Consider the following 99,858-nt stretch of genomic DNA (forward strand, 5'->3'; position numbering starts at 1 on the left):
AAGGGCCTGAGGTTCGCCCCCGACACCGAGAACGTCACCGTCCTGGACGAGTCGCTGCGTCCCGTCGAGCCCGGCTCCGGCGTCATCGGCCAGATCGCCCGGTCCGGCTACATCGCCAGCGGCTATTACAACGACCCGGTCAAGACCGCCCGCACCTTCCCCGAGATCGACGGCAGGCGATGGCTGCTGACCGGCGACCTGGCCACCGTGGAGGCCGACGGCACCATCGCCGTGTACGGCCGCGGCTCGCAGGTCATCAACACCGGCGGCGAGAAGGTCTTCCCCGAGGAGGTCGAGGCCGTCCTCAAAGGGCACCCGGACGTCTACGACGCGGTCGTCACCGGCGTCCCCGACCGGCGCTGGGGCAGCCGCGTCGCCGCCGTGGTCCAACCCGGCGGGCGGACGCCGTCGACGCAGGAGCTGGACGCCCACTGCCGCAGGCACCTGTCCGGCTACAAGGTCCCCAGGGTCTACGCCTTCGTGGAGGAGATGAAGCGCTCCCCGGCCGGCAAGGCGGACTACCGGTGGGCCGCGCAGGTCGCCCGTCGGCACGCCTAGCCCTTCACCGTCGGCGATGGCCGGGGCCGCGGCCGGGCTCAACGAGGTTTTCATCGACGCTCGCGCCGACGGTCGTAGGCTGGCAGATGTGCAAGGGGGGCGGCTCGCCGAGGAGCTTCGGCGGCAGATACGGCGCGGCATCGCGCTCGCGGTGCTGGTGCACCAGACCGCCGCGGCCCGGGCCGGGCTGAACGCGACCGACGCCCAGTGCCTGAGCCTGCTCGCGCTCGACGGCCCGCAGACGCCGGGGCGGCTCGCCCGCCGGATGGGCGTCACCACCGGCGGCGCGATCACCGCGGTCATCGATCGTCTGGAGCGGGCCGGGTACGTCGAGCGGACCCGTGATCCGCGGGATCGGCGCCGGGTGCTCGTGCGGCCCCGCCCCGACGCCCTCGCCCGGTTCTCCGCCTGCTGGGAGCCGGTGGACCGCGTCGTCGGGGACCGGCTCGCCGGGCTGAGCGACGAGCAGCTGGAGTTCCTGACGTCCTGGGTGCGCGAGATGAACGCCGCCGTGCCGGACGCGGTCGGCGAGCCCGGGAGCCCTCCCCCGGAACGTCCCCGTTGAGCCGCCGCGGCGTGCGCCGGCGCCGCGGGCGAGGGCCCCGGCGCGAGGCGGATCCGCCTCGGCGAGCGCCCGCGGGGCGGGCCGATCGCGCGGATGTGCTCCTCCCTCGCCGCCCGCGGCCGCGCCGGCGCGGCGGGCCCGACCGATCGCCTCCCGGGAGGCGGGCGTTCCGGACCGCCGTGGCGAGATCGACGGCCTCCGGGGCCGGAAGCCTGAGCGACGCCCCTCGCGCCGGGATCGGCGACGATCCTCGTGCCGGCGCCCCTGGTGCCGGGAGCGCCTCGGACCCGCGTCCTCCTGCGCCGATCCGGGCGCCGCCGGGCGCGCCCTTGCCACGGGACGGGGAGGGGTGGCACAAACTAACCGGTCGGTCACCTACTACTCTGAATGTGATTCGGGTACTTGATCCCCCCCAGGAGGGCGCATGCGGACCGGACTGCAGGGCAAGACCGCGCTCATCACCGGCGCCTCACGCGGCATCGGCAAGGCCACCGCGTTCGCGCTGGCCGCCGAGGGCGCCAACGTGGTGATCTCCTCGCGCAAGCAGGAGGCGCTGGACGAGGTCGCCGCCGAGCTGCGGAAGGCCCACCCCGAAGTCGGGGTGCTGGCCAAGGCCGCCCACGTGGGCGACGCCGAGCAGGCCGCCGCCTGCATGGACGCGGCGATCGCCGAGTTCGGCGGCATCGACGTGCTGGTCAACAACGCCGGCACCAACCCCTACTACGGGCCGCTGGTGGACCTGGACGCGGCCCGCGCCGCCAAGACCGTCGAGGTCAACCAGTTCGCCATCGTGCAGTGGACCTCGCTGGCCTGGAAGAAGTCGATGGCCGAGCGGGGCGGCGCGATCGTCAACATCGCCAGCGTCGGCGGCATGGTCACCGAGGGCGGGATCGGCTACTACAACGCCACCAAGGCCGCCGTGATCCACCTGACCCGGCAGTTCGCGGTCGAGCTGGCCCCCAAGGTGCGGGTGAACGGCATCGCCCCCGGCCTGGTCAAGACCCACCTGGCCCGCGCACTGTGGGAGCCCCACGAGGAGCGGATCAGCAAGTCCCTGCCGCTCGGCCGGATCGGCGAGCCGGAGGACATCGCCAAGGCGGTGGTCTTCCTGGCCGGCGAGACCGCCTCCTGGATGACGGGACAGACCATCGTCGTGGACGGCGGCTCCATCGTCCGCCCGTCGATCGCCTGAAAGGGGACCCGAGCATGACCGCACGCTGGGGACTGACCGTCCCGATGGCCAAGGTGCCGCTGCCCGAGCACCGCGAGATCGTCGCCTCCCTGCCCGACCTGGGCTACACCGACGTCTGGTCCGCCGAGACCAACGGCCACGACGCGTTCACCCCGCTGGCCCTGACCTCCCAGTGGGCGCCGGGGCTGCGGCTGGGCACCGCGATCGTGCCGGTCTACACCCGCGGCCCGGCGCTGCTCGCCCAGCAGGCCGCCACCCTCGCCGAGCTGGCCCCCGGACGGTTCGTGCTGGGCATCGGCACCTCCTCGGCCACCATCGTCGAACGCTGGAACGGCATCCCGTTCACCGAGCCGTACGCCCGGGCCCGCGACACCCTGCGGTTCCTGCGCAAGGCGCTGACCGGGGAGAAGGTCACCGACGAGGCGCTGGGCGTCAAGGGCTTCCGGCTGGAGCGGCCGCCCGAGCAGACGCCGTCGATCGTGCTGGCCGCGCTGCGTCCGGGCATGCTGCGGCTGGCCGCCAAGGAGGCCGACGGGGCGATCACCAACTGGCTGTCCCCCGAGGACGTCCGCACCGTCCGCGGCGTCGTCGGAGAGGAGATCGAGCTGCTGGCCCGGCTGTTCGTGTGCCCCACCGAGGACGCCGAGCAGGCCCGCGCCATCGGCCGGTGGATGATCGCCGCCTACATGACCGTCCCGGTCTACCGGGCGTTCCACGAGTGGCTCGGCCGGGGCGATGCGCTCAAGCCGATGAACGACGCCTGGGCGGCCGGCGACCGCAAGGCCGCGCTGGCGGCCATCCCGGACGAGGTCGTCGACGATCTGATCGTGCACGGCTCCCCGGAGGCCTGCCGGGAGCGGATCCGCCAGTACGTCGACGCCGGCCTGACCACCCCGATCGTCGCCCTGGTCGACACCGGCGGCATGTCCCACGCCGAGGCGGTGCGGGCGCTGGCCCCGGCGGCGGACTGAAACCTCGGCGCGGACGTTTACCGGCAGAGGGCCTGGGCAGGGTCGCAGGGGTTGTGAACCCGACTGTGAGGAGCTGACCGTGCTCACGCTGACCAGCGGTGCCGTCCAGGTGATCCGTACCGTGACCGCCAACCCGGAACTGCCGCCGGAGACCGGCATCCGCATCGCGTCCGGAGTCGACGGCTCCCAGGCGCTGACCCTGTCGGTCGCGCCCGCGCCGGAGGCCGGGGACGAGATCGTGGAGAAGGAAGGCGCTCGCGTGTACCTGGAGGCCGGGGCCGCGCTGCTGCTGCAGGACAAGACCCTGGACGCTCAGGTCGACCCGCAGGGGGACGTCGCGTTCACCATCGCCGACGGCCCCGGCACCCCGGCCTGAGCGGCCGGACCCGGACCCGATCGCCGGGGGTGAGGGCCGCCCGCCCGGACGGCCCCCGCCCCCGGCATGCCGTGTTCAGGGCGTGTAGCCGGGGGCCAGCCGCCGCCACGGGTGCGCCTTCTCCAGCTGGGCGGCCAGCCCCAGGATCAGCGCCTCGCCGCCCGGCGCGGCCACCAGCTGCACCCCGATCGGCAGGCCCGCCGAGCTGACCCCCATCGGGATCGACGCCGCCGGATACCCGGCCAGATTCCACGCGGCGGTCATCGGCGCGTACGTCGTCGCCGACAGCATGCTGCGCAGCCAGGAGCCCTCCCCGCCCGCCCGGGCGGGCGGGGCCTGCCGGGCCAGCGTCGGCATGATCAGGACATCGCGGCGGTCGAACAGCGGCTCCACCGCCCGCCGGAACCGCTCCCGGTCGTTGTGCGGGCCGCCGTCGCGGGGCGGCCAGATCCGCCGCGCGACCCGGCCCGCCCGGGCGTGCTTGCGGGTCCGCGACTCCAGCAGCGGATCGGCCAGCAGCGGCTCGGCCTCCGCCGCCGGGTACGCCAGCCAGCGGCTCAGCACCTTCGGTCCCGTCCACAGCGGATAGTCGGGGTCGTCGCGCCGCACGTCGTGTCCCAGCCGCACCAGCTCCCGGCCCGCCGTGCGGACCGCTGCCGCCAGCTCCCGGTGGATCGGCATGCCCGGCGCGGGCGGTCGCACCGACAGCGCGATCCGCAGCCGACCCGGCTCGGGCGGCTCGGCCAGCGCCGGATCCCCGGCCATCACCGACAGCGCCAGCGCCGCGTCGGCGACGGTGGTGGCCAGCGGACCGTTCTCGGCCATCCCGCCCCAGTCGTCCCGGCCGAGCTCCGACGGCACCACCCCGGGCCCGGGCTTGATCCCGAACAGCCCGCAGTTGGCCGCCGGGATCCGGATCGAGCCCGCCCCGTCGTTGCCGTGCGCCAGCGGCACCAGTCCCGCGGCCACGGCCGCCGCCGCCCCGCCGGAGGAGCCGCCGGCGGTGCGGCTGGTGTCCCACGGGTTGCGGGTCACCCCGAAGGCGTTGTCGGTGAACGGGTAGATCCCCAGCTCCGGCAGGTTGGTCAGGCCCACCACCACCGCGCCGGCGGCGCGCAGCCGCGCCACCACCGGATGGTCGGCCGGCTGCGGGGAGTCGTCGGTGGCCAGCGAACCGAGGCGCATCGGCTCGCCCGCCACCGGCACGTTGTCCTTGATCGCCACCGGCACCCCGGCCAGCGGCAGCTCCGCCCGGTCCGGACGCGCGTCGACCTGCTCGGCCTCGGCCAGCGCCTTCGTCGTCCGCACCGTCACGAACGCGCCCAGCTCGCCGTCCAGCTCCTTGATCCGCTTCAGATGCGCCGCGACGACCTCGCGCGCCGTGACCTCGCCCGTCTTCACCGCCGCCGCGATCTCGCTCGCGGTCCGTCCGACCCACTCGCTCATGGAGCGAGTGTGCCACCCGCGCCGGAGACGGCGGCGGGCGAGGGCCGTGCCGGGCCGGGAACGAGATGCGCGACCCCGTCGCGGGGAGGGCCCGCCGGCCCGGCCGGCGCCCGTGAAAGCATCGGGACGGAAGGAGGAGCGCATGAGGCTGACCAAGCTGGGACACGCCTGCGTACGGCTCAGCAAGGACGAGGGCACCCTGGTGATCGACCCGGGCGGGCTCACCCCCGAGACCGACGCCCTGGCGGGGGCCGACGCCGTGCTCATCACCCACGAGCACTTCGACCACTTCGACGAGGACCGCATCCGCCGGGCGATGGCCGAGAACCCGAGGCTGCGGGTGTACGCCTCCGCGACCGTGGCGGACAAGCTCGCCGACCTCGGCTCCCGGGTCGTTGAGACCGGGGACGGGGACTCGTTCGCCGTCGCCGGATTCCAGGTCCACGTCCACGGGGCCGAGCACGAGATCCTCGACCCGGACCTGCCGCCCGTCCCCAACACCGGGTACCTGATCGACGGGGAGGTCTTCCACCCCGGCGACGCGCTGACCGTTCCGCCGGTGCGGGTGCCCACGCTGTGCCTGCCCGGCACCGCGCCGTGGCTGAAGGTCTCCGAGATGTACGCCTACCTCAAGGAGGTCGCCCCCGACCGGGCGTACGTCGTCCACGACGGCATCCTCAACGACGTGGGCATCGCGATCATGGAGAACCACGTCGGCAACGCCGCCGCCAAGGCCGGTGACCGGGACTACCGGCGGCTCAAGCCCGGCGAGGCGGTGACGCTGGGGTGAGCCGGATCGAGGCGGTCCTCTTCGACATCGGCGAGACGCTGATCAACGAGGGGGAGATCTACGGCCGCTGGGCCGACTGGCTCGGGGTGCCCCGGCACACGTTCCTGACCAAGCTGGGCGCGATGCTGGCGGCCGGCGGCACCGCCATGGACGCGTTCGAGCACTTCCGGCCGGGCTTCGACCTGGCGGCCGAGGAGAGGAGGCGGGCCGAGGCCGGGGTCCCCAACGGCTTCGGCCCCGCCGACCTGTACCCCGACGTCCGCGACTGCCTGGCCGGGCTGCGCGCGCAGGGCCTGCTCGTCGGGGCGGCCGGCAACCAGCCGGTGGAGGCGGCCGAGCAGTTCGCCGCGCTCGGGCTGCCGATGGACATGGTCGGCATCTCCGACGTGTGGGGGGTGAGCAAGCCGGACCCGGAGTTCTTCGCCCGCTGCGCCGCCGAGTGCGGCCGTCCCCCCGCCGCGATCCTGTACGTCGGCGACCGGATCGACAACGACGTGCGTCCCGCGCTGGCGTTCGGCATGCAGGTCGCGTTCCTGCGGCGCGGACCGTGGGGGCACATCCAACGCGACGAGGAGGCGCTGCGCCGCTGCGCCTTCGTGCTGGACGACCTGGCCGCCCTGCCGGAGCTGGTGGCCGCCCGCAACGCGCGGCGGAACCCCTAGGGGACTTCCCCTACGTCGCGGGTAGGTGCACGGATCGGTCGCAGGAGTGATTCGGATCCGATCGTCCGGTTCCTAGCGTGAGAGGTGAACCGGACGATCGTGCACCGAAGGAGTGGAGATCATGACCGGTCTGTACCGTCCCCGCGACGGCAGGGTGATCGCCGGAGTCTGCGCGGGCCTGGCCCGCAGGTTCGACCTCTCGCCCGGAACGGTTCGGCTTCTCGCGGTTCTGTCGTGTCTGCTGCCCGGACCGCAGTTCGTCGTCTATATCGTGCTGTGGATCATGTTGCCGGACGAGGAGAAATACCTTGCACGCAGTGGCCGCTGAGCGGAGCGGGGCGGGCGGTGTCCATGGCTAGCTCATGGAACTGGCTCGTCGTCGACTGCGCCGACCCCCGCCGACTGGCCGAGTTCTGGAGCCGGGCGCTGGATTTCAAGATCCTGGAGGAGGACGCCGAGAGCGTCACGGTGGGCCTGGACGAGGGCACCTATCCCAAGCTCCTCTTCCTGCGGGTGCCCGAGCCCAAGACCGGCAAGAACCGGCTGCACCTGGACCTGACCCCCGACGACCAGGAGGCCGAGGTGGAACGCCTGCTGGCGCTGGGGGCGCGGCGCGTCGACATCGGCCAGGGCGAGCGGCCCTGGACGGTGCTGGCAGACCCGGAGGGCAACGAGTTCTGCGTGCTGCAAGGCGAGGGCCTCTGACCGAGGTCCGCCGAGGTGCTCCGCCCGGTGTCGGCGGGCGGAGACGGCCGGGGCGATCGGCGCGATGCGGCATGATCGGCGTCATGGACACGGCGGAACTCGTGGAGACCTGGCGGCGGATCATCGTCGGGGAGCACAAGTCGTGGGTGCTGTTCGCCCACGGCACCGTGGTGATCTGCATGGAGCCGGAGGAGGACCTGGCCGCCCAGGCCACCGCGATCCTGCGGGAGTACGGGCCGGTCCGGGCCGGCACCCCGGCCGGGGACTTCGGCGTCATCGTGCTCCAGGACGCCCCCGGCTGGGTGGTGTACGGCCACCACGACGACGTGCTCACCTACGTCGCGCCCGAGGAGATGGGCGCCGAGGAGCCCGAGGAGATCTCGGTCGGCCTGTACGGGCGCGCCAAGCGCGACCAGGACGGCCGCGAGCTGAAGATCGTCCACATCGAGGACCGGCGGCCGGCCTGAGCGCGGCGGCCCGCGCCGCGGGGCCGGCTCACCGCGGACGGACCAGCGGGAACGCGATGGTCTCGCGGATGCTCTTGCCGGTGAGGGTGACCAGCAGGCGGTCGATGCCCATTCCCATGCCCCCGGCGGGCGGCATGGCGTACTCCAGGGCCCGCAGGAAGTCCTCGTCCAGCTCCATCGCCTCCGGATCCCCGCCCGCGGCCCGCAGCGACTGCTCGGTCAGCCGACGGCGCTGTTCGACGGGGTCGGTCAGCTCGCTGTAGGCGGTGCCCAGCTCCAGCCCGAACACGATCAGATCCCACTTCTCGGCCAGCCGCCGGTCCGCCCGGTGCGGGCGGGTCAGCGGAGAGGTCTCGGCCGGATAGTCCCGCACGAACGTGGGGGCCGTCAGATGCGGCTCCACCAGGGCCTCGAACAGCTCCTGCACCAGCCTGCCCCGCCCCCAGTCCATGTCGAAGACCAGACCGGCCCGCTGGGCGTGCTTGCGGAGCGGCTCGATCGGGGTGTCCGGGGTGATCTCCTCGCCGAGGGCCTCCGACACCGACCCGTACACGGTGACGTGCCGCCACGGCTCGGCCAGGTCGTGCTCCACGCCGTCGCGCACCAGCACCGTCGTGCCGAGCGCGGCGCGGGCGGCCTCCAGCACCAGCTCCCGGGTCAGCGTCACCATCGTGTCGTAGTCCCCGTAGGGCTCGTAGGCCTCCAGCATCGTGAACTCGGGGTTGTGCCGGGCCGACACGCCCTCGTTGCGGAAGCTGCGGTTGATCTCGAAGACCTTGCCGACCCCGCCGACCAGCAGCCGCTTGAGGTACAGCTCGGGCGCGATCCGCAGGTACAGCTGCATGTTGTAGGCGTTCATCCGGGTGACGAACGGCCGGGCGGCGGCGCCGCCGTGGATCGGCTGCAGCATCGGGGTCTCCACCTCGAGATAGCCGCGCCGCCGCAGCCCGTCCCGGATCGCCGCCACCGCGTCCGCGCGCATCCGCAGCATCCGCCGGGCCTCGTCGTCGACGATGAGCTCCACGTACCGCTGCCGGACCCGCGCCTCCGGGTCGGCCGGCCTGCTGCGCTTGGTGGGCAGCGGGCGCAGGCACTTGGCGGTCAGCGTCCAGCGCGACACCAGGACCGACAGCTCGCCGCGCCGTGAGACGACCACCTCGCCCTCGACGCCGACCTGGTCGCCCAGGTCCACCAGCCGCTTCCAGTCGGCCAGCGCCTCCGGACGGCCGTGCCCGGCCAGCACGTCGTGCGCCAGCATGAGCTGGATGTCGCCGGTCTCGTCCCGCAGCGTGACGAACACCAGCCGGCCGTGCTCGCGGCTCAGCACCACCCGCCCGGCGATCGCGACCCGCTCCCCGGTGCGGGCGTCCGGCGGCAGGTCGCCGAACCGGGCGCGGATGTCGGCGGCGTGGTCGGTGCGGGGGAAGCCCAGCGGGTAGGGGTCCATCCCGGCCGCCCGGATCAGCTCCAGCTTGGCGTGCCGCACCCGCTCCTGCTCCGACAGCCGGCGCTGCGGGGCGCGGGCCGCCTCCGCCTCCTCCTCGATCCGCTTGATCTGCTCCACCAGCTCGGGGGAGGGGGCCTGCCGGGCGGCCCGGTCCAGCCTGGGCCGGTTGAGCGTCGGCAGGAAGCCCTCGGCCCGCGCGAACGCCAGCCCCAGCCGCACCAGGTCGCGGGACTGCTGGTAGCACACGAACCGCGGCGCCCACACCGGGTTGTACTTGGCGTTGGCCAGGTACAGCGACTCCAGCTGCCAGAACTTGGAGGCCGCCGACAGCACCCGCGCCCAGGCCCGGGCCACCGGGCCCGCGCCGAGCTGGGAGCCGCGCTCGAACGCCGACCGCAGCATCGCGAAGTTCAGCGATATCCGCTGCGCCCCGATCAACGGCGCCTGCTCGGCCAGCTTGGCGATCATGAACTCGTTGAGGCCGTTCTCGGCGGTGCGGTCGCGGCGCATCAGGTCCAGCGACAGCCCGGTCCGCCCCCATGGCACGAAGCTGAGGATGCCGCGCAGCTCGCCGGAGGCGTCGAACGCCTCCACCATCACGCACCGCCCGTCGGTCGGGTCGCCCAGCCGGCCCAGCGCCATCGAGAAGCCGCGTTCGACGGCGCCCTCCCGCCAGCGGTCGGCGCTGGCGATGATCCGTTCCATCTCCTCCGGCGGGATCTGCGCGTGCCGCCGGATCCGCACCGTGTAGCCGGCCCGCTCCACCCGGCGCACCGCCTGGCGGACCTGGCGCATCTCCCGGCCCTCCAGGGTGAAGTCGGTCAGCTCCACGATCGCCTCGTCGCCCAGCTCCAGCGCGTCGAACCCGTGCCGCCGGTACACGTGCGCGGCCCGCTCGCCCGCGCTGACCACTCCGGGGATCCAGGCGTGCGCCCGGCACTCGGCCAGCCACAGCTCGATCGCCGAGTCCCACGACTCCGGGTCGCCCAGCGGATCGCCGCTGGCCAGCGCCACCGCCCCCTCCACCCGGTAGGAGATGGCGGCCCGGCCGTTGGGCGCCACGATCACGTCCTTGTCGCGGCGCAGCGCGAAGTAGCCCAGCGAGTCCTGCTCCCCGTACTCGGCCAGCAGCCGCCGGGCGGGCAGCTCCTCCTCGGGGGTGAGCACCGCGTCTCCCCGGCCCGGCCGGAACAGCGCCCAGAACGTGATGATCAGCAGTCCGGCGCCCAGCACCCCCAGCAGCAGGTCGACCCGGGTCGGCACGTCCACGTCGATCGGCTCGCCGGTCACCCCGGGCCCGCCGATCGTCTGCAGCGCCGCGTACAGCGCGTCGGTGACGAACCGGCCGTCGGGGTCCCGGTTCGTCACCGTGACCAGGCCGGTGCCCAGCAGCCCGCTGACCAGGAGCACCCCGGAGAACACCTGGAGCGCCAACCTTCGGTTGGCCCGGTCCGGCAGCGTGTTGAACTCCCCCCGCGCCGCCGCCAGCAGGCCCAATACCGCGGTGTAGGCGGCCAGGGTGACCAGCTCGCCGGGCGGCACGCCCCCGCCCCGTTCGACCGCCCGCTTGCCGACCAGCAGCAGCGCCAGCCCGAAGTAACCGCCGAACAGCAGCACCAGGATCCGCCAGGCCGCCTTCTTGCGCCGCCGCACCCCCATCGACAGCAGGATCAGCAGCAGCCCGTACGGCAGGCTGGCGGTGAAGCCCAGGTAGTAGATCCAGCGCAGCGCCCAGATGCCGCCGAGCCGCTGGATCAGGTCCGAGGACACGAACGCCAGGATCGACAGCACGCCCGACAGCCGGGTGTACCAGAAGAACCCGTCGGGGATCGCCGTGACCAGGCGTCGCCAGGCCTGTCCCAGGCTCGCGCCGTCGGCCGTCATCGGCGCCTCGCGGCGCGGGGGCTTTCCTGTCGCACTGCTGGCTCTCACCATCGGCTCATCACGTGATGTCACGGCTCTGACCCGGACGCGCCGGTTCACCGGGCTTGTCTGTGTCGGCGGCCACGGTAACCGACCTCGTCGTCACCATCTGCAGTTTCCCCCTGTTCAGGGGGAGTGTCGCAGGACGGCGGCGCGGGCCGCCCGCGGGGCGGCGCCGAGGAGGGCGCCAACTTCCCGGCCGGGCACGGCGTCCAAGAGGATGGGGCCGTTGCCCGCGTGCCCCGTCCGAGGTTGTCAGCAATTGTCGATATGGTCGCGCATATGCCGAACGAGACCGCCGGGGAGAGACTGCTCGCCCGGCGTTACCGCTTGTTGGCCCCGGTCGGCCATGGCGGCATGGGGACGGTGTGGCACGCGCACGATGAGGTCCTCGGCCGCGACGTCGCGGTCAAGGAGGTCATCCTGCCGCACGGGCTGACCGATGAGGAGCGCGCCGTCCAGTACAAGCGCACCTTCCGGGAGGCCCGCACCGCCGCGCGGCTGGGACACCCCGGCGTGGTCACCGTCTACGACGTGGTCGAGGAGGACGGGCGGCCCTGGATCGTGATGGAGCTGATCCGGGCCCAGTCGCTCGACAAGGTGATCAAGCAGGAGGGTCCGCTGCCGGTGCGGCGGGCCGCCGAGATCGGCCGGCAGATGCTGGCCGCCCTGCACGCCGCGCACGAGGCCGGCGTGCTGCACCGCGACGTCAAGCCCAGCAACGTGCTGGTGACCGACGGCGACCGGGCCGTGCTGACCGACTTCGGGATCGCGGTGTCCGTCGGGGACGCCACCTTGACCCAGACCGGGCTGGTGATGGGCTCGCCCGCCTACATCGCCCCCGAACGCGCCCGCGGCCGGACCGCCGGTCCCGCCTCGGACCTGTGGTCGCTGGGCGTCACGCTGTACGCGATGCTGGACGGCCGCTCCCCGTTCGAGCGGCCCGAACCGATGGCCTCGCTGGTGGCGGTGATCTCCGAGGATCCGCCGCCCGCGCCGAACGCCGGGCCGCTGGCGCCGGTGATCGAAGGGCTGCTGCGCAAGGACCCGACCCAGCGGATGACCGCCCCCGAGGCCGGGATGCTGCTGGACGAGATCGTCCGCGAGGAGTCCTCCGCCGACGACGGCCGCACCCGCCCGGTGACGCCCCCGCCGCTCGATCCGGCCGACGGCCCCGGGGCGCCCGGCTCCGACGGACGCGACCGGGCGGTGCCGCTCTCGGCCCCCGACGCCTCCGAGGAGGCCGGCGACCCGCTGGCGACCCGGCTCGACGGAGACGATCCGCTGGCCACCCGGGTGGACTCCGACGACCCGCTGGCCACCCGGGACGACTCCGACGGGGGCGGGACCGGCGCCCGCACCGGCACGCAGGCGACCGTGCCGGAGCGGCCCGAGCTCATCACGCCGACGGCGCCGAGCGATCCGCCCTTCCGGTCCCCCCGCCCCGAGGGCCGTCCGATGCCGGGCGGGACGATGCTGATCGGCATCGTGGTGGCGGTCGTGCTGCTGGTGATCAGCGCCATGGCGGTGGCGCTGCTGCGGCGAGACGATCCCGCCGAGCCGGCGGGCCGCACCGGCGGATCCGTGCCCGCGCCGACCGCGAGCGCCGAGCCCACGGCCGAGCGCACGGTCCGGCCCACGTCGAGCGGGACCACCGCCGCGAGCGAGGTCCCCGAGGGCTTCCGCCTCTACCGGGACCCGACCGGGTTCACCGTCGCGGTCCCCGAGGACTGGAACGGACCCGAGCGCAAGGGGACCAGCGTGTTCTTCCGCCGCCCGGGCGGCGGCGCCTACGTCCAGTTCGACCAGACCGGCGACCCCGGCCCCAGCGCCCTGGACGACTGGAAGGATCTGGAGGCCGCGACCCGGGGCTCGCAGTTCCCCGACTACCGGCGGATCAAGCTGGGGCCGACCGGCGACCAGCCGCCGGTGCCCGACACCGGGAACGGCGATCGGTCGGCGGACTGGGAGTTCACCTGGCGGTCCGGATCCACCCGCATGCACGGGCTGGACCGCGGGTTCGTGGCCGGCGACCGGGGGTATGCGATCTTCCTGGTCGCCCCGGACTCGGAGTGGGACCGGGTGCGTCAGGAGCTGGACCCGGTCTTCCGGACCTTCCGGCCCGCCGAATGAGGGCGGCGGTCCGACCATGACAGCGATGGGTTCCTGCGACCATGGCGAATGATCGGCCTGATGAGGGGGCCGGCCGCCTGATCGCCGGCCGATACCGGCTGGAGTCGGTGCTCGGCCGCGGCGGCATGGGCACGGTGTGGCGGGCGCGCGACGAGATGCTCGACCGCCTGGTGGCGGTCAAGGAGGTCCGGGTCCGCGACGAGCTGGACGAGGCCGCCCGTCGGCAGGTGCGCGAGCGGACCCTGCGCGAGGCGCGGGCCACCGCCCGGCTCAGCCATCCCGGCATCGTCACCGTGCACGACGTGGTGGACGTCGACGACCGGCCGTGGATCGTGATGGAGCTGATCCGCGCCCGTTCCCTGGCCGACCTGCTGGAGCGGGAGGGGCCGCTGCCGCCGGAACGGGCCGCCGAGATCGGCCGGCAGATGGTCGCCGCGCTGCGGCACGCCCACGCCGTGGGCATCCTGCACCGCGACATCAAGCCCGCCAACGTGCTGATCACCGACGAGGGGCGGGCGGTGCTGACCGACTTCGGCATCGCCCAGATGGAGGGCGACGCCACGCTCACCCAGACGGGCCTGGTGATGGGCTCGCCGGCCTACCTGCCGCCGGAACGCGCCCGGGCCGAACGCGCCACCCCCGCCTCGGACCTGTGGTCGCTGGGCGCCACCCTGTACGCGGCCGTGGAGGGCCGCCCGCCCTACGACCGGCCCGACATGATGGCGGTGCTGGCGGCGTTGATGACCGAGGATCCGCCGCCGCCGCGCAACGCCGGCCCCCTCGCCCCGGTGATCGGCGGGCTGCTGGTCCGCGACCCGGCGCGCCGGCTGACCGCTCCGCAGGCCGAGGAGATGCTGGCGCAGGTCGCCTCGGGCGGCCGGCCCGCCCAGCCGTCTCCGGCCGCGCGGGCTGCCGGGACGCCGCCCGCGCCGCCGGGAGGCGCCACCCTCCCGGCCGCCCTCCCGACCGCGGCGGCGCCGGCCCGTTCCGCCGTCCACCCGGCGCTGCTGGTGCTGGTGGGCGCGCTGGCCGCGGTCGCGGTGACGCTCGCCGTCGTCCTGGTCGTCCGGCCGGACGACGATCCCCGGCAGGGCGCCGTCCAGGGCGGGGCGGCCGCGCAGACCACGCCCGCCGTGGTCTCCGGTCAGGACGGCGGACCACGGACTCCGGACGACACCGCCGTCCCCCTCGAGCCCACCCGCCCGGCGAGCCCCTCCGCGCCGCCGGGGCTGCGTCCGGTGAGCGGGCCCGGCTACCGGATCGCGGTCCCCGTCGGCTGGCGGCGGATGGAGCAGGGGGCGAGCGTCTTTTGGCGGGATCCCGACTCCGAGGCCTACGTCCAGGTCGACCGCACCCCCTGGTCCGGCGACCCGCTCTCCCACTGGGAGTGGTGGGAGTCGGAGGTCCTCGCCAAGGGCAGCCTGCGCGACTATCGCCGGGTGAGCCTCAGCCGGGTCACCGGCCTCCCCTACGACGCCGCCGACCTGGAGTTCACCTGGACGAACGCCGGAGGGACGCCGATGCGCGGCCTCGATCGGGGCGTCAAGGTCGACGGACGTCCCTATGCGGTGTTCATCGCGATCCCGCAAAGCGACTGGGACGCGAACGTGGAAAGGGTGAACAATATCCTCGACACGTTCCGGCCTTAGGGGACCGGACGACCACGGGAGGGACTCAGGCGTCCCAGACGGGGGACCATTCGGTATGGCGCAGGCTCAGCAGGGGCATCTGCTCGGGAACCGCTACCGTCTCGAGAGGGTGGTGGGCCGGGGCGGCATGGGCACCGTCTGGCAGGCTCACGACACCATGCTGGGCCGGGAGGTGGCGGTCAAGGAGGTGCTGCTGCCCCCTGGGCTGAGCCCGGACGAGCGCAACGTGCTGTACGAGCGGACCTTCCGGGAGGCGCGGGCGGCGGCGCAGCTCAACCACCCTGGCGTGGTCACCGTGCACGACGTGGTGAACGAGGACGGACGGCCGTGGCTGGTGATGGAGCTCGTCCGGGCCCGTTCGCTGCAGGACATGATCGACGAGAGGCCGCTGCCCTACACTCAGGCCGCCGAGATCGGCCGGCAGACCCTGGACGCGCTGCGGCACGCGCACAGCAAGGGGGTCCTGCACCGCGACGTCAAGCCCAGCAACGTGCTGATCACCGATGAGGGGCGGGCGGTGCTGACCGACTTCGGCATCGCCCAGATGGAGGGCGACTCCACGCTCACCCAGACGGGCCTGGTGATGGGCTCGCCCGCCTACATCCCCCCGGAGCGGGCGCAGGGCGAACGGGCGGTGCCCGCCTCGGACCTGTGGTCGCTGGGCGCCACCCTGTACGCGGCGGTGGAGGGCCGCTCCCCGTATGAGCGGTCCGACGCGATGGCCTCGTTGTCGGCGGTGCTCACCGAGCCGGTGCCGCCGCCGCGCAACGCCGGGCCGCTGACCGACGTGCTGATGGGGCTGCTGGCCCGCGAGCCGAGACATCGGATGAACGCCGACCAGGCGCTGTCCAAGCTCGCCGAGGTGGTCGAGATGGGACGGCGGTCCCGGCCGTCGACGTCCCACGACCAGGAGTTCCGCACCATCCCGGACGAGACCGTGCTGGATGAGACCGTGCTGGACGAGCCGTTCGAGCGGCCCGGCCGGGCGTCCGTCGGCTACGGCCCGCCTCCGCCGCTGCCGCCGGAGGCGACCGAGACGGTGCTGGACTCCGCCGAGCTCGACGTGCCCACCCGGGTGGACTCGGGCCGTCGCCCGCTGTCGTCCTCCCGTCCGTCCCCCTCGCCCTCCCCTCGGCCCTCCCGGCGGTCCTCTTCGCCTCCTCGGTCGTCCTCCGCGTCTTCTCGGTCGTCCTCCTCGTCCGCCCGGCCGAGCCCTCCCGACGCCGAGTCGCGCACCATGATCCAGCCTCCGGAGTGGAACATGCCGCCTCGGCCGTCCCCTCCGCCCTCCCCGCCGACCCCGTCCACCCTGTCCGCCCCGTCCCCTCCGTTCACCCCGCCGCCGTGGCAGCCTCCGCGGCCGAGCCACTACGAGCGGGAACGGACCAAGACCATCGTCATCGTGACCATCGCGGTGATCTTGGTGGTGCTCGCGGTGGTGGCGGGCGCGTTGATCCTGCGCTCTCAGGTCAACGCGCTCGGCCCGGCGGGGCCGACGATCACGACCAGCCGGGTCTGACCAGCCCCGACTGGTAGGCGAACACCACGAGCTGGGCGCGATCCCGCGCGCCCAGCTTGACCATGGCCCGGCTGACGTGGGTCTTGGCGGTGGCCGGGCTGACCACCAGCCGCTCGGCGATCTCCTCGTTGGTCAGGCCCTCGGCCACCAGCGCCATCACCTCCCGTTCCCGGTCGGTCAGGGCGTTCAGCCGCACGTCCGAGGCGGGCGGCCTGGCCCGGGCGGCGAACTCGGCGATCAGCCGCCGGGTGACGCTCGGCGACAGCAGCGCCTCCCCGGCGGCCACCACCCGCACCGCGTGGATCAGCTCCACCGGCTCGGTGTCCTTGACCAGGAACCCGCTGGCTCCGCCGCGCAGCGCCTCGAACACGTACTCGTCCAGCTCGAACGTGGTGAGGATGACGATCCGGGTGCCCGACAGCCGCTCCTCGGCGGCGATCCGCCGGGTGGCGGCCAGCCCGTCCAGCCGGGGCATCCGGATGTCCATCAGCAGCACGTCCGGACGCAGCCGTCGGGCCTGCTCGACCGCCTCGTGGCCGTCGCCCGCCTCGCCGACCACCTCGATGTCGGGCTGGGCGTCCAGCAACGCCCGGAACCCCGCCCGCACCAGCGCCTGATCGTCGGCCAGCAGCACCTTGATCATCGCTCCTCCGCCCCTCGCCGGCCGACCGGAAGCAGCGCGGCGACCCGGAAACCGCCGCCCGGCCGGGGCCCCGCGGTGAACTCCCCGCCCAGCGCGGCCGCCCGTTCCCGCATCCCGGTCAGCCCGCTGCCGCCGGAGTCCTCCGGCAGCAGCGCCGCGCCCCGCCCGTCGTCGTCCACCCTGACGGACACCCCCCGCTCGTCGCAGGAGACCCGCACCCACACCGTCACCGGACCGGGACCGGCATGGCGGGCGACGTTGGTCAGCGACTCCTGCACGATCCGGAACGCCGCCAGCCCGGTCCCGGCGGGCAGCGCGCCCGGCTCGGGCAGGTCCACCTCGGCGTGCACGGTCAGACCGGCGGCGCGGGCGCGGTCCAGCAGCTCCGGCAGGCGGTCCAGGCCGGCGGCGGGCGACCGCGGAGCGGTCTCGCCCTGCTGCCGCAGCACCCCGATCACCTGTCGCATCTCGGCGAGCGCCTCCTTGCTGGCCGTCTTGATCGCCGCCAGCGCGGTGCGCGCCTGCTCCGGCCGCTCGTCGATCAGATGCAGCGCCACCCCCGCCTGCACATTGATCATCGAGATGTTGTGCGCCAGCACGTCGTGCAACTCCCGGGCGATCCGCAGCCGCTCTTCGCTGGCCCGTCGGCGTTCGCGCTCACGGCGTCTGCTCTCGGCCTCGGCGGCCCGTTCCGCGGAGATCCGCACCAGCTCCGACCCGGTCAGCGCCACCAGAACCGCCAGCAGCCCGATGACGGCGCCGGCCGCCGTGGGGCGCTCCACCGGGAACAGCCGGTCGCCCGTCCCCCGCAGCTCGGCGGGCACTCCGATGAACCAGGTCAGGGTGCAGTAGCCGAAGAACCCGGTGAGCGTCCCCACCCATGCGCTGATCCGATGACCGGCCACCACCAGCGCCAGCACCGCCACGAACAGCAGCAGGAACACCGGGCCGTACGGATAGGCGCGCAACAGGTAGAGCACCACGACGGCGCCCACCGTGAGCGCGGTCGGCACCGGAAGGCGCCGCCGGGCCAGCAACGCCGCCGCCCCGGCGACCAGCAGCCCGATCGCCGCCGCGTCCAGCCTGGTCGTCGGGTAGGCGTGCGGCCCCTCCAGGGCGTTGCGCTGCGCCCCCAGCGACCCGGCCACGACGAACGCCCCCGCCAGCAGCGGCACGATCCACACCGGCCAGTCGCGGGGACGCAGCCCCGGCTGCAGGAACGGACGGAACGCCGTGGGAACGGTCATGCTGCACGGTAACCGGTTCGTCGGAAGGCGGGCGTCGGCCGCCGGGAGTGCTCTGGAGTACTCCCGGCGATGTACGCCGGGTCCCTTATCTTCCCCCCACCGCGTCGGCCGAACACCCGTCCCGCCGGCGGCCGAGGGGAGCGGAGGGCCTGGGGCCGGCCTCGGCGGTGCACGGCCCCCGAGGGGCCTCCGCGGTCCCGGTCGTCCGGTGCCGCCCCGGGTGCGCGAGAATGAAGGCGCAGGCAAGGAGGATGATTTGCCCGAATCGCCCGGTGACGTGCGCATCACCGTCACCCGCACCCTGACCAAGGACCAGCAGGCCCGCCGCACCAGACTGATCGACGCCGCCCGCCGGCTGGCCCTGGAGGGCGGGTACGCGGCCGTGACCATGCACGACGTCGCCGATCGGGCGGGCGTCGCCCGCGCCACGGTGTACCGCTACTTCGCCACCAAGGATCATCTGCTCACCGAGGTCGCCGCGCTGTGGGCGGAGCAGATCACCTCCGACACCTCGGCGGCGCTCACCGGCGAGACCCCGGCCGAGCGGATCACCGCGCTGATGGGACGCATCGTCGAGGTGGCCGCCGCCGAGCTCACCCTCACCTCGGCGATCATCCAGGCGATCACCTCCGACGACCCCGGCGTCGAGGACGCGCGCAACGCGCTGTTCCTGCAGATGCGCACCCGGCTGGCGGCCGCGCTCGGGGAGTCGGCGCCCGATCTGGAGGAGGTGGAGATCCTGCTCGGCCACGTGCTGCTGTCGGCGCTGGTCTCCCTGACCTCGCTGGGCCGGCCGGTGGAGGAGGTGCGCGGCATGATCGCCACCGCCGGGCGGCTGATCACCGCCGGGATGACGGCCCTGCAGAACGAGCCCGCCTGACCGGTCGCGGTCCGCCCCGTCCTCCGCGTTCTCCGCCGACCCGCCGAACGACGGGATCCCGCCCGGGCATACCGTGCCGTTCATGACGAATCCGCTGGTGTTCCTGGCGGCGGCCGTGACGCTGGTGGCCGTCCCGGGGCCGAACCACTTCTACATCATCGCCCGCAGCGTCGGAGAGGGACGCCGGGCCGGGGTCGTCTCGGCGCTGGGGGTGGAGACCGGCACCCTGCTGCACGCCGTCGCGGCGGCGGCCGGGCTGTCGGCGCTGGTGGCCGCCTCGGCCACCGCGTTCACCGCCCTGCGCTACGCCGGCGCCGCCTACCTGATCTTCCTCGCGATCCGCACGTTCCGCGACCGGAGCTCCCTCGCCGAGCGGACGCCGCCCCCGCAGCCGCTGCCCCGGGTGTTCCTGGACGGGCTGCTGGTCAGCCTGTTCAACCCCAAGGTGATCGTGTTCTTCCTGGCGTTCCTGCCGCAGTTCGTGGACCCGGCGGCCGGTTCGGTGCCCGCGCAGACCGTGCTGCTCGGGCTGGTCGTCGTGCTCCTCGGACTGCTGTCGGACCTGGTGTGCGCCCTGGCGGGAGGGGCGCTGGGCGGCCGGCTGCGCACCCGGTCCGCGTTCCGGCGACGCCAGGCCTACGCCGCCTGCGCGGTCTATCTGGGGCTGGGGCTGGCCGCGCTGCTCGGGCCCGCGCCGCGCCGGGCCGGGGCCTAGCGAACGCTTCTTTATCACTTGAGTGATAACACGGACGCGCGAATGCGTGCCCGACCGCGAAGTCCCCGCGGTGACCGGGAGGTAGCTTCCGGAAAACCGTGACCGCCGACCACGGAGGTAGGACGGGTGAGCTCTCCCCAGCACAGCCAGACCCTCGAACCCTGGGTCGCCGTTCCGGGTGAGATCGCCGACCTGTGCCGCCCCCTTTTGGGGGAGGTCGCAGAGGAGATGATCGAGGAGATCCAGCGGGGAGTGCCCGAGTACGCGCGGCCGCTCGACGAGGAGTACGCGCGGATGGTGCGGCTGGCGGTGGAGGGCGCGGTGCGCCAGTTCATCGACCTGATCGGCGATCCGGACGCCTCCTGGGAACAGGTCACCGCCGTCTACCGCGACATCGGGCTGGCCGAGGCGCGCGAGGGCCGCAGCCTGGACGCGTTGCAGACCGCGCTGCGGCTGGGCGCCCGGGTGGCCTGGCGGCGGCTGGCACTGGAGGCCGAGCGGCACAACGTCTCCCGGCGCGTCCTCAGCCGGCTGGCCGAGGCGATCTTCGCGTTCCTGGACGAGATCGCCGCCGCCGCCACCGCCGGCTACAACGAGGCGCGCTCCCAGGCCGCCGGGGAACTGGAGCACCGCCGTCGCCGGCTGCTGGACCTGGTGCTGTCGGACCCGCCGGCCTCCCCGCAGGCGATCGCCGAGCTGGCCCGGACCGCCCGATGGCAGGTGCCGCAGACCGTCGCCGCCGTCGCCCTGGCCGAACGCGGCGAGCAGCGCTTCGCCCATCCGGCGCTGCCGCCGGACGTGCTGGCCGACGTCAACCGGCGGGAGCCCTGTCTGGTGGTGCCCGACCCCGACGGCCCCGGCCGGTACCGGATGCTGGAGAACGGGCTGCGCGAGTGGACCGCCGCGGTCGGCCCCACCGTGCGGGTGGAGGAGGCGGCCAAGTCGTTGCGCTGGGCGCGCGAGGCGCTGGCGCTGGCCCGCCGCGGAGTGCTCCCCGCCGACCGGCCGGTGCGGTGCGTGGACCACATGCCGACGCTGGTCATGTTCAAAGACGAGGACCTGATCCGGCTCGTCGGCGAACGCCGGCTGGCCCCGCTGCAGCAGGTCCGGCCCCGCCACCGGGAACGGCTCGCCCGCACCCTGCTGGCCTGCCTGCAGAGCGGGTTCAACGCCACCGAGGTCGCCTCCCGGCTGCACGTCCACCCGCAGACCGTCCGCTACCGGCTGCACCAGCTCGAGCAGCTGTTCGGCGAGGAGCTGTACGACCCCGACATCCGGCTGGAGCTGGAGATGGTGCTGCAGGTGCACCTGTTCCGCCTGGCCGAGAAGGACGGCCGGGCCGACGTGATCGCCCTGAAGGACCCGCGCCGTTCCGCTCCTCCGCCTCCGATCGCGGCCGCCTCCCGATCTTGACGGGCGGTCGCCTCCGGTGATCTTGTAGGGGCAGCGCGGTGTCGCTCCCGAGGAGGCCCCCGATGACCGAGGCGGAACCGCTCAGCCGAGGCCGACTGCTGGGGTATGCGATCGGATCGGTCGGCACCGGGATCTTCTCGGCCCTGCCCGGCCTGTTGCTGCTGTACTACCTGACCGACGTGCTCGCCGTGTCGGCGGGGCTGGCGGGCGTGCTGCTGGTCCTGCCGAAGGCGTGGGACGTGCTGCTGAACCCGGTGGTGGGCGCCGCCAGCGACCGTGAGGCGGTGCGCACCGGCCGGCGGACCCGCCTGCTGCTGGTCGGCGCGGTCTCGCTGCCGCTGCTGTTCATCGCCATGTTCGCGGTGCCGGGATCCTCACCGGCGCTGGCCGCCTGCTGGGTCGGCCTGGCGTTCCTGCTGGCGGCGTCGGCGTTCGCGTGCTTCCAGGTGCCGTACGTGGCGCTGCCCGCCGAGATCTCGCCCCGCGAGGACCAACGGGCGCGGACCATGGCGTGGCGGATCGTGGCGCTGACCGTCGGGATCCTGGTCGCCGGGGGCGTCGCGCCCGTGCTGGTGGAGGCCGGCGGGGGAGGACGCGCCGGATACGCGCTGATGGGAACGGTCGTGGGGATCGTCCTCGGCGCCGCGCTGATGACCGCGGTCGTCAGCACCCGATGGATCCCCTCCTCGGCGGGACCGCGTCCGCTCGGGCTGATCGCCGCGCTGCGCACCGCCCGCGGCAACCGGCCGTTCTTCATGCTGCTCACCGCCGCGGTGCTGCAGACGCTGGCGGTGGCGGTGATGCTGACCGGGGCGCCCTATGCGGCGACGTACCTGCTGGGCGACTACGGGCTGACCTCCCTGATGTTCGTGTGCCTGGTCGGGCTGAGCGTGCTGGGCGTCCCGATGTGGCACCGGCTGGCCCGGCGGCATGGGACGGTGCCGTGCTACGCCGTCGCGGTGGTGGTGTTCGCCGCCGGGACCGTCGTGCTGTACCCGGCGCTGGAGGCGGCCGCCACGGGGGCCGTGCTGGCGCTGAGCGGCGTCCTGGGCCTCTGCTACGCGGCGATGCAGCTGCTGTCGTTCCAGCTGCTGCCCGAGTCGGTGCGCGCCGACAGCAACCGGACCGGGCACGCCCAGTCCGGCGCCTTCACCGGGGTGTGGATGGCCGCCGAGACCGGGGCGCTGGCGCTGGGGCCGGGGGTGTTCGCGGCGGTGCTGGCGTTGGGGTCCTACCGGGCGACCGACTTCGAGCACCCGGTCGTGCAGCCCGACAGCGCGCTCACCGCCCTCACCATGGGGTTCACCCTGCTGCCCGCGGTGCTGCTGGTGATCAGCATCCCGCCGCTGCTGGCGTACCGGCGGCTGGCCGCCCGGCAGTACGCGACCGTGCCCGCCGCCTGAGGCGTCACTCCAGCCGGGTCAGCCGGGCGATCAGATCGGGCTCCCGGAGATCCTGCGGGACCTCGACGGGGAAGCGGGCCGCCCCTTCGCCCTCGCCCACGACGACCTCCCCGACCTCGGTGCCGCGGGGGGCCCGGTGCGGCGGGTCGCCCTCGATGCCGACCCGCACGGTCAACCCCGGCCAGCCGACCAGGGTGACCGGCGTGGCGGCCGTCACCGGCGTCCGGCCGCCCAGCCCGTCGTCGACCGTCCCGACCCGCTCGCCCGCCTTGACCAGCGTCACCGTCCTCAAGGCGCTCTGGGCGGAGGCCAGCACCCGCCGGGTGACGCTCATGGCGGCCATGGCGCTGGCGCCGGACTGTCCCATCACCGCCCCGAGGATCAGCGTGTTCACCCCGCCCACGGGACGGCGGGCCATGAACACGAAGTTGCCGCCCGCCGCATCGGTGTAACCGGTCTTGCCGCCGAAGATCCCGAGTTGGCCCAGCAGGACGTTCCCCGCCGGCCGGACGGGCCCGCCGTCGTTGGGCACGTACGTGCGCTGCGCCACCACCTCGGCGAACGCGGGCAGCTTCATCGCCGCGCGCAGCAGCTTGATCTGATCGGCCGCCGTGCTCACCGTTCCCGAGTCGTATCCGCTGGGGTCGGTGTAGCGGGTGTTGGTCATCCCCAGCTCCCGCGCGGTGGCGTTCATCTTCTCCACGAACGCGGGGATGCTGCCGGCGTCCCAGCGGGCCAGCTCGTGCGCGATGTTGTTGGCCGACACCACCATCAACGCCTCGAGCGCCTTGCGCTCGGTGAACCGCTGGCCGGCCACCACGTCCACGTGCGACTCGCCCCGTTGCTTGCGCTGCGGCAGCCGCGCCGCCTCCTGCGCGGAGATCGTGAACGTCGGCCCCTCCTCGCCCGGGCGCAGCGGGTGGTTCTTCAAGAACACGTACGCCGTCATCACCTTCGCCACGCTGGCGGTGGGGATCGGCGTCTGCGGCCCGGCGCTGCCGATGGTGCCGAGACCCTCCACATGGAGCACCACCTGCCCTTGGGCGGGCATCGGCAGCACCGGCGAGGAGCCCTCGAACGTGTAGGTGGGCGGCAGCGCGAGCTTCAGGGCGGGCTCGGGCACCGGCCGGACCAGCTGCACCGTCACCGCCACCGCCAGCAGGACCGCCAGCAGCGCCGTGACGATCAGGGCCCGTCGCCGCCCTCTGCCCTCGCGCTCGGGTTCGACGACGGAATCCAGAGGGGCGGGCTCGAGGAGGCCGGGTCCGGCCGCGTCGGGCTCCACGGGCGCGGGTCCGAGAGGGGCGGGGCGGACGATCCCGGCGGGCGGTCCGCCGGCGACCGCGGGCCCCCGATACGGCTCCAGCTCCCCGGCGGGCTCGGAGTCCGCGAGGGGCGGTCGCCGCGGCTCCCGGCCGAAGGGGACCGGCGGCGCCGGCCGCTCCACCGTCGCCGGAGGCAGCGCCAGCGCCTCCAGCGCCCGCACCCCCTCGGCCTGCCGCGCGGCGCCGTCGGCGGCCTCGTCCCGCTCGGCCTCGGGGGTCGCGGCCGGGGACTCTGCGGCCGGCCCGGCGTGTCCCGCCGCGGGATCCCCGGTCTGCCGGGGCCGGTCGCCCGGCCGCCGCGCCGTAGCGGGCACCGGCGGCTCGGGCCGGGTGGGCGGGCCGGACGGGCCGTGCTCCGGAGGAGCGCCCGCGTCCGCCACCGCGGGCCATGCCTCGCCGTCATGCCGGGTCGGGCGCGGTTCCCGTTCGACCTCCCGCCCGGTGTCCGGGCGCGCGGCCGTCTCGCGCTGCTCGGCCGACGGGACGGAGGGACGCCGGTCGCGCCCGGTCTGCGCGGGAGGCGCCGCATCCTCGCCGTGGGGCCGCTCCGCGGCCCCGTCGGCGCCGGACCGCTCCGCCTCGGGCCGGGCGGCCGCCCGGGGGCGGGGCGTGTCCCGGGGCGCCTCCTGCTCGGGGGAGGCCGAGGCGTCGGATGTGTCGGACGGACGCTCCTCGACGACGCGGGAGGCGTCCGCCGCGGGCCGGTGCTCGGCCTCGGCGGGCCGCTCGGCGCCCTCGGCGGGCTCGGTGTCGGGTTCGGCGGGCCGGGCGGGTTGTGATGCGCGCTGCGCCGTCCGCGGGGGCGGCCATACGGGCAGCGGCCGCGCCGCCGGGGACGCCGAGGGAGCCGGCCATTGCGGCGGTGCCGGGGGCGCGGGCCGGGGGGAGTCCGTCTCGGCGGCGTCCCCCTGCTCGGCGATCTCTCCGGCGGGCCGCTCGGCGGGCTCCTCCTCGGCGGAGGGCGACGTCTCCCGGGCGTCCTCGCGCACCTCGGCGTACCACTGGCGGGCGGACTCGGGCATTCGGCGCCCGGTCGACGCCGCCGACTCCTGCGGGGACGTCTCGGCGTGATCGTCGGACGGCTCGGCCGCGGGGGAGGGTTCGTCGCCCGCTGCGGTCGCGGCGCTCTCGTCGTCCTCCGGCGATCCGGCGGCGGGCTCCTCTCCCGGCGTGGAGCCGGGGGCGGTCTCCGCGGCGGCCGGTTCGCCCCCGGCGGGTTCGGGGGAGCCGGCCTCGTCGGCGGCGGCGTCCTCGTCCCGGTCCTCGGAGCGGTCGCCGCGATCCTCCGCGGAGGCCTCCCGCGGAGGGGAGGAGGGCTCATCCGCGCACGAGCCGGGATCCGCGCCGTCCGGCTCCCCGGCGACCTGATCCGTGGACCCCGCGTCCGGGGCCTCCCCGTCCGCGGAGTCCGCGGCCGCGGCCGTCTCCTCTGCGGCGGGAGCCTCGGCGTCGGCGTCCTCCGCCGTGGAGGCCTTCTCGTCCGCGGCGGGGTCCTCCGCCGAAGGAGCCTCGTCCTCGACGGCCTCCTCCGCGGCGGAGTCCCGGGCGTCGGCGGTCATCGTCTGCGGCTTTCCGTCCTCCTCGGGCTCGGCGGGCTCGGCGGACTCGGCGGATTCGTGCGCGGACGGGGCCGCAGGGGACGCGGCGCCGGGACGGGAGGCGGAACGGGCGAACGCCCCCTCGCCCGCCGAGGCGGTGGAACGCGCGGCGGGCTCGTCGCTGTCGACGAGTTCCTCGGGGGAATCCGACACGGCGTGACCTCCCTGCTCGCGTCGGAGCCCTGGCTGATATCGCCCATGCCCCGCCGGGCACGGAGGCTCACCGGTGACCTGACTTCGCCCGATCAGTTCGGTGTGGGTCGGATCAGCGGGCTCGCCCGGTTATTGTGCCCGTTCCCGATCCGTCGGGCGACCAGATCTCCGGTGTGGTTCGGTGACCGTCTGATAACGGAATGCTTCATCGTTCGTCACGACGTTCATCTCGGCGCAGGATCCGCACCAGCCTGCGGAGCATGCGCCCGCTCCCCGCGCCGCCGCTCTCGGCCGGCGCCGACCGCCGTTCCGGGGAGGGCGGGACCGGGGAGGGCGAGCGGAGCCCGTACCGCACCGGCAGGGACCGCAGCCCTCGCATGAGCACCGAGGACCGCCACGGCAGGCGGTCCGGCGGCAGCGTCGGCTCCAGCCAGGCCATCCGCTCCTGCAGGCGCTCCACCGCGATCGTGGCCAGCGTGGTCGCCAACGGGCCGCCGGGACACTGGTGGGCGCCCGCCCCCCAGGCCAGGTGCGCCCGTGAGCTGAACACCGAGGACGGATCGTGGGCCCCGGCGAACGACGGGTCGGTGTGCGCGGCGGCCACCGACAGCATCACCGGGTCCCCGGCCGCGATCACGGTGCCGCCCAGCACGGTGTCGGCGAGGGCGAAGCGGAACGTCAGGTTGGCGTACGGCGGATGCACCATCGCCGCCCGGTTCACCGTCTCGCGGATCATCCCGGTCGTGGTGTCGGCCGTCTCCTGGTAGAGCACCTCCAGGAGGGTGCCGCAGATCAGCGCGGTGGTCAGCTCGCCGAGCATGCTCACCAGATGCATCACGGCGGTGGCGGCCTGCTCGTCGGTGCACTCGGGCCACGCGGCGATCAGCCGGGAGGGGAAGTCCTCCTCCGGGGCGCGCCGCCGGTCCGCGCAGACCCGCCCGCACAGGTCCAGCAGCCGGGCGGACGCCTCCGCCGTCTGCGGCCCGCCGTCCAGCAGCGATCGGATGTCCCGCATCACCTCGTCGCCGACCTCGCCGAACCCCGCCAGCAGGTCGACGGCCATCAGCATCAGCGGTCGGGCGTACTCGTCGACCAGGTCCGCGTTCCCCTCGGCTCCGCGTTCGCCCAGCAGCGAGATCAGTTCGTCGGCCTGCCGGCGCACCCGGGCCTCCAGTCGTCGCGCCGCGCCCTGCGACCGGTCCTGGAACGGCCGCAGCGCCGCCGACCAGGCGGCCCGCAGCTCCGAATGCTCCCGTCCCTCGGCGAACGGGACGCCGCCCGCCCGGAACGCCGGCAGCAGCGGCCAGTCGGCCGGGACGGTGCCCTGGGTGTAGCCGCGCCAGTCCTCCAGTCGTTTGCTCCACACCCCCGTGTCGTTCCGCAGCACTTCCAGCACTTCGGCATATCCGAGGACGAACCAGCACGGAACGCCGAGCAGATCGATCGGGGCCACCGGCCCGTGCGCGGCGCGCAGGCTCTCGTATGTGGCCGCGCGGACGTCGAAATCCCGGGTCAGCAGCGGTGTCAACAGCGCCGCCGGCAGTGCGCGGATCCCGGGAGGAGCATCGTGTGAGGGAGAGTGGTCCATGGTTCTTCTCGCTCGACGGCCGGGGCGGACGCGGCAGGTGACATGGTTCCGCCGTGCATGATCGGACACTGTAGGGACACGTCCGGCCAAAGGAACAGATGTCAGACCGAACCTGACCGCAATGCGCTTTTTCAATTCGTCGGCGTTATCACCGTCCGTCGATCGGCGTGGCCGGGCCGTGCACGGCGGGAAGAAAACGGGTCCCGGAATGCGCTTCGGACATGGCAAGCTGACGACGTGGACGAAACGGACAACGGAACGGGCGCGGTGCTGCACTTCGCACCGGAGCTGCGGATGTTCCTGCCCGCGAACCGCCGCCGCGGGCCGCAGCGAGTGGCCCTGGACGGCACCTCGACGCTCGGTCATCTGGTGGAATCGCTGGGCGTTCCGCTGCCCGAGGTCGGGCCGTTGACGGTCAACGGCGCCCGGGTCGACCCCTCCCATCACCCCGCCCCCGGCGATGTGATCGAGGTCGCCGCGGTTCCCCGGCCGCAGCCGGTGCCGCTGGAGCCGGGTCAGACCGCGCCTCGGTTCCTGCTGGACGTCCACCTGGGGACGCTGGCCCGCCGGATGCGGCTTCTCGGACTGGACACCGTCTACCACAACGACATGGACGACCCCGCCCTGGTGGAGCAGGCCAACGCCGAACGCCGGGTGCTGCTCACCCAGGACCGCGGGCTGCTGCGCCGCCGCAAGCTGTGGCTGGGCGCCTACGTCCGCGGCTCCAAGCCCGATGACCAGCTCCGTGATCTGCTGGAGCGGTTCGCCCCGCCGCTGCGTCCCTGGAGCCGCTGCACCGCCTGCAACGGGCTGCTGGCCGAGGTCGACAAGACCGATGTCGAGCCCCTTCTGGAGGCCGGGACCCGCCGCACCTACGACGTGTACGGGCGGTGCCGGGACTGCGGGCAGGTGTACTGGCGCGGCGCCCACGGCGAGCACCTGGCCCGGATCGTCGACGCGGCTCAGGCCACGGTGAGCGCCGCCCGCGCCGGCGTCTGACCGGCGGTCGTCCTCTGCACCCGATGGCGGATGCTCCGTCCCTTGTGCAGAGCGCTGCCTTCTTTAAAGAGCACTGCTCTTGACCCGGAGCGAGAGTCTCAGATTGAATGCTCTCAAGAGAGAGCACTGCTCTCGATTTCGGCGAGTTCAGGAGTCAGGATGACCGACGGCACCCTCCGCTACGTCGAGGCCGGCGCGTTCGCCTCCGTCGTCAACCGCCTGGCGGGGTGGCTGGTCCGCCACGGCGTCGGCCTCTTCGGCAGTCGCATGCTCTACGTTCGCGGCCGCAAGACCGGCCGGTGGCGAGGCACCCCCGTCAACGTCCTCACCGTCGACGGCGTCCGCTACCTGGTGGCCCCGCGCGGACACACCCAGTGGGTCCGCAACCTGCGCGCCGCCGACGGCCGGGGCGAGCTCCGCCTGGGCCGCCGCGTCGAGCCCTTCACCGCCGCCGAGATCCCCGACGCCGACAAGCCCGCCGTCCTCCGCGCCTACCTTCGCTGCTGGAAGTGGGAGGTCGGCGCCTTCTTCCCGGGACTGGGCCCCGACTCCGCCGACGAGGACCTCCTCAAGGCGGCACCCGGCTACCCCGTCTTCCGGCTGACCTCCGGCTGACCCGGCCGGGGCCGCACCGACGTCTGCGGCGCCCCGTACGGTCCGCTCGCCGCGACCGGGTCCCGGTCGCGCGCCACATGGGTCGCACACGGGCTCCCACGGGGGCGACGAAGAGACCGCCGTCCCGTTCGCTCCGGCGTGCGGCGTGTCGGCCCGGTGGGCGACGGCGCTGCGCACCAGACCGGCGGTCGCCTCGGGATGCCGAAGGACGGTCACGGCGGACACCTCACGCAGATGACGCCCGGACCCGGACAGCACACGGTGCGGGCCCTCCGGCGGGACCCCGTGGGGAAGACCGGCCTGACGCCCCTGTTCCGGCGTCGCGATCCCGCGTCGCGATCCCGCACGGTCAGTGGTGCCGATCGCCCGTGAAGGCCGCGGCCGCCCCCGTGGGACGGGTCGCTCCAGCCGGGGATCGACGGCGTCGACCGGCGCGGCCGCCCGCGCCGCCAAGGGACGGAGCCGCGGATCCGGCCGGTTCAGCCGGTCCCGCACCTGCGGATCTTCTCGTCATGCGTCCATGCGCCCATGGGACCCCGCCTCGGGCATTGTCGGCGTCCGCCGCAGGCCGGCACCGTGAGGCGCCGACGCCGACCGCCGCCCACTCGCAGATCATCGGCGCCGAGCCGAGGGCTCGGCCCGGCGGTGCCGGGAGAGGACGAGGACCTCGCGAGGAGCTTCCCCCGACCCGCTCGTCCGCCTTCGATCTCGTCCGGCCTCGACCCGCCGGGGCGGATCGCGGACCGCCCTCGATCCGCCCCGGCCGACGATGCGAGCCGATCGGAGCACGGGCCGCGTTCCTCCGCGTCGTGCGGCGCGGAGGAACGCGGGATCACATCTGGTCGGGGGATTCGATGCCGAGCAGGTCCAGGCCCAGCTTGAGGGTGCGGGCGGTCAGGTCGCACAGGACCAGCCGGGCGGTGCGCACCTCGCCCTCGGCGTTCAACACCGGGCAGTTCTCATAGAACGCGGTGAAGGCGGTGGCCAGCGAGTACAGGTACTGGGCCAGCCGGTGGAACTCCAGATTCTCGACGATCTGGGCGACCACGCCCTCGAACCCCAGCAGCTGCAGGGCCAGCGCGCGTTCGGTGGGCTCGGTGAGGGTGAGGGGCGGAACGTCCCGCGGAGGCTCGATGCCGCCCTTGCGGAAGATCGAGCAGATCCGCGCCCGGGCGTACTGCAGGTACGGAGCCGTGTTGCCGTCGAACGACAGCATCCGGTCGTAGTCGAAGACGTAGTCCTTGACCCGGTCGGTGGACAGGTCGGCGTACTTGACCGCGCCGATGCCGACCGCCTTGGCCACCGCGGCCCGGGTCTCGGCGTCCAGATCGGGGTTCTTCTCCGCGACGATCGCGCTCGCCCGGTTGACCGCCTCCTCCAGCAGGTCCACCAGCTTGACCGAGGCGCCCGCCCGGGTCCGCAGGATCTTGCCGTCGCTGCCCAGCACCGACCCGAAACCGATGTGCTCGGCCCGGGCCGGCGGGGTCAGCCAGCCGGCCTCCCGGGCGGTCTGGAAGATCATGTCCAGATGCAGCCGCTGCGGCAGGCCCACCACGTACACCAGCCGGGTGGCGTGCAGCTTGCGCAGCCGGTGCCGGATGGTCGCCAGGTCGGTGGCCGGGTAGCCGAAGCCCCCGTCGGACTTGCGCACGATCAGCGGCAGCGGTTCGCCGTCCCGGCCGGTGAAGCCCTCGGGGAAGACGCACTTGGCGCCCTCGCTCTCGCGCAGCAGCCCCAGCTCCTCCAGCTCGTCGACGACCGACTCCAGCTGGTCGTTGTAGTAGCTCTCGCCGTAGAAGTCGTTCTCGTCGAGCTTGGCGCCCAGCAGCCGGTAGACGGCCAGGAAGTACTTCTGCGACTCGGTGATCAGCATCCGCCACAGCCGCAGCGTCGCCTCATCGCCGCTCTGCAGCAGCACCACCCGGCGGCGGGAGCGCTCTTGGAAGGCGGGATCGGCGTCGAACTTGCGCCGCGCCGCCTGATAGAAGCCGTTCAGATCACCGACCGACAGCTCATGGGCGGCCTCGGCCTCGCCGATGTCCAGCAGGTGCTCGACCAGCATGCCGAACGGCGTGCCCCAGTCGCCCAGATGGTTCTGCCGGATCACGGTGTGGCCGCAGAACTCCAGCAGGCGCACCGTCGCGTCCCCGATGATCGTCGAGCGCAGGTGCCCGACGTGCATCTCCTTGGCCGCGTTCGGCGCCGAGTAGTCGACCGTGACGACCTCCGGCCGCTCCGCCTCGGGCACGCCGAGCCGTTCGTCGGCGGCCGCCTCGGCCAGCAGCCGGCCGATCGCCTCGTTGGAGAGCGTCAGGTTGATGAACCCCGGCCCGGAGATCTCGACCTTCGAGCACAGGTCGTCGAGCTCGGCCCGCTCCACCACTCGTGCGGCGATGTCCCGGGGGTTGCCGCCGAGTCGTCGCCTCAGCGCCAGCGCCGCGTCGGACTGGAAGTCCGCATGCTGCGAACGGCGGACCGCGGGGTCCACCGGCTGACCTGCCACCGCCTCGAACGCCGGCGCCAACCGCCGGCGGAGCAACTCCTCTACATCTGCCACACCGGGAAAACTACCGACTCCCGAGGGGGCGTGTCCAATCGGTTATGCGGCTTACGACACCATATCGCCGGCGGAACGCATCGGGGCGAGGCACGGACGAATGACGTGCTCCCGCCCCGCTCGCGGCGAGTGGAAAACTCACTGGCCCTTTATGTCGTTGATCAGTGCGGCCCAGGCCTGGCCGGTGAGTCGCAGCGTCCCCAGATCGGGATTCTTGGAGTCCCTGACGAGGTGCACCGTGCCGCGCTCTGTCTCGTTCCTTCCAGGGGCGACGGCCAGCGCGACCTCGACGCATCCGCCGCCGTCGCTGTAAGTGCTCTTCCGCCATGGGGCGGCCAGGTGTTCAGGCATTGGGATTTATTCCTCCATTCTATGGTTATTCCAGCTCGACTAGTTTTTGCTGGAGATAATTGGGTGTCTCCTCTACAGGGAGGGCCCTGCTGCGGAGAGTGTCGAAGGCGAGGATATGTCGATGGACATCGACATCGTCCTCGATATAAATGCTACCGTTCATCAGTTCCACGTAGGCCACATCCGCGGCGGGGTCTGGAATTTCGAGGACGATGAAAGGTCCGGTCACCGCCGGATGCGCGCCGACTTCGAGTGGCAGGATCTGCAGCCGGACGTTGGGCTGCTCGGTGAGGTCGAGCAGATGCCTGAGCTGGCCGCGCATGACCTCGGGCCCGCCCACCCGGCGCAGGATGGCGGCCTCATCGATGACGCCTCGGAACTGAAGTGGATTCGAGCCGGTCAGGCGCTGTTGTCGACGCATCCGGATCTCCACCTGCTTGCGGACCGCTCCGGGCGCCATCGCCAGCTGGTTGACCAGCACGCTGCGAGCATAATCTTCGGTCTGCAGCAGTCCGTGCAGGACCAGTGCGCTGTAGCTGAGCAGCTTGTGCGCCTCGTCCTCCAGGCCCAGGTAGGTGTTGAAGTCGTCGTGCGTCGTGGGCACGACGTCCCACCAGCCGCGCTGATCGGCGGTGCGGGCCAGCTCAAGCAGTCGGTCTCGCTGGAAGTCCGGTATCTGGTACAGATCGAGCAGCTTGCGCAGGTCGGAGCTCTTGATGGAGATCGCGGCGTTCTCGATCCGGGAGACCTTCGCGCTCGACCAGCCCAGCGTCCGCGCGACCTCCTCGCCGGTCATCTGAGTGGTCTCGCGCAGAGCGCGCAGCTCCCGCGCGAGTTGGCGACGCCGGAGCGACGACCTGGTCTGGGATGCGGCCATCAGCGGCTCCCTGGCAGAGGGCTGCATGCTTGCTTGCAGCCTGCTACGTGTTGCATTGCATGCAGGCGCACTGAAAATACTACATGCAATCTTGCACGAAGGATCGCGCTGGCGCATCCTTTAAGAGGGGAGTGGGATCGCGTTCCGAACAGGAGGCGACCCGGTGGCATACAGGGGACCGGTCGACCCCGACATGCGGGCGGGGCCGGGGAGCGCCGTGGCGACGATCGAAGCGCACGATGAGCGGACCGCACGGCGGGAGGGCGCGGGGACCGTACCACGGCGCGAACTCACCTATCGGTTCCTCGCGGCAGTGGACATCGAGGGATTCAGCAGGCTCAACGCCCGGGAGCAGGTGGCGGCGCAGGACCGCCTGTACCAGGCCTTGGAGCTGGCGGCGGGGCGTTCGGGACTGGACCGCAGCTTGTGGCAGAGAGAATCGAGGGGAGACAGCGAGCTGGCGATCCTGCCCGGCGACATCGACGGCCCTCGGCTGGTGGCCGACTATCCGCGGCATCTGGCCGCCGCTCTGCGGCAGGGCAACGAGGAATCTGCTGATGGCCTCCGGCTGCGCGTGCGCCTGGCCCTTCATCACGGTGCTGTGGTTACTGGCGGGTTCGGTGCGGTGGGGCGCGCGCCCATCGAGGTCTCCCGTCTGGTCAATCTGAAGCCGTTGCGCCGGGAGCTCCGTCGCAGGCGCGATGAGGACTTGGTGTTGATCGTGTCCACTGCTCTCCACCGGGAGGTGGTGGAAAGCGGCTTCGGCGGACTCGATCCGGCCGATTTCGAACCCGTCTCCGAGGTGGTCAAGGGGCAGATCTTCTACGGCCACATCTACTACGGAAAGCGGCCCCGTCCGGTTCGTTCCAATCCGTCGGCCAAGCGCCCGTGGAGTTCTCTCCTGGGGCGCTTGCGTAAAGCCTCCTGAGTTCTCGGACTCAGGGACCGGCCGGCGATCGATCTGAGAGCGGGCGCGCAGGCGGAGGGTCGGGTCGCCGGTGGGGGAGCGTCCGCGATCAGGGCGTCGGCGATGGGGGCGGGGCCAAGGGCGACACGGCGTCCCCCGCCGTGACGTCCTGGGGATGAGGGCGATGCCGTAGGCGGCGAGAGCGGCGACGGCGCGGCTGCGGCGGCGGGGCGAAGGCGGGCGTATCGGTGGCGGCGGGCATGGAGCGGCGAGGCGTGGCCGTTCGGAGTCGTCTCCTCTCGACCGGACCGTTTGCAGCGATTTTCCTTTTTGTGTGACTTCTGTAAGAAGAGCGTTGACTTGGCGCATGCTGGCGATATGTTCCGCATGCGGGCGGGCGTCGAGGAAGTCGCGCGGGCTCAACGTTCTTTTACGATATGCAGATGCAAGTTGCAGGGGCTTACGGTTGATGGCCGATGGTGGCGGAATTCCGGAAATGTGCGGCGGCTGAGGGTGGAGTGGTGGGCGGGCTGCCCGCGGAGGTCACCCGCTTCGTCGGACGGCGGCGAGAGCTGGCCGACGTCACCAGGCTGCTGGGGTCCGCCCGATTGGTCACGTTGACCGGGGTGGGCGGGGTGGGCAAGACGCGGCTGGCGCTGCGGGCCGCCCACCAGGTGCAGCGGAACTTCCCCGACGGGGTCCGGCTGGTGGAGCTGTCGACGCTGCGCGAGCCGGAGCTGCTGCGCCACGCGGTGGCGCACGCGCTGCGGACGCAGGACCGCATGCCCTGCGTCCCGCTCGGCATGCCGGCCGAACACCTGGCGGATCTCGACATGCTGCTGGTCCTGGACACCTGCGAGCATCTGGTGGACGCCTGCGCCGAACTGGCCGAGAGCCTGCTGCAGGCCGCCCCCGGACTGCGCATCCTGGCCACCAGCCGGGAGCCGCTGAACGCGGCGGGCGAACAGGTCTATCCGGTGGCGCCGCTGCCGGTGCCCGGGGAGGACGCCGGGGACCTGGACGACTTCGATTCGGTGCGCCTGTTCCTGGACCGGGCCAAGGCCGCCGACCCCTCGTTCGCGCTCACCCCCGAGAACCGCCGCGCGGTCGCCCGGGTGTGCGCGGGGCTGGAGGGCATTCCGCTGGCCCTGGAGCTGGCCGCGGCCCGGCTGCGCGTGCTGTCGGCGGCCGAGCTGGGGGAACGGCTCGGCGACCGGTTCCAGCTCCTCGGCTCCCGCGGACGCGCCGGCCCGTCCCGGCATCGCACCCTGCGGGCGGCGGTCGGCTGGAGCCATGAGCTGTGCGATCCGGACGAGCGGCTGCTGTGGGCGCGGCTGTCGGTGTTCGTCGGCACGTTCGACCTGACCGCCGTCCGCAAGGTCTGCGCCGACGAGAGGCTGCCCGCGGCCGGAATGCTCGACCTGGTGGCGGCGCTGGTCGACAAGTCGGTGGTGACGTGCGAACGGCGCCCGGACGGGTCCCGGCTGCGGATGCTGGAGACGTTGCGCGAGTACGGCGCCGAATGGCTGCGCGCGCTGGGCGAGGAGGGGGCCGTGCGCCGCCGCCACCGGGACCACTATCTGCAGGTGGCCCAGGAGGCCGAGCGGCGCTGGTTCGGGCCCGAGCAGGAGGACTGGCTGCGTCGGCTGCGGCGGGAGCACCACAACCTCCGGGCCGCCCTGGAGTCCGGCCTGGCCGCGGGAGAGGCGCGGACCGTGCAGCGGATGGCGACGGCGCTGCATTTGCTGTGGGCGACCTGCGGGCTCGTCCCCGAGGGGCGGTTGTGGCTGGAACGGGCGCTGGAGCTGGACGGCGCGCCGCCGGAGTCCCGTCTCGAGGCGCTCACCGCGGCCGGATTCCTGGCCGTCCTGCAGGGCGATCGGGAGGGGGCGGCCCGGCGCTCGGCGGAGGCGGAGGAACTGGCCGCCGGGCTCGACGGCCCGTGGGCGGCGGAGCGGATCGCCTATCTGCGGGGGCTGGCGGCGGTGTGCGAGGGACGGGCAGACGAGGCGGTCGGGCTGCTGCGAGGGTCGTTGGAGCGCTGCACCGGCCTCCGCGGCCCGGAGGCGTTGTTCTCGGTCCAGGTGCGGCTGTCGCTGGCGATCGCGCACGTGCTGCGCGGTGAGCCGGCGGAGGCGGTCGGGCACTGCCGCATCGCCCGCCGGGTGTGCCAGGAGCACGGCGACCGGACCCTGCTGGCGTATGCGCTGGTGATCCGGGCGTGGGCGGAGCTGGCGTCCGGTGCGGTGGAACGGGCCGCCGCCTGTCTGCGGCAGGTGATGCGGCAGCGCCGTACCGATCCGGACCGGGCGAGCCTGGGCCTGGCGGTCGAGCTGTCGGCGTGGGTCGCGGCGGAGCGGGGCGAGCAGCGGCGCGGGGCGGTGCTGCTGGGCGCGGCGCACCGGCTGTGGGGGACGTTCGGACTGGCCGGCCTGCGCAACGCGATGGCGGCCGAGCATGCGCGCTATGAGCGGCGGATCCACGACGCCCTCGGCGGGTCCGCGTTTCGCGCGGCCCACCAGGAGGGCGCCGGATTGTCGCCGAGGCAGATCGTCGAGTGCGCGCTGGACGATTCCCCCGATCGGGGGATCGACCGAGGCGACTCGACCGGGGCGTCCGGGCCGCCGGCGGCCGCGCAGGCGCCGTCGGATCGGCTCACTCCTCGGGAGCGTCAGGTGGCGGCGCTGGTCGCCGAGGGGCTGTCCAACCGGCAGATCGCCGAGCGGCTGGCCGTGGCCAAGCGCACCGTCGACACCCATGTCGAGCACATCCTGGCCAAGCTGGACTTCACCTCCCGGACTCAGATCGCCGCCTGGTTCGCCCGCCACCAGCCCGCTCGCGACGGTTGAGAGGGGCACGGTTGCCGTGCGTGTACCCCGTGGTTACGCTTCGTGTCATCAATGCTGCTGAACGTAAGGGGGGTGTGGGATGGACGCCGCCGAGCGGCCCGAATGGGCCGGCAAGCCGGTGCGGCAGCTCACCGTGGGTGAGCTCACCGAGGCGCTGATCTATCTGGAGGAGCGCGAACCGGCCGACGACGCCCTCAGCCGCGCCCTGGCCGCCCAGCTCGCCGAACGCACGGCCGCGGTGTGCTAGCCGAGGCGGACCGGAGGGGAGGCGCCCGCCGCGCATGCGCGGCGGGCGCCTCCTTCGGGTGCGTGGGCCGGACGCCGGGCGGTCCCGGAATCCGTGGCCACGGCACTGTGACATTTTCCGCGCCCGTTGCGCAGACCTATGTGTGTTGGCGGGGCGCTCACAACGGCTCGGGGTCCGGGCCATTGCGAGGAGGGGAGTGGCGCCCCGCCAACAGCGGTCGGCGATGCGTTCATCACAGGCCGCATCGCCAAGTTACTACCCGGCGTTCGCTTCCGGGGAGCGGACTGGAGGGATTCCTCGCATTCTCTTGCGGAAGACGCCGTGAACCTTTCCGCATACTGGTCTCGACCTGGCATTTCCCCGGCGCCTCAGGCACATTTCGGTGCACCTTGCACGCAAGGGTGACAGGTGTCAGACCCTTCAGGTGAGAGTCGCCGCCGAGGCGTCCGGCGCCCCGTCGAGATGCGCCGTGTCGTTGTATCTCCGCACCAGCCAGCGTTCTTCCGTGACCACCAGATGCGAGATGGAGGCGTTGTCGGCGCCCAGGAAGGCGAACGGACGTGATCGCGTCGCCAGCGCCAGCGCCTGGGCGATGAACGCGCCATGGGTGAACGCCGCCAGCCGCTCCCCGGGATGCGCCGCCGCCAGCCGCTCGATCACTCGGCGGACCCGTGCGGCGAACGCCTCGGCGGGTTCGGCCCCGGGGATCACGTCCCAGCGTTCCTCGGCGAACAACCGCCGGGCGACCGGATCGTTCTCGGCCACCTTCATCCGGAACAGCCCGCCCTCCCACTCGCCGAGGTGCACCTCGCGCAGGTCGGGCTCCACCCGCGGCTCGATGCCGAGCTCCCGCACCAGCGGCTCGGCCGTCTCGGCGGTGCGGCGCAGCGAGCTGACGTAGACGGCGTCCAGCCTCTCGCCGGCCAGCCGCCGGCAGACCCGTCGCGCCTGTTCGCGGCCCTCGGGCGCCAGGCTCGGGTCGCCTTGCCCGTTCACCAGCGGGAACGGCTCACCGGGCCGGAAGGGCTGGGATGCGCCGTGACGGACGAGCAGGATCTCCGTGGCGCCGGGCGGCGGCGTGAACCGGGACTGACGATAGGTGCGCTTCCCGTCGCGGGACTCCTCGTCGAAGGTCACGATCGGCAGCCTAACGGGCGAACCGGTCAGAGCGGCCGCCGATGAACGCGTGGAGCCGGTCCGCGCAAGGGACCCGGGCGCGGCATGCCGCCCGCGGTTCTCCGCGGGCGTGATCCGCCCGTCGGCCGCCGCGCCCCGGGCGGGGGGAACCGGCGGGCCCGGCTGCGAGCGCCGGGCGATCGCAGGTCAGCGGCCGCCCTCGGCCGGATGCTCCTGCGGCGGGGGATCCCGGACGTGACGCGGCGTGCTCCGGTCGCAGGCCCCGAACTCCGCCACATTCCGCCGGGCCTGCGTCAGGCTCAGACCGCCGTTCGGGCCCCCGCGCACGATGTCCGCGTCATGCTCGTCCTGACCGTCGTCCTCCCGGAATCGCACATCACAGATCTCGTGGTCGCCCCGGGCCGTGAGGGTGAGATATCCGCGGCAGGGGCACGGACAGGGCTCGTCCCGTTCGGACTCGACGACGCCGTGGTCGATGACGACGTCGATGTACCGTTCGACTCGTCGGTCGCGTTCGGCCTGATCCCGTGCGCCGTGCTTCTCGGGCCCCCGATTCACGCTGCGATCCTCGTCGGAATCGGGCGCGCTGTGAACCTTGCGCCTCATATCCCGCGATATCCCGCGCGCCGTGCGCTCTTCTTCCACGCCGTCGCCCATTCGGGGAGGGGCCGGGCTGCGGGCGGCATCCCTCGGGGGAAGCGACCGTCGTTCATCCGTGTGGGAAGACTCCGGGACCGCCGCCACGGCGGGGCGACCAGGGCTCGGGGCGGATTCCGAGCGATCCGACTTAGCGGGTCCGGAGGCGGCATGGGCGCCCGATCCGCGGCGGATCGGCGACGTCCGCCCCGCCCACGTTCACGACGACGGCCTGATCCGGCCGTCTGGCCGAACGCCTCCGGCCGTTCGGGTGAGCGCCGGCGAACCTCCTCCGCCCGAGGGCGTCCAGGTCCCGCGTCAGCGCTTTGCCCCGGCGGTTTGTCCCAGGGCGTCCGGGCCCGACGTCCGTGCCGGCACCATGGCCGGAGGACGCCGGCGATCGGCGTTCGTCTCGGACGGCTCAGACGGTCCGGCCTCTCCGGCGTCCTCGGTTCGTCCGACCCCTCGGGCATGCTGGGCGCGTGACCGCTCTGGACGATCGAGTGTTCGAAGCGATACGCGCACGGGTGGACTCCGGGGACTACCTCGACGAAAGGCTCGGGCCGCCGGGTGTCGACACCGATGGCGGCGGGGCGTTCCAGGTCGCTCCCGACGGGCGGCTGCAACGGGTCTACTGGAGAGGCTCCCCGGAATACCTCGCCGCTCACGCGGCCGGTCTGCTCGAACCGCTGCCGCCGTTGACGCCGGCCCCGGAAAGCGCCGTGCGCGAGTGCGAGACGCTCCTGGGCCGTCCGCTCCCTCGGCTCTTGCGCCGCTGCTACCTCGAGCTCGGTGACGGAGGCTTCGGTCCCGCCTACGGAATTCGGGGCGTGACGGGCGAGGACAACATCATCGACGCCTACCGGGAGCAGCAACGCAGCTGGCTTGAGGAATGGCGGCCGATGGCCGAAAGGCTCCTGCCCGTCTGCGACTGGGGATGCGGGATCACATCCTTCATCGACATCGGCGACCCGGACGCCAGGATGTGGGCGATCGACCCCAACCCGGCCCCCGCCGACGACTATGCCGTCGCCTTGTTCCCGCAGGATCTGGGATTCGGCGAGTGGATGCTCCGGTGGGTCGAGGGCACCCTCCGCCAACCGCTCCTCGTCCGGGACGAGATCACCGGAGAGTGGCGCGGCGCCACCGACCTCGAACAGGGCGTCGTCTAGGGCCGCATCCGGCCCCGAGCCGGGGCGGGCGGCCGCTCATCGGGCGGCGTCCGCCGCCTGCGCGCGATGGGGGGCGAGAGCGCGCTCCAGGTGCTCGGCCAGCCAGTCGGACAGCTCGCCGGTGCCGTCGACGGCCCAGGTGAGCATCGCCCCGCAGTAGGTGGCGTAGAGGTCGGCGGCCAGCGTCTCCGCCGAGGTCGCCGCGTCGAGCAGGCCTTCTCGGACGGCCTCGGCCACCAGCGCGGCGATCTCCGCGCGCAGGGCCCGGCTCTGGGCGACGGCATGGGTGCGCAGCTCGGGGTCGGTGAGGTCGAGCTGCAGGAAGGCGAGGTTGTTGGCCAGGCTCTCGGGGGTGGTGATGCCGCTCGGCAGCGTGGCCAGGGTGGTGATGAGCGCGGTCAGCGGGTCGGGATGAGCCGCCCTGGCGTCGGCGAAGACGTCGGCGACGCCGGTCGCCTCCCTGGTGGCGAAGGCCACCAGCAGGCCGCGTTTGGAACCGAATCGCTGGGTCAGCGCGGGCGCCGTCAGTCCGGCGCGTTCGGCGACCGCGGCCAGCGTGAGGCCCGTCGGGCCGACGGCGGAGATCACGGCGGCGACCGCCTCGAAGATGGCCTCGTCGCTCACGGAGCGGGGGCGTCCGGTCATGGGCTCATCCTAGCGGCATTGCTTAATTAATGAACATAAAGTAAGTTCGGCGACATGAGCGGCATGACCTCATCTGCCACCGCCGTCGACCTCACCGGGAAGGTCTGTCTGGTCGCCGGGGCGACCCGCGGCGCCGGCCGCGGGATCGCCGTCGAGCTCGGCGCCGCCGGCGCGACCGTCTACGTGACCGGCAGGACCACCGCGGACTCGCCGTCACCGATGCGACGACCCGAGACCATCGAGGAGACGGCACGGCTCGTGGACGAGGCCGGCGGAACCGGGATCCCCGTGCGGGTCGACCACGGCGACGCCGATCAGGTGCGGGCGCTCGTCGAGCGGATCGACCGCGACCACGCCCGCCTCGACCTGCTCGTCAACGACGTCTGGGGCGGCGACCCGCTGACCCGGTGGGGCGTCCCCTTCTGGGAGCACGACCTCGACGACGGGCTGCGGATGCTGCGCAACGCGATCGACACGCACATCATCACCAGCCGGCATGCGGCCCCGTTGATGATCCGCGGCTCCGGCGGGCTGATCGTCGAGGTCACCGACGGCATCGGGGACGAGTACCGCGGCTCGCTGTTCTACGACCTGGTCAAGGCCTCGGTGATCCGCCTCGCCCGCGCCCAGGCCGCCGACCTGAAGCCCTACGGAGTCGCGGCGATCGCCGTGACACCCGGATTCCTGCGCTCGGAGGCCGTCCTCGACCACTTCGGCGTCACCGCCGACACCTGGCGCGACGCCATCGCCCAGGACCCCCACTTCGCCGCCTCCGAGACGCCCCGCTACATCGGCCGCGGGATCGCCCACCTCGCGGCCGATCCCGACGTCATGAGCCGTACCGGCACCGCGACCACCAGCTGGGACCTCGCCAAGCGGTACGGGTTCACCGACGTCGACGGCACCGCCCCGGACTGGGGCCGTCACGTCCGGGAGAACCTCTGATGAGCGACGTCACGACGGCGGGCGGCACCCGCATCGACGGAACGTGCCGGCGCCGACGTGCTGCCCGCGATGCTCCTGCCGGCGGTCGGCTCGGGGCTCTCCTGCGCCCCGATCTTCACGGTCGGCATCGGCGGCGTCCCCGACCGGGACCAGGGATCGGCCTCCGGGATCCTCGACTCGCCCCAGGAACCGGGCCCCGCCGTCGGCGTCACCGTCCTGGGCGCGGTCGCCACCGCCGCCGCGCCGGCCTCCTCACCGCAGCCGCCGTGACCGCCCTCGGCCTGCTCCTGGTCGTCGGCCTCCCGCCTCGTGCGGCGAAGGCCGAACCGGCTGAGCGGTGGGCCGGCGAACGAACCCGGTCCGCGTGGGCGCCGCATCGACCGAGGTCTGGCCGGTGCGACGCCCGGCGGCGCGAACCGGGCACTCGACGCCCTGCGATGCCGCCGGACCGCAGACGGTCGGAACGGCCCTGGGTGTGAAGCCTTGGATGTGAAGCGGCATCAGACACGGTCTCGCGTCGACTTCTCCGACCCTGTCTCCGACTCTTTCTTCGGCTCCGCACCTGCACGGGCGCCCTCGGCCGAGGCCTGGAGCGCGGGCCTGCCGGCATCCGCCTCCACGGCCGCGTCCCTCCCGGGAAGGGCGAGGGCGAGCAGGGCGGCGAGGGCGGCGAAACCGGTCGCCCACCAGAAGGCCCGGTGGAAGGCCGCCGCGAGATCGTCGGAGCTCGTGGCCGCGTGCTGGAGGAGGACGGCCAGGACGGCGGTGCCGAACGAGCCGCCGATCTGCTGGGCGATGCGGACCAGCGCGCTGGCGTGGGCGACCTGCTCACGGGCGAGCCCGAGGTAGACGACGGCCATGACCGGCACGGTCACCGCGCCGAGACCGATGCCTCGCAACAGGAGCCAGCTGGCCAGCGTCCACGTGGTCGTGTGGGCGTCGACGAAGGCGAAGGGAAGGGTGGCGGCGCCGACGATGAGGAACCCGACGACCGTGATGATCCTGGCCCCGAACCGGTCGGTGAGCCCTCCGGCGAGCGATCGGCTGAGCAGCGTCCCGATGCCCTGCGGGATGAGCGCGATCCCGGCGTCGAGAGGCGACGTGCCGCGGACCTGCTGGTAGTACAGCGGCAGCAGGAACAGGGCCCCGTAGAGGGCGAAACCGGAGAAGAACAGCACCGCCGAGCCTGACGACGTCGGGCGGTGGGCGAAGAGCCGCAGGTCGACCAGCGCGTCGGTGCGGCGGACCGCATGGCGGCAGAAGCCCGCGACCAGGACCGCACCGGCGATCAGCGGGACGAGCACGCCGTCGTGCGCGAATCCTTCGTCCGAGGCCCGGGAGAAGCCGAGGAGCACCGCGGCGATGCCGGGCGCCAGCAGGGCGAACCCGGCGACGTCCAGGCGCGGCCGGGAGGACGGTTCATCACGGTCGAGGAACCGCGCGGCCAGCAGGAGCCCGGCGAGGCCGAGGGGGATGTTGATCCAGAACATCCACCGCCAGTCGAGATGGGTGAGGATCAGGCCGCCGGCGAGCGGGCCGAGGATCGGCCCGAGCAGGGCGGGCAGCGCTACGATCGAGGTCGCGCGGCCGAGCAGCCGGCCGCCCGCGGCGCGGACGACCAGCGTCGTCATCACCGGCAGCATCAGCCCGCCGCCGACGCCCTGCACGACCCGTCCGGCGATCAGCGCAGGCGCGTTCCAGGCCGCGCCGGAGGCCGCCGATCCGACCAGGAAGACGGCCAGGGAGAACAGCCAGACCCGCTTGCCGCCGAACCGGGCCGTCGCCCACGTGCTCAGCGGGACGGTCATGCCGAGCGCGAGCAGGTAGCCGGTGGTGACCCACTGGACGGTGGCGACCGTGGTGTGCAGGTCCGCCGCCAGGGAGTGCAGCGCCACCCCGACGATGGTCGTGTCGAACACGACGGCGAGGACCCCTGCGACCAGGACGCCCGCCGTCTTCAGCACCTTCGGGTCGAGTCGTTCGTCCGCCATGGGCGCGCACACCCCTGTTAAGAGTCATCCATGTCTCTTATCGTCACGATAGGCTCTGAGGTTAAGAAACACAAATGACTCTTACGGAGATTCCGTGGCGGAGGGACCGAACCGGCGCCGACGCGGCAAGGCGCTTGAGGACGCACTCCTGCGCGCCGCGTGGGAGGAACTGATCGAATCCGGGTACAGCGCGCTGACCATGGAGCGTGTGGCCCTGCGCGCGGGCACCGGCAGGGCCGTGCTGTACCGCCGCTGGCCGGGCAAGCCCGAACTCGTCATCGCTGCCCTCCGGTACCACCGCGAGAGCGACCCGCTCCCCGTTCCGGACACCGGCCGCCTGCGCGACGACCTCATCGAGCTGCTGCGCTCGATGACCCGGAGACGGGCCGAACTGGCGGTCATGATCGGCGCACAGCTGGGCGGCCTGTTCACCGAGACCGGGACGACCCCGGCCGAGCTGCGCGATCTGGTCTTCGGCGGCCGCTCCTGGTCGAGCCGCGTCTACGAACGGGCGGCCGAACGCGGCGAACTCGATCTGGAACGCGTTCCGCCTCACGTGCTCACCCTGCCGTTCGACCTGGTGAGGCACGACATGCTCATGACCTTCGAAGCCGTCCCGGACGACCGGATCATCGCCATCGTGGACGACCTGTTCCTCCCGCTCATCGCCCGCTACAAGGACCGGTGACGTTCATCCGGCGCGACGATCCCGACCCTCGGGGCGGATCCGGCGCGGACGGCCCGCGTCGACATGCGGGCGCCGCCTTCGGAACCGCGGGCATCGGGCGCCCCGGGACGGCCGCGCGGTCTCGATCAGGGCCGCGAGTCCGCGGCGGCCCGGCGGGCTCCTCGCCGGGAGTGAGGGACACGGGAACGGTCACGGTCGGCGTCGGCGGCGGGCGGGCGCGCACGGGCGCGCACGCCGCTCGTCACGGCGCCGATGGGGCCGGGATCGCCGTCGGCGGCCGTGCCCGTTGTCCGAGTGCTCCGCCGCGCGCGGGCACGGGTCCCGGGAAGCGATGCCATGCGAGTCAGGTGCGGACGTGGCGTCCGTGCTGTTCGGGACCGACCGTGAAGTCATCCGGTCTCGTCTCTCGTAAATGGCGATACCGGGTGTCGAAGGCGCCGATCGCCTCCCGGGGGCCGTAGTCGAACGCGTCCATCAAGGCTTTCAGAGCCTGGATGATCCGATGGTTGACGATGTGCTCGTCGATCTCGTGCCATGGATCGATCATGTGCGCACTCTCCCGATCCCGCCTCGATCCGTCCAGCCGTTGACGGGCGGCCGCCGCGCTCGGTCTTGTGGCGGCCGAACGAATTCCCCGCTCACCAGGGCTTGGACTGCCGAGCCGCCGCTTCGGCGCTCGGCCGGTCGTGCGGTCTTTGGCCGGGGTCGGCGAGAACCTCTTCGTCTCGGTCGGCTGCGGCTGCGATCGTCGTGGACGAGCGAAGAGCGCGAGGGGCAGTGCGTCTTCTGAGCCACCGTCGCAGGGGGAACCGAGGGCGGCGTGGTCCTCTCCGGAATCGGACGAGGACTGCGCCGTTCCGGCTCGCGCTGTGAGGGCGTCAACGCCTTCCCGGCCGACACGCCTGGCCGACATGAGGCGGCCCTTCAGGGATCTTTCCTTTTCCCCTGCACCTCTCCCCCCCTTCCGCGGCGGCTCCCTCCAGATCGAGGCCGGTAGGGTCGCTCGCGACCGCCGCCTGCTCGATGCCGAGGAGCAACCGGTGCGCCAGGGGACCGGCGGCCGGTGCTCCCGCTCGACGCGGCAGCCATCGGCCTGGCCCGCCGCCCGTATGACCCGCGGCACGCCGGCGTCTCGCTCCGGCTGAACGCGGGCGTCCCGGCCACCCAGGTCGCCGAGTGGGCCGGCCACAGCGTGGAGGTGCTGCTGAAGATCTACGCCGAGCGCATCCACGGACAGGACGGCGTCTGGCAGGGGCTCATCGACGATGCCCTGCGCGCCTGACGGCTGGAACACAAATGGAACACGCGCCGTGGCACACGGCGGCACATCGTGGCACCTGATGTCACATCGGCCATGACCGCGATCAGCCGGTTTCCCCAGGTCGGAGCGGGAAACCGGCTGATCGGCATCAGGTGCCCCCTGCAGGATTCGAACCTGCGCACACGGCTCCGGAGGCCGTTGCTCTATCCCCTGAGCTAAGGGGGCGTGCTCCCGAGGCGTTCATCGGGTGCGGGAAAGAGGCTACCAGGATCGGCGGGGTGACGTGCACTCGGTTTCGGTGGGCGGGGACGGAGCGGGTGGACTACGCTCGCCGCCGTGAGCGTGGCGGAGGGGCGTCCCGGAGGGCGGTCGCTGGGCCGCGTGCTGGTGGTGGACGACGACGAGGTCATCCGGCAACTCATCGCGGTGAACCTCCAGCTGGAGGGATTCGAGGTGGCCACCGCGGTGGACGGGCAGGACTGCCTGGACAAGGTGGCCGAGGTGGCGCCGGACGTGATCACGCTGGACGTGATGATGCCGCGGCTGGACGGGTGGGTGACCGCGGTCCGGCTGCGGGAGGATCCGGCGACGCGGCACATCGGAGTGGTGATGATCACCGCGCGGGCGCAGGACCACGACGTGCGGCGGGGACACGAGATCGGGGTGGACGCCTACATCACCAAGCCGTTCGACCCCAACGACCTCATCCGGACGGTGCGGGAGCTGGCCGCCGCCAGGCGGGCGTCCACATAGTGGTCAGCGGAGGCCTGTCCACATAGTGGTCGGATAGTCTCACGCAGGTGACTCCGACCGAGGTGAGCGGGGCCGTCCTGGCCGCGGTCCGCGATGCCGTGCGCGACGGCGACCTGGCCGTCGACGTGCCGGACGAGGTGCCGCTGACCGCGTTCGGACCGGGGTCATACGGGACGCCGGTGGCGTTGCGGCTGGCGGCGGCGCACCGCGGGTCCGCGCCGGAGATCGCCGACGCGATCGCCGGGCGGCTGGCGGGCCGGCCGGAGATCGCCGAGGCCCGGGTCAACGGCCCCGGGTTCCTGACCGTGGTGGTGGAGCGGCCGGGGGCGCTGGCCGCCGGGATCCTCGCCGAAGGCCCCTCCTACGGGCGCGTGGACGGCGTCGCCCTGAGCGGGGGCTGGCCGGACCGGCCGAGGACCTTCGACAATCCGGGGTTCTCGGTGCGGTACGCCTACGCCCGGGCGGCGGCGATCCGACGCCGGGCCGAGACCCTGGGAATCCCGCTCGGCGATCCGGGGTTGCTCCGAGAAAGGGACGAGGGGGTCCTGCTGGCGACGCTGGCGGAGCTGCCCGGCCGCGCGGCCCAGGCGGCGCGCGAGAGGGACCCTCGTCCGCTGCAGCGCCATCTGGAGCGGGTGGCCGACGCCTTCCACCGCGTGTACGAGCACTGCCCGGCGCTGCCCGTCGGCGATGAGAGACCCGGGGCGATGCACGCCGCCCGCCGCACGCTGGCGGAGGCGGTGCGCGTCGCCCTCGCAGGCGCCCTGAACATGATCGGCGAGAGTCCTAGAGAGCGGATATGAGCAACGGAGCGGGCGAATGAGCCGAGTGCATCCGGCGGGACCGCGGCATGCGGACGTGCTGCCGGAGGAGCACCCCCTGCCGCCCCCGGAGGATCTCAACCACCTCGATCCGCGGATCTGGCCGCGTTCGGCCAGGCGCGAGAACGGGGTCATGACCATCGGCGGGGTCGACGTGCGCGACCTGGCGGCCGAGTTCGGCACGCCGCTGTACGTCTACGACGAGGAGGACGTGCGCCAGCGGGCCCGCGAGTACGCGGCGGCGTTCCACGACGGCAGCGTCCACTACGCCGGCAAGGCGTTCCTGTGCACGGCCCTGGTCCGCTGGCTGGAGGAGGAGGGCCTGGGACTGGACGTGTGCACCGGCGGAGAGCTGGCGGTGGCGCTGGCCGCCGGGTTCCCCACCGAGAAGATCACGCTGCACGGCAGCAACAAGTCCGTCGCCGAGCTGTCCCGGGCGCTGGACGTCGGCGTCGGCCGGATCGTGGTCGACAGCTTCGAGGAGATCGCCCGGCTCGGCCATCTCGCGCAGGAGAAGGGCGTCCGCCCCAAGGTCATGGTCCGGGTCACCACCGGGGTCGAGGCCCACACCCACGAGTTCATCGCCACCGCGCACGACGACCAGAAGTTCGGCTTCTCCCGCACCAGCGGGGCGGCGCTGGAGGCCGTCCGCCGCGTGCTGGCGCTCGAGCAGCTCGAGCTGGTGGGCCTGCACTCCCACATCGGGTCGCAGATCTTCGACACCGACGGGTTCGAGGTGGCCGCGCACCGGCTGGCCGAGCTGCTGGTGGCGATCCGCGACGAGCACGGCGTGCAGCTGCCCGAGCTGGACCTGGGCGGCGGCTACGGCATCGCCTACGTGCCCGGCGACGAGCCGCACGACCCCAAGGAGATCGCCGACGGCCTGCGCCGGATCGTCACCCGGGAGTGCCGCGCCTACGGGCTGGCCGTGCCGCGCATCACGGTCGAGCCGGGACGGGCGATCGTCGGCCCCGGCGGGGTTACCCTGTACGAAGTCGGCACCGTCAAAGACGTCGAGGGCCTGCGCACGTACGTCTCGGTGGACGGCGGGATGAGCGACAATCTGCGGACCGCCCTGTACGGGGCGGAGTACACCGCTGTGCTGGCCAGTCGTACCTCGACGGCCGGCCCCATGCTGAGCAGGCTCGTCGGCAAGCACTGCGAGAGCGGCGACATCGTCGTGCGCGATCTGTGGCTGCCGCAGGACCTGGCTCCCGGCGATGTCGTGGCGGTGGCCGCGACCGGTGCTTACTGTCGATCGATGTCCAGTAACTACAACTTCGTCCCGCGACCGGCGGTGGTGGCGGTACGGGACGGCCGGGCACGGGTCCTCATCCGGCGGGAGACCGAGGACGATCTGCTCCGGCTCGATGCGGAGGTATAGAGGGTGAAACCCTTGCGGGTGGCCCTGCTGGGCTGCGGAACCGTCGGTTCCGAAGTGGTCAGGCTGCTGCACGAGCAGGCCGCCGACCTGACGGCACGGATCGGCGCCCCCCTGGAGCTGGCCGGCGTGGCGGTGCGGCGGATCGACAAGGCCCGCGCGCATGTGACGCCGGACCTGCTGACCACCGACGCCATGAGCCTGGTCACCCGCGAGGACGTGGACATCGTGGTCGAGGTGATCGGCGGCATCGAGCCGGCCCGCTCGCTGCTGCTGGCCGCGATGAAGTCCGGCAAGTCGGTGGTCACCGCCAACAAGGCGCTGCTGGCCGAGGACGGCGAGACGATCTTCGGCGCGGCCCGCGAGTACGGGGCCGACCTGTACTACGAGGCCGCGGTGGCGGGCGCCATCCCGCTGCTGCGGCCGCTGCGCGAGTCGCTGGTCGGCGACCACGTCAAACGGGTCATCGGCATCGTCAACGGCACCACCAACTACATCCTCGACCGGATGGACGCCCACGGCGCCTCGTTCGTCGACGCGCTGGAGGAGGCCCAGAGCCTCGGATACGCCGAGGCCGACCCGACCGCCGACGTGGAGGGCTTCGACGCGGCGGCCAAGGCGGCGATCCTGGCGCAGCTGGCGTTCCACACCCCGGTCTCGGCCGCCGACGTGCACCGCGAGGGCATCACCGAGGTCACCTCCGCCGACGTGGCGGGGGCCAAGGCGATGAACAGCGTGGTCAAGCTGCTGGCGATCTGCGAGCGGGTGCCGGACGCCGACGGCTCGGGCAACGGACGGGGCGTGTCGGTGCGGGTGTACCCGGCGATGATCCCGCGGTCGCATCCGCTGGCCAGCGTCCGCGAGGCCTACAACGCGGTGTTCGTGGAGGCCGAGTCGGCCGGGTCGCTGATGTTCTACGGGGCCGGGGCCGGGGGCGCGCCGACCGCCTCGGCCGTGCTCGGCGACCTGGTCGCGGTGGCCCGCAACCGGGTCGGCGGCACGCGCGGCCCGGTCGAGGTGACCTACGCCGAGCTGCCGGTCCTGCCGATGGGCGAGACCGTCACCCGGTACTACATCCAGCTCGACGTGGCCGACCGCTCCGGCGTGCTGGCGCAGGTCGCCGAGCTGTTCGCCCGGCACGACGTGTCGATCCAGGCCGTCCAGCAGGACGGCCGGGGCGAGGACGCCCAGCTGGTCATCGTCACGCACCGGGCTCCGGACGCGGCGCTGGCCGCGACCGTGGAGGAGCTGCGCCGCCTGGACATCGTCCGCGAGGTGGCCAGCGTGATGCGCGTCGAGGCCGACGACGCGTGAGGCAGCGATCACACTAGACTGCGGCGCGACGCCGCAGGTCATCACCATCGTGGGGGATCGTATGAACAGGGCTTGGCGCGGCCTCATCAACGAGTACCGCGACCGGCTCCCGGTGACCGACGCCACGCCCGTCGTCACCCTGCTCGAGGGCGGCACTCCGCTGCTGCCCGCCGACCGGATCTCCCGGCTCACCGGCTGCGAGGTCTATCTGAAGGTGGAGGGCGCCAACCCCACCGGTTCGTTCAAGGACCGCGGCATGACGGTGGCGATCAGCAAGGCCGCCGAGGAGGGGGCCAAGGCCGTCATCTGCGCCTCCACCGGCAACACCTCCGCGTCGGCGGCCGCCTACGCGGTCCGCGCCGGCATGACGTGCGCCGTGCTGGTGCCGCAGGGCAAGATCGCCATGGGCAAGCTGGCGCAGGCGCTGGTGCACGGTGCGAAGCTGCTGCAGGTGGACGGCAACTTCGACGACTGCCTGGAGCTGGCCCGCAAGCTCGCCGTGGACTATCCGGTGGCGCTGGTCAACTCGGTGAACAGGTACCGCCTGGAGGGCCAGAAGACCGCCGCGTTCGAGATCGTCGACGCCCTCGGCGACGCCCCGGACGTGCACTGCCTGCCCGTCGGCAACGCCGGCAACATCTCCGCCTACTGGATGGGCTACACCGAGTACGCCGCCGACGGGGTCGCCTCCAAGACCCCGCGGATGCTCGGCTTCCAGGCCAGCGGCGCCGCCCCGTTCGTCAAGGGCGGGCCGGTGCGCAGGCCGCAGACCATCGCCACCGCGATCCGGATCGGCAATCCGGCCTCCTGGGATCTGGCGATCGCCGCCCGCGACGAGTCCGGCGGCGCCATCTCCTCGGTCACCGACCGGCAGATCCTGGCCGCCTACCGGCTGCTGGCCCGGGAGGAGGGCGTGTTCGTCGAGCCCGCCTCCGCCGCCAGCGTCGCCGGCATCCTGCAGGCCTGCGAACAGGGCCTCGTCGAGCCCGGCAGCCGCGTGGTCTGCACGGTCACCGGGAACGGGCTGAAGGACCCCGACTGGGCCATCGCCGGGGCCCCCGCCCCCACCACCGTCAAGGCCGACGCCCACGCCGCGGCCTCCTCCCTCGGCCTGGCATGAGCCGGGCGTGGGGACGGCGGGCCTCGGTCCGCGTGCCGGCGACCAGCGCCAATCTGGGGCCGGGGTTCGATGCGCTGGGGCTGGCGCTGACGCTGCACGACGAGGTGACCGTCGAGATCACCGAGGGCGGGCTGGTCGTCGAGGTGGACGGCGAGGGCGCCCGGGAGCTGTCCCGGCGGGGCGAGCGGCACCTGATCGTGCGGGTGCTGCGGCGGGCCTTCGAGCGGATCGACGAGCTGGCCGGATCCGGCCTGGGCCAGCCGCCGGGGCTGCGGCTGTCGTGCGTCAACCGGATCCCGCACAGCCGTGGGCTGGGCTCGTCCTCGGCGGCGATCGTCGCCGGGATCGTCGCGGCCCGGGCGCTGCATCCGCACGGCGGGGTGCTGGACGATGCGGCGGCGCTGGCGCTGGCCACCGAGATCGAGGGGCATCCCGACAACGTCGCGCCGTGCCTGTACGGCGGACTCACCATCGCCTGGAGCGGCCCCGAGGGGGCGCGGGCGGTGCGGCTGGACCTGGACCGCCGGGTCGTCGTGTTCGTCCCCGACCGCACGCTGGCCACCGAACGGGCCCGCGGGCTGCTGCCGCAGACGGTGCCGCACGCGGACGCGGCCGCCAACGCGGGCCGGGCGGCGCTGCTGATCGCGGCGCTGACCCAGGGCTGGGACGACCCCCGCGTGCTGCTGGCCGCCACCGAGGACCGGCTGCACCAGGGCTATCGCGCGCCGGCCATGCCGGAGTCGGCGGAGCTGGTCGACCGGCTGCGCGCGGCGGGGATCCCCGCCGTGATCTCCGGAGCCGGGCCCACTGTCCTGGCGTTCACAACCCTCTCACGCGTTGATTCGATACGTCCGGAAGTGGGTAATGGGTGGCTCAAACGCCCGTTGAACGTCGACCCCCATGGCGCATGCGTCGATCCGCCTGCGTCGTGACACGGCGAGGACTTCGAACTCTGGGGAATAGCAGTGCGCTCGGGTGATGTTAGGCTGAATAGCGCACCAGATGCCCCGCTCGGGGCCGGGTGCTCGTCAGCCACGCATCGTCAGGTCGGCCCTCGTGCCACGCCTGCTCCGCGCATGTGGCTCCCCGACATCGCGAGTTCCCGTCATTCGGCGTCTCGGCAGAGCCTCACACGAGGCAGGATCGGGGATGGCGCGAGAACCGTCCCGACCATCATCTGGCTGTGTCCAGACATCGCCGATGGCGACCCCATCGTGATCGGCAGAGTTCGATCTGGCGCCCCCGCCGGATCGCATCATCGGGTTGCCTGGCCGACGAGGGCCAACACCCGCTCCCTGGGAAGGACCCTTAGTGAGCGAATCCAGCGAACTCCTTACGGACGCTGCTAGCCCTGCAGCAAAGACCCCGACGAGCCGTTCGGAGCAGACGACCACCTCACGGCGTCGGCGTTCCGGCACCGGCCTGTCGGCGTTGGTGCTGCCCGAGCTGAGGGCGCTGGCGTCTCAGCTCGGCATCACCGGCATCGCCGGCATGCGCAAGAGTCAGCTCATCGCGGCCATCGAAGCCAAGCAGGGCGGCCCCGTCGCCGCCGAGAAGCCCGCCGCTGACAAGTCCGCGGACAAGGCCGCGGACAAGGCCGGCAAGCCCGCCGCCGACCCCGCCGCCGACGGTGCGGGCGCCGCTCCCGCCGAGCAGCCGAAGGCCGACAAGCCCGCCGCGCAGGCCGCGGAGGCCGCGACCGGCTCCGAAGAGTCCAAGGCCGACACCGAGACCCGTTCGACGCGGACCCGCCGCCGTTCGACCAGGCGCGAGGAGGGCGGCGAGGAGCAGCCGGCCGCCGAGGAGAAGGCGGACAAGGCCGACGAGCAGCCCGCCGACAAGAGCGGTGAGGGCGCCGACAAGCAGGCCGAACGGGGCGAGCGCGGGCAGACCTCGGGCGAGAACGGCGACGGCGGCGGTCGCGAGGGCCGCCAGCGCAACCGCAACCGGGATCGCGGCGAGCAGGGGAGCCAGCGCAACCGCAACCAGCAGAACGGCTCCTCCGAGGAGGAGAGCGGCGAGAGCGGCCGCAGCCGCCGGAGCCGTCGCTTCCGGGAGCGCAACCGCGGCCGCGGCCGGGGCGACCGCTACGAGGAGCCGGTGATCAACGAGGACGACGTGCTGATCCCGGTGGCCGGCATCCTCGACATCCTCGACAACTACGCGTTCGTCCGCACCACCGGCTACCTGCCCGGTCCCAACGACGTGTACGTCTCCCTCTCCCAGGTCCGCAAGTACGGGCTGCGCAAGGGCGACGTGATCACCGGTGCGGTGCGTCAGCCGCGCGAGGGCGAGCGGCGGGAGAAGTTCAACGCGCTGGTCCGCCTGGACACCGTCAACGGGATGGAGCCCGAGCAGGCCAAGAACCGCGTCGAGTTCTCCAAGCTCACCCCGCTGTACCCGCAGGAGCGGCTGCGTCTGGAGACCGAGCCGGGGGTGCTGACCACACGGATCATCGACCTGGTCTCCCCGATCGGCAAGGGCCAGCGCGGTCTGATCGTCTCGCCGCCCAAGGCCGGCAAGACCATGGTGCTCCAGGCGATCGCCAACGCGATCACCAAGAACAACCCCGAGTGCCACCTGATGGTCGTGCTGGTCGACGAGCGGCCCGAAGAGGTCACCGACATGCAGCGGTCGGTCAAGGGCGAGGTCATCCACTCGACCTTCGACCGTCCCGCCGAGGACCACACCACGGTCGCCGAGCTGGCCATCGAGCGGGCCAAGCGGCTGGTGGAGCTGGGGCACGACGTGGTCGTGCTGCTGGACTCCATCACCCGGCTTGGCCGCGCCTACAACCTGGCGGCTCCGGCGTCCGGCCGGATCCTGTCCGGCGGTGTGGACTCCACCGCGCTGTACCCGCCCAAGCGGTTCTTCGGCGCGGCCCGCAACATCGAGAACGGCGGCTCGCTGACCATCCTCGCCACCGCCCTGGTGGAGACCGGGTCCCGCATGGACGAGGTCATCTTCGAGGAGTTCAAGGGCACCGGCAACATGGAGCTGAAGCTCAACCGCCAGCTCGCCGACAAGCGGATCTTCCCGGCGGTGGACGTGGAGGCCTCCGGCACCCGCAAGGAGGAGATCCTCATGTCCCCCGAGGAGCTGCGCATCGTCTGGCAGCTCCGCCGGGTGCTGCACGCCCTGGACACTCAGCAGGCCCTGGAGCTCCTCATCGAGAAGATGAAGGAGACCAAGTCCAACGCCGAGTTCCTCCTCCAGGTGCAGAAGACCACCGTCGCCGACCGCGACTAGCCCGGGCCCGTGGCCGCGCCGACGGCGCGGCCATGGTGCATGGCCGCGCGGCGATCGTGCCCGTCGCGCAGCGGTCGTGCCCCGGGGTGAGGCTAGCCCTACCTCAGGTGGGCGGCTCGCCGTATGGTCGCCGGCCCCGCCGTCCAGCAGGCTGGAGATATACGCGAGGACGGGAGGGTTGGTGTGAGCGAGACTGCGACGATGGCGATGCCGGGCGTCAGGCGTCTGGTGCTGGGCCCATGGAATCCCTGGGCGATGGTGCGGTCGTCGCTGACCTGGCGGGCCGCGGTGTACCTGGTGACCGGCCTGGGGTTCGGACTGGCCTGGTTCATCGGCCTGGCGGTCGGGCTGACGCTGTCGCTCGCCTTGACGATCCTCTGGGTGGGGATCCCGCTGCTGGCGTTGATGATGCTGCTGTGGCGGGGCGGGGCGATGCTCGAACGGCGGCTGCTGCGGCTGGCGTTCGGGGTGACCGTGCCCGACCCCTACCGGCCGATGCCCGGCTCGGCGGGGCTGCTGGCCAAGTGGCGGGCGATGGCGGCCGACCCGGCGACCTGGAAGGACCTGCTGTACCTGGGGCTGCGGCTGCCGGTGGGGATGGTGGAGTTCACCGTCTCGGTGGGCGTGTGGTCGGCGGCCGGTCTGCTCCTGGCCGCCCCGGTGCTCACCGTCGTCGGGGATTCCGTGGTGATCAACCTCGGGGGCCCGCTGGTCTACTCGGCCGACGATCCGCTGACCGCGCTGCCGCTGACCGCCGTGGGCGTCGTGCTGCTGCTGCCGGCGCTGTACGTGACGCGGGCGATGGCGATCCTGCACCTCGGCTACGGCGTGCTGTTGCTCGGGCCCAGCCGCGCCCAGGCCGAGCGGATCAGGCTGCAGGCCCGCGCCGAGCAGCTCCAGGCCAGCCGCGCCCGCGGGGTGGACGCCGCCGAGGCCGAACGCCGTCGGATCGAGCGCGATCTGCACGACGGCGCCCAGCAGCGGCTGCTGGCCGTCGCCATGGACATCGGCCGGGCCCGGGCCAAGCTGGAGGAGGACCCCGAGGCCGCCCGCGCCCTCATCGAGCAGGCCCATGCCGGGACCAAGGAGGCCATCGCCGAGCTCCGCGATCTGGCCCGCGGCATCTACCCGGCGATCCTCACCGACCGCGGCCTGGACGCGGCCATCTCCGGGCTGGCCAGCCGCGCCGCGGTGCCCGTCGAGGTCGAGGTGGACCTGCCGGAGCGGCCTCCGACCGCGGTGGAGAGCATCGCCTACTTCATCGTCGCCGAGTCCCTGAGCAACATCGCCAAGTACGCCCGGGCCACCCGCGCCTCGGTCCGGGTGGCCCGCGAGGCCCAGTGGGTCGTGGTCGAGGTCACCGACGACGGGGTGGGCGGCGCCCGCGCGGTCCCCGGCGGCGGCCTGGCCGGGCTGGCCGACCGCGCCGCCACCATCGACGGCATCCTCACCATCGACAGCCCGCCGGGCGGCCCCACCGTGATCCGGGCGGACCTGCCCTGCACCTGGTGACGGAGGAGCCGACGGAGAGCGGGCGGCCTGCGGTCGCCCGCTCTCCGTCGGCTCGCCTCCGGTCCGTCAGTTCGCTCTCAGATACGCCAGGACGGCCATCACGCGGCGGTGGTCGTCCTGCGTGGGCGGCAGGTCGAGCTTGAGGAAGATGTTGGAGATGTGCTTCTCCACCGCCCCCTCGGTGACCACCAGGTCCCGTGCGATCGCCGCGTTGGAGCGCCCCTGCGCCATCAGTCCCAGCACCTCGCGCTCCCGCGGGGTCAGCGCCTCCAGCCGGTCTCCGCGTCGGCGCCGCCCCAGCAGCTGTCCGATCACCTCGGGGTCGATCACCGTTCCCCCGGCGGCGATCCGCCGCACCGCGTCGATGAATTCCCCGACGTCCGACACCCGCTCCTTGAGCAGGTAGCCGACCCCTTCGGCGCCGTTCCCGATCAGATCGGTGGCGTATCGCTCCTCCACGTACTGCGACAGCACCAGGATCGGCTGCGCGGGACGCGCCCGCCGCACCTCCAGCGCCGCCCGCAGCCCCTCGTCGGTGAACGACGGCGGCATCCGCACGTCCACGATCGCCAGATCCGGTTCGTGCTCCTCCACCGCCCGGATCAGCCCGGGACCGTCCCCGACCGTCCCCACCGTCTCGATGTCGGCGTCGGCCAACAGCCGGACCAGCCCTTCCCGCAGCAGCACCGAGTCCTCGGCAATCACAACCCTCACGCGTTCGATTGTCGCGGCTTCCCGGCGCCCGCGGCCCCGTCGGGCGTGGACGGCGATCTCGTCCCGCTTCGGGGCGGGGAAGGGGGAATGCCCGATGGCCGGGATGTGTTCTTTGATCTGGCACACTTGATGTGCGAACACCGCGGTACCGGTTCACGCCGCCCCATGCGACGCCCCGTCGAGGGCGCGGGGTGCGAGGCGACCCGGCGACCGTCCCGACGCGAGGAGACATTCGTGAAGTCTGGCATCCATCCCGACTACGTCGTCACGACCGTGACGTGCACCTGCGGGAACACCTTCCAGACCCGCAGCACCGCCCGCAACGGCGTGATCCACGCGGACGTGTGCTCCAGCTGCCACCCGTTCTACACGGGCAAGCAGAAGATCCTGGACACCGGCGGCCGCGTGGCGCGCTTCGAGCAGCGCTTCGGCAAGCGCGGCGGCAAGAAGTAAGCACAGACCTCCAGGCAAACGGCACGGGCGGCCCGGGGACCGCGCGTCCCCGGGCCGCTCGAGGTCCGCATTCGGCGCGGACCCCGACCGGGAACCGACACCGTGAACCTCGACGAGCTGATCGGCGAATACGCCGAGATCGAAGGCAAGCTGGCCGACCCGGCCGTGCACGCCGACCAGAACCTGGCGCGTCGGCTGGGCAAGCGCTATGCGCAGCTGCGCCCGATCGTCGAGACCGCCCGGCAGGTGCGCTCGGTGGAGGAGGACCTGGCCGCGGCGCGCGAGCTGGCGGACGAGGACGAGTCGTTCGCCGCCGAGGCGGCCGAGCTGGCCGAGCGCAAGGCCGAGCTGGAGAGCCGGTTGCGCAAGCTGCTGATCCCGCGTGATCCCAACGACGACAAGGACGTCATCTTGGAGATCAAGGCGGGCGAGGGCGGCGAGGAGTCGGCGCTGTTCGCCGGCGACCTGCTGCGCATGTATCTGCGGTACGCCGAGCGCCTCGGCTGGAAGACCGAGATCATCGCCTCCCAGCCCTCGGACCTGGGCGGCTACAAGGACGTCACCGTGGCGGTGAAGGCCCGGCCCGGCGCCGACGGGGAGCCGGTCGGGGCCTGGTCGCTGCTGAAGTACGAGGGCGGGGTGCACCGCGTGCAGCGGGTGCCCGTCACCGAGTCCCAGGGCCGGATCCACACCAGCGCGGTCGGGGTGCTGGTCACCCCGGAGGCCGAGGAGGTCGACGTCCAGATCGACCCGAACGACCTGCGCATCGACGTGTTCCGGTCGTCGGGTCCGGGCGGGCAGAGCGTCAACACCACCGACTCGGCGGTGCGGATCACCCACATCCCGACCGGCGTGGTGGTCTCCTGCCAGAACGAGAAAAGCCAGCTCCAGAACAAGGAGCAGGCGCTGCGCATCCTCCGTTCGCGGCTGCTGGCGATGGCGCAGGAGGAGGCCGAGGCGGCCGCCGCGGCCGAGCGGCGCAGCCAGGTCCGCACGGTGGACCGGTCCGAACGGGTGCGCACCTACAACTTCCCCGAGAATCGGATCTCCGACCATCGCGTCGGCTACAAGGCCTACAACCTGGACCAGGTGCTCGACGGCGACCTGCACAACGTGATCCAGGCGCTGGTCGAGGCCGACACCGAACGCAGGCTGGCCGAAGCTCAGGGAACATGAACCTGCTGCTCGACGAGGTGGCGCGGGCGACGGTCCGGCTGGCGGAGGCCGGAGTCGCCTCGCCCCGCGCCGACGCCGAGGAACTGGCCGCCGCCGTGCACGGGGTCAAGCGCTCGGAGCTGCACACCGTCCCCGACTCGGCGTTCGACGCCCGCTTCTGGGAGGGCGTGGCCCGCCGGGAGGCGGGGGAGCCGTTGCAGCACATCACCGGCCGGGCCTTCTTCCGCTTCCTGGAGCTGAAGGTGGGCCCCGGGGTGTTCATCCCCCGCCCGGAGACCGAGGTCATGGTCGGCTGGGCGCTGGACACCCTGCGCGAGATGGACGTGCGCGACCCGCTGGTGGTCGATCTGGGCACCGGTTCGGGCGCCATCGCGCTCAGCATCGCCCAGGAGGCCCCCAGAGCCCGCGTGCACGCGGTGGAGAAGGAGCCCAAGGCCTTCGTCTACGCCACCCGCAACGTCGAGACGCTGGACGAACGCGGTCGCGTCAGGCTGCATCTGGGGGACTTCGCCGACGCCCTCTCCGAACTCGACGGCACCGTCGACCTCGTCATCAGCAATCCCCCCTACATCCCCATGAGCGAGTGGGAGCGCGTGCCGCCGGACGTCCGCGACCACGACCCGGCCGAGGCGCTGTGGGGCGGGGGCGAGGACGGTCTGGACGCGATCCGCGCCGTGGAGCGCACCGCCCGCCGGCTGCTGCGCCCCGGCGGTCACGTCGCCGTCGAGCACGGCGACGACCAGGGCAACGCCGTCTATTGGATCTTCGCCGAGGAGAACGGCTGGCGCGACGTCCGCAACCGCCGGGACCTGGCCGACCGGGACCGCTTCGTCACGGCCCGGCTGGCGGCGGACTGACTGACGCCTTCCTCCGGTCCCCGAGGCCTCGAGGCGCGCGACGGGGCGGCGGACGACCGGCGGGACCTGCGGCGGGAACCGCCGGCGCGTCCGCGCCGCGCGGCGCGGACGCGCCGGGCGCGTCGCCGGAGGCCGCGGGACGCGCGACCGTCGCGCTCCGCGGCGCGGCCATAGACTGGCCCCCGTGAGCCGACGTTATGACTGTCAGGTGCCGACGGAACGGGCCCGGGGGATAGCCGAGTCCGTGTCGGCGGCCCGTCGCGGCGAGCTGATCGTGCTGCCCACCGACACGGTGTACGGGGTCGGCTGCGACGCGTTCACCCCCGCCGCCGTGCAGGCGCTGCTGGACGCCAAGGGCCGCGGCCGGGACATGCCCCCTCCGGTGCTGGTCGGCTCGGTGCGGGCGGCGACCGCGCTGGTGGAGGACCTGGGACTGTACGGCCAGGACCTCATCGACGAGTTCTGGCCGGGGGCGCTGACGTTGGTGTGCCGGGCCAACCGGAACCTCTCCTGGGACCTGGGGGACACCAAGGGCACGGTGGCGGTGCGGATGCCCCTGCACGACTTGGCCCTGGAGCTGCTGAAGGAGACCGGGCCGCTGGCGGTCAGCAGCGCCAACCTGTCCGGCCGGCCGCCGGCCCGCGACGTGGCGGAGGCCGAGCGGCAGCTCGGCGACAAGGTGTCGGTCTACCTGGACGGCGGACCGACGGGGTCGGGCGAGACCTCCACCATCGTCGACCTCACCGGACCGGTGCCCCGGCTGCTGCGCGTCGGCGCGATCCCCCCGGAGAAGATCCGCGCCATCGTCGGCGTGCTGCTCACCCCTGAGGACGAGCCCGAGGAGGGCGAGGACGGGGAGTCCGCCGCCGAGGTCTCGCTGGACAAGCCCGTCCCGGAGGCGTCGCCGGACGAGCCCGCCGAGGTCCCCGCGGACGGGCCGGCGTCCGAGGGGACCGGCCGGTCCGCGAGCGGCCCCGCCAAAGAGGGCTAGCGCGCCGGCGCTCCTCCCCGGCCGCCGCGGCGGGCCGGTCTCGCCGGGTGAGCGGATCGTGGCGCGCCGTCGACGCCTTTGGCGGGAACAATGCGCAGTATGCGTCGCGTGCTCTGGGCGATGGCGGTCGTGGCGGGGGTGTCGTCCGTGGCCGCTCCCTCCGCCCTGCCCGCGTCGGCGGCGGTGCCGGAGCGCGCGGCGGCGCAGGTCCGGGCCGCCGACGGCGCGACGGTGGGCCCGGGGGAGAACATCCCCACCTACGATGTGGTGCTGCGGATCCGCCCGGACGGCGTGGTGCGCGTCCGGGAGACCATCACCTACGACTTCCACGGCCGCAAGGAGCACGGCATCGTCCGCCGGGTGCCGTATCGGATCGACGACCGGCTGTACGACATCCGCAACGTGCGCACCAGCAGCTCCACCGGGGCGCCCGCACGGGCCGAGGCCTCCCGGGTGCTGCACGAGGTGCGGATCAAGGTGGGCGGGCGGCGCCGAGTGGTCACCGGCCGTCAGGCGTACGTCATCGAGTACGACGTCCGGGGGGCGATGACGCCGCTGCCCGGCCGGGTGGAGTTCCGCTGGGACGCCGTCGGCGGGGACTGGGACGTGCCGATCGGCGAGGTGTCGGTCCGGGTCGAGCTGCCGGGACCGGTCCCCCTCAAGGTGGACTGCCGGGCGGGCACGCCCAGGCACGGCGGGTACACCCGGTGCGGCGGCCGGCGGGAGGACGGCCCGTCGGCGATCGACTTCACCCAGCGCGGGCTGCGTCCCCACGAGAGCGTCCTGATCCGCGCGGTGCTGCCGGAGGGGGTCGTGCAGGCACCGCCGCCCCGGTACGCCCGGCCGCACTTCGACGCCTCCTGGCCGGGCCTGCTGCTGCTCGCCGCCGGGGCCGCCGCGGCCGTGGCGGTCGTCTCGGCGGAGCGCGCGGGCCGCGTCCTGCGCCCGCCCCCCGAGTGGGCGGGGGTGCTCTTGACGGTCGTCGGCGCCGTGGCGGTCGGCGTGGACGCGGCCGACGAGGTGCTGAGGGACGGTCTGTGGGCCGTTTCGGTCGGCGATCCGGCGTTGGCCGGGCTGGGGGCGCTGACCGCCGGGACGGTCTTGTTGATCACGATTCGTCGGCGGCGCGCCGTGGAACGGGAGACGAGTGGGGACCAACGGGCATAGAGTTGGTCGCACCGAACCTTTCCCGATGTCGGCGCCGTCCCGTCTCGACCGCCATGACGGCGGGAACGTCCCTGTCCGGTGGGGAGCGTCGGAGCCCGTCTGCGGAGGGTTCTTCCCGTACCCGGCGAACCGCCCGGTCACGGGTGGCATCTGTACTAAGACGGCGGTGTGCCGGACGAGCGGCGCGTGCGGCGTCGCCGGCCCGCCGGAGCATCAGCGGTGAGGAGGAGATCGGGCATGCGGGAGTACCTGCTCATCATCCTCGTCGCTATGGTGATCACGTACCTCACCGTTCCGGCGGTGCGGGCCTTCTCGGTGCGGTTCGGGGCGATGACCGCGGTCCGCGACCGCGACGTCCACGTCATCCCCACCCCGCGGATGGGCGGGCTGGCGATGTACTTCGGGATGCTGGGCGCCATGGTGGCGGCCAGCGGGCTGCCGGTGATGCGGCGGGTGTTCTCCGACGGGGACATCGACCGCGGGCTGCTGTTGTCGGCGACGCTGATCGTGCTGCTGGGCATGGCCGACGACCGGTTCGACATCGATCCGCTGACCAAGTTCGCCGGGCAGGTCGCCGCGGGGGGGCTGTTCATCCTGAACGGCATTCAGCTGTTCACCATTCCGCTGCCCAACGGTCAGCCGCTGGTGCTGCCGCCGGAATACAGCGTGCCGCTGACCATCCTCGTGGTGGTGGCCACCATCAACGCGGTGAACTTCGTGGACGGCTTGGACGGGCTTGCTGCCGGAGTTGTCGGAATCGCCGCAATTGCTCTTTTTGCCTATGCCTCGCTGCTGTCGTTCGAGGAGGGACTGTCCCGGATCCAGCCCGCCACGCTGACCACCGCGGTGCTCATCGGGATGTGCGCCGGCTTCCTGCCGCACAATTTCAACCCCGCCCGGATCTTCATGGGAGACACCGGCTCCATGCTGATCGGGCTGCTGCTCAGCGCGGCGATGATCTTGCTGACCGGCCAGTTCGACACCGCCGTGATCGGCTCGGTGACGCAGATCCCGTTCTTCCTGCCGATCCTTTTGGTGCCGATGGTGGTGGCGGTTCCCTACATCGACATGCTGCTGGCGGTGTGGCGCCGGACCAACCAGGGAAGGTCGCCGTTCGCGCCCGACAAATTGCATCTGCACCACCGGCTGCTGCAGCTGGGGCATTCGCACCGCCGGGCCGTTCTGGTGATGTATTTCTGGGTCGGTCTGCTGGCCTCCTGCGTGGTCGGCCTGTCGCTGGTGAAATCCGTTCTGCTGGTGCTGTCGCTGACCGGTCTGGTGGCGGTCGCCGGCGTGGTCGGCCTGATCGCCGAGCCGTGGCGGCGCCGTCGTCTCCGCCCCCGTCCCCAGTCGGTGGCCCCGCCCCGGGCCCGCGAGCACGTCTAGCGCAACCGTTCGGTCACAGATCTTGAATCGTGCTGTGAACGCTTGGGACTCTTGTGGTGCATGGTGACGCAGAGCCATGACCTGATGGGTGATTGTGGGCGATCCACGAGCTTGTGATACCTTTCACGAGCAAGCGCCGAACACCCACCGTGACCAGCCGGAGTCCTTCATGCACGCTTCCGACGCCCGGATCCTCCGTGGCGCCGCACTCCCGACTGGCGTCGCCGGTGTCGTCGCCATCGCGGTCGGCACGCTGATCAGCGGCGCCGAGGGCGCCCTGGGGGCGGCCCTGGGCACCGTGGTGGCCATCGCGTTCTTCGGGGTCAGCGTGGTCGCCGTGGGGTACGCCGCCAAGATCTCGCCGCAGCTGATCTTCACCGCGGCGATGGCCAGCTACCTGGTCAAGATCGCGGCGATGTTCCTGCTGATCCTGCTGTTCCAGGACACCACGGCGTTCGACGCGCAGGTGTTCGGCTACTCGATCCTCGCCTTGACCGTGGTCTGGATCGCGGCGGAGATCCGCGTCACCCTCCGGATGCGGATGACCTACATCGACGATCCCGCCGAGGCCGCGGGCCCCGGCCCGCAGGACGCCGCCGCCTCCGCCCCGATCGGGCCCTCGGCCGGCCGGAGCCCGTGATGACGCACCCGTCCGGTCGCTCCGCCTCGGCCCGCCGGCCCATCGAGCACTCCGATATGACCCTGGGGGGAGTGGCCTGCTATGGTCCGTCCTGCGATGAGCGGGGAGGGGCACCCACCCGACCAGCAGCCAGAGGAACCGGATCCGCACGCCGACCACCGGCGTTTCAGCGCCGCGGCGTGGTCGGTTCCGAGCTACCTGCTGTCCGGCATGGCCGTGTACGGCGGGCTCGGCTGGCTGCTGGACCGTTGGCTGGGCACCTCGGCACTGTTCCCGATCGGGATACTGGTCGGCCTCGGTCTCGCGCTCTACCTGGTCTACATCCGCTACGGCCGCTGACCTGGTCGGCGGCACCGCAGCGGCGGGCCACCCGACACCCTACTGCCCTCGGGCACCCGGACGAGCACCGCATGAGCAACGACGAAGGGACTGCCGCGTGAGCGCGCCGCATATCCTCGCCGCAGAAAGTGGGGGAGAGTTCCACGCTCCCGGCGTGGAACTGTTCGACTGGGGGCCGCTGTTCCCCGGCGGTCCCGCCTGGCTGGAGTGGCTCACCAAGCCGGTGCTGGTGGTGCTGCTCTCCGTGATCATCGTCTGCGCCTTCGCGTGGGCGGCGTTCCGCAAGCCCAAGCTGGTGCCGCGAGGGGCGCAGAACGTGGGCGAGGTCGCCTACCTGTTCGTCCGCGAACAGATCGCCCGGCCCGCGCTGGGCAAGGACAGCGACCGGTGGATGCCGTTCCTGTTCGCCACCTTCGCCTTCATCCTGGTGATGAACCTGATGGGCGTGGTGCCGGTGCTGCAGCTGCCGGGCCCCTCGCACATCGCCTTCGCCATCGTGCTGGCCGCGGTGGTCTACGTGATGATGATCTTCCTGGGGATCAAGCACCAGGGCCTGGTGGGCTACTTCAAGAACATCATGTTCCCGCCGGGACTGCCCAAGCTCCTGTACGTCGTGTTGGCGCCCATCGAGTTCCTGTCGACGATCATTCTCCGGCCGTTCACCCACTCGGTGCGACTGTTCGCCAACATGTTCGCCGGGCACATCCTGCTGGCCTTCTTCGCCACCGTGGGCTACTGGTTCCTCATCGAGAAGCTCACGCCCGCCGGGTTCGGGGTGGGCGTGGTCGGCCTGCTGATGACGATCATCATGACCGGCTTCGAGATGTTCATCCAGGCGCTGCAGGCCTTCATCTTCACCGTGCTGGCGGCCAGCTACATCGCCGGCTCGCTGCACGCCGAACACTGACCCGAAACAGACCTGGACTCCGCAATGCAAACTCCGGCGGGACCCGCCCCGCCGGCCGACGAGAAGGAAGCACACAACGATGAACGCGCTGCTGCTCGCCGCTGAGAACACCGTCTCCGGCAACATCGGTGCCATCGGCTACGGCCTGGCCGCCCTCGGCCCCGGCATCGGCCTGGGCATCATCTTCGGTCAGGGCGTGCAGGCCATCGCCCGCCAGCCGGAGATGACCAACGTCATCCGCCAGAACATGCTGCTGGGCTTCGCGGTGACCGAGGCGCTGGCCCTGATCGGGTTCGTGGTGCCGTTCGTCCACAGCTGAGCAACGGCCCGACCAACCCTTACAGGAGGGCGAGATGATGACTGTGGCTGCGGCCAATAATCCGCTGCTGCCCCACACCTCCGAGCTCGTCGTCGGTACGTTCGCCTTCGCCGTGGTCCTGGCGGTCGTCGCCTGGAAGCTGGTCCCCAAGATCCGCACGACGCTGGATGAGCGCGCCGACGCCATCGAGGGCGGTCTGAAGCGGGCCGAACAGGCCCAGCGCGAGGCCAAGCAGCTCCTGGAGCAGTACCAGGCCCAGCTCGCCGAGGCGCGCACCGAGGCCGCCCGGCTCCGGGAGAAGGCCCGTGAGGAGGGGGCGCAGATCGTCGCCGAGATGCGTCAGCAGGCCGAGGCCGAGGCCCGCCGCATCGTGGAGGCGGCCCAGGCGACGATCGAGGCCGAACGGCAGCAGGCGCTGGCGCAGCTGCGCACCGAGATCGGCGCCCTGTCCGTGGAGCTGGCCAGCCGGGTGGTCGGTGAGGCCCTGGCCGACCGGGCCGCGCAGAGCCGGGTGGTCGACCGCTTCCTCGACGAGCTCGAGGAGCGGGTCCGCGCGCAGGAGCCGGCATGACCGTCGACGCGATGCTGGGGGCGGTCGGCCGGGCCTCCTTGGCCGCAGCGCGCGACAGTCTCGAGGCGGTCATCCCGACCGCCGACCTGGACACGCTCGGCGCGGACCTGCTGGCGGTCCTGCACCTGCTGGACCGTGAGCACGGCCTGCGCCGGGCGGTGTCCGATCCGGCCGCGGCCGTGGGGGCCAAGGTCGACCTGGTGCGCGGACTGCTGGCCGGGCAGATCTCCGAGGCGGCGCTGACCGTGGTGGCCGACGTGGTCCGGCTGCGCTGGTCCACCCCCTCTCAGCTGACCGATGCGCTGGAGACGCTGGCGGTGACCGCGGAGGCGGCTCGGGCGCAGGCCGCCGGTGTGCTCGACGACCTGGAGGACGAGCTGTTCCGCTTCTCCCGGGTGGTCGAGGGGGAGCCTCGGCTGCGGTCCGCGCTGACCGACCCGGCGCTGCCGGCCGACCGCAAGCGCGCTCTGCTGGCCGAGCTGCTGGAGGGCAAGGTCACCCCCTCCACGCTGCGCCTGGTCACCGAGGTCGTGACATACCCGCGAGGACGTAGCCTGGAAGGCGCGCTTTCCCTGCTCGGCAAGCTGGTCGCCCAGCGCCGCAGCCGCCTGGTGGCCCTGGTGCGCAGCGCCGTGGAGCTGAGCGAGCGGCAGCGCACCCGGTTGGCCGCCGTGCTCGCCGCGGCCTACGGCCAGGACGTGCATCTGAACATCGAGATCGACCCTTCTGTGGTGGGCGGGCTGTCCATCCAGATCGGGGACGAGATCATCGATGGCACGATCGCCGGACGCCTGGACGACGTCCGGCGGCGACTGGCCTCATGACCCGCGACGAGTGACGATCCGACGAGCGCGTGGCCGAGACGAGTCGGCGCGGGCTGACTGAGCAGACTGAGCTGACCCTTAAGGGAGCAAGAGAGGAATCATGGCGGAGCTGACGATCCGTCCGGAGGAGATCCGGAACGCGCTGGAGCGCTTCGTCCAGTCTTACGAGCCGGAGGCGGCCGCGCGCGAAGAGGTCGGCACCGTCGTCGATTCCGGCGACGGTATCGCCCACATCGAGGGGCTGCCCTCGGCCATGGCGAACGAGATCCTCGAGTTCGAGGACGGGACCCGTGGCCTGGCTCTGAACCTGGACGTCCGTGAGATCGGCGCCGTTGTCCTGGGCGACTTCAGCGGGATCGAGGAGGGCCAGAAGGTCCGCCGCACCGGTGAGGTCCTGTCGGTGCCGGTGGGCGACGCCTACCTGGGTCGCGTGGTGGACGCCCTGGGCAACCCCCTGGACGGCAAGGGGCCCCTGGAGCTGACCGAGCGCCGCGCGCTGGAACTGCAGGCACCGAGCGTGGTGCAGCGTCAGTCGGTGTACGAGCCGCTGCAGACCGGCATCAAGGCGATCGACGCGATGACGCCGATCGGCCGGGGCCAGCGGCAGCTGATCATCGGCGACCGGCAGACCGGCAAGACCACGGTCTGCATCGACACCATCATCAACCAGAAGGAGAACTGGCTCTCGGGCGACGAGAAGAAGCAGGTCCGCTGCATCTACGTCGCCGTCGGCCAGAAGGGCTCCACGATCGCCAACGTGCGCCGCACCCTCGAGGAGGCCGGCGCCATGGAGTACACCACGATCGTGGCCGCCCCGGCCTCCGACCCGGCCGGCTTCAAGTACATCGCGCCCTACACCGGCTCGGCGATCGGCCAGCACTGGATGTACCAGGGCAAGCACGTGCTGATCGTCTTCGACGACCTGTCCAAGCAGGCCGAGGCCTACCGCGCGATCTCGCTGCTGCTGCGCCGTCCGCCGGGCCGTGAGGCCTACCCCGGCGACGTGTTCTACCTGCACTCGCGTCTGCTGGAGCGGTGCGCCAAGCTCAGCGACGAGATGGGCGGCGGCTCGCTGACCGGTCTGCCGATCATCGAGACCAAGGCCAACGACGTGTCGGCGTTCATCCCGACCAACGTCATCTCCATCACCGACGGCCAGTGCTTCCTGGAGACCGACCTGTTCAACCAGGGCGTCCGGCCGGCCATCAACGTCGGCATCTCGGTCTCGCGAGTCGGTGGCGCGGCGCAGATCAAGGCCATGAAGAAGGTGGCCGGAACGCTGCGGCTGGCGCTGTCGCAGTACCGTGAGCTGGAGGCCTTCGCGGCCTTCGCCTCCGACCTGGACGCGGCCTCCCGCGCTCAGCTGGAGCGCGGCGCCCGGCTGGTGGAGCTGCTCAAGCAGCCCCAGTACAGCCCGTTCCCGGTGGAGAAGCAGGTCGTGTCGGTGTGGTCGGGGACCTCCGGCGAGCTCGACGACGTGCCGGTGGAGGACATCCGCCGCTTCGAGACCGAGTTCCTGGACTACATCGAGCGCAACCACGGCGGTGTGCTGGCCGAGATCCGCGACACCGGCGAGCTCTCCGACGACGCCCTCACCACGCTCAAGTCGGCCATCACCGAGTTCAAGAAGGAGTTCCGCACCAGCGAGGGGACCCTGCTGGTGGCCGATGAGCCGGTCGAGCCGATCGCGGACGAGGCCGTGGGGCAGGAGAAGGTCCAGCGCATCGTCAAGAAGGACTGATCCTCCATGGGTGCACAGCTTCGCCTCCTGCGGCGCAAGATCAGATCGGTCAAGTCGACCGCCAAGATCACTCGCGCCCAGGAGATGATCGCCACCTCGCGGATCGTCAAGGCCCAGCAGGCGGTGGAGGCGTCCAAGCCGTACGCCGACCAGATCACCCGGGCGTTGACCGCGCTGATCAGCCATCGGGTGGGGATCGACCATCCGCTGCTGCGCGAGCAGCCGGAGGATCGCCGCTCGGCGGTGCTGATCATCACCAGCGACCGCGGCTTCTGCGGCGCCTACAACGCCAACGTGATCCGTGAGGCCGAGGCGCTGATCGCGCGGCTGCGGGAGCGGGGCCGTGAGCCGGTGCCCTATGTCATCGGCAACAAGGGCATCACCTGGTACCGGTTCCGCAACCGGGAGCTGGCCGCCCAGTGGAACGGCATGTCCGACCGGCCCGACTTCGCCGGTGCGGAGCGGGTCGGGCGCCGGCTGACCGAGGACTTCCTCAAGACCGACGCCGAAGGCGGCGTGGGCGAGATCCACGTGGTCTACACCGAGTTCGTCTCGATGTTGACCCAGCAGGTGCGGGTGCTCCGGCTGCTGCCGCTGGAGATCGAGGAGACGACCTCCGGGCAGGTGCTGCCGGCCTATGAGTTCGAGCCCAGCGCGGAGGCGGCGCTGGACCTGCTGCTGCCGAACTATGTGGAGAGCCGGATCTTCCACATGCTGCTCCAGTCGGCGGCCTCGTTCCACGCCTCGGTGCGCCGAGCGATGAAGTCCGCGACGGACAACGCGAACGAACTGATCGAGGTCTACACGCGCATGGCCAACCAGGCGCGGCAGGCCGAGATCACCCAGGAAATCAGCGAGATCGTCGGTGGCGCTGAAGCGCTCGCCGAGTCGAGCGCGGGGAGTGAGTAAGTGACCGCACAGGTAGAGACGGCGACCGCTACCGGGCGTGTCGCCCGAATCATCGGCCCGGTCGTCGACGTGGAGTTCCCCGCCGACGCCATGCCGGAGATTTACAACGCCCTCCACGTCGATGTGACTCTCGGCGAGGAGACCAAGACCCTGACCCTGGAGGTCGCCCAGCACCTGGGCGACAACATGGTCCGGGCCATCTCGATGCAGCCGACCGACGGCCTGGTGCGCGGCGCGACCGTGGTCGACACCGGCGCCCCCATCTCGGTTCCGGTCGGCGACGTCACCAAGGGGCACGTGTGGAACGCCCTGGGCGAGACCCTGGACGTCCCCACCTCCTCGCTGGAGATCAACGAGCGGTGGAGCATCCACCGCAAGGCCCCTGACTTCGACCAGCTGGAGTCCAAGACCGAGATGCTGGTCACCGGCATCAAGGTCATCGACCTGCTCACCCCGTACGTCAAGGGCGGCAAGATCGGCCTGTTCGGCGGCGCGGGCGTGGGCAAGACCGTGCTGATCCAGGAGATGATCCGCCGGGTCGCCAAGAACTTCGGCGGCACCTCCTGCTTCGCCGGCGTGGGCGAGCGCACCCGCGAGGGCAACGACCTGTGGGTGGAGATGGCCGAGTCGGGCGTCCTCAAGGACACCGTCCTGGTGTTCGGCCAGATGGACGAGCCGCCGGGCACCCGACTGCGGGTGGCGCTGTCGGCGCTGACCATGGCCGAGTACTTCCGGGACGTCCAGAAGAAGGACGTGCTGCTGTTCATCGACAACATCTTCCGGTTCACCCAGGCGGGTTCGGAGGTGTCCACCCTGCTCGGCCGGATGCCCTCGGCGGTGGGTTACCAGCCGACCCTGGCCGATGAGATGGGTGTGCTGCAGGAGCGGATCACCTCCACGCGCGGTCACTCGATCACCTCGATGCAGGCGATCTACGTGCCCGCCGACGACATCACCGACCCGGCGCCGCACACCACCTTCGCCCACCTGGACGCCACCACGGTGCTCGCCCGTCCCATCGCCGAGAAGGGCATCTTCCCGGCGGTGGACCCGCTGGACTCCACCTCCCGGATCATGGATCCGCAGGTGATCGGCCAGGAGCACTACGAGGTCGCCCAGGAGGTCAAGCGGATCCTGCAGAAGTACAAGGAGCTGCAGGACATCATCGCCATCCTCGGCATCGACGAGCTGTCGGAAGAGGACAAGGTCACGGTGAACCGGGCGCGGCGCATCGAGCGCTTCCTGTCGCACCCGATGTTCGTGGCCGAGGCCTTCACCGGCCAGCCCGGCGTGTTCGTGGAGCTGGACGAGACCATCTCCTCCTTCAAGGCGATCGTCGAGGGCAAGTACGACCACGTGCCCGAGCAGGCGTTCTACATGTGCGGCGGCATCGACGACGTCGAGAAGAAGTACAAGGAACTGACCAAGTGAGGACCGGTCGCGGGTGGGGCGCCTGCAGGGCGTCCCGCCCGCGACGGCCGACGGTTCCGTTGAGCGCGAGGAGTGCAAGTGGCAACCCTGAAGGTGGGCCTGGTCTCACCGGAGCGTGAGATCTGGTCCGGTGAGGCCACCCAGGTGGTCGCGCAGACCGTCGATGGCCAGCTCGGCATCCTGCCCGGTCACACCCCGGTGCTCGGTGTGCTGCTGGACGGCAGCGTGGTGAAGGTGACGCCGGCCGACGGGTCGCCGGAGGTCGTGGCGATGGTCGGCAGCGGCTTCTTCTCCGTGGCCTTCGATGAGGTCTCGATCCTGGCCGAGCAGGCGGTGCTGGGCCGGGACGTGGACGTGGAGGCCGCGCAGCGCGAACTGTCCGAGGCCGAGGGCCGCGCCTTGGACGATGAGGCCCCGGTGATCCAGCGGCGGGCCCGCGCCAAACTGCGCGCCGCCGAGCTCGAGGCCTAGCGAGGCGACGGACCAGGGCGGAGACGCACGGCTTGGCAGGGCACCTGAGGGACGCGGGCGTGGTGCTCGCCCTGCTGTGCGCGGTGGCGGTGCTGCTGCTCGCCGCGGTGCTGGTGCGGCAGTGGGCGCTCCACCGCCGTGGCGGCGTGGTGGAGTGCAGCCTGCGGGCGTTGCCCGCCGACGGCGCGCCGGGTCCCTGGCAGCTGGGCGTCGGCCGCTACAAGGGCGACGAACTGCACTGGCATCGGGCCTTCGAAGTGCGCATTCGGCCCCGGCAGGTGATTCACCGCCGGGGCCTTGTCGTGTCCAACCGGCGCGCACCCGACCCGGCCGAGGCCGTGGACCTGCCGCCGGAGGCCGGGATCGTGGAGATCCGCAACGGGGACCAGCGGCTGGAGCTGGCGATGAACTCCGCCGCCTTGACCGGCTTCCTGGCCTGGCTGGAGGCGGCCCCGCCGGGCTTCCCGGTCGACCTGTCCTGAGCGCCGGGGCCCGGCGGGGCGGAGGCCTCAGGCGGCCGTGACGCTGATGTTCCCGTAGCCGGTGGTGACGGTGATCCGGTGCGGCGAACCCGAGTCGATGCGCAGCCCGGTGACCTCGGGCCGGTTGTGGTCGTCCCGGGTGCGGGTGTCGAGGGCGTATCCGACCGTGGCGGGGACCGTGATCTGGACGTTGCCGTCGTCGGTGGTGGCGGTGACGGAGTCGGGGACGCGGTCGGCGCGGTAGCCGATCTGGATGTTGCCGGCGTCGGTGGCTGCGGTCACCGAACGCCCCTGGATTCGAGCGAGGATCACGTTGCCGACGTCGGTGCGCGCCCGCACCGATCCGGCTCCGGTCAGCCGGATGTTCCCGGTGTCGGTGGTGACGTCGACGTTCCCGCCGCGCAGGTCGGTGGCGGTGACGTTGCCGCTGTCGGTGGTGATGCGGAGCGGGCCGGCCAGGGCGCGGAGGCGGATGTCTCCGGTGTCGGCCTGGATCCGGGCGGCCAGGGCGCGCGGCATCTCGATCCGGTAGTCGACCGAGCAGATGTTGACGCCGATGGCGATCCCGTCGGGGCAGGCGTAGCTCAGCACCAGGGTGCGGCCCTCGTGGCGGTGGGTCGTGGTCGGCTTGCGCTCCTTGCTCCACGACAGACGCTCGTGCACGTTGATCGTCGTGGTGTCGCTGCCGACGATCTCCACGTCGGCGGTGCCGACCCGGAGACTGAGCTCGGAGACCGTCGCGGGCAGCCGGTAGCGGCGGTCCTCGTGGTAGGTCGTGGCGTCGAGGAGGGCGCAGCCTCCGAGCGCCACGGCCATGCCGGTCGCGGCCAGCGCCGCCACAATGCCCGTCCGCCTGTTCGTCATCGTTATCGTCGTCGCTTTCTTCCCCCGGATGCGTTCGCTTTCAGCATCGGGCACGGCGCGGCCTGCGGGACAGACGGTTCTCCGGCGTCTTCGAAGTGGGGATAGCCCCACCTCGGTCGGCGCTAGCGTTCTCCGCCGGGCCTCCACAGCACGTCGCCGTGGTCGGCGTTGGCGACCCGGCAGAGGATGAACAGCAGGTCGGACAGGCGGTTGAGGTAGCGGGCGGTGAGCGGGTTGACGGTGCCCTCGGGGGCGGCGCCGTGGTGCTCGATGGCGGCCCAGACCGAGCGTTCGGCGCGGCGGGTGACGGTGCGGGCGAGGTGCAGCAGGGCGGCTCCGGGGGCGCCGCCGGGGAGGATGAAGCTGCGCAGCGGCTTCAGCTCGGCGTTGTACCGGTCGCAGGCCTCCTCCAGCCGGGTGATGTAGGACTCCTCGACGCGCAGCGGCCGATGTCCGGTCGCGGAGTCGTCGCTCATCGGGGTGCACAGGTCGGCGCCCACGTCGTACAGGTCGTTCTGGACGCGCACCAGCAGGGCGCGCAGCTCCTCGGGGAGGGAGCCCAGGGCGAGGGCGACCCCGATGGCGGCGTTGGCCTCCTCCACGTCGGCGTAGGCGGCCAGGCGGGGGTCGGTCTTGCGGGTCCGCGACATGTCGCCCAGGGCGGTGGTGCCGTCGTCCCCGGTCCGGGTGTAGATCCGTGACAGGACGACGGGGGTCTCCTCGTTCTTCGGCATACCGAACACCCTAGGCCCCGGGGGTCGGTGTCCGGGTGATCACGTCACTGACGGTTTGTTCTAAAAGATGTCATGATGTCAGCTCGGGCGGCGTGTCGCTCACCCGTCGCTTGTCTGTCGCTCATCTCAGGTCGCTTGTGCCGGGGCGCCGGGAGGCGGTCGTGTACGACTACATCATCGTGGGGGCGGGCGGTGCGGGCTGCGTGCTGGCCGCCCGGCTGAGCGAGGATCCGCAGACGACGGTGCTGGTGCTGGAGGCCGGGCCGCCGGACGACGCACCCGAGATCCGCGTCCCGGCGAGCGTCGCCTCCCTCAGCCAGGGCCCCTGGGACTGGAACTACGCCACCGTCCCGCAGGAGCATGCGGCGGGGCGCACCATGCGCTGGACGCGGGGGCGCACCCTCGGCGGATCCTCGTCCCTCGACGCGATGATCTACCTCCGGGGGCATCGGTGCGACTTCGACGCCTGGCGCGACGTCCACGGCTGCACGGGCTGGGGGTATGCGGACCTGCTGCCGTACTTCGTCAAGGCCGAGGACCAGCAGCGCGGCGAGTCCGCGTACCACGGGACGGGCGGTCCGCTGCGGGTGGAGGACCTGCGCTTCAAGCATCCGCTGACCCGGGCGTGGGTGGAGTCGGCGCGGAGGTACGGGCTCCCGGCCAACGGCGACTTCAACGGCGCCGTGATGGACGGCGTCGGGCATTACCAGGTCACCCAGCGGTACGGGCGGCGCTGGTCGGCCGCCGACGCCTACCTGCGCCCGGCGATGGGCCGTCCGAACTTGACCGTGCGGACCGACGCGCTGGTCACCGAGGTGATCATCGAGAACGGGCGGGCCGTGGGCGTCCGCTACGAGCTGCGCGGCGAGCGGGTCGAGGCGCGCGCCGCGGCCGAGGTGGTGCTGTCCGCCGGCGCGGTGGGCAGCCCGCGGCTGCTCATGCGGTCGGGCGTCGGTCCCGCCGACCGGCTCCGCGAGCACGGCATCGAGGTGCTGGTCGATCTCCCGGGCGTGGGGGAGGGGCTGCAGGACCACGTGGCCGTCCCGATGCGATGGGCGACCCCGACCGTCAAGGCGCTCTGGGAGGCCGTCGGCGTGCGGTATCACGCGCTGTGGGCGACGCTGGGCCGGGGGCCGCTGGCCTCCAACGTCGCCGAGGCGGGCGGCTTCACCCGGACGGCCGACGGACTGCCCGCCCCCGACCTGCAGTACCACGTGCTGCCCACCCCCTGCGTCGACCAGGGCCTGGCCGATGTCGCGCAGCGACAGCTCACCGTGTTCGTCACCGCGGTCGCCGTCGCCGGCCGGGGCCGGATCACGCTGCGTTCGGCGAGTCCGTACGCCAAGCCGCTGATCGACCCGGCGTATCTGGCCGAGAAGGCCGATGTGGACGTCCTGGTCGCCGGGGTGCGGCAGGCCCGGCAGATCGCCGCGACCGATCCGCTCGGCCGGGCGACGCAGGGGGAACGCGCCCCGGGCGAGCAGGTCGAGACCGATGAGGAGCTGCGCGCGTGGGTGCGGCGGAACGCCGTCCCCGCCTCCCGCCCGGCCGGCACGTGCGCCATGGGCGACGGCGCCGGCTCGGTCGTCGACCCCCTGCTGCGGGTGCGCGGCGTGGAGGGGCTGCGGGTGGTGGACGCCTCGGTCATGCCGACGGCGCCGCGCGGCGGCACCGTCGCCGCCGCCGTCGCCGTCGCCGAACGCGCCGCCGATCTCCTCAGGGGCCGCGCCCCCCTGCCCCCGGTGAGGGTCTGAGGCGCCGCAGCGAAGACCCCCTCGCCCCGGGGTGGACGAGGGGGTCTGGGCTCCGTTGCGGCAGCCGGATGGAGCGGGCGGCCGCGGACGCCGGGTCACTTCCGGCGCTCCTTCGCCTTGGCGGCCTTCGCGGCGGCCTCGGCCTCCTCCCGCATCCGGCGCTCCCGGTCCTTCATGATCGCCTTTGACATGTCGGGGTGCATCTGCGCGTCTCCTCTCGTCGGACCGGGCCGTCCGGTCCGACGCTTCGAGGTTCGCGCTAAGACGGCACCCGCCGCATCGGGACGACGCCCTATCTTCGGGGCCTTAGGAGGTCTTAGCCGGGGCCGGGGGTCTTAGCCCCGGCCGCCCGAGGCTCACCGATGGCGCTTGCCGTGCAGCGCGGTGATCAGCTTGAGCAGGCGGGCCATGTCCTTCTCCGTGCGGGAGAAGGAGGCCACATTGATCGGCAGGGCGAACCGCTGCCGGGTGATGGCCTTGGCGCGGGCGAACTCGCGCAGCCCGTCGGCCCCGTGGATCCGGCCGAATCCGGACTCGCCGACCCCGCCGAACGGCAGCGCCGGCACCGAGGCGAACGCGATGACCGCGTTGATGGAGGTCGCCCCGGACCGCATCCGGCGCGCCAGGTCCATCGCCCGGGACTTGTCGCGGGAGAAGATCGCCCCGGCCAGCCCGTAGGGGGTGCGGTTGGCCTTCTCCAGCGCCTCCTCGGCGTTCTTGACCTTGTGCACGGTGATGGTGGGGCCGAACGTCTCCTCGCACGCCGCGGCCGAGTCGTCGGGCACGTCGGTGAGGATCACCGGTTCGACGTACGGCTTGCGGACCGACTCGACGCCGCCGACCACGGCCTTGCCGCCCTTGTCCAGGGCGTCCTTGATGTGCCGTTCGATGATCGGGAGCTGGCCGGGCATGGTGATCGGGCCGTAGTCGGCCTCCCGGTCGAATCCGGGGCGCAGCCGCCCGGCCTTCTCGGTGAGCTTGCCGAGGAACTCCTCATAGACGCTCTCCACCACATAGACGCGCTCGACGCCCACGCAGGTCTGGCCGGCGTTGGACATGCCCCCGAACACCGCCGCGTCGGCCGCCGCCTCCAGGTCGGCGTCGGCGTCGACGATGAACGCGTCCTTGCCGCCGCATTCGGCGACCATCGGGGTGAGGTTCTCCGCGCAGGCCGCCATCACCTTGCGGGCGGTGGGGCCGGAGCCGGTGAAGGCGATCTTGTCGACGCCGCTGCGGGCCAGCGCGGCGCCGGTCTCCCCGAACCCGGTGACCACCTGGAACACCGGCTTCTCGGGCACCACGGACTCGAACAGCTCGGCCAGCAGCAGGCCCACTCCCGGGGTGTACTCCGACGGTTTGAACACCACCGCGTTCCCGGCGGCCAGCGCGTAGGCGATCGAGCCCATCGGGGTGAAGACGGGGTAGTTCCACGGCCCGATCACGCCGATCACGCCGAGCGGCTGGTACTCCAGCACGCATTTGTGGTTGATGGCGGCCAGCCCCGGGTAGACGTTGCGCGGCCGGAGCACCTTGCGGGCGTTCCGGGCGGCCCAGTCCAGATGGGTGATGGACAGCACCAGCTCCAGCCGGGCGTCGATCAGCGGCTTGCCGGTCTCCTGGTGCACCAGCTCGGCGACCCGGTTGAGGTTGCGGACCAGCGAGCTCTTGTAGTTGAGCAGCCGCAGCCGCCGTTCCTTCCAGCCCAGTTCGCGCCACCATTCGGCGGCCTCACGGGCCCGGGCGACGGCCGCGCGGACGGCCGCCTGGTCGTGGATCGGGTGCTCTCCGACGACCTCGCCGGTGGCCGGGTTCAGCGATGTGAAGGTGGTGCTCTCCGTTGTCACGGACATGAGACCTCCCGGGAGAGCTGAGTAAGCAATTGCTTTCAGGCGTCGGGTCCAGTAAAGCACTCCCGAGCCGTCCCGGGGAGACGAGGAGCCCCGTGTCGATCCCCGCGCCGCGATCGCGGCTCCGCCGCGGCGGGGCCCGTCGCCGGGCGGGTGACCGGCCTGCGCGCACTCCGCGCCGGCCGCCCGTCCGGCGCGGAGGAGAACATGAAGGAGAGTAAGGAGCCCGCCGCATCGGACCGGCCGGCCCGATGCGCGGGGTCACATGCCGATGGCGGCGCGGAACCACCTCAGCCCGTCGCTGATGGCCTCGGTCTGGACGCCCAGCAGATCGGTGACGTGGAGGACGACGTCGAAGAACAGCCCGTTCACCGGCGGGATCCACAGCACCGCCAGCAGGATCAGGAACGCATAGCCGCCGACCTCGTTCGCCTTGGCGGCCCAGCGGCGGGGCAGATAGGGCTCGACGATGCCGAAGCCGTCCAGACCGGGGATCGGCAGCAGGTTCAGCAGGGCGGCCGTCACCTGGAGGAACGTCAGGAACGCCAGCGCCGACCAGAACACCAGATGATCGGGGGAGCGCAGATTGGTCACCGCGACCGCCAGCACGATCGCGAACGCCAGGTTGGCCAGCGGCCCGGCCGCCGAGATCAGGCTGTGCCGCAGCCGGCCGGGGATGCGGCCCCGGTCGATCCACACCGCGCCGCCGGGCAGGCCGATGCCGCCCATCAGGATGAACAGCACCGGCAGCAGGAACGACAAGGTGACGTCGCCGTACTTGAGCGGGTTCAGCGTCAGGTAGCCCCGGGTGGCGGCGCCGTGATCGCCCGACCGGTAGGCCAGGTACGCGTGCCCGAACTCGTGCAGGCACAGCGACAGGATCCAGCCCGCCAGCACCAGTCCGAACACCGCGAACTGGGAGAACTTCTCGTCGAAGTAGAACTCCTGCCGCCAAGCGGCGACCCCGCAGAGCACGGTGAGGCCGACGATCCCCAGGAACACCGGGCTCGGCCTGACCACCGACCGGCCGCCCGTCAGCTCGTGCACCGTACCCATGCCCGTCCCTTCGCCAGATCCGTTCCGTCGTCGCGGCTCATGCGCCCACGATGACCGGGGCGACATAAGAGCGCAGGAAGTTCCTGGTGCCGTCCGGGCCGCGATCCCGATCCAGCACGATCAGCGAGGTGATGATCCGGAACAGGAACTCCACCGTCCCCTCCACCTCGATGTCGGCCCGGATCAGCCCCTCCCGCTGCGCCGCCGCGAAGTACGGGCGGACATAGTCGCAGCACAGCCTGAGGATGCGCTCGGCCGACCCGGTCAGCACCGCATGCGTGTGCCCGGCCGCCTCCGGCACCAGGAACTGCACCATGTGCCGCTGTCCCCGGATGTAGGAGACGGCGTCCATGACGCCCTCGACCACCGCGTCCGCCACCGACCCGGCCCGCCGCAGCCGGTCCGCCAGCCGGTCCAGGAACCGCTCCACGTCGCGCAGCATGACGGCGAGGATCAGCTCGTCCCGGCCGCCGCTGACGCTGCGGTACACGGTGGCGCGGGACAGCCCGGCCGCCGCCGCGATGTCCTCCACCGTGGTCTTGGCGACCCCGTACCGCGCGAAGCAGCTCTCGGCGGCGTCGATGATCCGCTCTCGGGTGCTGTCCGTGCTGACCGGGGGCATGCACCGAAGGCTACCGTTCGCGCCGTCGCCCCGCGCCGCACCGCGGACCGCCGCGGCCGGCGTCTCTTCCGCCGGTCCCCGCCGGTCCCGCCGGGGCGGCTCAAAGCCCTCGGGCCGGGCGGCTCAAAACAGCGTGTCCTCGTGCTTGATGCCGCGCAGGGCGTCGTAGTCCAGCGTCACGCAGTCGATGCCGCGGTCGGCGGCCAGCACCCGCGCCTGCGGCTTGATCTCCTGCGCGGCGAACACCCCCCGGACGGGCGCCAGCAGCGGGTCGCGGTTGAGCAGCTCCAGATAGCGGGTGAGCTGCTCGACCCCGTCGATCTCGCCGCGTCGCTTGATCTCCACCGCCACGGTCATGTTGTCGGCGTCCCGGCACAGGATGTCCACCGGCCCGATCGCGGTCGGATACTCGCGGCGGATCAGCGTCCAGCCCTCGCCGAGCGTGGTGATGTTCTTGGCCAGCAGCTCCTGCAGGTGCGCCTCCACGCCGTCCTTCTGCAGCCCCGGGTCGACGCCCAGCTCGTGGGTGGAGTCGTGCAGGAACTCGGTGATCGTCAGGATCAGCCGCTCGCCCGACTTGCTGTGCGTGACCGTCCACGTGGCCACCGCGCCGTCCTCGCCCGGCTCCTCGCGCAGGGTGCAGGGCGGGTTCATCCAGTTCAACGGCTTGTAGGCGCGGTCGTCGGCGTGCACGCTGACCGAGCCGTCGGCCTTGATCATGATGAGCCGCGGGGCGAGCGGAAGATGGGCGTTGAGCCGGCCCACATAGTCCACACTGCAACGAGCGATAACCAGACGCACGAGGCCCCACCATAGTGAACCCGTTCCGCTCCGGACCGGGGATCGGCGGTCCGGCCCGCGCCGAGGTCTCGCCGAGCCGGGCGTCACCACCGGTGGTGACGCCCGCGGCCTCCTCGTGGTCCGTCCCCGTGCGGGCCGGCGAGTGCGAGGTCCGTCCCCGACGGGGCCGGGACGCCGCCTTCCCCGGCCCGCCGGGCCGGGGAAGGGCCCGCTCAGGAGGAGGGGGCGACGGCGGCGATGGCCTCGATCTCGATGAGGATGTCCGGACGGAACAGACCGGCCACCTTGACCAGGGTGCTGGCGGGCGGGCGCTGGGTGTTGACGAACTCGTCGCGGACGGCGCGGATGACCTCCAGCTCCGAGGTGTCGACGACGTAGTAGGTGAGCTTGATGACGTCGTCCCAGGTGGCCCCGGCCGCCTCCAGGGCGTGGCCGAGGTTCTGGAAGGTGAGCCGGGTCTGTGCGGCCCAGTCGCCGGCCGGGGCGGGCGTGCCGTCGGCGGCGACGGGGATCTGGCCCGCCGTCCACACCAGCCGGCTGCCGGGTGCCACGCTCGCCACATGGCTGTAACCGAAGGGCGCCGGCAATGTGTCCGGGCTGCTCAGTTCGATGTGGGACATCGTCGTCCTTCCATACGCAGGGGGAGAGCATCGGCCGGCCGATCCGGCGGGGGGTCGGCGCGGATACTCCGGTTCTTTCGTGCAATAGGCATCGACGGTGTCGATCCGGGAGGAAAGCATAACCGCATCCGCCGACATTCTCCGGGACCGCGGATCGGTGATCGGCGATGCTGTCAAGGCTGGAATTCACCGGATCCGCTGGTTAACGTCACGGGAGTTGCGGGGCTCATCGCCCGGTGTGCTCATATGCCTACGGAAGGGAAGACCATGTCCCTTGACGTGTCCCCCGAACTGCTCGAGAAGGCGCAGCACGGAGAGGTCGACGACGCGGAGTTCGTGGAGTGCATCCGCACCTCGCTGCCGTACGCCTGGAACACCATCAGCGGCTTGGTCACGCGCTACCGGGTGGAGGGCGGGGAGTTCGTCGACAACCAGGTGCCGCCGCCCGACGAGCAGGCCCGCGGCCAGCTGCTGCGGGTGCTGGCCAGCGACGCGATGCGCGGCGCTTTGGAACGTCACTTCGGCGTGAAACTGGCGTTCCAAAATTGCCACCGGGTGGCCGTCTTCCCCAGCGGCGAGACCCCGGCGTACCGCCGCTTCATCACCGCTCGCGAGCAAATTCTCAATCAGTCGCCTGAACTGCGCGATTGCTGATCGACTGATGATCGGTCGCTGATCGGCTGCTGATCGGCTGCTGATCGGCCGGACGGTTTCCCCATGTCGTTCCATGGCCGTCGGCCGGCCGAACCGGGCCGAGCCGGGTCGAGGCTCGCCGGACCCGGCCGACCGGCCCCGCCGGGGTCCGGTCGCACGAGGCCGTGCCGGACGGCCGTGCGTCCGGGGCGCGGTCGCCGGGTCGCGTCGCGGCGTCATCCGGCCGGGCCCGCACGGTCCGGCCGGTGCCGCTCGTCCCGGGCGCCCGACGAGACGGCCGCCCGGACGCGGGGGAGGACCTCCTCGCCCAGACGTGCGATGTTCTCCAAGGAGGCCTCCCGGGATCCCGCGGCCTCCACCATCAGCAGGATGTGCCGGATCCCGGTGCGCTCCACCGTGGCGCAGATCGCCTCCGCGCAGTCGTCGGGCGTCCCCACCGGATGCAGCTCGCACAGCCGGCGTGCGTAGGCGTGCGGGTCGCGACGCCGCCGCGGCCGGTCGTCCAGTGGGACATAGCCCTCCAGGCCGGGGCCGAGCCAACGCGGCATCTCCTCCGTCACCAGCCGCACGGCGGCCTCCCGGGTGTCGGCGACCTGGGCCAGGGCCGCAGAGACGTGCGGCGCGGGCCGGCCGTAGCGCGCGACCGCCTCGGCCTTCTCCTCGTCGCCGACGTGCATGCCGAGCAGCATGGGCAGCCCGCGGGCCGCCGCCAGCGCCTCCGTGGCCGGCGAGGTGCAGGCGACGAACACCGGGATCGGATGGGCGGTGCGCGGTACCACCGGCACCTCACGGAACGCGAAGTGCTCTCCCGACCAGCCCACCCGTTCCGACCCCAGCCAGGCCAGCAGCAGGTCCAGCGCCTCGGCGAAACCGCGCTCATAGCGGTCCAGCCCGGTGCCGAACACCTCCAGGTCCCGCCACGGCCCGCCCCGCCCCACGCCCAGCCGGAGACGGCCCCCGGACACCGCCGCCAGCATCGCGGCCTGCTCGCCGAGGGCCACCGGGTGCTGGGTGGACAGCACGCTCACGGCCGTGCCCACGGCGATGCGGGAGGTCGCCCCCAGCAGGAACCCGGCGAGGGTGATCGCGGACGGGCACACCCCATAGGACATGAAGTGGTGCTCGGCCACCCACACCTCGTCGAACCCCGCCCGTTCCGCCGCGACGGCGGCCTCGACGGTGCGCGCGAGGGCGTCGTCGTCGGAGCGGCCGGGGAACCGGGTGGCCAACAGGAAGACTCCACAGCGCACCCTGCTACACCTACCCCACGACCGGCCCCGGCGGGTGCTCTGGGAGACTGCCGGGCATGAGTGGTGGTTCGTTCAGCAAGGTGGGAGTCGTCGGCCTGGGCACCATGGGCGCGGGCATCGCCGAGGTGCTCGCCCGAGGAGGCCTGAGCGTCGTCGGCATCGAGGTCAACGACGAGGCGCTGGAGCGGGGACGCGGTCATCTGGACCGGTCCACCGGCCGTGCGGTCAAGCGCGGCAAGCTCACCGAGGACCAGCGGCGGGAGATCCTCGACCGCATCGCCTTCTCCACCGCGTTCGCCGACCTGGCCGACTGCGACCTGGTCATCGAGGCCGTTCCGGAGCGGCTGGACCTCAAGCGGCGGGTGTTCGCCGAGCTGGACCGGGTCTGTCGGAAGGACGCGGTGCTGGCGACCAACACCTCCTCGCTGTCGGTCACCGAGATCGCCGTCTCCACCGCGCGTCCCTCCCAGGTCGTCGGGGTGCACTTCTTCAACCCCGCGCCGGTGATGAGGCTGGTGGAGGTCATCAAGACCGTCCTCACCGACCCCGCCGCCGTCGCCCGGGTGGCGGACCTGGCGCGTTCGCTGGGCAAGACCCCGGTGACGGTGGGGGACCGCGCGGGGTTCGTGGCCAACCGCCTGCTGTTCGGGTACCTGAACCAGGCCGCCGCCATGTACGAGTCGGGGCATGCGTCCGCAGAGGACATCGACACCGCCATGACGGTGGGGGCGGGTCTGCCGATGGGGCCGTTCACCCTCATGGACCTGATCGGGCTGGACACCTGCCTGGAAGTGCTGGAGGCCGTCCACCGCGAGTCGCGGGACCGGCGGCACGCGCCCGCCCCCGTGCTGCGCGAGCTGGTCGCCGCGGGACTGCTGGGGCGCAAGACGGGACGCGGCTTCTACTCCTACGACTCCGCCGAGGGGAAGGCCGGGGAGGAGGCCGCCCCGTCGGAGGAGGTCCCGCGGCCGGTGGTGGGCGTGGTGGGCTCCGGGCCGCTCGCGGTGGAGATCGTCGCCCGATGCGCCCGAGCGGGATCCCGGGTCCGTCATGCGGCCGGGACGGAGGACGGGGCCGACTCGGTCCGCGCCGCCCTGGCCGACTCGCTCGACGCCGACGAGCTGGCCCGGGTCACCGGCGGCGCGGAGCCGGGCGACCTCGCCGACTGCGACCTGATCATCGAGGCGGTGGCCGAGGACGCGTCCGTGAAGCGCTCGGTGCTGGCGGCCCTGGGCGAGGCGGCCCGGCCCGGCGCGGTGCTGGCCACCACCGCCTCCACCGGAGGCGTCATCGAGTCGGCCATGGCCACCGGCCGTCCCGCCGACGTGGTGGGGCTGCACTTCCCCGAGATCCGGGGCGCGCTGGTCGAGGTCGTCTCCACCGTCGTCACCGCCCCCCGGACCGCGGAACGCGCCGCCGCGCTGGCCGCCGAGGTCGGCCTGACCCCCGTGCGGTGCCGGGACCGGGCCGGGTTCATCGTGGACGCGCTGCGCTTCCCCTACCTGAACGACGCCGTCCGCATGCTGGAGGCCGGGTACGCCGACGCCGACTCCATCGACGCCGCCATGACGCTCGGCTGCGGCTACCCCTCCGGCCCGATCGCCGACCTGGACCGGCTGGGGCCGGACCGCGCCGTGGCCGTCCTGCGCGCCCTCTACGCCGAGAGCCGGGAGGCCGCCCTGGCCCCGGCCCCGCTCCTGGAGGAGCACCGCATCGCGGGCCGCTCGTTCCGCTCCTGACCGCGTGCGTCCGGCCGGGGCCGGCGGCGGGCCCGATCGCCCCGGCCGGGCGGAGTCCCGAAGGGCGGCCTTAGTCTGGAGTGCCATGAGCCCCCGCAGGAACAGACGGCGACCCGAGGACGCCCGCCGATCACCGGTCGCCATGTCGTTCTTCGGGCTCGAGGGCCGGGAGGAGTGGCCGGACGGCGAGTGGATCGTCCGGACGATCGCCCCGGCGAACGCCGTCAAGACCTACCGCTGCCCGGGGTGCGACCACGAGATCGCGCCGGGGGTCGGGCACGTGGTGGCCTGGCCCGCGGAGCCGGACGGCGCCGAGGACCGCCGTCACTGGCACACGCCGTGCTGGCGTTCCCGCCTCCACCGCAGACCCAGGATCCAGCGGTCCCGCAACGGTCCCCGCTACTGAGGCACGACCGGGCCGGGACTCCGGCCCCGCGCCGTGCGCGTCGGCCCGTCCCGACCCGAATCGGCCCGCCGGGCCGCCGGTCCGGTCCGCCGTCCTGCCAGGATGTCGTGACGGCCCGGGCCGTCGTCGCACGGCGCCGGATGAGCACCGGGCGGGAGACGGGTCGCGCGGCCGACCGGCGGGCGTCCCGGAAGCAGGCGTCAGGTGGGATGTCGAATCCTCGAGGGAGGGTGATGGGGGAGATCAGGGCGGGCACGGTGCTGCCCGCGACGCGCACGGACATCACGTTGCACACCGCCGACGGGCTGGAGCTGGTCGGCGAGCTGGCCGTGCCGGAGGGACGGCCGCCGGCGGCGACGCTGGTGTGCCTGCACCCGCTGCCCACGCACGGCGGCATGATGGACAGCCACGTGCTCCGCAAGGCCGCATACCGGCTGCCCGCGCTGGCCGATCTGGCCGTGCTCCGCTTCAATACGCGCGGCACCGAGTCCGAACGCGGACGCAGCCAGGGCGAGTTCGGCGAGGGGGAGACCGAGCGGTACGACGTGGCCGCCGCGCTGGAGTACGCCGAGTACCACGACCTGCCGCACCCGTGGCTGCTCGGCTGGTCGTTCGGCACCGAGCTGGCCCTCAAGTGGGGGCGGGACCCGCTCGTCGAAGGGCTGATCCTGCTGAGCCCGCCGCTCCACCGCGCCACCGACGCCGACCTCGACGCCTGGGCCGCCGACGGCCGCCCGGTGGTCGCGCTCGTCCCCGAGCACGACGACTACCTGCCCCCCGCCCAGGCCCGGGAGCGCTTCAAGCGCATTCCACAGGCCGAGGTCGTCGGCGTGGACGGCGCCAAGCACCTGTGGGTGGGCGAGCCGTATGTCCGCATCGTGCTCAATGAGATCGTTCGTCGGATCGCCCCGCACGCGTACCCTCTCCCCGAGCACTGGCCTCCAGCCTGACGCCGCCCGACGGCCGCGCGTGCGGACGCGCCTCGCGGTCATCGGTGCGACGGCGTGCGGGGCGGACCGGGCGATCGCCCGGTCCGATGTGGCGGACGGTCGTCGTGGGGAGGCCGGTGGCGGTCATGTTCTTGGGGGTTCGCGAAATTTGAGTGACGATTGGTTGATCGTCCCGATGGACGGGGACTGCCGCAGACACCGACCGAGGAGGACTCAGGCCGAGATGAAGCAGTGGGTGCGCCGTGCCGGGGAGGCCCGATGACCGTGCAGCTGCATGCCAGGGACGTCGGGGCGGGAACTCCGCTGGTGCTGTTGCACGCGTTTCCGCTGTCGTCGGCGATGTGGCTGCCGCAGCGGGAGGACCTCGGCCGCAGATTCCGCGTGATCACTCCCGACCTGCGCGGGTTCGGCGGCTCGGTGCTCGGTGAGGACGAGCCCTCCGTCGACCGCATGGCCGACGACGTGGCGGAGCTGTTGCAGCGCAAGGGCGTCGACCGGGCGGTGGTCTGCGGCGTGTCGATGGGCGGGTACGTCGCGATGGCGTTGTGCCGCAGACATCCCGAGATCCCGCTGGGGCTGGTCCTGGCCGACACCAAGGCGAGCGCCGACTCCGAGGAGGTCCGTCGGAACCGCCTGCGGCAGGCCGAACGCCTCGAGGAGGACGGCGACGCCCGGGTGCTCCTGGAGGAGGTGCTCCCACTGCTGCTGGGCCCCACCACCATGCAGCAGCGTGCGCTCGTCTACGGCCGGGTCCGCGGCCTCGTCCAGTCCGCCCCGGCGCGTGCGGCGGCCTGGGCGCTGCGGGCCATGGCGGCGCGCGACGCCTCCTTCGACACCCTCCGCGGCGTCCGGGTGCCGGCCCTGGTCCTGCGCGGGGAGGAGGACGGGCTGTCCACCGAGGCCGACGCCCGGGCCATGGCCGACGCCCTGCCCGACGCCGAGCTGCAGACCATCTCCCGGACCGGCCATCTTCCCCCGGTCGAGCAGCCCGAGCCGTTCAACCGGGCTCTCGAGGAGTTCGTCGCGGCGCTCTCCCGCACCGTGGGCTGAGCGGCGGGCGGACGTGCGGATCATGGGCTCGGCGACCCGCCGACGGGGCGGGTCGCCGAGCGGCGTCGCATGCCCCCCGGGCGCCTCGTCCGGAGCGCCTCCGCCCCGGGCCGCCTGAAGCCCGCCCGAGCGCCGCTAGAGGGTGTCCTGCCGGGGGATGACGACCTCCCGGATGATCAGGGCGAGGGCGGCCGCGGTGGGGATGGCCAGCAGGGCGCCCACGATCCCCAGGAGGGCGCCGCCGATGAGGGCGGCGATGACGGTGACGGCGGGCTGGACGTCGACGGCGCGCTTCATGATGCGCGGTTGGATCAGGTAGTTCTCGATCTGCTGGTAGACGACGAAGAAGATCACGCAGATGATGCCGGTCCACAGCCCGTCGAAGAACGCCACCGTGCAGGCCAGGGTCGCGCCGATGGTGGCGCCGACCAGCGGGATGAGGGCGGTCAGCCCGACGAACAGCGCCAACGGCAGCGCGAACGACACGTTCATGATCGACAGGAAGACGTAGGCGGTGGTGCCCGCGATCAGCGCCACGGTCACGCTGCCCGCCACGTACCCGCCGATGCGCGCCAGGATCTCGTCGCCGAGCAGGGCGATCCGGGCGCGGCGGGAACGGGGGACCAGCCGGTAGAAGAACGTCTTGATAGTGGGCAGCGAGCTGAGGAAGTACAGCGTCAGGATCAGCACCGTGAGGGTGTTGAACACCCCGCCGGCCACCGCCCGCCCGACCCCGAGCGCCCCGCCGACGAGCTTCTGCCCGAAGCCCGGGTCGGTGACGGCCTCCTGGGCCTTGCTCAGCAGCTGGAACTCACGGTCCAGCTCGCGGATGCGCTCGTTCTCCCCCAGCTGCTCGATATAGGTGGGCAGATGGTTGATGAAGTTGGTGATCTGCTCGGTGAGCGGGGGGATGACCGCGAAGCCCACGCCCACGAAGCCCAGCACCAGCGCCAGGAAGACCACCGCCACCGCCCCGCTGCGCGGCAGCCGGGCCCGCTGGAGCCGTTCCACCGCCGGGTTCAGCCCGACCGCCAGGAACATCGACACCACGATCAGCACGATCACGCTCCGGGCGTCGAGCAGGGCCTGCACCAGCATCCACGCGGTGATCACGCCGAGCGCCGCCACGAACCCGAACACGAACGGGTGCGTCCTCCCCAGCGGCTGTCCCGGCAGCCCGAACGGCGCCTGGCCGTCCGCCCCGGCCTCGCGTCTGCGCTGCTCCAGGTCCACCGACGGGTCCGGTTCCGGGGCCGGTTCCCGCGCCCGCCCGGGGGCGGGCGGCGCCTCCTCGCCCGCCTGCCGCGCCTCCTCCTCGGCCGTCCGCCGCGGGGCGCCGTCCTCCCGGCCGCCGGCCGTCCCGCCGCCGGTCGCGCGATCCGTCCCCTCGGTCGGACCGGGGGCGGACCGCTCGCCCGCGCCGTCGCCGGCGGAGCCGCGCCGGGCGTCGTCGCGTTCGCCGGAGGGCGGGCCGTCGACAGGACGGGCGGGGGCGGGGACGTGCGGGGCGGAGGAGGGCGTGGCCTTGGGGTCGGTGGGAGCGTTGTCGTCGGGCACGCCTTCTCCTCGATGCCGATGGTCGATCTGGGCGACAGGTGCGATTGTCGGCCCTAGACGACGAGAAGCCTAGAGGGACGCGCGCCCTCCAGGCTTCTCGCGGATGCGGTCCGGCGGTTCAGAACCGGTGGTTCAAGACCGGCGGGTCACTCCTGCCACCAGTCCTCGTCCTCGTCCTCCTGCTTGGCCTTGGCCGCGCTCGCCTTGGCGGCGGCGGGCTGCTGCTTGGGGGCGGGCTTGGCGGCGGGCTTGGACTCCGACGCCGGGGCGGGGATGGCCTTCTCCTGCAGGGCGGGGGCCTCCTCGACGGCCGGCATCATGCCGCCGCCCAGCAGCTGGCGCAGCTGGTTGAGGTGGCTGGTGATGCTGTCGCGCTGGCGGGTGAGCTCGTCGACCTGACGCTGCGCGGCGGTGCGGATCCGCTCGGCCTCGGCCTTGGTCTCCGCCAGCAGCTGTTCGGCCTGGGCCTTGGCCTCGGCGATGATCTGGTCGGAGTTCTTGCGGGCGTTGGCCATCAGCTGCTTGGCGTGCTGGTCGGCCTCGCGCCGGGTCTGCTCGGCCTGCTGGGTGGCCTTGGCCGCGCGCTGCTCGGCGGAGGCGGCGCGCTGCTCGGCCTCGGCGACCATCTTCTGGGTGGCGGCCTGGGCGGCGGCGTGCCGCTCGGCGTCCTGCCGGTCGGCCTCCTCGCGGCGGGCGGCCAGCTGGATCTCGAACTCGGCCTCGGCCTGGGCGCGCTGCGCCTCGCTCTCCTCCAGGATCCGCTGGGCCTGAGCGCGCATCTCGTCGGCCTGGCGCTTGGCGGTGGTGAGGATCTCGTCCCGCTCGCGCTTGGTGGAGGCCCGCAGCTGGGCGACCTCGCGCTCGGTGGTGGTGCGGAGCTTGGCGATCTCCCGCTCGGCGGCGGCGCGCTTCTCGGCGACCTCGTGGTCGGCGGTGGCGCGCAGCTTGGCGACCTCGCGCTCGGTGGTGGAGGTGAGCTCCTCGGCCTCGCGGCGGGCCGCGGTGCGGACCTCCTCGGCCTCCCGCTCGGCGGCCTGGCGCATGTCCTCGCACTCGCGCTGGGCCTGGGCGCGCAGCTCCGCGGCCTCGTTCTCGGCGGTGGCGCGCAGCTCGGCGGCGTCCACCTTGGCGGCGGCCTTGATCTCGTTGGCCTCGCTCCGGGCGGCCTGGACCAGCTCGGTGGCCTGCTCCTCGGCCAGCCGCAGCAGCTGCTCGATGCGGGCCCCGAGACCGGAGTAGGTGGGGCGTTCCTGCTCCTGGAGCTGGCGGTGCGCGTCGGACAGCTCGCGCTGCAGGGCCTGGTTCTGCTCCCGGACCTGGCGCACCTCGTTCTGGAGCTTCTCGATGTGCTGGTCGACTTGGTGCCGGTCGTAGCCGCGGAGCACCACGTCGAACTCGCGTGGGGAAGACGTCTCTTCGAAGAAGTTGCTGAGCTGGGCGTCGATGTCGGACTGCATGTGGCTCAATCCTGGGCTGTGACGGGGCTACGGGGTCCTGGGGCCGGTTGATCGCCTGGACGTGCGGTTCGGCCTACGGGCGACCCCAGACCTCTTCCGGCGAAAGGCAGCGTACTCCCGCCGGTGCCTTGTTGGGGGCTCATCTGAACGTGCTGCGTGTAATGTCTGATTTGTCGGATCGGCAGGAGCGTTCCGGGAAGGCCTGGGAGCAGGGGGGCAAAGAGTGCATGGTGGTCCTAACCGCCACACTGTGGTCCTTCATCGCCACGCTCCGCAACCCGTGATTTCAATCACGTCACAATCCGATCATCAATCGGAGTCGTCCGCTCAGGCGTCTTCAAGTCCGATGATCGTCTGATCACTTGTGATCAGGCCGACAGGCTTCGTGAACGCAACCCAACCCCTCGGAGGTATCCCTATGCGTCGTTCGCTCGGAGCCGGCGCCCTTGTGCTCGCGGGGCTCCTGACGGCCGGCTGTTCCCTCTTCGGCGACGACGGTCCCCCGCCGACCCAGATCCCCAAGGCGGAGATCGGGAACGACAACCACGTCAAGGGAGCCATCGCCAAGGCCGTGCAGCCCTACCGCGGCCACGACGTCTACGTGGACATCCTCTCGCTGCGGCGCTACGGGAAGGTGGCGCGGCTGGTCTACGCGGTCACCCCGCGGGCCAAGACCAACACCGATGAGCTGCCCAGGCAGACCTTCGGCGGCAGCTACCTCAACCCCAACGCGGGCGCCCCCACCCTCATGGACACCAAGAACCTGCGCGTCTACGACCGGCTGAGCATCGGCAGCGGGGACGACGCCACCTGCGCCTGCACCCGGCTGAAGGACGACTACCCCCTGGACCAGCCCACCGTCCTGTACGCCGACTACCCGGCCCCGCCGGAGTCGGTGAAGGAGGTGACCGTGATCATGCCCGTGGTCGGGCCCATGCCGGGGGTGAAGATCTCCTGATGCGCGCTCGTACCGTCATCGCCGGAACGGCCCTCGTCACGCTGCTGGCCTCCGCCCTCGCGGGGACCGCCGAGGCGGAGCCCACCCCCAGCCCCACCGACTGGCCCTCCCCGGGCGTCGACCACCAGGGCAAACGGGCCGAGGTGGGCGAACCGCGCGTCATCCAGATCCCCAACCCGGGCACCGTTCAGCTCAACCGCAAGCCCTACACGCCGATCGAGGAGACCACCGAGAGCGGCCGCAAGTCCTTCACCCTCCAGGCCGACGTGCTGTTCAAGACCGGCAGCGCGGACCTGACCCCGGCGGCCGAGAGGTACCTGGCCGAGGTCGTCGAGAAGCTCAAGGCCGCCGGCGTCACCGGCGAGGTCAAGGTGGTCGGCCACACCGACGACGTGGGCGAGCCGGACGCCAACATGACCCTGTCCAAACAGCGCGCCGACTCCGTCGTGCAGGCGATGCAGCCGCAGCTGGCCAACACCGGCATCACGCTGCAGGCCGAGGGCAAGGGGGAGACCCAGCCGCGCGTCAGGGGCACCTCCCCCCAGGCGCGCCAGCGCAACCGCCGGGTCTCGATCCTCTACGGCGAGGCCTCCGACCGACCCGCACCGCCCGACCCGGACGCCATCGGCGTGCCGATCACCGAACCCGCCCCCAACCCGGGACTTCGGCCGCTGCCGGGAGAGCCCGCCCCCCTGGCCTCCACCCAGCGCACCATCAAGAACACCTGGACGGTGCGGCTGGACGTGGTGGAGCTGCAGACCATGGGACCGTTCCTGCGGGTCGGCTACCGGGTGCGGCTGGTCAACCGGTCCCCGGGCAGCAACGAGCTGTACTACGCCGCCCTGTTCAACGGCGGTCTCTACAACGACAAGGACTACACGGCCCAGCTGATCGACAAGGCCCACGGCGAGGTCCTGAACGTGGCGATCACCGGGCAGGGCCGCCCGCTGCGGGACTGGGAGGAGAGCGAGCGCGTCGGGGCCGTCAAGTACGGCTGGGCCCTGTTCCCGCAGCCCAGCCGGAAGACCGACCGGCTGTCGTTCTACATCCCCGCCTTCGGCGTCCTGGACGACCTGCCGGTGAAGTGACGCCGCACCCAGGGGCCGAGCGCCCGCGGGCGGGACGGGTCCTCGCCGTCCCGCCCGCGCCGCGCCCGGGGCCCTCCGGTCACCGCCGCGGGCCGGTGCGACGGCGCCGGAGGCCGCGGGCCTTCAGCGCCCGGCCGTCTTGGGCACGGCCTGGACCAGCTCGGTCAGCACCCCGCCGCAGTCCTTGGGGTGCAGGAAGTTGATGCGCGAGCCCATCGAGCCGCGGCGCGGGGCGTCATAGAGCACCCGGACCCCCTTGGCGGCGATGCCCTCGGCCTCCTCCTGCACGTCGCCGTCGGTGCCGAAGGCGATGTGGTGCACGCCCTCGCCGTTCTTGGCCAGGAACTTGGCGATGGGCGAGTCGTCGCGGATCGGCTCCAGCAGCTGCAGGTAGGTGGCGCCGCCGTCACCGGCGTCGTTGATCTTGAGCATCGCCTCCCGGACGCCCTGCTCCTCGTTGACCTCGATGTGGACGTCGGTGAACCCGTAGGTGCGGCGGTAGAACTCCACGGCGGCGTCCAGGTCGCGGCAGGCGATCCCGATGTGGTCGATCCGGGTCAGCATGGACGGGTCCTCTCCTTCGGCGGCCGGTGCGGCGGCCGGACCGTCCCGTCGTCGGCCGGTCCTTCCGGCCGACGGCCGGCGTTGGGGCGGGGCGGCCGGATCCGCTTCGGTTCGTCCTGGGTATCGTGACAAACGTCGCAGCCCGACATTGTTGGAGGCCCCTAGTCATGCCCGTGAACTCGGTGATCGTCGCCGGAGCCCGCACCCCGATCGGTCGGTTGTCCGGCTCGTTGAAGGACTTCACCGCTCCGGAGCTCGGCGGCATCGCCATCAAGGCCGCCCTGGAGCGCGCCGGGATCACCGGCGACCAGGTGCAGTACGTGATCATGGGACAGGTGCTGCAGGCCGGTGCCGGGCAGATCCCCTCCCGCCAGGCGGCGGTCAAGGCGGGCATCCCGATGCACGTCCCGTCGGTCACCGTCAACAAGGTCTGCCTGTCCGGGCTGAACGCCATCGCGCTGGCCGACCAGCTGATCCGGGCCGGGGAGTTCGACATCGTCGTGGCCGGCGGCATGGAGTCGATGACCAACGCCCCGCACCTGCTGCCCAAGGCCCGGCAGGGCTACAAGTACGGCTCGGTCGAGGTGCTCGACCACATGGCCTACGACGGGCTCACCGACGTGTTCGACGGCTGCTCGATGGGCGAGTCGACCGAACGGTTCAACGCCAAGCTCGGACTGACCCGCGCCGAGCAGGACGAGTTCGCCGCCCGCTCGCACCAGCGCGCCGCCGCCGCGATCAAGAACGGGATCTTCGACGAGGAGATCGTCCCGGTGCCGGTGCCGCAGCGCAAGGGCGAGCCGGTGCCGTTCACCAGCGACGAGGGCGTGCGGCCGGACACCACGGTGGAGACCCTCGGCCGGCTGCGTCCGGCGTTCACCGACGACGGCACCATCACCGCCGGCTCCTCCTCGCAGATCTCCGACGGGGCCTGCGCCGTGGTGGTGATGTCGGCCGACAAGGCGGCCGAGCTGGGCCTGACCCCGCTGGCCGAGATCGGCGCGCACGGCAACGTGGCCGGCCCGGACAACTCGCTGCAGTCCCAGCCGGCCAACGCCATCAAGCACGCCCTCGCCAAGGAGGGCCTCGGCGTGGACGACCTGGACCTGATCGAGATCAACGAGGCGTTCGCCGCGGTCGCCGTGCAGTCCATGCGCGACCTGGGCGTGGGTCCCGAGAAGGTGAACGTCAACGGCGGCGCGATCGCGCTGGGCCACCCGATCGGCATGTCCGGCGCCCGTATCGTGCTGCACCTGGCGCACGAGCTGAAGCGGCGCGGCGGCGGGATCGGCGCGGCCGGGCTCTGCGGCGGCGGCGGCCAGGGCGACGCCCTGATCGTCCGCGTGCCCAGGAGCTGAGCCCGCCGGCGCCCCCGGCCCGGGAGAGGAGCCCGGGCCGGGGGCGCTCCGGCGCCGACGGGAGGCCCGTTCAGCGGAAGTGCCGGTGGTCCAGGGCGCAGCCGCGGTAGGCGTCGAAATGCTCCNCGGTGGTCCAGGGCGCAGCCGCGGTAGGCGTCGAAATGCTCCGCCAACCAGGCCCGGCGGCGGGTCTCGTCCCAACCGGCGAACCGCCGCGACGCCAGCGCGAATCCGCCGACCGCCGGTGCGCGCACGCTCGCCGCCACCGACGCCGGCTCCAGGCCGCCGGTGGCTGGCCGCGGCGACGAGCTCGCCGTGACCGGCGCCTCCTCACCGCGCAGCCATGCCTCCACCAGGGCCTGATAGGCGCGCCCCCCGGCGCGCCGGGGGTCGGCGCACGCACGGGGGTCGGCCAGCGAGTCCAGGATCTGCCGCACCACCCGCCGCTCGAAGCCGGGGGTCAGCGCCCGGAGGTGGACGTGCGCCACGCCCTGTCGCACACCGGCGGGCTCGTCGTCCGGGCGCTGCATCACCCGGGTGAACGCGGCGGGGGTGGCGGCCAGCCGGGCCGCCAGCGGGGTCAGCGCGTTCTCCAGCGCGGGCAGCCCCGAGTCCAGCGCCGGATGCACGCAGATCGTCAGCGGCCACTGTCGGCACACGTGTCCGACCTGCGCGGGCACGGCCGCCGACCCGGCCGTCGACAGCCGCTGGGTGCCCAGCACGGTCATCGCCAGCGCGCAGGCCAGCGGCAGCGCCAGCCGGCGAAGCCGGGTCAGCGTCCAGACGTGCCCCACCACCAGCGCGGCCGCCAGCCCGATCGACCACAGCAGCTGGCCGGCCGGGATCTGCGGGCGCAGGGTGGTGAACGGCTCCAGCCGGCCCAGCGCGGCCGGGGGCAGCAGGTTCAGCCAGGAGGAGCCGGAGCCGCGCAGCGCCGCCCACAGCCCGGTCAGCCCGAGCGCCGCCGCCGCGGTCAGCGGGTGCGGGACCGCCCGCCCGGCCAGATACCCCACCACCACGTGCAGCGTCACCGCCGCCGCCCCGGCCAGCAGCCCCAGGACGTGCGCCGCGCCCGGCCGTTCCGCCGGCGCCGTCCGGGCGATCACCGCCGCGGCCGCCAGCCCGTACGCCAGCAGCACGGCGTGGGTGAGCAGCAGCAGGTCCAGCAGCGGCCCGGTGGCGGGGGAGCGGGCGGTCAGGTCGCGCAGGTAGCCCAGCCGGTGTTCGCGGACGGCGGGCCAGGCCGCCAGCGCCGCTGACGCGGGTCCCATCCACCGGGCCGCCCCGGTGAGGCCGACCACCGCGTTGTCCCAGCCGCCGGCCCCCGGCAGCATCGCATGCCAGGCGGCGAGGACCCCCGTCGCCGCCAGGGCCGGCACCGCCGCCAGCGGCGCGGCGCGCCGGGCGTCCAGGCGCAGGACCCGGCTCAGGTCAGACACAGACGGCACGACCCAGGACGGGCCGCGGCCGCCTGGGCTGCGCGGCGGGCTCGGCCACGGCGGCGGGGACGGCGGCCGGGTCGGGCTCGGCGGGTTCGACCATCCGGCCCCGGCCGAGCACGAACAGCCGGTCGCACCAGCCGGTCAGGTCCTCCATCCGGCGGGCGGTCACCACCACGGTCGGCGCCAGCGAGCCCAGCAGCGGGATCAGCGCGGCCGCCTCCGCCTCGCCCAGCCCGGTCAGCGGCTCGTCCAGCAGCACCAGATCGGGATCGTGCACGCAGCTGGCCGCCAGCCCGGCGCGCAGCCGCACGTCCGCCGGCAGCAACGCCAGGTCGGTGGTCGCGACCTCGCCGAGCTCCAGCCGCTCCAGCATCGCCTTCGCGGCGCCGGCCGGCACCCGTTTGTAATAAGCGGAATAGGTCACCAGGTCGGACACGGTGAATCCGTGCGTCCGGCAGAACCGATGCGGCAGATAACCGATTCGGGCGCGAACGGCGCGCAGACCGCGTGCACCGTCGATCTCATGGCCGAGAATTTCCAATCTGCCGACGTGCGGCCGGCGCAGCGTCGCGAACGTGGCCAGCAGGGTGGATTTCCCCGTGCCCGGCGGACCGGCCACGCCGATCACACCCCCGGTGACGTCGAGGTCTGCCGGGCGCAGCAGCCACCGTCCCGCGCGGCGGATCCCCATCCCGCGGGCCACGATCGCGGAGTGATCCGCGATCATCGAACCCCCTGAATAACGTCATGCACCCACGACGACACCGCCCGGCCGGGCATTTTTGCCGTCGTAACACGCATCGACCGCAGCACTATAACCGCGCTTGGTGCAAGCTGTCAGCTCCCTTTTGTGAACGGTGTGTCCGCGGGTCAATTCTTTACTCTCCGAAAAATGCTGCTATTTGACAGATGGCGGATTCGCTCCGGGCGCGCCGGTCGGTTCCCGCGGGCGGGGGCGGCGCGGTCCGGGCCTTCAGGCCCCGCACCGCCCTCCGCACGGGCCCGCCGCCGGGTCCGGGAGGCGCGATCGGGCCCCGCCCGGTCCGCGCCTCCCGGGGCGACGGCCCGGGGGCGGACGATCGCCATGGGCGGACACTCGCGCCGCCGCCCGCCGCGATGGGGCAGGATGGAGCCATGCCTTCTCGGGACTTTTCGATCCACGGAGCCATCGACCTGGGCGCCCGCGCCGCCGCCGCCAAGCAGCGGGCCGAGCGCCGGGCGCAGGCCGCCGGCGCGGCGCCGGCCGGCGGCGAGCCCGCCGTGGTGGACGTCACGGACCAGACCTTCAACACCGAGGTGGTCGAGCGGTCCCGCCGGGTCCCCGTGCTGGTGGACTTCTGGGCCCAGTGGTGCGGACCGTGCAAACAGCTCGGTCCGATCCTGGAGAAGCTGGCCGCCGAGTCCGCCGGGCGGTGGGTGCTGGCCAAGGTCGACATCGACGCCAACCCCCAGCTGGCCGCCTACATGCAGCAGATGGGCGTGCGCGGGATCCCGTTCGTGGCCGCGGTGGTCAACGGCCAGCTGCTGCCGTTCCTGAACGGGGCCGCTCCCGAGCCGCAGGTGCGGCAGGCGATCGACCAGCTGTTCGCGGCGCTCCGGCGGGAGGGCATGCTGCCCGAGGGCGGTCCGGCCGCCGACGGCGCGCCCGAGGCCGACCCCCGCTACGCCAAGGCGCAGGAGGCGTTGCAGCGCGGCGACCTGTCCGCCGCCAAGGCGGCGTTCCAGGAGATCCTGGCGGCCGCTCCCAACGACGTCCAGGCCAAGTGCGGGCTGGCGCAGATCGAGCTGAGGGAGCGGGTCGAGAAGCTGAACGCCGCCCAGGTGCTGGCCGACGCCGACGCCAAGCCCCAGGACGTCGCCCTGCAGACTCAGGCCGCCGATGTGGAGATGGCCTCCGGCCGGGTCGAGGAGGCGTTCGAACGCCTGGTGGCCGCGGTCCGCCGCACCGCCGGGGACGATCGCGACACCGCTCGCAAGCACCTGCTGTCGCTGTTCGAGACGCTGCCTCCGGACGATCCGCGGCTGACCAAGGGACGCCGGTCGCTGCAGTCGGCGCTGTTTTGACGGTTCGGCGGTCACGGCACGGCGGCATCATGGGGGTGTGGCCGCGCATGTGGTGACCGTCTCCGCCACGTTCGGCGCGGGAGGCAGCGCGATCGGGCCCGCCGTCGCCGAGCGGCTCGGCGTGCCGTTCGTGGACCGGGCCATCCCGGTGGCGGTGGCCGCGGAGATCGGCTGCACCGTGGAGGAGGCGCTGGCGTACGACGACCGGGCCGAGCACGGGCTGGCCCGGCTGCTGGCCGGTGCCTCCCGGCTGCCGAACGTCACGCTCGGCGGCATGGACGTCTACCTGCCGGATCGGAACCTGCGGCCCGAGGAGGAGTTCGTCGCCCGCACCGAGCAGGTGATCAGGCAGACCGCCGACGCCACCGGCGGGGTGTTCCTCGGCCGGGCCGCCGCCGTGGTGCTGCACGACCGGCCGCACGCCCTGCACGTGCGGCTGGACGGCCCGGCCGACCGGCGGCTGGACCGCGCGCTGCGCTCGGCCGTCCCGGAGCCGGGCCGGGACATGACCGAGTGGCGGCGCCGGATGCGGCGGACGATGGAGCACAACGACCGCGCCCGCGCCGCCTACGTCAAGCACTTCTACCGAGTGGACCCGGCCTCGCCGGGGCTGTACCACATGGTGCTCGACAGCACCCGGCTGCCGGAGGAGACGGTCGTCGACCTCATCGTCGCCGCGGCCCGGGCGGTCTGACGGCCGGACTCCCGCGCCGTCCGGCGCGACCCCGGGCCGAGGGCAATCTGGGACAACGGCCGCGCACGAGCCGGATGACATGGAACGATGTATCCGGGACATCGCCATTCCCCTCCTGGCGCAGCGCCGGGGGCACCGGGGGGCCGACGCCGGGCGCAGAGCCCCCCGGCTGATGCGAGGAACGCCTGAGGGAGCAATCGTCGTGGCCACCGTGCCGAGCGTGTCGTATTCGATCACCGTTCGTCTGGAGGTCCCCGCAGGGGGTCGGGCGGTCAGTCAGATCACTCACGTGGTGGAGAACGCCGGGGGCATCGTCACCGCCCTCGACGTCAACACCGCCGCGCACACCGCGCTGCGCATCGACGTGACCATCGCCACCCGCGACACCGAGCACGCCGAGGCCATCGTGAGCGCCGTGGGCGCCATCGAGGGCGTGCGCATCCACAAGGTCAGCGACCGCACCTTCCTGATGCACCTCGGCGGCAAGATCGAGATGCGCTCCAAGGTGCCGCTGCGCACCCGTGACGAGCTGTCCATGGCCTACACCCCGGGGGTGGCGCGGGTCAGCCTGGCCATCGCCCGCAACCCCGAGGACGTGCGGCGGCTGACCGTCAAGCGCAACAGCGTCGCGGTGGTCACCGACGGTTCGGCGGTGCTGGGGCTGGGCAACATCGGCCCGGAGGCGGCGCTGCCGGTGATGGAGGGCAAGGCGGCGCTGTTCAAACGCTTCGCCGACATCGACGCCTGGCCGATCTGCCTGGACACCCAGGACACCGACGAGATCGTCCGCACCGTGCAGGTCATCGCGCCCGCGTTCGGCGGCATCAACCTGGAGGACATCTCCGCCCCGCGCTGCTTCGAGGTGGAGGCGCGGCTGCGCGAGCTGCTGGACATCCCGGTCTTCCACGACGACCAGCACGGCACCGCGATCTGCGTGCTGGCCGCGCTGACCAACGCGCTGCGGGTGGTCGGCAAGGAGCTGCCCGAGGTGCGGATCGCGATGGCCGGGGCGGGCGCGGCCGGCAGCGCCATCCTGCGGTTGCTGCTGCACGCCGGGGCGCGCCATGTGATCGTCTGCGACTACCGCGGGGCGGTGCACCGGGGCCGCGACGACCTGGACGACTCGCTGCGCTGGATCGCCGACCACACCAACGCCGAGGGGTACTCCGGGGACCTGCGCGGCGCGGTCAAGGGCGCCGACGTGTTCATCGGGGTGTCCGCGCCCGGCATCCTGACCGGCGACGACATCGCGACCATGAACGACGACGCGATCGTGTTCGCGCTGGCCAACCCCGAGCCGGAGGTGTCCCCCGACGACGCCCGCGAGCACGCCGCGGTGGTCGCCACCGGTCGCAGCGACTACCCCAACCAGATCAACAACGTGCTGGCCTTCCCCGGCGTGTTCCGCGGACTGCTGGACGCGCAGGCCAGCGAGGTGACCCAGGACATGCTGCTGGCCGCGGCGCAGGCGCTGGCCGCCGTGGTCACCGACGAGGAGCTCGGCCCCAACTACATCGTGCCGAGCGTGTTCCACCCGGACGTGACGCACGCGGTCGCCGCCGCCGTCCGGGAGGCCGCGGGGGGACGCCCGCGCACCGAGGCCTGATCTCAGCCCTTGTCGAAGATCCGCTCTCGGCGGCGCGGCCAGATCCCGCCGTACCAGACGATGATCGCGCCGGTGATCATCGCCGCCACGCCGGTGGCGGCGCGGGCCCACAGCACCCCGTCGCCCGGCCCGGTGTGCGGCAGCTCCTCCTCCGGCTCAGGACTCGAGGAGGCCGTCCGGCGGCAGTTCGCGGTGCGGGTCGCCTGCTCGACGGGTTCGTTCCGCCAGGTGACGGTGATCCGGGTGCGCCGGTCCTCGCGCAGGGTCAGCCGGGTGGTGCGGCTCTGTCCGGCGTCGATCCGGTCGCCCTTGGGCGCGGCGCCGTCATCGGTCTCCACGGTGTAGTCCTGCACGGCGTCGCCCCGGTTGCGCACGGTCACCACCACCGTGCGGGACGGGCAGTCCACCCGGCCGATCGTCACCCGCAGCGGCTGGGCCGGCGTCGGCCGGCCGGTGGGGGCGGGGGACGGCGAGGCGGTGCCGCCGGGGCTCGTGGCGGTGGCGGAGGGGGCGGCGCCGGAGGGGGATCCGGTGGGGGACGGGCTCTCCGCGGCGTTCGAGCTGCCGCTCATGGTGCGCAGCAGCGCCGGCACCGCGATCAACAGCCCGATGACGAAGAACACCGCAGCGATGATGACCCTGGGCAACTGCATCGCGCTCTCCCGCCCTCGCCGCCTCGGGTAAAGCCCGTGGCCGCCGGTGCCAGATCGTCTTCCGTCCGGTCAATATTCTCCCGATACCCCGGTCGAGGTGAATTCATAACGGCGCAACGCGCCGGGCGAGTGCGGGGGCGCCCCGGCGACCCGCATCATGGAACACATGGACGACGGCATCGAGGTGGGCCGCCTGCTGGTGGCCACTCCCAGGCTCGTGGACCCCAACTTCCGACGCACTGTCGTCCTGGTGGTCGAACACGACGATGCCGAGGGGACCCTCGGAGTGGTGCTGAACCGGCCGACCGAGGTGCCGGTGGAGCAGGTGCTGCCGCCGTGGGCGGAGCTGGTCACCGGCCCGAACGTGGTGTTCCAGGGCGGCCCGGTGGCGCTGGACAGCGCGCTGGCGCTGGCCCGGGTGCCGGCCAAGGAGGAGCCGCTGGGCTGGCGGGCCCTGGACGGGGACACCGAGGTGGGGCGCGTGGGGCTGGTGGATCTGGACGCCCCGCCCGGGCTGCTGGCCGCGGAGGTCCTCCAGCTGCGGGTGTTCGCCGGATACGCCGGCTGGAGCGCGGGTCAGCTCCGGGCGGAGATCGAGGAGGGCGCCTGGTACGTGGTGAACGGGGAGGCCGGCGATGTGTTCGCGGCCGATCCCGAGCGGCTGTGGCAGGCGGTGCTGCGGCGGCAGCCGGGCGATCTGGCGTTCGTCGCGACGTTCCCGGACGATCCGAGCCTGAACTAACCTGGTTCACGTGAGCACAAAGATCCTTCCCGACAGCGATGTCCGGCCCGACCTGTCCCATGGGGACGGCGATCACGAGCGCTTCGCGCACTATGTGCAGAAGAGCAAGATCACTGAGAGCGCGGTGACCGGGACGCCGGTCGTCGCCTTGTGCGGCAAGGTCTGGGTGCCCAGTCGAGACCCCAAGAAGTACCCGGTCTGCCCGGAGTGCAAGGAGATCTACGACGGTCTGCGCCCGGGCGGGGACGACTCCGGCGACTGACGCGCGGGCGGTGCTCGATGCGGGCACCGCCTCTGTCATGTCATAGTTACCGACTGTCACTGCTCGTAAGCGACGGTCGGGGGACACATGACACGGTGCTGCGTCCAGGTCGGGGTATGCGCTCTGTTGATCACTTCCGGTGCATTGGCGAGCACGGCCGGTGACGCCGGTGCCTCCAAAGCCCCGCCGCGCCCCGTGTCCGCCCGGGCGGCCTCCGCGCCCCCCGCCCGCCTCGACCACTGCCCGCCCGGCGCGTCCGCCGCGCACGGCCCCGCCGCGGCCGGCCGGCCGGC

The 99,858-nt window shown here is 72.6% G+C and carries 95 protein-coding genes and 1 tRNA gene (1 of these 96 cut by a window edge); 67 read left to right on the plus strand and 29 right to left on the minus strand.

Features of this window, described 5'->3' with window-relative positions; translation table 11 throughout:
• From EIO00_RS10315 to EIO00_RS10335, 5 genes are all read left to right on the plus strand, one after another.
• On the plus strand, window positions 1-558 hold the end of the coding sequence (locus EIO00_RS10315; RefSeq protein ID WP_140177584.1) for an acyl-CoA synthetase. It extends 1,011 nt beyond the left edge of the window; only the last 558 of its 1,569 coding nucleotides appear in the window; its start codon lies beyond the left edge, outside the window; the stop codon is at window positions 556-558.
• An 88-nt stretch (window positions 559-646) separates the two neighbouring features.
• Window positions 647-1,123 (plus strand): MarR family winged helix-turn-helix transcriptional regulator, encoded by a 477-nt coding sequence (locus tag EIO00_RS10320; protein WP_206664101.1) that lies wholly within the window; start codon window positions 647-649, stop codon window positions 1,121-1,123.
• A gap of 424 nt (window positions 1,124-1,547) precedes the next feature.
• Window positions 1,548-2,315 carry an SDR family oxidoreductase gene (locus tag EIO00_RS10325; RefSeq protein ID WP_140177588.1) on the plus strand — a complete coding sequence of 256 codons (768 nt, stop codon included), beginning with the start codon at window positions 1,548-1,550 and terminating at the stop codon, window positions 2,313-2,315.
• A 14-nt stretch (window positions 2,316-2,329) separates the two neighbouring features.
• A complete protein-coding gene (locus EIO00_RS10330) occupies window positions 2,330-3,286 on the plus strand; it encodes an LLM class F420-dependent oxidoreductase (RefSeq protein ID WP_140177590.1) in 957 nt (318 codons plus the stop codon).
• Window positions 3,287-3,365: 79 nt separating this feature from the next.
• Window positions 3,366-3,662 carry a Fe-S cluster assembly protein HesB gene (locus EIO00_RS10335; protein WP_140177592.1) on the plus strand — a complete coding sequence of 99 codons (297 nt, stop codon included), beginning with the start codon at window positions 3,366-3,368 and terminating at the stop codon, window positions 3,660-3,662.
• Between the two features lie 75 nt (window positions 3,663-3,737).
• Here EIO00_RS10335 and EIO00_RS10340 read toward each other — a convergent pair whose 3' ends face one another.
• On the minus strand, window positions 3,738-5,108 hold the full coding sequence (locus EIO00_RS10340; RefSeq protein ID WP_140177594.1) for an amidase: 1,371 nt from the start codon (window positions 5,106-5,108) through the stop codon (window positions 3,738-3,740).
• 142 nt (window positions 5,109-5,250) lie between these two features.
• Between EIO00_RS10340 and EIO00_RS10345 the strand changes: the two genes are divergently transcribed.
• The 5 genes from EIO00_RS10345 (at window position 5,251) to EIO00_RS10365 (ending at window position 7,732) form a co-directional block, all read left to right on the plus strand.
• Window positions 5,251-5,898 (plus strand): MBL fold metallo-hydrolase, encoded by a 648-nt coding sequence (locus tag EIO00_RS10345; protein WP_140177596.1) that lies wholly within the window; start codon window positions 5,251-5,253, stop codon window positions 5,896-5,898.
• Complete coding sequence (locus EIO00_RS10350) at window positions 5,895-6,560, plus strand: HAD family hydrolase (protein ID WP_140177598.1); 666 nt, start codon at window positions 5,895-5,897, stop codon at window positions 6,558-6,560. Before EIO00_RS10345 ends, EIO00_RS10350 begins: the two co-directional genes overlap by 4 nt.
• Window positions 6,561-6,681: 121 nt before the next feature.
• Window positions 6,682-6,888, plus strand: coding sequence for a PspC domain-containing protein (locus tag EIO00_RS10355; RefSeq protein ID WP_140177600.1), 207 nt, complete (start codon window positions 6,682-6,684; stop codon window positions 6,886-6,888).
• Window positions 6,889-6,911: 23 nt separating this feature from the next.
• Window positions 6,912-7,265, plus strand: coding sequence for a VOC family protein (locus tag EIO00_RS10360; RefSeq protein ID WP_140177602.1), 354 nt, complete (start codon window positions 6,912-6,914; stop codon window positions 7,263-7,265).
• An 83-nt stretch (window positions 7,266-7,348) separates the two neighbouring features.
• The gene (locus EIO00_RS10365; RefSeq protein WP_206664102.1) at window positions 7,349-7,732 is read left to right on the plus strand and encodes a hypothetical protein; all 384 of its coding nucleotides are present in this window, start codon (window positions 7,349-7,351) and stop codon (window positions 7,730-7,732) included.
• Between the two features lie 28 nt (window positions 7,733-7,760).
• On the opposite strand, the gene lysX is transcribed toward EIO00_RS10365, so the two are convergent.
• Window positions 7,761-11,063, minus strand: coding sequence for a bifunctional lysylphosphatidylglycerol synthetase/lysine--tRNA ligase LysX (gene lysX, locus EIO00_RS10370; RefSeq protein WP_175596182.1), 3,303 nt, complete (start codon window positions 11,061-11,063; stop codon window positions 7,761-7,763).
• 321 nt (window positions 11,064-11,384) lie between these two features.
• Between lysX and EIO00_RS10375 the strand changes: the two genes are divergently transcribed.
• Genes EIO00_RS10375 through EIO00_RS10385 form a run of 3 tightly spaced genes read left to right on the plus strand, consistent with a single transcriptional unit; the run spans window position 11,385 to window position 16,403 of the window.
• Window positions 11,385-13,235: a serine/threonine-protein kinase gene (locus EIO00_RS10375; protein WP_140177604.1), complete on the plus strand. Its 1,851-nt coding sequence runs from the start codon at window positions 11,385-11,387 to the stop codon at window positions 13,233-13,235.
• A gap of 41 nt (window positions 13,236-13,276) precedes the next feature.
• The gene (locus EIO00_RS10380) at window positions 13,277-14,884 is read left to right on the plus strand and encodes a serine/threonine-protein kinase (RefSeq protein ID WP_140177606.1); all 1,608 of its coding nucleotides are present in this window, start codon (window positions 13,277-13,279) and stop codon (window positions 14,882-14,884) included.
• A 55-nt stretch (window positions 14,885-14,939) separates the two neighbouring features.
• Window positions 14,940-16,403 (plus strand): serine/threonine-protein kinase, encoded by a 1,464-nt coding sequence (locus EIO00_RS10385; RefSeq protein ID WP_140177608.1) that lies wholly within the window; start codon window positions 14,940-14,942, stop codon window positions 16,401-16,403.
• Here the strand turns inward: EIO00_RS10385 and EIO00_RS10390 are convergent.
• Both EIO00_RS10390 and EIO00_RS10395 read right to left on the minus strand, forming a co-directional pair.
• Window positions 16,384-17,046 carry a response regulator gene (locus EIO00_RS10390; RefSeq protein ID WP_140177610.1) on the minus strand — a complete coding sequence of 221 codons (663 nt, stop codon included), beginning with the start codon at window positions 17,044-17,046 and terminating at the stop codon, window positions 16,384-16,386. The genes EIO00_RS10385 and EIO00_RS10390 overlap by 20 nt on opposite strands.
• Window positions 17,043-18,293: a sensor histidine kinase gene (locus EIO00_RS10395; protein WP_161602686.1), complete on the minus strand. Its 1,251-nt coding sequence runs from the start codon at window positions 18,291-18,293 to the stop codon at window positions 17,043-17,045. The genes EIO00_RS10390 and EIO00_RS10395 overlap by 4 nt, the downstream gene beginning before the upstream one ends.
• Window positions 18,294-18,549: 256 nt before the next feature.
• On the opposite strand from EIO00_RS10395, the gene EIO00_RS10400 reads away from it, so the two are divergent.
• The 4 genes from EIO00_RS10400 (at window position 18,550) to EIO00_RS10415 (ending at window position 22,704) form a co-directional block, all read left to right on the plus strand.
• Complete coding sequence (locus tag EIO00_RS10400) at window positions 18,550-19,173, plus strand: TetR/AcrR family transcriptional regulator (protein ID WP_241661259.1); 624 nt, start codon at window positions 18,550-18,552, stop codon at window positions 19,171-19,173.
• A gap of 82 nt (window positions 19,174-19,255) precedes the next feature.
• Entirely contained in the window at window positions 19,256-19,888 is a 633-nt protein-coding gene (locus EIO00_RS10405) for a LysE family translocator (RefSeq protein WP_140177615.1), read from the plus strand.
• Window positions 19,889-20,014: 126 nt separating this feature from the next.
• Complete coding sequence (locus EIO00_RS10410) at window positions 20,015-21,301, plus strand: PucR family transcriptional regulator (RefSeq protein WP_140177617.1); 1,287 nt, start codon at window positions 20,015-20,017, stop codon at window positions 21,299-21,301.
• Window positions 21,302-21,363: 62 nt separating this feature from the next.
• Window positions 21,364-22,704, plus strand: coding sequence for an MFS transporter (locus EIO00_RS10415; protein ID WP_140177619.1), 1,341 nt, complete (start codon window positions 21,364-21,366; stop codon window positions 22,702-22,704).
• A gap of 4 nt (window positions 22,705-22,708) precedes the next feature.
• On the opposite strand, the gene EIO00_RS24500 is transcribed toward EIO00_RS10415, so the two are convergent.
• Entirely contained in the window at window positions 22,709-25,780 is a 3,072-nt protein-coding gene (locus EIO00_RS24500) for a D-alanyl-D-alanine carboxypeptidase (protein WP_241661260.1), read from the minus strand.
• 205 nt (window positions 25,781-25,985) lie between these two features.
• Complete coding sequence (locus tag EIO00_RS10425) at window positions 25,986-27,308, minus strand: cytochrome P450 (protein WP_140177620.1); 1,323 nt, start codon at window positions 27,306-27,308, stop codon at window positions 25,986-25,988.
• A gap of 297 nt (window positions 27,309-27,605) precedes the next feature.
• Between EIO00_RS10425 and EIO00_RS10430 the strand changes: the two genes are divergently transcribed.
• Both EIO00_RS10430 and EIO00_RS10435 read left to right on the plus strand, forming a co-directional pair.
• Window positions 27,606-28,367 (plus strand): Mut7-C RNAse domain-containing protein, encoded by a 762-nt coding sequence (locus tag EIO00_RS10430; RefSeq protein ID WP_277752868.1) that lies wholly within the window; start codon window positions 27,606-27,608, stop codon window positions 28,365-28,367.
• A 159-nt stretch (window positions 28,368-28,526) separates the two neighbouring features.
• Window positions 28,527-28,982, plus strand: a complete 456-nt coding sequence (locus EIO00_RS10435; RefSeq protein ID WP_140177622.1) for a nitroreductase family deazaflavin-dependent oxidoreductase — start codon at window positions 28,527-28,529, stop codon at window positions 28,980-28,982.
• Window positions 28,983-29,814: 832 nt separating this feature from the next.
• Here the strand turns inward: EIO00_RS10435 and argS are convergent.
• The 3 genes from argS to EIO00_RS10450 all read right to left on the minus strand — a co-directional run bounded on the left by argS (window position 29,815) and on the right by EIO00_RS10450 (window position 32,767).
• The gene (gene argS / locus EIO00_RS10440) at window positions 29,815-31,539 is read right to left on the minus strand and encodes an arginine--tRNA ligase (protein ID WP_140177624.1); all 1,725 of its coding nucleotides are present in this window, start codon (window positions 31,537-31,539) and stop codon (window positions 29,815-29,817) included.
• Window positions 31,540-31,677: 138 nt separating this feature from the next.
• A complete protein-coding gene (locus EIO00_RS10445) occupies window positions 31,678-31,890 on the minus strand; it encodes a DUF397 domain-containing protein (RefSeq protein ID WP_140177626.1) in 213 nt (70 codons plus the stop codon).
• A 25-nt stretch (window positions 31,891-31,915) separates the two neighbouring features.
• The gene (locus tag EIO00_RS10450; protein ID WP_161602687.1) at window positions 31,916-32,767 is read right to left on the minus strand and encodes a helix-turn-helix domain-containing protein; all 852 of its coding nucleotides are present in this window, start codon (window positions 32,765-32,767) and stop codon (window positions 31,916-31,918) included.
• A gap of 217 nt (window positions 32,768-32,984) precedes the next feature.
• Between EIO00_RS10450 and EIO00_RS10455 the strand changes: the two genes are divergently transcribed.
• The 3 genes from EIO00_RS10455 to EIO00_RS24155 all read left to right on the plus strand — a co-directional run bounded on the left by EIO00_RS10455 (window position 32,985) and on the right by EIO00_RS24155 (window position 36,770).
• Complete coding sequence (locus tag EIO00_RS10455; RefSeq protein WP_140177630.1) at window positions 32,985-33,695, plus strand: nucleotidyl cyclase domain-containing protein; 711 nt, start codon at window positions 32,985-32,987, stop codon at window positions 33,693-33,695.
• 500 nt (window positions 33,696-34,195) lie between these two features.
• Entirely contained in the window at window positions 34,196-36,523 is a 2,328-nt protein-coding gene (locus EIO00_RS10460) for an ATP-binding protein (RefSeq protein WP_140177632.1), read from the plus strand.
• A gap of 79 nt (window positions 36,524-36,602) precedes the next feature.
• Window positions 36,603-36,770 (plus strand): hypothetical protein, encoded by a 168-nt coding sequence (locus tag EIO00_RS24155; RefSeq protein ID WP_161602688.1) that lies wholly within the window; start codon window positions 36,603-36,605, stop codon window positions 36,768-36,770.
• Between the two features lie 420 nt (window positions 36,771-37,190).
• On the opposite strand, the gene EIO00_RS10465 is transcribed toward EIO00_RS24155, so the two are convergent.
• Window positions 37,191-37,907, minus strand: a complete 717-nt coding sequence (locus EIO00_RS10465; RefSeq protein ID WP_140177634.1) for a histidine phosphatase family protein — start codon at window positions 37,905-37,907, stop codon at window positions 37,191-37,193.
• Window positions 37,908-38,093: 186 nt separating this feature from the next.
• Window positions 38,094-38,564 carry a CPCC family cysteine-rich protein gene (locus EIO00_RS10470; protein ID WP_206664103.1) on the minus strand — a complete coding sequence of 157 codons (471 nt, stop codon included), beginning with the start codon at window positions 38,562-38,564 and terminating at the stop codon, window positions 38,094-38,096.
• A 461-nt stretch (window positions 38,565-39,025) separates the two neighbouring features.
• On the opposite strand from EIO00_RS10470, the gene EIO00_RS10475 reads away from it, so the two are divergent.
• Complete coding sequence (locus tag EIO00_RS10475; protein WP_140177636.1) at window positions 39,026-39,715, plus strand: SMI1/KNR4 family protein; 690 nt, start codon at window positions 39,026-39,028, stop codon at window positions 39,713-39,715.
• A gap of 36 nt (window positions 39,716-39,751) precedes the next feature.
• Here EIO00_RS10475 and EIO00_RS10480 read toward each other — a convergent pair whose 3' ends face one another.
• Window positions 39,752-40,360, minus strand: coding sequence for a TetR family transcriptional regulator (locus EIO00_RS10480; RefSeq protein WP_140177638.1), 609 nt, complete (start codon window positions 40,358-40,360; stop codon window positions 39,752-39,754).
• A 54-nt stretch (window positions 40,361-40,414) separates the two neighbouring features.
• Here EIO00_RS10480 and EIO00_RS10485 point away from each other — a divergent pair, with 54 nt between their 5' ends.
• Both EIO00_RS10485 and EIO00_RS10490 read left to right on the plus strand, forming a co-directional pair.
• Entirely contained in the window at window positions 40,415-41,305 is an 891-nt protein-coding gene (locus tag EIO00_RS10485) for an SDR family oxidoreductase (protein WP_241661261.1), read from the plus strand.
• 69 nt (window positions 41,306-41,374) lie between these two features.
• Complete coding sequence (locus EIO00_RS10490) at window positions 41,375-41,575, plus strand: MFS transporter (protein ID WP_140177640.1); 201 nt, start codon at window positions 41,375-41,377, stop codon at window positions 41,573-41,575.
• A 230-nt stretch (window positions 41,576-41,805) separates the two neighbouring features.
• Here the strand turns inward: EIO00_RS10490 and EIO00_RS10495 are convergent, their stop codons facing one another.
• A complete protein-coding gene (locus EIO00_RS10495) occupies window positions 41,806-43,296 on the minus strand; it encodes an MDR family MFS transporter (RefSeq protein ID WP_140177642.1) in 1,491 nt (496 codons plus the stop codon).
• A 94-nt stretch (window positions 43,297-43,390) separates the two neighbouring features.
• Here EIO00_RS10495 and EIO00_RS10500 point away from each other — a divergent pair, with 94 nt between their 5' ends.
• Window positions 43,391-43,984, plus strand: a complete 594-nt coding sequence (locus EIO00_RS10500; RefSeq protein ID WP_140177644.1) for a TetR/AcrR family transcriptional regulator — start codon at window positions 43,391-43,393, stop codon at window positions 43,982-43,984.
• A gap of 343 nt (window positions 43,985-44,327) precedes the next feature.
• On the opposite strand, the gene EIO00_RS10505 is transcribed toward EIO00_RS10500, so the two are convergent.
• Window positions 44,328-44,531 carry a hypothetical protein gene (locus EIO00_RS10505; RefSeq protein WP_140177646.1) on the minus strand — a complete coding sequence of 68 codons (204 nt, stop codon included), beginning with the start codon at window positions 44,529-44,531 and terminating at the stop codon, window positions 44,328-44,330.
• 516 nt (window positions 44,532-45,047) lie between these two features.
• Here EIO00_RS10505 and EIO00_RS10510 point away from each other — a divergent pair.
• Complete coding sequence (locus tag EIO00_RS10510) at window positions 45,048-45,266, plus strand: site-specific integrase (RefSeq protein ID WP_338325921.1); 219 nt, start codon at window positions 45,048-45,050, stop codon at window positions 45,264-45,266.
• 132 nt (window positions 45,267-45,398) lie between these two features.
• Here EIO00_RS10510 and EIO00_RS10515 read toward each other — a convergent pair.
• A tRNA-Arg gene (locus tag EIO00_RS10515) sits at window positions 45,399-45,470 on the minus strand.
• Between the two features lie 156 nt (window positions 45,471-45,626).
• Here EIO00_RS10515 and EIO00_RS10520 point away from each other — a divergent pair.
• The 8 genes from EIO00_RS10520 (at window position 45,627) to EIO00_RS10555 (ending at window position 55,395) form a co-directional block, all read left to right on the plus strand.
• Window positions 45,627-45,998: a response regulator transcription factor gene (locus tag EIO00_RS10520; RefSeq protein ID WP_140177761.1), complete on the plus strand. Its 372-nt coding sequence runs from the start codon at window positions 45,627-45,629 to the stop codon at window positions 45,996-45,998.
• A gap of 47 nt (window positions 45,999-46,045) precedes the next feature.
• Window positions 46,046-46,801 carry a DALR anticodon-binding domain-containing protein gene (locus EIO00_RS10525; RefSeq protein ID WP_140177648.1) on the plus strand — a complete coding sequence of 252 codons (756 nt, stop codon included), beginning with the start codon at window positions 46,046-46,048 and terminating at the stop codon, window positions 46,799-46,801.
• A 16-nt stretch (window positions 46,802-46,817) separates the two neighbouring features.
• Window positions 46,818-48,203: a diaminopimelate decarboxylase gene (gene lysA / locus EIO00_RS10530; RefSeq protein ID WP_140177650.1), complete on the plus strand. Its 1,386-nt coding sequence runs from the start codon at window positions 46,818-46,820 to the stop codon at window positions 48,201-48,203.
• Between the two features lie 3 nt (window positions 48,204-48,206).
• Window positions 48,207-49,514, plus strand: coding sequence for a homoserine dehydrogenase (locus tag EIO00_RS10535; RefSeq protein WP_140177652.1), 1,308 nt, complete (start codon window positions 48,207-48,209; stop codon window positions 49,512-49,514).
• Window positions 49,515-49,575: 61 nt separating this feature from the next.
• Window positions 49,576-50,634 (plus strand): threonine synthase, encoded by a 1,059-nt coding sequence (thrC, locus tag EIO00_RS10540; protein ID WP_140177654.1) that lies wholly within the window; start codon window positions 49,576-49,578, stop codon window positions 50,632-50,634.
• The gene (gene thrB, locus EIO00_RS10545; RefSeq protein WP_140177656.1) at window positions 50,631-51,566 is read left to right on the plus strand and encodes a homoserine kinase; all 936 of its coding nucleotides are present in this window, start codon (window positions 50,631-50,633) and stop codon (window positions 51,564-51,566) included. The genes thrC and thrB overlap by 4 nt, the downstream gene beginning before the upstream one ends.
• 379 nt (window positions 51,567-51,945) lie before the next feature.
• On the plus strand, window positions 51,946-53,883 hold the full coding sequence (rho, locus tag EIO00_RS10550; RefSeq protein ID WP_140177658.1) for a transcription termination factor Rho: 1,938 nt from the start codon (window positions 51,946-51,948) through the stop codon (window positions 53,881-53,883).
• Window positions 53,884-54,066: 183 nt separating this feature from the next.
• Window positions 54,067-55,395, plus strand: a complete 1,329-nt coding sequence (locus EIO00_RS10555) for a sensor histidine kinase (RefSeq protein ID WP_241661262.1) — start codon at window positions 54,067-54,069, stop codon at window positions 55,393-55,395.
• 66 nt (window positions 55,396-55,461) lie between these two features.
• Here EIO00_RS10555 and EIO00_RS10560 read toward each other — a convergent pair whose 3' ends face one another.
• Complete coding sequence (locus EIO00_RS10560) at window positions 55,462-56,109, minus strand: response regulator transcription factor (protein ID WP_140177660.1); 648 nt, start codon at window positions 56,107-56,109, stop codon at window positions 55,462-55,464.
• A 234-nt stretch (window positions 56,110-56,343) separates the two neighbouring features.
• Between EIO00_RS10560 and rpmE the strand changes: the two genes are divergently transcribed.
• The 17 genes from rpmE (at window position 56,344) to EIO00_RS10645 (ending at window position 70,773) form a co-directional block, all read left to right on the plus strand.
• A complete protein-coding gene (gene rpmE, locus EIO00_RS10565; RefSeq protein WP_140177662.1) occupies window positions 56,344-56,562 on the plus strand; it encodes a 50S ribosomal protein L31 in 219 nt (72 codons plus the stop codon).
• Window positions 56,563-56,664: 102 nt separating this feature from the next.
• Window positions 56,665-57,738, plus strand: coding sequence for a peptide chain release factor 1 (gene prfA / locus EIO00_RS10570; protein ID WP_140177665.1), 1,074 nt, complete (start codon window positions 56,665-56,667; stop codon window positions 57,736-57,738).
• The gene (gene prmC / locus EIO00_RS10575) at window positions 57,735-58,595 is read left to right on the plus strand and encodes a peptide chain release factor N(5)-glutamine methyltransferase (protein WP_140177667.1); all 861 of its coding nucleotides are present in this window, start codon (window positions 57,735-57,737) and stop codon (window positions 58,593-58,595) included. Before prfA ends, prmC begins: the two co-directional genes overlap by 4 nt.
• Window positions 58,596-58,779: 184 nt before the next feature.
• On the plus strand, window positions 58,780-59,586 hold the full coding sequence (locus tag EIO00_RS10580; protein ID WP_140177669.1) for an L-threonylcarbamoyladenylate synthase: 807 nt from the start codon (window positions 58,780-58,782) through the stop codon (window positions 59,584-59,586).
• Between the two features lie 99 nt (window positions 59,587-59,685).
• On the plus strand, window positions 59,686-60,753 hold the full coding sequence (locus EIO00_RS10585; protein ID WP_161602689.1) for a DUF2207 domain-containing protein: 1,068 nt from the start codon (window positions 59,686-59,688) through the stop codon (window positions 60,751-60,753).
• Between the two features lie 270 nt (window positions 60,754-61,023).
• Window positions 61,024-62,139 carry an MraY family glycosyltransferase gene (locus tag EIO00_RS10590; RefSeq protein WP_422100038.1) on the plus strand — a complete coding sequence of 372 codons (1,116 nt, stop codon included), beginning with the start codon at window positions 61,024-61,026 and terminating at the stop codon, window positions 62,137-62,139.
• A gap of 169 nt (window positions 62,140-62,308) precedes the next feature.
• Window positions 62,309-62,779 (plus strand): Cg1360 family ATP-synthase-associated protein, encoded by a 471-nt coding sequence (locus EIO00_RS10595; RefSeq protein ID WP_140177674.1) that lies wholly within the window; start codon window positions 62,309-62,311, stop codon window positions 62,777-62,779.
• Window positions 62,780-62,875: 96 nt separating this feature from the next.
• Window positions 62,876-63,118 (plus strand): AtpZ/AtpI family protein, encoded by a 243-nt coding sequence (locus tag EIO00_RS10600; RefSeq protein WP_241661263.1) that lies wholly within the window; start codon window positions 62,876-62,878, stop codon window positions 63,116-63,118.
• 97 nt (window positions 63,119-63,215) lie between these two features.
• Entirely contained in the window at window positions 63,216-64,025 is an 810-nt protein-coding gene (gene atpB / locus EIO00_RS10605) for a F0F1 ATP synthase subunit A (protein WP_140177678.1), read from the plus strand.
• Between the two features lie 79 nt (window positions 64,026-64,104).
• The gene (gene atpE / locus EIO00_RS10610; RefSeq protein WP_140177680.1) at window positions 64,105-64,344 is read left to right on the plus strand and encodes an ATP synthase F0 subunit C; all 240 of its coding nucleotides are present in this window, start codon (window positions 64,105-64,107) and stop codon (window positions 64,342-64,344) included.
• A 34-nt stretch (window positions 64,345-64,378) separates the two neighbouring features.
• Entirely contained in the window at window positions 64,379-64,915 is a 537-nt protein-coding gene (locus EIO00_RS10615; protein WP_140177682.1) for a F0F1 ATP synthase subunit B, read from the plus strand.
• A complete protein-coding gene (locus EIO00_RS10620; protein WP_140177684.1) occupies window positions 64,912-65,739 on the plus strand; it encodes a F0F1 ATP synthase subunit delta in 828 nt (275 codons plus the stop codon). The genes EIO00_RS10615 and EIO00_RS10620 overlap by 4 nt, the downstream gene beginning before the upstream one ends.
• Before the next feature lie 100 nt (window positions 65,740-65,839).
• Window positions 65,840-67,480, plus strand: a complete 1,641-nt coding sequence (gene atpA, locus EIO00_RS10625; RefSeq protein ID WP_140177686.1) for a F0F1 ATP synthase subunit alpha — start codon at window positions 65,840-65,842, stop codon at window positions 67,478-67,480.
• 6 nt (window positions 67,481-67,486) lie between these two features.
• A complete protein-coding gene (locus EIO00_RS10630; protein WP_140177688.1) occupies window positions 67,487-68,389 on the plus strand; it encodes a F0F1 ATP synthase subunit gamma in 903 nt (300 codons plus the stop codon).
• Window positions 68,390-69,820 carry a F0F1 ATP synthase subunit beta gene (atpD, locus tag EIO00_RS10635; protein ID WP_140177690.1) on the plus strand — a complete coding sequence of 477 codons (1,431 nt, stop codon included), beginning with the start codon at window positions 68,390-68,392 and terminating at the stop codon, window positions 69,818-69,820. It abuts the gene before it with no gap.
• Between the two features lie 78 nt (window positions 69,821-69,898).
• The gene (locus EIO00_RS10640) at window positions 69,899-70,291 is read left to right on the plus strand and encodes a F0F1 ATP synthase subunit epsilon (protein WP_140177692.1); all 393 of its coding nucleotides are present in this window, start codon (window positions 69,899-69,901) and stop codon (window positions 70,289-70,291) included.
• A 32-nt stretch (window positions 70,292-70,323) separates the two neighbouring features.
• On the plus strand, window positions 70,324-70,773 hold the full coding sequence (locus EIO00_RS10645; RefSeq protein ID WP_140177694.1) for a DUF2550 domain-containing protein: 450 nt from the start codon (window positions 70,324-70,326) through the stop codon (window positions 70,771-70,773).
• A gap of 27 nt (window positions 70,774-70,800) precedes the next feature.
• On the opposite strand, the gene EIO00_RS10650 is transcribed toward EIO00_RS10645, so the two are convergent.
• Together EIO00_RS10650 and EIO00_RS10655 are read right to left on the minus strand one after the other, a co-directional pair.
• Window positions 70,801-71,637: a DUF4097 family beta strand repeat-containing protein gene (locus tag EIO00_RS10650; protein ID WP_140177696.1), complete on the minus strand. Its 837-nt coding sequence runs from the start codon at window positions 71,635-71,637 to the stop codon at window positions 70,801-70,803.
• 122 nt (window positions 71,638-71,759) lie between these two features.
• Window positions 71,760-72,371 (minus strand): cob(I)yrinic acid a,c-diamide adenosyltransferase, encoded by a 612-nt coding sequence (locus EIO00_RS10655; protein WP_140177698.1) that lies wholly within the window; start codon window positions 72,369-72,371, stop codon window positions 71,760-71,762.
• 161 nt (window positions 72,372-72,532) lie between these two features.
• Here EIO00_RS10655 and EIO00_RS10660 point away from each other — a divergent pair, with 161 nt between their 5' ends.
• Complete coding sequence (locus EIO00_RS10660; RefSeq protein WP_140177700.1) at window positions 72,533-74,125, plus strand: GMC family oxidoreductase; 1,593 nt, start codon at window positions 72,533-72,535, stop codon at window positions 74,123-74,125.
• Between the two features lie 356 nt (window positions 74,126-74,481).
• Here EIO00_RS10660 and EIO00_RS10665 read toward each other — a convergent pair whose 3' ends face one another.
• From EIO00_RS10665 to EIO00_RS10685, 5 genes are all read right to left on the minus strand, one after another.
• Entirely contained in the window at window positions 74,482-75,975 is a 1,494-nt protein-coding gene (locus tag EIO00_RS10665; protein WP_140177702.1) for an aldehyde dehydrogenase family protein, read from the minus strand.
• A gap of 258 nt (window positions 75,976-76,233) precedes the next feature.
• Entirely contained in the window at window positions 76,234-77,028 is a 795-nt protein-coding gene (locus EIO00_RS10670) for a site-2 protease family protein (protein ID WP_140177703.1), read from the minus strand.
• A 37-nt stretch (window positions 77,029-77,065) separates the two neighbouring features.
• The gene (locus EIO00_RS10675) at window positions 77,066-77,650 is read right to left on the minus strand and encodes a TetR/AcrR family transcriptional regulator (RefSeq protein WP_140177705.1); all 585 of its coding nucleotides are present in this window, start codon (window positions 77,648-77,650) and stop codon (window positions 77,066-77,068) included.
• 123 nt (window positions 77,651-77,773) lie between these two features.
• Window positions 77,774-78,451, minus strand: a complete 678-nt coding sequence (nucS, locus tag EIO00_RS10680) for an endonuclease NucS (RefSeq protein ID WP_140177707.1) — start codon at window positions 78,449-78,451, stop codon at window positions 77,774-77,776.
• A 212-nt stretch (window positions 78,452-78,663) separates the two neighbouring features.
• Window positions 78,664-79,071: a RidA family protein gene (locus EIO00_RS10685; RefSeq protein WP_140177708.1), complete on the minus strand. Its 408-nt coding sequence runs from the start codon at window positions 79,069-79,071 to the stop codon at window positions 78,664-78,666.
• A 267-nt stretch (window positions 79,072-79,338) separates the two neighbouring features.
• Here EIO00_RS10685 and EIO00_RS10690 point away from each other — a divergent pair, with 267 nt between their 5' ends.
• Window positions 79,339-79,725: an SCO5389 family protein gene (locus EIO00_RS10690; RefSeq protein ID WP_140177765.1), complete on the plus strand. Its 387-nt coding sequence runs from the start codon at window positions 79,339-79,341 to the stop codon at window positions 79,723-79,725.
• A 215-nt stretch (window positions 79,726-79,940) separates the two neighbouring features.
• On the opposite strand, the gene EIO00_RS10695 is transcribed toward EIO00_RS10690, so the two are convergent.
• On the minus strand, window positions 79,941-80,975 hold the full coding sequence (locus tag EIO00_RS10695; RefSeq protein WP_140177710.1) for an LLM class flavin-dependent oxidoreductase: 1,035 nt from the start codon (window positions 80,973-80,975) through the stop codon (window positions 79,941-79,943).
• Window positions 80,976-81,031: 56 nt separating this feature from the next.
• Here EIO00_RS10695 and EIO00_RS25600 point away from each other — a divergent pair, with 56 nt between their 5' ends.
• From EIO00_RS25600 to EIO00_RS10715, 4 genes are all read left to right on the plus strand, one after another.
• Entirely contained in the window at window positions 81,032-82,714 is a 1,683-nt protein-coding gene (locus EIO00_RS25600; protein WP_140177712.1) for a 3-hydroxyacyl-CoA dehydrogenase family protein, read from the plus strand.
• Between the two features lie 85 nt (window positions 82,715-82,799).
• Window positions 82,800-83,120, plus strand: coding sequence for an ATP/GTP-binding protein (locus EIO00_RS10705; protein WP_140177714.1), 321 nt, complete (start codon window positions 82,800-82,802; stop codon window positions 83,118-83,120).
• Window positions 83,121-83,353: 233 nt separating this feature from the next.
• Entirely contained in the window at window positions 83,354-84,070 is a 717-nt protein-coding gene (locus EIO00_RS10710) for an alpha/beta hydrolase (protein WP_140177716.1), read from the plus strand.
• 258 nt (window positions 84,071-84,328) lie between these two features.
• Entirely contained in the window at window positions 84,329-85,120 is a 792-nt protein-coding gene (locus EIO00_RS10715) for an alpha/beta fold hydrolase (RefSeq protein WP_140177718.1), read from the plus strand.
• 135 nt (window positions 85,121-85,255) lie between these two features.
• Here the strand turns inward: EIO00_RS10715 and EIO00_RS10720 are convergent, their stop codons facing one another.
• Window positions 85,256-86,677 (minus strand): AI-2E family transporter, encoded by a 1,422-nt coding sequence (locus EIO00_RS10720; protein WP_140177720.1) that lies wholly within the window; start codon window positions 86,675-86,677, stop codon window positions 85,256-85,258.
• A gap of 146 nt (window positions 86,678-86,823) precedes the next feature.
• The gene (locus EIO00_RS10725; RefSeq protein ID WP_140177721.1) at window positions 86,824-88,134 is read right to left on the minus strand and encodes a DivIVA domain-containing protein; all 1,311 of its coding nucleotides are present in this window, start codon (window positions 88,132-88,134) and stop codon (window positions 86,824-86,826) included.
• 448 nt (window positions 88,135-88,582) lie between these two features.
• Here EIO00_RS10725 and EIO00_RS10730 point away from each other — a divergent pair, with 448 nt between their 5' ends.
• Window positions 88,583-89,092 carry a hypothetical protein gene (locus EIO00_RS10730; protein WP_140177723.1) on the plus strand — a complete coding sequence of 170 codons (510 nt, stop codon included), beginning with the start codon at window positions 88,583-88,585 and terminating at the stop codon, window positions 89,090-89,092.
• Window positions 89,092-90,180, plus strand: a complete 1,089-nt coding sequence (locus EIO00_RS10735; protein ID WP_140177725.1) for an OmpA family protein — start codon at window positions 89,092-89,094, stop codon at window positions 90,178-90,180. The genes EIO00_RS10730 and EIO00_RS10735 overlap by 1 nt, the downstream gene beginning before the upstream one ends.
• A gap of 123 nt (window positions 90,181-90,303) precedes the next feature.
• Here the strand turns inward: EIO00_RS10735 and mce are convergent, their stop codons facing one another.
• Entirely contained in the window at window positions 90,304-90,744 is a 441-nt protein-coding gene (mce, locus tag EIO00_RS10740; protein WP_140177727.1) for a methylmalonyl-CoA epimerase, read from the minus strand.
• A 167-nt stretch (window positions 90,745-90,911) separates the two neighbouring features.
• Here mce and EIO00_RS10745 point away from each other — a divergent pair, with 167 nt between their 5' ends.
• The gene (locus EIO00_RS10745) at window positions 90,912-92,102 is read left to right on the plus strand and encodes an acetyl-CoA C-acetyltransferase (protein WP_140177728.1); all 1,191 of its coding nucleotides are present in this window, start codon (window positions 90,912-90,914) and stop codon (window positions 92,100-92,102) included.
• Between the two features lie 537 nt (window positions 92,103-92,639).
• Window positions 92,640-93,314, plus strand: a complete 675-nt coding sequence (locus EIO00_RS24160; protein WP_161602690.1) for a hypothetical protein — start codon at window positions 92,640-92,642, stop codon at window positions 93,312-93,314.
• Between the two features lie 219 nt (window positions 93,315-93,533).
• Here EIO00_RS24160 and EIO00_RS10755 read toward each other — a convergent pair whose 3' ends face one another.
• A complete protein-coding gene (locus EIO00_RS10755; RefSeq protein ID WP_140177730.1) occupies window positions 93,534-94,271 on the minus strand; it encodes an ATP-binding cassette domain-containing protein in 738 nt (245 codons plus the stop codon).
• 407 nt (window positions 94,272-94,678) lie between these two features.
• Here EIO00_RS10755 and EIO00_RS10760 point away from each other — a divergent pair, with 407 nt between their 5' ends.
• From EIO00_RS10760 to EIO00_RS10770, 3 genes are all read left to right on the plus strand, one after another.
• On the plus strand, window positions 94,679-95,608 hold the full coding sequence (locus EIO00_RS10760; RefSeq protein WP_140177732.1) for a tetratricopeptide repeat protein: 930 nt from the start codon (window positions 94,679-94,681) through the stop codon (window positions 95,606-95,608).
• Window positions 95,609-95,645: 37 nt separating this feature from the next.
• Entirely contained in the window at window positions 95,646-96,302 is a 657-nt protein-coding gene (locus tag EIO00_RS10765; protein ID WP_140177734.1) for a cytidylate kinase-like family protein, read from the plus strand.
• 202 nt (window positions 96,303-96,504) lie between these two features.
• Window positions 96,505-97,908 (plus strand): NAD-dependent malic enzyme, encoded by a 1,404-nt coding sequence (locus EIO00_RS10770; RefSeq protein ID WP_140177736.1) that lies wholly within the window; start codon window positions 96,505-96,507, stop codon window positions 97,906-97,908.
• Window positions 97,909-97,910: 2 nt separating this feature from the next.
• Here the strand turns inward: EIO00_RS10770 and EIO00_RS24165 are convergent, their stop codons facing one another.
• Entirely contained in the window at window positions 97,911-98,561 is a 651-nt protein-coding gene (locus EIO00_RS24165; protein WP_161602691.1) for a hypothetical protein, read from the minus strand.
• A 166-nt stretch (window positions 98,562-98,727) separates the two neighbouring features.
• Between EIO00_RS24165 and EIO00_RS10785 the strand changes: the two genes are divergently transcribed.
• Both EIO00_RS10785 and EIO00_RS10790 read left to right on the plus strand, forming a co-directional pair.
• A complete protein-coding gene (locus tag EIO00_RS10785) occupies window positions 98,728-99,303 on the plus strand; it encodes a YqgE/AlgH family protein (RefSeq protein WP_140177739.1) in 576 nt (191 codons plus the stop codon).
• Window positions 99,304-99,313: 10 nt separating this feature from the next.
• Window positions 99,314-99,565, plus strand: coding sequence for a DUF3039 domain-containing protein (locus EIO00_RS10790; protein WP_140177741.1), 252 nt, complete (start codon window positions 99,314-99,316; stop codon window positions 99,563-99,565).
• Window positions 99,566-99,858: the final 293 nt, after the last annotated feature.

The sequence above is a fragment of the Thermomonospora catenispora genome, from assembly GCF_006363815.1.
In the GTDB taxonomy this organism is placed as follows: Bacteria; Actinomycetota; Actinomycetes; order Streptosporangiales; family Streptosporangiaceae; genus Thermomonospora; species Thermomonospora catenispora.

Bases quoted from the DNA above. Each gene is read 5' to 3' on its own strand.
- EIO00_RS10325 (WP_140177588.1), top strand. From the start codon at position 1,548: ATGCGGACCGGACTGCAGGGCAAGACCGCGCTCATCACCGGCGCCTCA.
- EIO00_RS10330 (WP_140177590.1), top strand. From the start codon at position 2,330: ATGACCGCACGCTGGGGACTGACCGTCCCGATGGCCAAGGTGCCGCTG.
- EIO00_RS10340 (WP_140177594.1), bottom strand. From the start codon at position 5,108: ATGAGCGAGTGGGTCGGACGGACCGCGAGCGAGATCGCGGCGGCGGTG.
- EIO00_RS10345 (WP_140177596.1), top strand. From the start codon at position 5,251: ATGAGGCTGACCAAGCTGGGACACGCCTGCGTACGGCTCAGCAAGGAC.
- EIO00_RS10355 (WP_140177600.1), top strand. From the start codon at position 6,682: ATGACCGGTCTGTACCGTCCCCGCGACGGCAGGGTGATCGCCGGAGTC.
- EIO00_RS10360 (WP_140177602.1), top strand. From the start codon at position 6,912: ATGGCTAGCTCATGGAACTGGCTCGTCGTCGACTGCGCCGACCCCCGC.
- EIO00_RS10365 (WP_206664102.1), top strand. From the start codon at position 7,349: ATGGACACGGCGGAACTCGTGGAGACCTGGCGGCGGATCATCGTCGGG.
- lysX (WP_175596182.1), bottom strand. From the start codon at position 11,063: ATGACGGCCGACGGCGCGAGCCTGGGACAGGCCTGGCGACGCCTGGTC.
- EIO00_RS10375 (WP_140177604.1), top strand. From the start codon at position 11,385: ATGCCGAACGAGACCGCCGGGGAGAGACTGCTCGCCCGGCGTTACCGC.
- EIO00_RS10380 (WP_140177606.1), top strand. From the start codon at position 13,277: ATGGCGAATGATCGGCCTGATGAGGGGGCCGGCCGCCTGATCGCCGGC.
- EIO00_RS10385 (WP_140177608.1), top strand. From the start codon at position 14,940: ATGGCGCAGGCTCAGCAGGGGCATCTGCTCGGGAACCGCTACCGTCTC.
- EIO00_RS10390 (WP_140177610.1), bottom strand. From the start codon at position 17,046: ATGATCAAGGTGCTGCTGGCCGACGATCAGGCGCTGGTGCGGGCGGGG.
- EIO00_RS10395 (WP_161602686.1), bottom strand. From the start codon at position 18,293: ATGACCGTTCCCACGGCGTTCCGTCCGTTCCTGCAGCCGGGGCTGCGT.
- EIO00_RS10405 (WP_140177615.1), top strand. From the start codon at position 19,256: ATGACGAATCCGCTGGTGTTCCTGGCGGCGGCCGTGACGCTGGTGGCC.
- EIO00_RS10415 (WP_140177619.1), top strand. From the start codon at position 21,364: ATGACCGAGGCGGAACCGCTCAGCCGAGGCCGACTGCTGGGGTATGCG.
- EIO00_RS10435 (WP_140177622.1), top strand. From the start codon at position 28,527: ATGACCGACGGCACCCTCCGCTACGTCGAGGCCGGCGCGTTCGCCTCC.
- EIO00_RS10445 (WP_140177626.1), bottom strand. From the start codon at position 31,890: ATGCCTGAACACCTGGCCGCCCCATGGCGGAAGAGCACTTACAGCGAC.
- EIO00_RS10450 (WP_161602687.1), bottom strand. From the start codon at position 32,767: ATGGCCGCATCCCAGACCAGGTCGTCGCTCCGGCGTCGCCAACTCGCG.
- EIO00_RS24155 (WP_161602688.1), top strand. From the start codon at position 36,603: ATGGACGCCGCCGAGCGGCCCGAATGGGCCGGCAAGCCGGTGCGGCAG.
- EIO00_RS10470 (WP_206664103.1), bottom strand. From the start codon at position 38,564: ATGGGCGACGGCGTGGAAGAAGAGCGCACGGCGCGCGGGATATCGCGG.
- EIO00_RS10480 (WP_140177638.1), bottom strand. From the start codon at position 40,360: ATGACCGGACGCCCCCGCTCCGTGAGCGACGAGGCCATCTTCGAGGCG.
- EIO00_RS10485 (WP_241661261.1), top strand. From the start codon at position 40,415: ATGAGCGGCATGACCTCATCTGCCACCGCCGTCGACCTCACCGGGAAG.
- EIO00_RS10490 (WP_140177640.1), top strand. From the start codon at position 41,375: ATGCTCCTGCCGGCGGTCGGCTCGGGGCTCTCCTGCGCCCCGATCTTC.
- EIO00_RS10495 (WP_140177642.1), bottom strand. From the start codon at position 43,296: ATGGCGGACGAACGACTCGACCCGAAGGTGCTGAAGACGGCGGGCGTC.
- EIO00_RS10505 (WP_140177646.1), bottom strand. From the start codon at position 44,531: ATGATCGATCCATGGCACGAGATCGACGAGCACATCGTCAACCATCGG.
- lysA (WP_140177650.1), top strand. From the start codon at position 46,818: ATGAGCCGAGTGCATCCGGCGGGACCGCGGCATGCGGACGTGCTGCCG.
- thrC (WP_140177654.1), top strand. From the start codon at position 49,576: ATGAACAGGGCTTGGCGCGGCCTCATCAACGAGTACCGCGACCGGCTC.
- thrB (WP_140177656.1), top strand. From the start codon at position 50,631: ATGAGCCGGGCGTGGGGACGGCGGGCCTCGGTCCGCGTGCCGGCGACC.
- prmC (WP_140177667.1), top strand. From the start codon at position 57,735: ATGAACCTGCTGCTCGACGAGGTGGCGCGGGCGACGGTCCGGCTGGCG.
- EIO00_RS10585 (WP_161602689.1), top strand. From the start codon at position 59,686: ATGCGTCGCGTGCTCTGGGCGATGGCGGTCGTGGCGGGGGTGTCGTCC.
- EIO00_RS10590 (WP_422100038.1), top strand. From the start codon at position 61,024: ATGGTGATCACGTACCTCACCGTTCCGGCGGTGCGGGCCTTCTCGGTG.
- EIO00_RS10595 (WP_140177674.1), top strand. From the start codon at position 62,309: ATGCACGCTTCCGACGCCCGGATCCTCCGTGGCGCCGCACTCCCGACT.
- EIO00_RS10600 (WP_241661263.1), top strand. From the start codon at position 62,876: ATGAGCGGGGAGGGGCACCCACCCGACCAGCAGCCAGAGGAACCGGAT.
- atpE (WP_140177680.1), top strand. From the start codon at position 64,105: ATGAACGCGCTGCTGCTCGCCGCTGAGAACACCGTCTCCGGCAACATC.
- EIO00_RS10615 (WP_140177682.1), top strand. From the start codon at position 64,379: ATGATGACTGTGGCTGCGGCCAATAATCCGCTGCTGCCCCACACCTCC.
- EIO00_RS10620 (WP_140177684.1), top strand. From the start codon at position 64,912: ATGACCGTCGACGCGATGCTGGGGGCGGTCGGCCGGGCCTCCTTGGCC.
- atpA (WP_140177686.1), top strand. From the start codon at position 65,840: ATGGCGGAGCTGACGATCCGTCCGGAGGAGATCCGGAACGCGCTGGAG.
- EIO00_RS10630 (WP_140177688.1), top strand. From the start codon at position 67,487: ATGGGTGCACAGCTTCGCCTCCTGCGGCGCAAGATCAGATCGGTCAAG.
- EIO00_RS10650 (WP_140177696.1), bottom strand. From the start codon at position 71,637: ATGACGAACAGGCGGACGGGCATTGTGGCGGCGCTGGCCGCGACCGGC.
- EIO00_RS10655 (WP_140177698.1), bottom strand. From the start codon at position 72,371: ATGCCGAAGAACGAGGAGACCCCCGTCGTCCTGTCACGGATCTACACC.
- EIO00_RS10665 (WP_140177702.1), bottom strand. From the start codon at position 75,975: ATGTCCGTGACAACGGAGAGCACCACCTTCACATCGCTGAACCCGGCC.
- EIO00_RS10670 (WP_140177703.1), bottom strand. From the start codon at position 77,028: ATGGGTACGGTGCACGAGCTGACGGGCGGCCGGTCGGTGGTCAGGCCG.
- EIO00_RS10675 (WP_140177705.1), bottom strand. From the start codon at position 77,650: ATGCCCCCGGTCAGCACGGACAGCACCCGAGAGCGGATCATCGACGCC.
- EIO00_RS10685 (WP_140177708.1), bottom strand. From the start codon at position 79,071: ATGTCCCACATCGAACTGAGCAGCCCGGACACATTGCCGGCGCCCTTC.
- EIO00_RS10690 (WP_140177765.1), top strand. From the start codon at position 79,339: ATGTCCCTTGACGTGTCCCCCGAACTGCTCGAGAAGGCGCAGCACGGA.
- EIO00_RS25600 (WP_140177712.1), top strand. From the start codon at position 81,032: ATGAGTGGTGGTTCGTTCAGCAAGGTGGGAGTCGTCGGCCTGGGCACC.
- EIO00_RS10705 (WP_140177714.1), top strand. From the start codon at position 82,800: ATGAGCCCCCGCAGGAACAGACGGCGACCCGAGGACGCCCGCCGATCA.
- EIO00_RS10710 (WP_140177716.1), top strand. From the start codon at position 83,354: ATGGGGGAGATCAGGGCGGGCACGGTGCTGCCCGCGACGCGCACGGAC.
- EIO00_RS10715 (WP_140177718.1), top strand. From the start codon at position 84,329: ATGACCGTGCAGCTGCATGCCAGGGACGTCGGGGCGGGAACTCCGCTG.
- EIO00_RS10725 (WP_140177721.1), bottom strand. From the start codon at position 88,134: ATGCAGTCCGACATCGACGCCCAGCTCAGCAACTTCTTCGAAGAGACG.
- EIO00_RS10735 (WP_140177725.1), top strand. From the start codon at position 89,092: ATGCGCGCTCGTACCGTCATCGCCGGAACGGCCCTCGTCACGCTGCTG.
- mce (WP_140177727.1), bottom strand. From the start codon at position 90,744: ATGCTGACCCGGATCGACCACATCGGGATCGCCTGCCGCGACCTGGAC.
- EIO00_RS10745 (WP_140177728.1), top strand. From the start codon at position 90,912: ATGCCCGTGAACTCGGTGATCGTCGCCGGAGCCCGCACCCCGATCGGT.
- EIO00_RS10755 (WP_140177730.1), bottom strand. From the start codon at position 94,271: ATGATCGCGGATCACTCCGCGATCGTGGCCCGCGGGATGGGGATCCGC.
- EIO00_RS10760 (WP_140177732.1), top strand. From the start codon at position 94,679: ATGCCTTCTCGGGACTTTTCGATCCACGGAGCCATCGACCTGGGCGCC.
- EIO00_RS24165 (WP_161602691.1), bottom strand. From the start codon at position 98,561: ATGCAGTTGCCCAGGGTCATCATCGCTGCGGTGTTCTTCGTCATCGGG.
- EIO00_RS10785 (WP_140177739.1), top strand. From the start codon at position 98,728: ATGGACGACGGCATCGAGGTGGGCCGCCTGCTGGTGGCCACTCCCAGG.